The sequence below is a fragment of the Paraburkholderia sp. WS6 genome (genome assembly GCF_030464835.1).
GTDB lineage: Bacteria > Pseudomonadota > Gammaproteobacteria > Burkholderiales > Burkholderiaceae > Paraburkholderia > Paraburkholderia madseniana.
The window spans coordinates 1-112,551 of the sequence record NZ_JALQCK010000032.1 but is presented as its reverse complement, the minus strand read 5'-3'; the positions used below and the strand labels follow the sequence as shown (position 1 = coordinate 112,551).

The window sequence follows — 112,551 nt, the reverse complement described above, 5'->3', positions numbered from 1 at the left end:
AAGTGTCAACCATGTCCCCGCACACCTGTCAGCTATGTCCCCGGTCTATACACAGTACCGAAGATTACTCCTTTGCGTTTTCCCGTCTTTGCTGCCTTCAGCGATCCTGGCCAAAAGTGCTGCCCGCAACTGGAAAGAGCTCGCAGGGCTCATCGCGGCTTTGCTCTGCGGAGAAAGGCTGTCACGGAAATTGCATTTTGCAGCCTGACCCCAACGGTCGCGTTGGCTTCTTAATCATTGGCTTGTTAATAGCATGCACGCGAAGCCAACATGCCGACTCATCAAGCGCCCCGTCACCCGGCGCCCGCATGCAAGAACCTGGACGCGCCATCGAACCGTCGTTGCTTTCCAGTCCTCCGTTTCCTAATCTGATCGGAGAGGCTCGGGCCAGTGAAAGTCGGCGAGCCGTCATGCACGCTATTGGAGGTCCGAAGTGTCCTTTGATCGAACTGAGACAGCCGTGGTTTTCATCGATCCGCAAGTCGATGTCTTAAGCAAGAATGGCAAGAACTGGGGCGCGGTGGGAGCAAGCGTGACAGAGAACAAGACGGTAGAAAACATGTTGCGAATCTTCAAGGCGGCGAAGTCCGCAAAGTTTCCGGTCTTTATTTCGCCACATTACTTTTTCCCGACCGATCGCGTATGGAAATTCAATGGACCGTTGGAGGCCGATGAATTCGCTACCGGCACATTTGCGCGTAGTGGTCAGTTGAGTCTGGAAGGTTTCGAAGGCTCCGGCGCTGACTGGCTCGACGAATTCAAGCCTTACATCAACGACGGCGAGACCGTTGTTGTGAGTCCGCACAAGGTCTTCGGACCGCAAACCAACGATCTCGTCCTTCAACTGCGCAAGCGAGGAGTGAGGCAGGTGGTCCTGGGAGGCATGCTTGCCAACATGTGCGTGGAGTCACATCTGCGTGATCTGCTCGAACAGGGATTCGAAGTTTATGTTGTTAGCGATGCCACTGCCGGACCGCGTCATCCCGTTTGGGGCGACGGATACAAGGCGGCAATGATCAACTACGCGTTTCTCGCGCACGGCGTGGTGACTACCGACGAAGTTGTGGCTTCGATGGAATGACGCACAAGTAAGATCGGCTGGCAGGCGAATAGACTGTCGGCGCTAAAAAACGCATTTGCCTGGTTGGGACGCCCCAGCATGTTTCCCGGACGGACTGCCGACCACCTACCCACCCCGGCGCAATTTCTTATGACGCACGCGTTCACGCCGGTGGTTCATTTTTCTTTGACAGGTCGCCTTAGCAAGGAGAATGACGATGAACACGGTCACGACCAAAGACGGCATTCAGATATTCTATAAGGACTGGGGAACAGGGCAGCCCATCGTTTTCTCACACGGATGGCCACTGAGCGCCGACGATTGGGACGCCCAGATGATGTTCTTCCTGAACCTCGGCTTCCGTGTCATCGCGCATGACCGTCGGGGTCACGGGCGCTCAACGCAGACGGCCGACGGTCATGATATGGATCACTATGCCGATGATCTTGCGGCCGTTACCGAGCATCTTGACCTTAAAAATGCAGTCCACGTGGGCCACTCGACCGGGGGCGGTGAGGTCGTTCGCTATCTCGCGCGTCACGGCGAGAGTCGCGTAACCAAGGCGGTGCTGATCAGCGCTGTGCCACCGCTCATGGTGAAGACCGCTAACAACCCGGAAGGTCTTCCCAAGGATGTTTTTGACGGATTTCAGGCGCAGGTTGCCAACAACCGCTCACAGTTTTACCGGGATGTCGCTGCCGGGCCGTTCTACGGTTATAACCGGCCAGGGGCCAAACCGTCCGAAGGCGTGATCATGAACTGGTGGCGTCAGGGAATGGAGGGCGGAGCCAAAGCGCACTACGACGGGATCGTGGCCTTTTCCCAGACGGATTTCACCGAAGACCTGAAGAAGATCACAGTCCCGACGTTAGTGATGCACGGCGACGATGATCAAATCGTACCTTATGCCGACTCTGGGCCGTTGAGCGCGAAATTGCTGCAGAACGGCACCTTGAAAACCTATAAAGGCTTCCCGCACGGCATGCCCACCACGCAAGCCGATACGATCAATGCGGATCTCCTGGCGTTCATCAAATCCTGAATCGTCAGGCATCCTGGTGCGCTGGGGCGAGCAAGCGACGGATCTACCTCGTAAGCGGCCATTGCCTTCAATTCAGATCGGCCGTCCGTTGGCGGGCCAGCGTGTGTGAAAACACATTGATCGCCTGAAGTTCAGGACCAGATGGATATGCCCTGACTTTTTCAGGGATCAGGCCACTTCGGTCTCGAATGCGAAGAAGGCGATCCCGGACTTCAGGAAGGCTGCCATTTGATTCAATACGCATATATGCCAGCTCATTCCTCCTGGGTTAGAAGGCCATCCAGGCGGATAACAGTTGGCAAAGCGATTGAAGGCAATTATTTGCCGTGACATCGGCGTCACCTTAGGTCAAGATTTGTTCCGGGGCCGTGGCAAATAACATGCCGCGCGAAGCATCAACAATTTCAACGCCGGAACCTTGCCTGAGAAACCCCGGTGAATCCTTTATTCTGGAAATAATGGACGCAACGAGAATACCTCCGCGGGGCGCCCGCACGGTGGTGCCGATCCGCTTATTCCTTGCCCAACTGTTCGCTCCTGCGTTGCGAAACCTGCAATACGTGAGCCGCCGGATGCGCCCCTTCTCGATCGTTGCGATCGTCGGCTTCCCGCTCTATTACTATGTCTGGAACGATCTCTTTCCCCAGCCTTACGAGAACCTGCCGCTGCGGCTAGTGGGCTCCGCGCTGTTTATTCCCATCCTGTTTTCCGACCGCTGGCCGTCGTGGGCGAAAAAGCTCTTGCCGTACTACTGGTACGCGACAATCTTTTACTCGCTGCCGTTCTTTTTCGCGTTCATGTTGCTGAAAAACAATGGCTCGAACGTCTGGATCGAAAGCGCGCTGATTGCTGCTTTCGTCATGGTGTTGCTGCTCGACTGGCTCATGCTGCTGCTCAATTTTCTGATCGGCATTGCTCTCGCGTATCTCGCCTATTGGGCAACTACCGACGTTGTCAGCGTGAATTCGACGTATCTTGTCCATCTGGCGATTTTTTCGTTTGCTATAGCGATCGGCGTTGTCGCCAACTATGACACGGAGCGTATTCGAGTCGAGCAGGAGCGGGCAATGCTGGCAACTGCCGGTAGCATTGCCCACGAACTACGTACGCCGCTGCTCGCCATCCGCGCCGGCGCGGCGGGCCTCGGAAGCTACCTGCCTTTGCTGCTCGAAACGTACGGCATCGCTCAAGGCGGCGGGCTAAGTGTTCCCAAGATCCGCGTCGCCCACCTTCATTCCATGGACGGAGTACTCTCCCGCATTGAACAGGAGGCTGTTCATTCCAATACCATTATCGACATGCTGCTCGCGAACGCGCGGTTCACCGGCGGGCATTCCCAAAAGATTGCACAGTGCTCGATCAGGCAATGTGTGGAGACCGCGCTCGACCGCTATCCATTTCGCGGAGGGGAGCAACAACGGGTGCTCACGGATCTCATCAATGACTTCACGTTCGAAGGCTCGGACATGCTGGTGGTCCATGTGCTCTTCAATCTGCTAAAAAATGCGTTCCGCGGCATGGCAGATGTCGACAGCGCGCTGATCTCGATCCGGCTTGCGTCTGGACCACGCGCGAACCAACTCCTCTTTCGCGATACCGGCGTCGGCATCGCGTCCCATGTACTTCCCCACATCTTCACGCGGTTCTATACGTCATCGACTGAAGCAGACGACGCCTCCGTCGGCACCGGCATCGGACTCGCATTCTGTCGTGACGTCATGCGTGTGATGGGCGGCTCCATCGACTGTACGTCTATCGAGTACATGTATACCGAATTTGTGTTGACCTTTCCCAAGCCATGACGATGGATACGATCAAACCATTCTATTTTCCGACAACGGTTACGTTCGTCGACGACAGCGCGGCATTCCTGTCGAATCTGTGCCTGCAACTCGAACCGAGCCTTGCCTTCCGGCTCTTCAGTTCGTCAAGGGAAGCCCTGCGGTTCGTGAATGAACGCCATCGTCCCGGTGCACCTGAGGAACAGATCTTCGCACCGTACCGGGACCGAACCGATGAGGACGAGGCACAGCAGGTCATCGCGATGAGCGTCGACACCGTCCGCAATCGGGTGTTCGACAACGACCGATTTCAGGCAACATCGGTTGTCGTCGTGGATTACGACATGCCGGGGCTGAACGGTCTTGAATTCTGCCGGCGCATTGCTGACCCTGCCGTACGCAAGATCATGCTGACCGGAAAGGCGAACGAGCACATCGCGGTGGAGAGCTTCAACGAAGGCATCATTCATCGCTTCATTCGCAAGCAGGACGCATCGGCCATCAGTGCCTTGAATCGCGCGGTGCGCGATATGCAGAACGCATACTTCGATAACAGGTGTCAATCCATCCTCGACACGCTGGTGACATCGGAATATACGTTTTTGCGTGACGAAGCGCTGGTCGCGCGGGTAAGGGAAATCTTTGATTCGCTCGGTATTGTTGAACATTACCTTTCATACTCGCCAAACGGGCTACTCATGCTCGACAGTACCGGCAAGTCCTATCTGCTGATTGTCCACACGAACGAAACGCTGCGGGGTGTTCGTGAGATAGCCAGCGTACAAGGCGCACCAGCGGGCTTTTTCGACGCCCTGGACAGCGGCGCGAGTTTGCCGTACTTCTGGCAAACCAGCGGGTACTGCCCTGCGGACGGCCTCGCGTGGGAGAGCTATATGCACCCGGCAACCCGGTTTACAGGGCAACAGCTTTACGTTTATGCCGTGATCCCCAATCCGCCCGGGTTCGATCTGAGTCACGTGCTGAGTTACGACCGCTACCTCGAGTGGCTGGACCGCGACATACAGAAGACATGGAGTTCACTCATGTGAACTCCATGTCATGCCGCTATCAGACCGCTAACGCACTGTCTGCCGTACTTTGCTCGTGGCTGTGTTTGCGGGACGACGGCCGGTCCCCGAGGCGCCGGGTGGAGGGCCATCTGTCAAGCTCAACTTCGCCGCGAATGTCACGACAGACGCTCACAATCTTTTCGATCTGGGCGTCGGTCAAGGCAGCGTGGATCGACAACCGGATCAGCGCACGATTGCGCGCCGTCGCCGGTGCACAAAACACGGAGCCGAAAATACCCCGTGATTCCAATGCGTCGCGTAACACGATCGTGCGCTGTTCCGTACCCGCTTCGAGCGCGATGATCTGGCTTTCACCGGCATTCAGGTTATACCCAAGCTCCCTCAACCGCTCGCCCAGCCAGGCGGCATTCGACGCAAGTCTCGTGCGCCGTCGGCCGGCACCTTCGATCACAGACAGCGCCGCGTCCAGCCCACTGATCTCATGAGGCAACAAGGTGGAACTGAAGATCGCAGGATTCGACTCGAACTTGAAGTACTCCTGGAAAGCGGCAGGACAGGTGATGAAGCCGGCTCGGCCGACAAAAGCCTTAGCAAGACTTGCTGTGCGGAATGCGACACGAGACTCAAGTCCAAGTTCGACAACAAGTCCCGCTCCACGCGGGCCATGCGTGCCGAGCGAATGCGACTCGTCGACCACGAACACGCACTCATGCGTTTCGCATACATCGGCGAATGCGACAAGCGGGCAGACGCTGCCGTTCGTGCTGTAAATCGAGTCGACCAGCACGACCCCTTGCCCATACCGCACGATCTGCTGCTCGAGGTGCGCCGTGTCGTTGTGCCTGAACGGTATCGGGATCGCGCCCGCACTGCGAATACCCTCCCACAGCGACATGTGCGCCATCATATCCACGTAGACGGGTGTTCGTGCCGAAGCGATCGACTGAATCAGCCCGATATTCGCCGTATAGCCGGACTGACACAGGACCCCAGCCTCTGCGCGCATGAACGTCGACAGCCGGTTTTCGAACTTCAACTGCGGGCAATCACCGTGCAGGAAGATGCCCGACATCAACAGTCCGTTGCCGTCCGAACGCAATGTTCGACCCATACTGCGAATGATGTCGGGGTGGCGCGCGATCGCGAGATAGTCGTTGCTCGACAGATGCAGTGCATCCGCCCCCGGGATGCGACCGCGCATGATGTGGCCGCCTCCCCACGTATCCGTTACGCGCTCCCGGTAATATTGCTCGACGCGCGACGCCACAAAGGCAGGAAGCGATGGTGAGGGTTGGTTTTTTTTCAGGCTGTCAAAAGCAGTTTTCATTTCGGCTCCTTAAGGTTGGCTGTTGCCCGTAACGGACAACAGGCCCATAGTGAGCCAGTCGTTTTTTCCCTGTGTGGCCTGTCATCGAATCTGCCTGCAGTTCAGCCGCTGCGCCGGTGGGGCAGATCAGTGGATTCACACGGCTGCGCAGCGTTGGCCAAACACGCCACGGCGACAGGCGCGAGGCCGATCGCCAAGCGTCGGATCCGTGATGCCATCATGAGATGAGCGCGGTGACGGGCGCGGGCGCCGTATCTACGACGTCCGCGCCTAGCCGGATCAGAACGGGTAAGCAGGAATCCGCGACCGGGTCGTGATCCACTGCCACTCGCTGAACTGATCGGCGTTGGTCAGCGTGCTGTGATTGAAGCCGTTGCCCGATGCGCCGACTCCGCCGATCGGGCCATACACCTCGTGAAGCACCGTCTGATCGTTGATGTGGATGACACCGGCGTGAAGCCGGTCCGCAATGCTTTGCGCGCGGGCGAGATTGGCCGATGCGACGGCGGCTACGAGACCGTACTCCGTGGCATTGGCGAGTTCGACCGCCTCGTCGTCGGAGCGGAACGTCGTGATCGGCGCGACGGGGCCAAAGATTTCCTCATCGAACGCTGCCATGCCACGCGTCACGCCAGTGATCACGGTCGGTTCGAAAAAGAGCCCGTTACGCGAGCCGCCGGTCAATACCTTCGCACCTTTGGCGAGTGTCTCGGCGACAATGCGCTCCACGTTGGCGGCCTGACGCTCATTGATGATTGGGCCGAGTTGCACCTTCTTGTCAAAGGGATCGCCGACGATCAGCGCCCTGGCTTTTCTCACCAGCGCTTCTGCATACGCCTCGGCGACGTTCTCATGAACGAGGTGGCGCCCGGCAGTGAGGCAAATCTGTCCCTGGTGGAAAAATGCACCCCACGCTCCGGCGCTCGCCGCCGCCTCGATATCCGCGTCGTCCAGCACGATATAGGGGTTGTTGCCGCCAAGTTCGAGTGAGACGCGCTTGAGCTGTCCGCCGGCAATCGAGCCGATCTGCCGGCCCACGCGGGTCGACCCCGTGAAGCTGATCATATCGACGAGCGGTTCCTTGACGAGTGCCGCCCCCGTGTCGGCGCCGCCCGGCAGAACATGGAAGAGTCCGGCAGGCAGGCCGGCTTCTTCGAACAGGCGCGCGAAACTCACACCGCCCGCCACCGGTGTTTGCGAATCGGGCTTCAGTATCACCGAGTTGCCCATCGCCAGCACCGGGCCGATTGCTCGCGAGCCCAGAATGAACGGCGAGTTCCAGGGCGTGATGATGCCAACGACGCCGACGGGGATGCGCCTTGCAATGCTCTGGCGGCCGGCCTCAGCGGTGGACGTGAGCACACCCACGGGTTGACTGCCGAGCGCCGCGGCTTCCAGCACTTCGCGGGCGGACATGTGGACTTCCCACAATGCTTTCGCTCTGATCGAGCCTGTTTCCCTGACGATCTGATCGGCGAGTTCATCGGCATGCACGAGTACCAGTCGGGCAAACTCCCTAAGCACATCGCCCCGCAGCGGGCCCGGTGTTTTCGCCCAGTCCTTTTGTGCCTCGCGGGCGAGCGCGGCCGCTACCGACACATCCTGCGGCGAAGCGATACCGATTTCACCGAGCTTCGCGCCCGTTGCTTTCTCGATCACGCTCTCTGCGCCGAGACCGGGGTTCTTCCATCCATTGCTGTAGATTTTCGCGCGCCAGACTTCTGTCGGCGTGAGCAATGCGTGGGTCGTCATGTTCTATTCTCCGGGATACTGCAACTGTTGGAATCCGCGCTGATCTACGCGGACAATCTCGCGGCGATGCGCTCGGCCACCATGATGGTCGTGACGTTCGTCGGAGCCGACGGGATGTCGGGAATAATCGATGCATCGACGACCCGCAGCGCGTCGACACCGCGTACCTTGCCCCACGCGTCGACTACGGCAGTGGGATCGGAATCGGCACCCATCGGCACGGTCGACGTAGGGTGCAGATACGCGGCGACATTCGACACGATGTTCGCCCTGAGTGCTTTGCCATCATCCACGGTATTGCCCGGCGCCATCTCGTGATCGATTACGTCGAGGAACGGTGCGCTTCCTCCAATCTGGCGGGACAACTGCACGGCTTCCACCAGCCGGTCGAGGTCATTCTGGTCATCGAAGAAGTTGTAGCGAATGTCGGGTGCCGCGCGTGGATCGCGGCTCGAGAGTCGCAATTGACCGATCGATTTCGGCAGTGTCACCGCGCAGGCGAGGACAATCGCGCCCCCGGTGGGGCTGAGCTTTGGGTCGATCAGATGCGTGCCCGAAATGTGCAGATCGAGATCGCCGGGACCAGCGCTCTGCGAGCGCGTCCACACGAGCGCACCGGAGGCGGGCTTCATCGCGTTTGCTTCGCGCTTAAGTGCGTAGACGTTGTAGAAAAACGGATGGTCCTGCAGCCGATTTCCCACCGGCAGGTCGGCGACGGTCGCAATGCCGAATTCGGCGAGATGCGCAGCAGGCCCAATGCCCGAGCGCATGAGAATCGCAGGGCTACCGAAAGCCCCCGACGCGAGAATGACTTCACCCGCAGACAGAACGTGGCCGTCGACCAGCTTGACGCCCACGGCACGCTTGCCTTCGAACACCACGCGATCCACTTCGGCGCCGCCCTGGATCGTCAGATTCGGGCGTGCACGCACGGCAGCCGTGAGATAGGCCATGCCCGTATTGATGCGCACGCCATCGACGACATTGAGCGTGTAGGGGCCGGCACCGTGCTGGTCCGCACCATTGAAGTCCGATACATGTTTCAGCCCCAGCGTTTGCGCGCCGTCGACAAAGGCTCGCATCGACGGTGTGTTCTCCGCAGCAGTACGTTGCCGGATCGGAAATGGGCCGCTACGTCCGTGCCATGCGTCGTCGCCGGAGGGTGTGTTTTCCATCGACTTGTAGGCGGCCAGCACGTCCTCCCACGACCATCCGTCGATGCCGCGTTTGGCCCAGCGAGCGAAATCCGCCTGTCGAGCGCGTATGGCGACAGCGGCATTGACCGCCGAGCTGCCACCGATCACGCGGCCTCGGGGCACGGGTATGTCGTGACCCAGACTGGCGGCGTCGTCGGTGTGGTAGTGCCAGTCATAGGCCGGCGAGCCCGCGACGATATTGGCGTCTTTCAGTACCTGAGGGTAGTCGTTCGGTGCGAAGTTCGGTCCTGCTTCCAGCAGCAGAACGCGGCGCCGCGAGTCCGCGCTGAGGCGCGCCGCGAGAACGGCGCCGGCCGAGCCTCCACCAACGATCAGGATGTCGAATTGCTTCGCGGACTTTGACGGCCGACCCGATTCGGTGCTGCCAGATTGCTTTTCCACTGCTACGGCTGACGCGGTGCCGGTAACCGTACCGACTGCGGCAATTGTCGCTGCCGCGCCTGCAATAAGGACTTCACGCCTGGACATCTTCATTGTTGTACTCCTGAACACGTTTGCAGCGCTTCAAGCGCTCGTTAAACCGATCGATCGATGCCGACCGGCTGTGTGTTCAGAATGGGCCTGCTTCAGGGAGACAACAAGATGGCTTGCCTGGACCTCAGGTCCAATGAGATGGACGATCCGATATTACGCGACGACCAGTGGGATGCGCTCGATCAGAAAGTCGAGAAAAGCGCGAACGGAAGGCAGCATGCCGTGACGAAACGGGATGACCGCGGTAATACTGGCTTCGCCGGCCAGCCAGGCGGGCAAGACCCGCTGGAGTGTGCCGGATCGCAGGTCTTCGTTGCAGACGTAAGCGGGCAGGGCAACGATGCCGAGGCCGTCCTGCGCGGCCTGCTTGAGGGTGACGATGTCATTGCCGGCCAGCCGGGGATTGAGCGGCACGACCGCTTCTCCGTTCACGGGGTGCTTGAGCTTCCAGGCCATTGGACTGTTGTGTCTCAACATGACCAGCGTCTCGTGCCCGGCGAGGTTCTCCGGCGCGAGTGGCATGCCGTGGCGCTCCAGGTAGCTGGGCGCGGCGAACAGAAACCAGGGTGCCGGTGCTAGCGTGCGCTGCACCAGGGTCGAGTCGGACAGTGGACCGCTGTGCGAGCGCAGCGCGAGGTCATAACTGCCGCCCGCAATATCGACCTGCTCGTCGCTGACGTGCTGGATGACGTTGATCTTCGGATAACGGTGAATGAAATCCGGAAGTATCTGCCGCATGGCGAACAGCGAGGTCGCCACCGCGGTGGTGAAGCGGATCGTGCCACTCGGCTCGGCCAGGCGCTCGCGCACAGCGCTTTCGGCGAAGTCCGCTCGTTCCAGCATGGCGACCGCATGCCGGTAGAACACCTCGCCTGCATCGGTCATGCTGAGCCTGCGTGAGGTCCGGTTGACGAGCCGCACGCCGAGCGCTGTTTCGAGCTGCTGGAGGCGATGGCTGACCGTCGATTTCGGTACGTTGAGATTGCGGCTGGCGGCGGTGAGTCCTCCGCACTCGACGATACGAACGAAATAGCGGAAGTCATTGAGATCTAACATGGGCGCACCTTGCGAGTCCGATGTGATAGACGGCGCCACTGTATACCGTTTGGCGATCCGCTGAACTGACCTCGTTTTGTTGCATCGAGTGCTTTTGTCAAAAATTTGACGACAACGTCAAAAAAGCTATACTAACGTCAACGAATACGGAGACATTGATATGAGCAATATGCAGGCCGGTACCGTTCTCGAACGTCCTCATGCATTGACGATTGACTGGTTTCCCGATGCATTGCCGCATGCCACACAGCAGATCAGTGCGACGCTGCGCACTGAAGACGGCGCCGCCACCTGCGGGGTTTTGTATCAGGGCGCATCGACGAAGACAGTCGTTTGTCTGATGCACCCGCGCGAGAACTTCACGTTCCACTATCTGATTCCCGGATTGCTGCGAGCGGGGGCGTCGGTTTGGGCCCAGGCGGCACGTTCGGTCGGCAACGATCTTCGACTCGAGCATGAACTTGCCCTGCACGATGTCGCGGCCGGCTTGCGCTACCTGCGCGAGGCGGGCTTCGAGCGCATCGTGTTGCTCGGTAATTCGGGCGGTGCCGGGCTCTATAGCTTCTACATCCAGCAATCGGCGCTATCCGCGCAAGACCGGATCGCAAAGACGCCTGGCGGCCGTCCCACCCATCTGGCGAGTGCCACCTTGCCGACGGTGGACGGCATGATCTATCTGGCACCGCATCCGGGGCAGGGGCGTTTATTGATGGGGTGCATCGATCCGTCGGTCATTGACGAAGACGATGCGTTATCGATCGACGATACGTTGAACCCGTTTAACCCTGAGAACGGCTATTCCCGCGAACCAGGGGCAACACGCTATAGCGCTGAGTTCGTCTCCCGCTATCGCGACGCACAACGGGAGCGCGTGGCGCGCCTTGACCGGATGGCCCGTCAACTGATCGCCGTGCGCCAGGACGCGCGGCAAGCCGTGAAGGACAAGGTGGCGTCGCATCGGCAGAAGCTCGTGGCCAACCACACGCCAGTCATGACCGTGTGGCGGACGGACGCCGATTTGCACTGTCTTGACTCATCGCTCGATCCCTCCGATCGCAAGCCCGGTTCGCTGTGGTCGCCGAATCCGGTGATCTCGAACTATGGTTCGGTGGGCTTTGGACGCTTGTGTTCTCCGGAGTCCTGGCTCTCGACATGGTCCGGTCTCTCGTCGAATGCAGCGTTGGAAACAACCGCGCCTTCAGTCACCGTGCCCTCGTTGCTGGTCGAATACACCGGCGATCAGACTACTTTTCCATTAGCCATTGCCGACATTTTTGCCGGTATCGGTTCAACCGATAAGACCCACGTTCGCGTGCGTGGCGATCATCACGGCAGACCGCTGGAGGCCGCGGACGAACCGGGCCGGGCAATCGCCGCGCGCGCGGTCGGCGAATGGCTGCATCAACGCTCTTTCTTATAACTCGGGAGTTGACGAATGAATCAATCAGTACCGCTCAGGCTGTCGGGGGTCGATCACACGGCGCGCCCGACGTGGAAGCTGCGCGAAACCATCGAGTTCTATCGCGACACGCTGGGTCTGCCGCTTGTCCACACGATCTCCGCGCGAGGCTGGGGCCCGGAGAGCCACCCGGACTTTCTTCATTTTTTCTTCGATAGCGGCAACGGCAGCACGATCGCCTTTTTTTATTACTTGGGCGAACCGCCGCCGCAACAACGCCCTTTGATGCCGCCCACGCCCGACGACCATGTATTCGATGCGACTCACACTGCGTGGCTGACCGATAGCGCGGAACAGTTGCTCGCATGGAAAGAGATGCTCGAGGCGAAAGGTGTGGAAGTCTCATCGACCACTCAGCACGAAGTGATCGAATCGATCTACTTTCGCGATCCCAACGGCTACTTCATCGAGATCACCGTCAAGCTGCGCGCATTGCAATCGCTAGACGCCAGGGATGCGGCGCTAACACTTGAGGCGGCGATCACGGCCGAGCAGATCGCCAGTGACCATGCGGGACAAGTCCGGGAGATTGATACTGTATGGCAGGAAAAGGGCAGACTGTTGAGTGGGCAATGCGGCATAAAGAGCGACGGTCCCGGCATTTTCGTGCCGGCGCTGGCGGAGTTCGCGAGCGTGGTGGATGCAGCGCGGCGCAATCCCGAGTATCGCGTGTCGCAACCGTCGCCGGGCTACTTTCTAATTGAATCGAAAGACGCACTCGAATTCAACCGCAAGGAGCTGGGTCTGAAACCGGCGATCTGGTATGGCCTCTTCACAGGTGGTTTGTGCGGGCGTATCGATACGTTTGACAAAGACCGCGTTCGCATCGTCGAACAATAAGAACGCGTCGACTGGAGAAGACAGACATGGTAGGCATCCATTATCCGCTCGAAGGTGTCGCGTATTGCGAGCCATCGGTCGCTCAGCATTATTTTCAGGTCGGTGCTTGGGTCGACAAAACGTTCGGCGAGGCGCTCGCAGCGACGGCACGACGCCTTCCCGACACGCTGGCCTTGATCAGCGACGAGCGCAGCATCACGTTTCGCGCGTTGGATGAGCAAAGCGACCGCCTGGCCGCGGCATTGCTCAGACTCGGACTCGAACCCGGAGCACGCGCAGTGTTCCAGATGGGGACGACCGTCGACACCGCCCTGGCGCTGTGTGCATGCTACAAGAGCGGCATTGTTCCGGTCTGCGCGCTGCCGCAGTACCGCGAGGTTGAAATCGGCAAGCTGGCGAGCCTGTCGTTGCCGCAAGCGTATTTCGTGCAGGCCGACGTGGGGCAGTTCGATCAGGTCGGCTTTGCGCAGAAGATGTGCGCCGAGCACCCATCGGTCAGACACATTGTCGTCGCACGCGGCGACGCGCCAACGGGGACGCATTCGTTGTCCGCCTTGCTGGAGTCGATCTCGCTGGATGAGGCAAAGGCCGTCCTGAACGGTGTGCACATCGGCTCGGAAGACGTCCTGAGCTTCCAACTGTCTGGCGGTACGACAGGGGTGCCCAAGATCATCCCGCGTTTTCACGCGGAATACCTCGCGCATGCTGAAGCGTGGTCCAGGCACGTGGAGGCGGGTGAACACGCCACACTGATCTGGTCACTGCCTTTGCTTCACAACGCGGCGCATCTGTATGCGCTGGTGCCCACGATATCCCTTGGGCAAACCACCGTACTCATGCCGAAAGTCGATATCGTACGGATGGCGGAATTGATCCAGCAGCATCGCGTGACGCATGCTGTTTCAATCGGACCGGTTGCTCCGCAGATCATGGCGTGTGCCGAAGTGCTCGATTACGATCTGTCGTCGCTCAAGCTGTTCTTTTGTCTGACCCGGGCCGACGCGCTAGAAGCGTTTCTCGGCGTGACCAGTTCGAATATGTATGGCACGACCGAAGGATTGCTGATCGGCTCGGGCCCGGCAGTCAACGCATTCGTTCGTCATCACACGCATGGACGCTCGGGTTGCGAACATGATGAGCTCGTTCTGCTCAATGCCGACAGCGAATCGCCCGTCGCGTCCGGCGAAATAGGTGAGTTGTGTTTTCGCGGTCCTTCCAGCCTGAGGGGCTACTACAACGCACCGGAGGCCAACGCCACAGCCTTTACGTCGAGCGGTTTCTTCCGAACCGGGGACATGATGCGCGCGCATGTCATCGACGGCGTGACCTACTTCTCGTTCGAAGGGCGCCTGCGCGACAACATCAATCGCGGTGGCGAGAAGATCGGCGCGGAAGAAGTCGAGGCGTTTCTAAGCCGTCATCCCGCTGTTCTGGACGCGAAACTGGTGGCCATGCCGGATCCGTTTTACGGAGAAAAGGGCTGCGCGTTTCTGATTCTTCGTGAAGGACATGCCGCGCCCAATATCCCGCAGATGATCGAATTCCTCTCCTCGCAGGGGCTCGCGAAGTTCAAGTGTCCGGAGCGGATTGAAATCGTGGACGCGTTTCCGGTGACACGGGTTGGCAAAGTCGACAAACCGGCGATGCGCCGGATCATCGCCGAAGCTATCGAGGCCGAAACCGCCGCGAACGTTTCAACTTCCAGAACCGGAGACTGAGGATGGACATCAATATCGTAGGAGGAGGGCCGGGCGGGCTGTTTTTCTCGTATCTGGTCAAACGACGCTTTCCGGAATGGACGGTCCGGGTTTACGAACAGAATGACACCGGCGCAACTTACGGCTGGGGTGTGGTGTTCTCGGATGTCGCGCTGTCGTTTCTCGAGAAATCGGATCCCGAGTTCTTCCGCCGGTTTACCGCCGGCCACGTGCGTTCGGAGCACATGGAAATTGTCCATCGCGGCGTGCATGTGCTGATCCATGGCAACTGCTTTTCGCGGGTCGCCCGTATTGCCTTACTGCAGTTTCTACATGCCGAATGCAGATCGGCGGGCGTCGATCTACGGTTCAACGCTCGCGTGGACGAGCTGGGCGCATTGCGTCAGGCAGATCTCGTAGTGGTGGCGGATGGCGTGAACAGCCGGACCCGCGCGCAGTATGCGGATGCCTTCAAACCGTCCTTTGTGCAGCGTCGCAACAAGTTTGCCTGGTACGGAACCAGTAAGCCGTTTCATGCCGTTTCGCTGATTTTTCGCGAAACCGAATTCGGCGTGTTCATCGCCCATAGTTACGCGTACAGCGACCGGATGAGCACGTTTCTCATCGAAACGGATCCGCAGACGTGGGCACGCGCCGGATTGGGCGAAATGAGCGATGCGGACAGCCGCGCCTTCTGCGAACAGGTTTTCGCCGAAGACCTGGACGGACACGGTCTGTTGTCGAACAAGTCCACATGGTTTGAAGCCGTGACAGTCAAAAACGAGAACTGGCACCACGAGAACATGATTCTGATTGGGGATGCGCTGCGCTCGGTGCACTTCTCGCTCGGCTCCGGTACGCGTATGGCGATGGAAGATTCGATCGCGCTGTTCGAAGGTCTGTGTGCCCACGCGACTGACATCAAGGCTGCATTCGCGCATTTCGAGGCGTCGCGCCGCTCCGCTTCGGATCGCTTCCAACTGGCTGCGGCAAAGAGCCTTGATTGGTATGAAAACGTCGGCAACAAGCTGCATCTCGATCCGATCGGCTTCACCTACGACTATATGCGCCGTACCGGACGTGTCACGCATGAAGATCTACGCGAGCGCGACCCCGAATTCATTCGCCAATACGAACGATTTTACGGTGAAGCGGTGAACTGAAGTTTCGACCGATACGGTTCATTTTTTTGCCCAGCATTTGTCAAACTCGTCAAATAAAAGATGTGAAAGTCAATTGAATGACAGAAGGGTGGTGCGGTGGCGGGTGCGTCCATTTACGGGCATCCGCACCGACGATAGAAATCAGGTTAGGAGACAACCATGGCATCAACTGGGGAAGAAACCACTTTTTCATTGTTTGATGGCAGACCCGTTACCGCCACGCAGTGGCGCGTGCTCGGCTTATGCGCGTTATGCATGGTGATCGACGGCTTCGATGTCCAGGCGATGGCCTACGCCGCTCCGGCCTTGATAAAAGCCTGGGGCGCCAGCCGCTCCGTGTTGGGCCCGGTGTTCGCGGCCGGATTGCTGGGCATGTTCGCCGGATCGCTGGTGCTCGCGGGGTGGGCTGACAAGATCGGCCGCCGTCCGATGCTGATTGCGGCGACTGCCTGGATCGCGCTTTGCATGGTGCTGACACCTTTCGCACACTCGATCGGTGCACTGATCGGCATTCGGTTTGCCGCCGGTATCGGAATGGGCGCGATCGTTCCGAATGCCATGGCTCTCGCAGGCGAATACAGCCCGGCACGCATCCGCGTGAGCTTGATGATGGCGGTGTCGTCGGGTTACATCGTCGGCGGGGTGGTTGGCGGCGGGATTGCCGCCCTCGTGATTGCGCCGTTCGGCTGGGGCGGTGTTTTTTACGCCGGCGCATTGCTCACTGCGCTGCTTTCCCTCTCAATGTTCGCGGCGCTTCCCGAGTCGCTGCAATTTTGCCTGCTACGGCACCCACAAACACCACGTACCTTGCTACTGCTACACCAGGTGGCGCCAGGTGCCGCCATGCCCACGGTGCCGCCCGCGAACAAAGCACTCGGCGGCAACACGCTGACGATGTTGCTGGGCGAAGGCCGGCGAATCGTCACGCCTCTGCTCTGGGCCGCGAACTTCGCCAACATGCTGTGCGCGTACTTCCTCGCCGCATGGATCCCCGTGTTGATGAGCGGCACAGGCTATTCGTCCAGTAAAGCGGTGCTGGCGGGCACGGCACTTTGGCTCGGCGGACTGGTGGGCAATTTTGCGCTCGGCATGTTGATAGATCGCCGTGGCTTTGCTGCGGTGTTGTTTGTCAATTTCGCCCTCGGTGGCATTGCCATTGTCGGCATCAGCTACTTCCATACGGTGCCGCTGGCGTCTATCTCCTGCATCGCATTCGCCGGATTCTGCATTCTCGGCGGTCAATCCGGCCTGAATGCACTGGCGGTCACGATCTATCCGACAAGGACGCGTGCTACCGGTGCGGGCTGGGCGCTCGGTTTTGGCAGACTCGGCGCTGTGCTTGGGCCGCTGGCTGGCGGGCAGTTGATGGCGCTCGCATGGAGCGTCGATCAGACCTTGCTCGTGTCAGCCGTGCCGACCGTGTTGGCGGCGGTGGCTGTCGGCAGTCTTGGCCGACTGCATGAGCGCCGCGTGAAGCGCATCCCGGCTTCCGGGTGAAAAGTGCCGGTCCGGCACAACACGTCCAATCCGCAGGACAAAGAGGCATAGCCGACGACAGTACGGAACGCCAAATCCGGGCGTTACAATCACGCAAACACAACACTACGGTAGGGCGGCATTCTGGCCGTCGACCGCTATCAGGAGTGGTTTCGTGGCAAAGGTGAATGCTGACGGACAAAAAGAACAGATACTGAACGCCGCGGCCGCGCTCTTCATCGAGAAGGGTTTCGGCGGTGCGTCGATGCAGGAAATCGCCGAGGCGCTCGGCGTGACACGTACTGCCGTCTATTACTACTTCAAGAACAAGGACGAGATACTCACCGCGCTGGTCGAGGAGGTCACGTTACGAGCGAGGCGGCTGTCGAGCCAGGCAGTTGCCGAGACGGACGCGGATCCGAAAGAGCGTCTGCGCCTGCTGGTTCATCAGCATACGATGCTGATTCTGAGCCACTACAACGAATTTCGCGTGATCCAACGCACCGAGCAGCAGTTGCCCGAGCGCGCCTATCGTGCGAACGAAGATGCGAAGCGCGCGGTGCTGAACAACTTTACTGCGGCCATCGAAGCAGGAGTGAGCGCCGGGGTGTTCCGGGTTGTCGACGCCAAGGTCACGGCGTTCACGCTCATCGGCATGTGCAGTTGGCCCGCGTTCTGGTACAAGCCGGAGGGCGCGAGCAGCGCGATCGAGATCGCCGACACGATCGCGGAGCTCGCAGTGCAATCGGTCGTACGGCCGGCCAAACGGCAATTGAAAGGCAGCAGCGCCGTAAGCGAGGCGTTGGCGCTGCTGCGCGAGGATCTGGATCATCTGTCGCTGATGATCGACAAAACGCCGAAGGCCGGTTAGTTATTCACCTGCCTACGGTTTGACGCTCTCGCTGCCCGCAACCGGTGTCCAGTTGGCGAGCGGTGTGAGGAAATGAAGGTCGAAACGGCGTTCGACGAACGCCCAGCGGCCGTCGCGACGTTCAAAGCGGTCGTGGTAGAGGCCGCTGATTTGCACCGGGCCCAATTCGACGTGGGTGCACAGGCAATCGACGGCAGCCCGGCCGGTCGCCGTATCGCCGTCGATATCGATCAACGGGTTGGCCATCCAGTGATGCATGTGGGGCATTTTCTGCCAGTTCAGCCGGGCTGAGTCGAGAATCGCTTCGACGCCTTCAAAGTTGCCGAAGGCGTCGCCGAGCGACAGAAGCGCGCCCTCATGCCATATGCCACGCAACAGATCTTCGTCATGGTTGTCGAAGGCCTGAGCGTATTCTGCGATCAGCCGTTCAAGAGCAAAGCGGCTTTCTAACGCATCGAGCCGTGAGTCCAGCGTTTGTACGTTCATGAGATCTTTCCTGTGATGGGCGATTTAGAAGTCGGTGGAGCGGGACAGTTGGCGCCAGCGCTCCACCTCGACGGCAACGTCTTTGAGCTTGTCGTCTACAACTTTGAGCGCATCGGCGCCGGCGACGAAGCGCAGCGGCGGGTCCGTTTCGTTAGCGATCTGGACTAACGCACGGCCAAGTTTGTCGGGGTCGCCGACCTGGTTGTGATTGCGGGCTTCGAACACCGCATTGGCCTTGGCCCGGAAATCGGCGTAATCGCTCAAGGCGTGCGTGCCGCGTTTTAACGAACGGTCGTCGAGAAAGTCGGTGCGGAAGGCGCCTGGCTCGACGATGGTGAGCTTTAAACGAAAGTCCGCGATTTCCTGCGCGAGAGCCTCGGAGAATCCTTCGATGGCGAACTTGGTGGCCGAATACATCGAGGCACCACGGACCCCCTTGAAACCGCCGTTAGAAGACATGTTGATCACGAACCCTGCACGTTGCCGGCGCATCACCGGCAATACCGCCCGGGTGACGTTGAAGGTGCCGAATACGTTGGTGGCGAACTGCCGTTCGATCGCCTCGGGCTCGATTTCCTCGAATGGTCCGAATTGACCATAGCCCGCGTTGTTGACCAGCACATCGATGCTGCCAAAACGGGCGAGGGTGGCTTCCACGGCGGCCTCGGCCTGCGCTGCGTCGCGAATGTCCAGCTGCGCTGTCAGAACGTGCGTTGCGTTCGCTGCATAGACCTGCTGCAGTCGTTCAAGGTCGAGATCGGTGGCAACCACTTCGTCACCCGCAGTCAACGCTGCCCGCGCAATGCCGGCGCCGATGCCACCGGCGCTGCCGGTGATGAACCAGACTTTGCTCATAGCGGCATGTCCTCTTCAATCCAGGCCAGTGCCGACGTATGGCGCGGCGTCCAGCCGAGCTCCTTGCGGGCACGCTTTGCGCGGACACGGCTATTTGAGCCGAAGGTGTAGTGCGCATGGACTTTGCCCCAACGCTCGGTAGCTTGCTCCACGGTCCATGATTGAACCGGCGCAAGCTTCAGACGCCGCGCGATCGCATCGCCAATTTCACCGAACGACGCCTCGCCGTTCTCGATGAAATAAAACGCGCCGGCCGGCGCTTTCTCCAGCGCGAGCAAATAGAGTTCGGCGACGTCTTCAATATGGACGTTCGACCAGCGATTCACGCCTTGTCCGACAATGTGCACCACGCCGCCTTTGCGCGCGTCGTCAACCAGGAACGGGATCTGCACGCTGCGCGGATTGAGTCCTGTGCCGCTGCCGTAGATGTTGCTCGGGCAGATCACCACGGCGCGCACACCTTCCGCGGAGGCGGCGAGCACCCGCAGTTCAATGTCGCGACGTGGTTGCTTGACCGGCTCTACGACCATCGGTGTGTCTTCGTCGTAGATAGCTTCGGAAACGCGATTGCCCAGTGCGTCATCGCCGATCACACTCGAACCGCTGGTGTGCAGCAATGGCTTGCCGGAGCCCCGCAGTCCTTCGATAAGGGCTTCGATCGCTGGCCGATGGTCGCTGTCAGCAGCATGAATCACACCTTCCGATTGCTGGGCCTCCCGCGTCAGCAGACTGCTGTCTTCGAGGCTGCCAATCACGGGTTCGATACCTAGTGCCTTCAACGATTCGGCTTTGCTTGCGTCGCGTATCAATCCGCGAACGCTGTGACCTGCGGCGAGCAAGCGACGGGCGACAGTGCCGCCGACGAAACCGCTGGCGCCAGTAATAAAAATGTTCACGATCTGTTCCTTTGGATAACGTAGTTAACTGCTCAAGCCGGCAGCAAGGTGGTCTGGTGCGCGACAAGCCGCCATGTTTCCTGCTCGCGGCGCCACACCACCATGAAGAGCGAATGGAGACTCCGTTCTGTTCCACGCACGGTTGCTTCCATTTTCAGAGCACCATTCGCGACGAACGATTTGTCGCCAAGGGGCACGACTGTCTCGATGCGGCTATTGGCGCTTCGGTAGATCACCACTCCCGCCCGGACGGCGTCGAGGTAAGCCGTCTTGTCGTCCTTCAGGCCACTCGAATGCACGAAATGCAGCTCGTCGGAGAGAAGATCGGTCAGCGCGTTAGCATCGGCATTCAGTAGTAACTGCCATCGTGTGTCTTCGAGCTTGCGTGCGAGATCGAAAAGGTCGGGTCCGGTTGTCATCATGCGTTCCTGTTCAGGCAGCGGTGTGCTACCACTGCATATTCAATTCGACGGAAATAGAGGTCGTGACCTCTACGAGGCAAAGCGTTCGCGTCCTGCCTGCCATGCAAAAGTAACGGCTTTTCAGGCGTGAATTAAGTAGGGTAGAGTTCCCGATAGAGCGGACAATGTGTCCGCGCAATGGATGCTGCGAGACTATGGATAGCGTTGCGCTTAATGTGTTTGTTCAGGCCGCCGAGACACGCAGCTTTGTCGCTGCCGGCCGCATTCTGGGTGTTTCCGCTTCTGGCATTGGCAAGAGCGTGACGCGTCTCGAGCAGAGCCTCGGCGTCAGGTTGTTTCATCGAAGCACACGCAGCGTCACGTTGACGGCCGAGGGCGAGATGTTTGTCGAACGCGCGCGGCGCATTCTGGCGGAGTTCGACGCGGCGCAGGCCGAGTTGTCCGAGGCATCGGCGGTCCCCAAAGGGCGACTGCGCATCGGCTTGCCCATGATCAGTGAGCCATTTCTGCCTGTGCTTGCCGATTTTCAGCGGCGTTATCCTGCGATCGAACTTGATCTCGATTTCGACAACCGGAAGGTCGATGTGATCGAAGAGGGTTACGACGCTGTCGTGCGCAGCGGCGACGTTGAGGATTCCCGTTTGACCTCACGGCGATTGGGCTCTTTCCGGATGCTGCTCGTTGGCGCGCCGAATTATTTCGAGCGCTGCGGGAAGCCGGTGCATCCGAGGGAACTCGCCGAACACACCTGCATTCAGTTCCGCATGCCGAACACGGGCAAACTGCAGGTCTGGCAACTCCGGCACGATGCCGACGAAGCCGAAGCGCAACTCGCCACGACGGTGACGTGCAACACCAATGAGGCGCGCCTGTGCTTCGCGCTGGAAGGTCTCGGCATTGCCTACATGTCGGACTTCACGGTGCGCGACGCTCTCAATGACGGCAGGCTGGTGACAGTTCTGGACGAGTACACGACCGACCACAACACCTTTCAACTGTTGTGGCCGTCCGGCAGGCATATCACGCCAAAGCTGCGAGCGTTCATCGATTTCATCAGCGAGCACGTGCCGCTCGGGAGGGCGCGTTAATCGCGGATGAACAGTGCATGTCGTAGCGAAGGCTTTCCCGGGATAGATCGCCCAGCGATCTACCAGACCGAATCTCCACGGATCACCGCATCGGCGCCGCCGTCGATGAAAATAGTCTGGCCGGTCATATGGCCGTTCTTTTCGCTGGCGAGCCAGGCAAGGAACTCGGCAGCCGCCACGGGCTCGTACGGACCGCCGAGTGGCATTGGGGTGCCGGCGCTAACAGCGCGCTTTTTATCGGGGTCTTCGAAAAGTCGCGCCAGCAATTCGGTCTTGACGAGTCCTGGTGCGAGCGCATTCAGTGGTATCCCCGAGGCGGCCCAGTCCGCACTGATCGCACTGCGCCGGATCCATCGTGATAGCGCTCGCTTGGTGGTCGCGTAGACGTAACTCGCGTCTCGTGCCCGCTCCAATGCCTGTTCTTCCGTGCCGTTCAGCAGCATGTTCAGGAGCTGCTCATCATGAGGGTGGACGGAGGTAATCGAGGAAACGGCCACGGCGCGAGGCGCCGACGACTTCAGCAGCAGCGGCCGGAGTCCTTGCAGCGTCGCCACGGCGCCGTAATAGTTGATTGCTGCGGTGGCGGGGCCGGCAATATCGACACCCGCCACGGCGAGAACTGCGTCGATCGAACCACCGCTTTGTTTTGTCACCTGCTCGACGAGAGCAGTGCGTCCTTCAGGTGTACCGAGGTCCGCAACGACTTCGGCATTGCGAATATCCGCGCCGATCACACGATGGCCCTGCGACTCGAGTAGCTGCCTGGTGGCGAGGCCAATGCCGGATCCTGCACCTGTAATGACGTAAGTTCTGAGCGTACTGGACATATTGAGTTCTCCATTCATGACGGGCTACGAGGGCGTACCAGCGCATGCACAAGCCCGTGGTCGGGGTCGGTTTGCATGTCGCAAAGGTAGCGGCTCTGCCTCGAAAGATGAAGGAGGGTGGGGTTCCTGACAGTGCGGACAAGTTGTCCGAACCGATGTCGCGTGCTTGTGAAACACGCGCACGGCTGCGGACTACGCCCCGACGCTCGCTTGCAACCACCGAAGAAGCGGCTTCAATTTCTCGCGGTATTCATTGCGCGGCGGATGCACCAGGTAATATCCAGCCCCGGTCTCCACCACGCGCTTGAACGGCGTCACCAGTGAGCCGCTGGTGAGATTCTCTCCGACCAGGTTCAGATCCCCCAGCGCCACACCCAACCCGCGTGCCGCGGCGCTGAATGCGAGGTCCAGCGTGTCGAACACCTGCTCCCGATACGTATGCGCGGCAAGGTTGCCTTCCTGCTGCAGCCACAGGATCCAGCCTCGCCTACCGAAGCTGGAATGCAGCAACGTGTGGAGTTTCAGATCTTCGGGTTCCACGAGCGGCGGCGTGCCGCTGGCGATCTGTGGCGAGCAGACCGGCGTCAATCTCTCGCGCATCAGACAGGTGGCTTCCAATCCTTCCCAATTGCCGGTTCCGAACAGGATCGCGGCGTCGAGCGTGCCTTCGCCGAAGTTGGTTGGCAGGAACCATGCGGTGTCGATATTCAACTGCGTACCTGGAACTTCAGCATAGAAGTCGGTCAGGCGCGGCAGCAGCCAGCGCGCCGCCAGCGTGGGCGTGACGCGCAGGGTAATGGTCTGGCCGCCGGAGTTCGTGATGTGCATCGAGCGGCGCGCGGTTGCCAGCAACTCTTCGACGATCGGCACCAGCCGTTGACACTCCGCAGTCTGCACGACCATGCGGGTGTGCCTCACGAACAGCGCGCAACCGAAATACTCCTCGATCTGTTGAATATGCCGGCTCACCGCGCTTTGGCTGAGAAACAGCTGCTGCGACGCAGCCGTGAAGTTGCCGCAGCGGGCGACCACCAGCAGGGTTTGCAGCACGTTGAAGGGAGGATAGCGTTCGATCTTCATTTATGCACAACTCGCATGGTAACCATGAGATTTTACCGTTTGTGGCCGGAAAATTGGCGTTCTTAAATCCCTTCAACGAATCCGGATTTCCACCCCCGAAGTAGCCTCGCAGTGAGTGCCGCGACGCCGGCGCTGAGCAACGGGTTTGCCTTTCGTAGCGGGCAGAAACGCCGGATCGACGCCGCGTCGAACAATGCGTTCAAGGGAGTTTTCGTTTGGTCCGATCTACCGTTACGTTGCCCCTGCAACAGGGCATGCCCGCGTCGCAAAGCCATGCACACCGTGCAAGTGCGTCTGGGGAGCCGGGCAACGTTTCTCAAATGGAATATGTCGAGCGCCAGCCTATCCAGACCGCACCGCGCTGGCCGGAAGGACACCGTTCCTGCGTCGCGCTCGCGTTCGATCTCGATGGCCCGACCGGCGATGCGATGCTCAACGGTTCGATCTGGACCAACCCTTCGTATTTCACCCTGGGCAGTTACGGCCCGTGGCGCGCGCTTGGCCGTCTGCTCGATATGCTCAACGAACGGCGCGTGCCGGCGACTTTCTTCGTGCCGGCCTGGGTGGTCGAAAACTGGCCGGATCAATGTGCGGCGATTATCGCGGGTGGCCATGAGATCGCTTACCACGGCTACCGGCACGAGGCCTTCTGGACCCTGGATCGTGACGGCCAACGCGCAGTGATGGAACGCTCCGCGGAAGTCTTCGCCAAGTATCTCGGCATGCAGCCGGTTGGTTTTCGCACGCCGTCGGGCGACTGGGGGCCGGACACGATTCGCGTGCTGATGGAAGCCGGCGTGCGCTATTCGAGTTCGATGCGGGGCGACGATCGTCCTTATCTGCTGCACGCCGAGGGCATCGCCGAGCCCATGGTCGAAATTCCGGGCCGCTGGGAGCTCGACGACTATGCGTCGCTGGCCTATCACCGCAACCCGGATTTTCCGGCGAGTCTCGATCGCATTGCGAGCTATGACGCGACGCTCGACAACTGGCGTCGTGAATTCGACGGCTCGCATCGCGACGGGCTTTGCCTGACCACGCTGTTTCATCCGAAGGTGTCCGGCAAACCTGGCCGTATTGCGCTGCTAGAAAGACTGATCGATCACATGCACGCACAAGGCGACGTATGGTTCGCCACGTGCCGCGACGTCGCGCAATGGTGGCTCGATAACAATACGTCGGAACACGCGCAGGAGTTCAGCGCATGAATGCACTTCACTGGCCACACAACGCGCGCTGCGCAGTGGTCGTCACGGTCGACTTCAACGACGAACACGGCATCCTGACTCAGGAGCCGCGTATCGCCGGCCGCGAGAAATCGCTTTCGGTGTGGCGCTATGGTGCTAAACGAGGCGTGGATCGCGTGCTCGACGCGTTTGATGAGTTCGATATCCGTTCGAGCTGGTTCTTGCCCGGACGCGTTGCCCAAACTCACACAGATTTACTACGCCGTATCGATGCGCAGCAACACGAAATCGGCACGAGCGGATATCGCTGCGAGAACTTCGACACACTCACGTTCGATGAGCAACGACAAGCCTTCCTTGCCGGTCAGCAGGCACTCGTCGACACGCTCGGTCGGCGCGTGCAGGGTTTTCGTTCCTTCTACGGCAATTGGGCGCCGGGCTTCGCGGACTTTCTTCGCAGCAAAGGGGTCACGTGGTCGTCTTCATGGCGCGGCGACGATCTGCCGTATTTTCATCTGCCGGACGCGAATGCAAACGCAGGGAAGGTGATGGCTGCCGACACGCCGCCGCTGATCGAACTGCCGCTTCACTATGAACTCGAAGACGAGCCGTACTTCGTCTACAACCTGTCGCCTGCAGTACCGGTCGGACAGCCACGGATTCCCTCGTATCGGGAAGTGCTGGCGAACTGGAAGCAGGATTTCGCGGCGTTCCGCCGCTTCGGTTTGTGCTTTGTGTTGAGGCTGCATCCGGAGCTCATCGGGACGGCGGGACGTATCGACGTGTTGCGCGAGTTGCTAGCGGAGATGCGTTCGCACGACGACGTGTGGTTCGCAACGGGCGCGGAAGTGGCGGCCTGGTGGCGCCAGAACGTCGACGCTAACGAACCCGGTCATCCGGTCGAGGTTTTTGCAAGGCATCGGGAGGCTGCACGATGAGCGCGCGTGATCTGTCGCTGTCGGAGCAACTGGCGGCGTTCGTCGCCGGCGTACCCAACGACGCGCTGCCTGCTGCCGTCGTCCATAAGGCCAAGCGGCATATCCTCGACACGCTCGGCGCGTCGCTGGCCGGTGCGGTGGCATTGGAGTCGCGCAGCGCGCGGGCGGTCATGTCCGGGGACGGGCAAGGCGTCACCCAGGTGTGGGGCACGCGGCAGTCGCTCGGCCCGCGCAGCGCAGCCTTCGTCAACGGTGTCGCGGCACATGCGCTGGAACTCGACGACTCCGGCGGCTGCGATCATTCCGGCGCCGTCGTGCTGCCCGCGGCATTCGCAGCGCTTGCCTGCTCACCGCGGCCGGTGTCGGGGCGTGAATTTCTCGCGGCAGTGGTGCTCGGCTATGACGTCGGCAGGCGCGTGCTCGAAGCGTGCGGCGGATATTCGCCGCACAACGCACGCGGCTGGCATTCGACGATGACCTGCGGCGTGTTCGGCGCGGCGGCGGCAAGCGCGCGCCTCCTCGGACTCGATGCCGTGCAAACCGGCGCCGCATTCGGCCATGCGGGCAGCTTCAGCGGCGGCCTGTGGGGTTTCATTCACGACGCGTCGCAAACGAAGCGCATGCACACCGGCCGCGCGGCAGAAGGTGGACTGCTGGCGGCATTGCTGGCGAGGGAAAACGTCACCGGCCCGACGCAGGTGTTCGCGGACGTATGGGGCGGCTTCTTCAATGCGTTCGCTCCCGACACGCAGAAGCCCGAAGCCTTGCTGCACGAACTGGGCGACACGTGGAAGATCATGCGTTGCTCGATCAAACCGCACGCCTCGTGCCGCAGCACGCATGCAGCGGTGGATGCCACGCTCGACCTGCTGCGTGACATCAAATGTGACCCGGACAGGCTATCCAGCGTGCACGTCAGATTGAGCGCGTTCGTCGAGGGCATGTGCGGCGGTCGCGATTTGCGCAATCTGGCCTCGTCGCAAATGAGTTTGCCGTATGCGGTTGCTTCGGTGCTGGTCTATGGCCACGCGGGAATTGCCGCTTATCTCGAGGCTGCGCGAACCGATCCGCGCATGATTGCGATGATGGAGCGCATCACGCTCGAAGTCGATCCAGCGATGTCCGATCTGGACGAGCCCGTCGTCACGCTCACGATCGCCGATGAGATGCCGCGCTCGCAGCAGGTGCTCACGCCGCTCGGCGATCCGCGCAATCCGTTGTTGGATGCGGACTTGCTGTCGAAGTACCACGCCCTGGCCGCCATGGCGCTCGACGACACGTCGGCGAATGCGCTTGCCGATGCGGTACTCGATCTGGACAATCTCGCCGACGCGCGCACGCTTCTATCGTGGCTTGGCGGCGACGCCGATGCTAAACCCGCGCTGCGGTAGCGCGACAGGCCGTGACGGAAACTCAATGGTTTCGATGACAAGCGTTCAATTCTTTAAAGGTATGTCCTCCATGTCCAAGCTGAACCCGCTGCGCGCTGCGTCCCGTTTGATGGCAGTCTGTCTGTCGACCTTTCTCTTCGGCGCTGCTGCCCATGCGCAAGCGTTGCCTGATTCGATCGCCAAGGCCAAGGTCATCAAGGTCGCGGTGAACTCGATCTACCCGCCGATGGAATACAAAGACCCGGAGAGCGGCGAACTGACCGGCTTCGATATCGACCTCGGCAATGCGATTGCAAAGCAACTCGGCGTCAAGCTGGACTGGCAGGAGTCGGCGTTTGAACAATTGCTGCCCTCGCTCGCTACCGGGCGTGTGGACATGGTGCTGAGCGGATTGAGCGACGTGCCGGGGCGCCGCGATACGGCGGATTTTCTCGATTACCTAAATTCAGGCGCACAGTTCTACATTCTGACTGGCGCGCATGGCGGCGAGATCCGCCAGTCGGCGGATCTGTGCGGAAAGGCGGTCGGCACGAGCCGCAGCACGTCGTTCCCGGCGGACACCGCAGCATGGAGTGCGAAGAACTGCGTCGGCAAGACGCCGATCACGGTGGTGGGTACGGAAGACACTTCATCCGCACGTATGCAGTTGAAGCAAGGGCGAATCGTGGCGGGCGTGCAGGGCAGCGAGACCCTGCCGTACGCAATGAAGCTCGAACCGAACACCTACAAGCCCATTGGCGAACCGTTCGCGGCTTCGCCTGAGGGTATCGCCTTTGCGAAGTCCAACGCGAAGCTGCGCGATGCGGTGCGGGCCGCGCTCGACAAACTGGTCGCGAACGGCACATACAGTGCGATCGTGGCGAAGTGGGGGCTGCAATCGAGCGCGGTTCAGCAGGTGACGATGAACGGTGCGAAGGACCATTGAAGCACCTGGGTCACTCCACGTTCTCGCTCAGCCACATGGCGAATGCCGACACGAGCGGCGTATCGGACAGCTCCTGCCGGGACACCAGGTAATACGCGTGTCTCGACGGCACGGTGATGCTGAACGGCCGAATCAGCGTGCCGTCCATCAGGTCGTCCCGCACCGAGAAACTGTCGCCGAGCGCCACACCCTGACCGTGAATCGCCGCTTCGATACCGATATGCGCATTGCCGATTTCAAGAATCCTGATGCCTTCGAGCTTGTCGGCCGACGCATGCGCGAGCCATCGCATCCACGATCCCGAATGCTCGCAAAACAGCGCTTTGCCCGCGAGATCCTCGGTCTTGCGGATCGCGTTGGGCCCGTTCATCAAAGCGGGACTGACAACCGGAAACAGCGCCGGATGCGTAATCAGCGAAACGTGACGATCGCGCCAGCGGCCTTCTCCGTAGCGCACGCATATGTCGACATCTGGCGAATACACCTCGCGGTCGTCGTTGGAGGGGATCACTTTCAGATTGATCCTCGGGTACTGGTCGAGAAACTCGCCGATGTGCCGGGCCATCCAGCGCGAGGTGAACAGCAGCGGCGTGGACACGACGAGATCGCCGGCCATTTCGGGTGAGTCCAGTTTGACGACGGCGTTGGCGATCATGTCGAACGCGCTTTTGACGGGCTGCAGCAAGGCCTCGCCTTCGCGCGTCAGTTTCACGCGCGCCTTTGATCTGACGAACAGCGTAACGCCGAGTGACTCTTCGAGAATGCGGATCTGATGGCTGACCGCGCTGGCGGTCACATGCAGCTCCTGCGCGGCGCCGGCCACGCTCGAGCGCCGCGCGGCGGCTTCGAACGCACGGAGAGGATTGAGCGGTGGCAGGCGGTTTCGCATGAGGTGAGAAGAGATGCTGAGAAAAATTTCATTTGAACGGAATTTAATTCTCGCTACAAGAAGAAAAACTGGATACGTACAGTGGAGTCAACTTAACGGAGGGGACTAGCAGCGATGAATATTTCTGAACCGATCGAGCGTTTGTGGGGCGGGCGTTTCAAGTCGGGGCCGTCGGCGGCGCTCAAGGCGCTATCGCGTTCGGATCCGAGCTTCTTCCGGCTCGCGCCGTACGATCTGGCCGGTTCCCGCGCGCATGCGCAGGAACTGCGCCGCGCTCAGATCCTGACCGAAGAAGAATTGCAGCAACTGCTGGGCGAAATGGACAGGCTGCAAGCGCAGTACCTTGCAGGCGAGATCGGACCGTCGCAGGATGACGAGGACGTGCACACGTTCCTCGAACGCGAAATGACGCAACGTTTGGGCGCTACCGGCGGCAAGCTGCGCGCGGGCCGTTCGCGCAACGACCAGGCGGCCAACGACCTGCGCCTGTTCCTGCGCGACAAGGCACGCACGCTGGCGCACGCGGTGATCGATTTGCAGAACGCACTGATCGAACAGGCCGATGCGCACACCCGCAGCGTGACGGCGGGCTTTACCCATCTGCAGCCGGCGCAGCCGGTCGTGTTCGCGCATCATTTGCTGGCGCACGCGCAGTCGATTTACCGCGACGTCGATCGCCTGGTGGACTGGGACCGGCGCAGCGCGCGCTCGCCGCTGGGCGCGGCAGCGCTGGCGGGCTCGGCGATCTGCCTCAGCCCGGAGTTGTCAGCCACCGAGCTCGGCTACGACGCACCCTGCGAAAACTCGATCGACGCCGTCGCTTCACGCGATCACGTGGCGGAGTTCGTGTTCATTGCGAGCATGCTGTCGGTGAATCTGTCGCGGCTGTCGGAGGAAGTGATCCTGTGGACGACGCGCCAGTTCGGCTGGGTCGTGCTGGACGATGGCTACGCCACGGGCAGCTCGATCATGCCGCAGAAGAAGAACTCGGATATCGCGGAGCTTACGCGCGGCAAGGCGGGGCGACTGATCGGCAATCTTGGCGGCCTGCTGGCGACGTTGAAGTCGCTGCCGCTCGCGTACAACCGCGATCTGGCGGAAGACAAGATCGCCGCGTTCGACAGCATCGACACGCTGGAGTTGGTATTGCCCGCGATGGCTGGCATGATCCGCACGATGCAGGTGAACGTGGGCGAGATGCGCCGCCAGGCGCCGCTGGGTTTCACGCTCGCCACGGAGGTGGCCGACTGGCTCGCGCTGCGCGGTATTCCGTTCAGCGAGGCGCACGAGATTACTGGCGCGCTGGTAAGGGCGTGTGAAGAGCAGGGCATCGAGCTGGGCGAGGTGTCGGTGGCGACGTTGGCGCAGGTGGATGCGCGGCTGGAGGCGTCGGTGCTGGAACACGTAACGCTCGAAGCGGCGGTGGCCGCGCGCAGCGGCTACGGCGGTACGGCGCCGGCACGCGTGGAAGAGCAGATCACCCGGCTGCGTGCGGCGATCGACAAGCAGACCGCGTGGGCGGCCGACTACAGGGGGCCATCATGGTAAGCGTTTCAAACGATCGGGCGGCACTGCCCGCGGAGGCTCAGAAGCAGATGACAGAGATGAGTGAAGACGTCACCGACATTTCGCATCTGGAACATGTGCGGCGCCGCTACTGGGGTCGTTATGTGGCCTCGGCGGCGATCATCGCGTTGATTGGGTACGTGGTGCTGGCGTTCGCACACGGCCAGATCGAATGGCGTTACGTCGCGCGCTTCCTGACGGCGCGTTCGATCCTGAACGGCCTCGTCAACACGATCGTGATGACGGTGCTGGCGATGGTGCTGGGCGTGGTGCTCGGCGTGATTACCGCGATCATGCGGCTGTCGCCCAATCCGGTGTTGCAAGCAGTCGCGCAAGGCTATGTGTGGCTGTTTCGCGGCACACCGGTGATCCTGCAACTGCTGCTGTGGTTCAACCTGGCGCTGGTGTTTCCGTCGATGGGCATCCCGGGCCTGTTCGAATTTCGCACGGTGGACGTCATGACGCCGTTCCTCGCGGCGTTGCTGGGTCTAGGGATCAACCAGGGGGCGTACACCTCGGAAGTGGTGCGCGCGGGGCTGCTGTCGGTGGACACGGGTCAGTATGAAGCGGCCAAGTCGATCGGCATGCCGCGGCTGCAGGCGCTGCGCCGGGTGATTCTGCCGCAGGCGATGCGGGTGATCGTGCCGCCGATCGGCAACGAGCTGGTGGGGATGGTGAAGCTGACGTCACTCGCGAGCGTGATCCAGTACGCGGAGATGCTGCACAACGCCGAGAACATCTACTACGCGAATGCACGGGTGATCGAGCTGCTGATGGTGGCCGGGGTCTGGTATCTGGTGGTGGTGACGGTGCTGTCGTTCGCGCAGTCGCGGGTAGAGCGGCACTACGCCCGCGGGGCGGGACGTGCATCGGGCCGGCAATGAAGGCGCCGGTGACGACAGGACAAGGAGCCGAAATGAATTCAATCGTTCGCGCGGTCGACGTGCGCAAGTCATATGGCGAGTTCAAAGCGCTGCAGGGCATCACGCTGGATGTGGCCAAAGGCGAAGTGCTGTGCGTGATCGGGCCGTCGGGCTCGGGCAAGAGCACGTTCCTGCGATGTATCAACCAGTTGGAGAAGATTAACGACGGGGCGCTGTGGGTGAACGGCGAACTGGCGGGCTACCGGCGGGTAGGCAACCGGCTGCACGAACTGTCGGAGCGGCAGGTGGCGCGCCAGCGTCTGGCGACCGGCATGGTGTTCCAGAAATTCAACCTGTTCCCGCACAAGACGGTGCTGGAGAACGTGATCGAAGGTCCGGTGCAGGTGCTCAAGCGGCGGCGCGCGGAGGCGGAAGAAGAGGCGCGTTCGTTGCTCAAGCGGGTAGGACTCGCTCACAAGTGCGATGCATTTCCGGTGGAACTGTCCGGTGGACAGCAGCAACGGGTGGCGATTGCACGTGCACTGGCGATGCATCCGCAACTGATGCTGTTCGATGAGCCAACCTCGGCGTTGGATCCTGAACTCGTGGGCGAGGTGCTGGCGGTGATGCGTGACCTGGCGAAGAGCGGCATGACGATGATCGTGGTGACGCATGAACTGGGCTTTGCACGCGAGGTGGCCAACCGGGTGGTCTTCATGGATCAGGGGCAGGTGGTGGAAACCGGCACGCCTGATCAGGTGCTCGGGCAGCCAAAACATAAACGTACGCAGGATTTCATCTCGGCTGTGCTTTCCTGATCACAAGCGTGGTCCTGGTTGGGACCCGCTTTCCCAATTCTTCTAGCAAGCGAGTTTTTATGAACACGTCCCTTCGTTTTCGTGAGTGGTTCACACTGGCGGTTGGTATCGTTGCATTGCATGCCCCGTTGTCCCATGCGCAAACTACGGCTCCGTCAATTGGCAAGAGCACGCTCGTCGCGGCGATCGTGCCGAACTATCCGCCGTTCGAATACAAGGACCCGGCCACCGACAAGCTGATGGGCTTCGACGTCGATCTCGGCGAAGCGCTCGCCGCGAAGCTCGGCGTCAAGCTCGAATGGCAGGAAACCAGCTTCGACCAGATGATGAGCGCGCTGACGACGAAGCGCGTCGACGTGATCCTGTCGGGCATGACCGATCTTCCCGAGCGCCGCGGGGCGGTGAACTTCCTCGACTACATCACAACCGGTCCGCAGTTCTACACGATGAAGGCGCGTGCGGGAGAGTTCGCGACGATGGATGCGTTGTGTGGCAAGACCGTCGGAACGAGCCGCCGCACATCGTTTGTGAACGATGCCGCGAAGTGGAGCGATGAGCATTGCGTGAAGGCAGGTAAGCCGCCCGTCAAGGTAGTCGGTACGGACGGCTCGTCGGACGCGCGCATGCAGTTGCGCCAGAACCGGATCGATGCGGCGGTGCAGGGCGGCGAAACTTTGCCGTACCAGAACTCGATTGAGCAGAACGCGTACGCGCCGATCGGCCAGCCATTCCTGTCGCAGTACACCGCGCTCGGTATGTCGAAGGACAACGCGGCGCTCAATACGGCGTTGACCAATGCGTTCAACCAACTGATCGCCGACGGCACTTACCAGAAGATCCTGGCGAAATGGGGTTTGCAGCAACACGCCGTGCCGAAGGCGCTCGTTAACGCCGGCACCTGATACGGGTGTAAGCCTCGCTCAGACCGTCATCACGCTCGACAGATGGTCTGCCCGCGCCGCTGGCTCCCCGAGCCAGCGGCCCATCGTAGCGGGCTTGTGCGCTTCCAAGCCGCTGAGCGTTTTCTGCCAGTGCTTGGCGTCGACTTTCAGCTCCGGGCCATCGCCTTGCCGACATGTTCGGCAAACGCTTTGACCTTCGCCGAATGCCGGCGCTCCAGTGGGCTCACCAGATGGATCGGGATGGGGATCGTCTCCCAATCCGGCAACATCCGCTGCACTTCGCCACTGGCTAACTCGTCATCGAACAGCCACGTCGGCGAATAGCCGATACCCATACCCGCGAGCACCGAGGCCCGCATGACCTCGCTGCTGTTGGTTTGCAGATTACCTTCGACCCGCACGATGCGCGTGGTTCCCACCGGATCTGTCGCGCCGGGTCCTGCCGTAAAACGCCACGCGTTGCGCATCGCCAGTTCGGTGTAGACGATGCAGTTGTGCCCACTCAAGTCGTCGGGGGCGCGTGGCGCTTTCGTTCCTTTGGGCAGTGAGCGCACGTAGCTGCGATGCGCCATCAACATTCGCTGGGCCGTTCCCACGCGACGCGCGATGAGGCTGCTGTCCGGCAGATCGCCGAGCCGCACCGCGACGTCGATCCCCTGTTCCACGAGATCGACAAAACCATCGCTCAGGCGCAGGTCGATCTTCACGCCAGGATGCTCTGCCAGAAACGACTGAACCAATGGCATGAGTTTGAGGCGCCCGAAGCCGACTGAAGCCGCGATCCGCAGCCAGCCCGTCAGTTGCTGTTCGCCGCGCCGCAGCGCGCCTTCGGCCTCCGCGATTTCCGCGACCAGGCGCCGCGCCTGTTCGAAATAGTGTTCACCTTCTTCGGTCAGCGCAAGCGAACGCGTGGTTCGCGTCAGCAGCCGCGCGCCCAGCTCGCGCTCGAGTGCCGCGACCTGTTTGCTCACTGCGCTTTGCGTCGTGTCGGCCTCGTGCGCGACCGCGGAAAAGCTGCCGGCCTCCACCACGCGCACGAACGTCTTCATTGCCTGCAGCTTGTCCATTTTGCTCAATATATTCCTGAATGGAATCAGTTATATGAGCATACACCATCTATATCCTCAATCTGGAATCAGTCAAAGTGCAGTCATCGCAAACGCGATTCGATGCAACCCACCCCAAGGAGTACGGACATGAACTCACCCGTCGTTCTTATCACTGGCGCGCTGACCGGCATCGGCCGCGCTACCGCTCTTGCTTTTGCTCGCGAAGGAAACCGCGTGGTTGTCAGCGGCCGGCGCGAAGAGGCAGGTCATGCGCTTGCCGCCGAATTGCGTGCGCTTGGCGCCGAAGCCGAATTCCTGCGCGCCGATGTGCGCTTCGAAGCCGAAGTACGCAGCGTCGTCGAGCAGACCGTCGAGCGTTTCGGGCGCCTCGACGTGGCGGTCAACAACGCCGGCACGGAAGGTCAACTGGCGCCCATCGTCGAGCAGACGGCAGCCAACTACGAAGACACGTTCTCAGTCAACGTGCTCGGCACGCTGCTGTCGCTCAAGCACGAAATGCGCGTGATGCTGGCGCAGGGCGCGGGCTCCATCATCAATCTCTCATCGATCGCGGGTCAGGTCGGTATTGCGGGTGCGTCCGTCTACGCAGCCAGCAAGCATGCGGTCGAAGGTCTCACGAAGAGCGCGGCGCTCGAAGGCGCTGCCGCAGGCGTGCGCGTCAACGCCGTGGCGCCGGGTCCTGTCGCGACCGAAATGCTCGACCGTTTTGCCGGCGGGAGCGAGGAGGGCAAGGCCGGTTTCCTCGCGACGATACCGGCGCGACGCGCCGCGACCCCGGATGAAATCGCCCAGACCATCGTCTTCCTTGCGAGCGACAAGGCGCGCTACCTCACCGGACAGAACATTGCAGTCGACGGCGCCTATACCGCGCAATAACGCACGAGTTTTTCCACCTGGCTTTATTCATCTTTTCTACTCAGGAGCATCACCATGACCACCATCAATGTCCCGACGCGCGACGAAGTTTCCCCGGCTAACCAGGCCATCTTCGACAAGCTCAAGAGCAGTCTCGGCACAGTACCCAACCTGTACGCGACGCTCGCCCATTCGGAGCATGCGCTCGGCAACTACCTCGCGTTCCAGAACGCGAAGAGCAGTATCACCGGCAAGGCGCGCGAAATCGTGAACCTCGTCGTGAGCCAGGTCAACGGCTGTGAATACTGTCTGGCCGCACACACCATGATCGGCAAGATGAACGGCTTCACCGACGAACAGATTCTCGAAATCCGCGGTGGCAAGGCAAGTTTCGACGCGAAGTTCGATGCGCTCGCGCGCCTGGTGAAGAACATCGCGGTCAACCGCGGGCACGCAGATCAGGCGCTTTTGGATGCGTTCTTCACTGCGGGTTGGACCAAGGCCAATCTGGTCGACACGATCGTCGTGATCGGCGACAAGACCGTCACGAACTATCTGCACGCAACGACGCGCGTACCGATGGACTTCCCCGCTGCGCCGCAACTCGCTGCCTGATGGTTGCAGCCGGGCAAGGCACGGTGCTCATAAGATGTCCGCATTGCCCGGCTGACTGGAGTGTTACCGTATATCTATCCAGTCAGCGATCCCGGCACGCCAATCAGGCGCTTAGCTACAATAAAGCGCCTTGAAAGCACGCCCGATGAAACGCAAGCGATCAATTGAACACGGAGAAGACGATGATAGAACGACACATGGTGACGACAGCGTTTGACCTTCCGGGACACAGGATAGAGCGCTCATTCGGCGTCGCTCGCGGGATCATCGTTCGGTCCCGATCCGTCGTTGGTGCACTTGGCGCATCGCTGCAGACGATTTTTGGAGGCAACATCACGCTTTACACCTCGCTGTGTGAGCGAGCGCGGCAGGATGCATATGACCGAATGATTGCGCAGGCTGCGGACCTTGGCGCAAACGGCATCATCGGCATGCGGTACGACGCAACCGAGATAGCGAGAGGCATCACAGAGGTGTTGTGCTATGGGACGGCGGTCCACACGACGTTGCTGGTTTGAAGAGCGCGTGCCGATCAGGGCTGAGAACATGACCACATGATCTGAAGGCATTGACGGGTGGTCAGGGGCTTGGCTGGATCGACACAAAGATCATGAGAGCAGCCGATCTGAACATAGGGACGGTTCCGTATGAGACGGTGTTCGACATGGTTCAGGGCGGCCGGCTGGACTATTTTCCGCGTGGTGTCATTGAAGCTTTAATGTCGCGCGGGTTTGGAGGCGTGCTTTGCTTCAAGCACCATCGTGTCGTCGGCCATCTTAAGAAAACTATCAACGATCGGATTTGTGTACTGAAGCTGCGGACAAACGGTGAATCCCCGAAACACGACGTCCGGTGAAAACGGCCGAAACTGGATCTTCGTGGGATTGGCATCGAAAGTCGCAAGCGGATTCACGATGCCGATTCCCAACCCGCGCGACACCATCGCGCAAATCGTCGCACCGTATGGCGTTTCGATAGTCGGCACCTGATTGACTTCCGCCTGACGCAACACACGATCCAGCGACGAACGTGTGTCGTCCGCATACGAAGGCAGAACCAACCTTTCGTTACGCAGATCGCCTGCATGGATACGTTTGCGCGCAGTCAGCGGATGCCCGGCCGGTAGCGCACACACGCCGGGTAGCCGATATAACTCGGCGCTCGTCACACCAAATGCATCGGGCGTAGTCGTAGCAAAGCCGATATCGCAATAGGCCGCCGAGGCCCAACGCTGGATCGTGCCTTCGCTGCGCATTTCCAGCGATATCGCGATGCGTGGATAGACGGCAAGAAAACGCTCGATCACCATCGGGATGAACGACAACGCCAGCACCGGCGCCGCGACGAGCCGCAGACGGCCACTGCCGAACTGGCGGATTTCACGCGCGGAATGCGCAAGTTTCTCTAGGCCCACAAAACTCCGGTCCACTTCGCGGTAAAACGCGCTCCCCGCGTCTGTGGCCTGAATCCGTCCGCCATTGCGCGTGAACAGCGCCAATCCCGTCGATGTCTCCAGTTCCGCAATCAACCGGCTGATGCTCGGCTGCGACGTGCCAAGTTCCTCGGCGGCGGCGGTCATCGAGCCGCGCAACATGACCAGCCTGAACGCTTCGATTTGCCGCTGATTCATCCTTTTGCCTCGTCTGCCTTCGTTGATCCGGCTCCCAGCTTGCCATACCAAATTTGAATGGCAGACGTTTTTGGTCGTATTTGACCGGATGGTCGACGAAAACCTAGACTGGCTTGCATCTTCTTACCGGCCATAGACGATGCGCTCCGATGCCCTGCTGCTTCACGACGATTTTCGCGTGACCCCGTACTGGTGGGACGCCGCGCCGCCCGAGACGGCCCGTGACGCGCTGCCGTCCGGCGTCGACGTGGTGATCGTCGGCAGCGGCTATTGCGGCTTGTCGGCGGCTGCGGTTGCAGCGCGCCTCGGCGCGAGCGTCGCCGTGCTCGACGCCGCAGAGATCGGGGCGGGCGGCAGCACGCGCAGCGGCGGCATGGTGTCGAGCGGACAGAAACTCGCGCTGACCAATGCGATTCGTGGCGTATCGGCAGAGCGGCTGGGACGGCTGATGCGCGAGTCGATGGCGAGCTTCGATTACCTGAAGCGCCTTGTCGCCGAGGAGTCGCTCGACGCCGATCTGCAGATCACCGGCCGTTTCTTCGGCGCATTCACGCCGCGCCACTTCGATCGTTTGCGGCGCCAGGGCGACCTCTTGCGCGAGAAGACCGGCGTGACGGTGCATGTCGTGCCGCGCGCGGAGCAGCATACGGTGATCGGCTCCGACTACTACTACGGCGGGATTCTCGTCGATGAATACGGTGGTCTGCATACGGCCAAATATCATCGCGCGCTGCGAGATCTAGCGCGGCGTTGCGGCGCGACTTTGCATTCACATGCGGGAGTGGAACGAATCGAACGCAATGGCGCGAGTTTTCGGGTTCATGCAACGCGAGGAATAATCGACGCGAAGCATGTGCTGGTCGCGACCAACGGCTACACCGGACGGCTGCTGCCGTTCTTCGCGCGGCGCGTGCTGCCGGTCGCGAGTTACCAGATCGCGACGGAGCCGCTGCCGCCCGGACTGATGGCCGTGCTGAATCCGGGGCGGCGCATGATCAGCGATTCGAAACGCAATCTGTTCTACACAAGGCCATCGCCCGACGGCACGCGAATGCTGTTCGGGTCGCGCCCCGCCATCCGCGAGGTGAGCGAACGTGAAGCGGCAAGGATGCTGCACGCGAAGATGATCGAGTTGTGGCCCGCACTGCGCGACGTGCGCATCACGCACGCGTGGAAGGGCTACGTCGCGATGACGGGTGACAAGCTCGCGCATATCGGTGAACAGGACGGCATTCACTACGCGCTCGGCTGCAACGGCAACGGTGTCGCGCTGATGAGCTATCTGGGCTCGCGAGTCGTGAGATCCATGCTCGGACTCGATGCGCAGGCGGGCGCATTCGGTGAGGGCACGTTTCCGGTCAGCCCGGCCGGCATGGCGAGCCGCCTGAGCGTGCCGGTCGGCACGGCGCTCTATGCGTTCGACGATTTCTGGAGCGGCCGCGCGCGCGCCGCGCTTTCTTGACAGACTTCCCATCGCAGGTCCTTTCGACGGAGCTAACATCATGCGTTTTCGCCATCTTCTCAGCCTCTTTGCGGTTGTCGTGCCTCTATCGCTCGCGTTGCACGGCAACGCCCGTGCCGACGACATCGGCACGCTGACGCCCGGCAAGCTGGTCGCCGGCGTGGATGCGAACAACAAGCCGTATTCGTATATCGACAACGGCAAGATGACGGGCTTCGACGTCGAACTGCTGCGCGCCGTCGCCGCGAAGCTCGGCCTGAGCGCCGAGTTCCGCGCGCAGGATTTCAGCGGACTGCTGCCGAGCGTTGCGAACCAGCAGATCGATCTGGCCGCCGGGTCGATTTCGATCACGAAGGAACGCCTGAAGATGGTCGATTTCTCAGAGGGCTATCTGACGGGCCTTCTGAGCGTAGCAACCTTGCCCGACAGCACGATCACGAGCGACCCATCATCGGTGAAGGGCAAACGGATCGGCGTCGTGCAGGGCACCATCGAGGACACGTATTCGGACAGCTACCTGCCGGGTGCGCAGATCGTGCGCTTTCCGAACCTGAACGCGGGATTCCTTGCGATGCGCTCGAAATACATCGATGGCTACTTCGTGGATAAAACGCTCGTGGAGGGCTTGCAGGGCAAGTATCCGCAAATGAACATCGCGGACAAGCTCGACATCTCCGCCGTCAATCTGCCAGCCGGTTTCCCGGTGCACAAGGGCAACGCCAAGCTCGAGGCAGCGCTGAACAAGTGCATCGGCGAACTGGTTGCGGACGGAACATGGCTGAAGCTGTACCTGCAGTTCCACCCGGGTTATTCCAAGCCCGCGAGCCTGCCGCCGTACGCGATGAAGACCGATAACTGATTGAGTTCGGCCGACTGCGGACCGGCGGCTGAACCCGCTGCCGATGCTCAACAGGGAGCACATCATGAATGCTTTCTTGCAGAACTTTCTCGACTGGCCGTTGCTGATCTCGTCGATACCGTCGTTGCTGTGCACGGGCCTCGTCAACACGCTGGTGCTATCGGTGTTTTCGACCGTGCTGGGGATCGTCGCGGGCATGATGCTCGCGTTGATGACGGTGTCGCATACACGCTGGTTGATGCTGCCCGCACAGGTGTTCATCGACGTGTTTCGCGGCCTGCCGGCCGCGCTCGTGATCCTGCTGGTCGGCCAGGGACTCGCGCCAGTGGGGCTCGCGATCTTCGGACCCAATCCATATCCGCTTGCGATCGTCGCACTTGGGCTGATCTCGTCCGCGTATATCGCGGAGATTTTCCGCTCCGGCATTCAAAGCGTGGGGCGCGGACAACTGTCCGCGTGTCAGGCGCTCGGCATGACATACTGGAGCAGCATGCGCCACGTGATCGTGCCGCAAGGCGTGCGGCGCATCTTGCCGGCGCTTGCGAACCAGTTCATTTCGATCGTCAAGGATTCGAGTCTGGTCTATTTTCTCGGCCTGCTGACTTCGCAACGCGATCTGTTTACGATCGGCCAGAACACGTCGGTGAATACCGCGAACCTGTCGCCACTGGTGGCCGCGGGTGCGGTGTATCTGCTTGTGACCGTGCCGCTCACGCACGCGATCAATCACATCGACCGCTGGACCAACCGTCATGCGAATCCGGCGCGCGGCAGTTCCAGTACACGATTGTCACGCCGGCAGCGCAAAGCGCAGGCTTCGGCCAGTTCGACTGTGCCGGTCAGGGCCGGCATTGCCGATCAACATAACTAGTCTTCACAGGCAGGACACCAGCCACAATGGGACCCAAAGTAGACACGGTCGCTGACGACGCCACCTTGCCTGCGCAAGTCGATGTCGTCGTCATCGGCGGCGGCATTATCGGTGTGAGCACAGCTCTTTATCTGAGCGAGAAGGGATTGCAGGTCGCGCTATGTGAGAAAGGCCATATTGCGGGCGAGCAATCGAGTCGCAATTGGGGTTGGGTGCGCGTCACGCATCGAGACATGCGCGAGTTCGCGTTGAGCATCGAAAGCCTGAAGCTGTGGCGGAAAATGGATGCGACGCTCGGTATCGACACGGGCTTCAATCAATGCGGCATCCTCTACATGACCGACGAAGACACCGTGATGGACAGTCATCACGTATGGCTCGACAAGGCGCGCCACGTAGCAGGCGACACGTTCGACACGCGCGTGGTCGACGGGCGTGCCGTTGCTGAACTCTTGCCCGGCGCGACGAAAGCGTTCAAAGGCGGACTCTACACACCCGGCGACGGCCGCGCCGAACCGCAAAAAGCCGCACCTGCGATCGCGAATGCGTTGCGCAAACGCGGTGTCAAGATTCTGACGCCATGCGCCGCCCGTGGCATCGAAACAAGCGCAGGGCGCGTCAGTGCGGTGGTCACCGAGCACGGCACGATTCGTTGCAACAGCGTCGTCGTCGCGGGTGGTGCGTGGTCGCGGTTGTTCTGCGGCAACCTGGATGTCGATGTACCGCAACTGCTGGTAAAGGCCTCGGTGCTTCGCACCGAGCCGCTCGACGGCGGCCCGACCTGTAGCGCGAGTAACAAGAAATTCGCGTTTCGCAAGCGCGCCGACGGCGGCTATACGATCGCTTTTGGCTTCCGCACCTATAGCGATCTCACGCCCGATTCCTTTCGCCTGTTCTTCAAATATGTCGAAGCGTTGAAGAGCCAGTTGGGCTCTTTGCGCATCGGCATCGGCGCTCGCTTCTTCGAGGAATTGCGCCGTCCGCGTCATTGGGCGCTCGACCGTCCCACCGCGTTCGAAGCGGTCCGCACGCTCGATCCCGAACCGATCACCCGGTACACCGACGCCGGTTTGCGCGAGTTCATCAAGGTCTTTCCGCATCTGGCGCACGCGCGAATCGCGCAGCGCTGGGCGGGCTACATGGACGTGACGCCGGACGCGATTCCAGTGATCTCCGGTGTCGATGCGGTGCCGGGCCTCTTTATCGGCACCGGCTTTTCGGGGCATGGATTCGGCATCGGCCCGGCGGCCGGAAAGCTGATGGCCGATCTGGTGACGAACGATACGCCGCTTGTCGACCCGCATGCGTTCCACCTCAACCGGTTCAGCGACGGAACGAAGATCGTGATCGACGCGGGCTTCTAAGGCGATCTTTCATCAGAAGGAATAGCCGGTCATTACGAAGCCGACGTAACGCGTTTGCCATAACATGATGTCATGGGCACCACAACAATTGCGGCGTTGTCGCCATTAAATAGACTCACTATATTGGCCTCAATGCGCATTACATCCACGATCTCTTTCGCTTAACCCTTTCGAGGACAAAGTCGTGATCAAGAAGCCCATGTTGCGCCCGCTTGCGGCGGTTCTGATTCTTGGTGTCGCGGGTCTGGTGCCTGCGTGTCTCACGCCTGTTTTTGCTGCGGGGAAGATTACCTTTGTTTCTCAAGGCGGCACGTATCAGGAAGCGCAGACCAAGGCGATCCTCGATCCCGCTGCGAAGCTGCTGAACATTACCGTGAACCAGGACAGCATCCCGGACGCGTGGCCGCAGATCAAGGCGCAGGCTGCAACCGGCAAGCCGATCTGGGACGTGGTCGATACGCCGACGTCCAACGGCCTGCGCGGCGGCCACGAAGGCCTGCTGGAGAAGCTCGATTTCTCGAAGATTCCGAATGGGGCCGCGATGCCCGAGAAATACCGCACGCCGTATTCAGTCGCCTATGAGTTCTATTCGACGGTCATCGGCTACAACAAGAAGTCGTTGAAGAAAGTGCCGCAGAGCTGGGCCGATTTCTGGAATGTGAAGGGATTCCCCGGCACGCGCGCGTTGCGTAACGATCCGCAGACGGTGCTCGAAGCCGCGCTTCTGGCAGACGGCGTGCCGCGCGATAAGCTTTATCCGCTCGATGTCGACCGTGCATTCAAGAAGCTTCAACAGATCAAGCCGGACGTGACCGTCTGGTGGACCTCGGGCGGGCAGTCGGCACAATTGCTGCACGACGGCGAAGTCGATATGACGATGATCTGGAACGGCCGCGCGAGCGCCGTGCGTAAAGACAACCCCGATATCGACTTCACGTTCAACGATGGCATTCTGCAGAACACCCAGTTGTGCGTGCTGAAGAACGCGCCGAACCTGGCCGACGCGATCAAATTCGTCAACGCCGCTGTCTCGCCCGAATTGCAGGCGAACCTGCCGCTGTACATCGACTATGGCCCAGGCAATCCGGCGGCCTTCAAGACCGGCAAGATCGACGCGAAACGCGCGAGCGAGCTGCCGAGCTCGCCGGACAATGCGGCGAAGCAGGCGCTCATGTCGGAGGAGTGGTGGGCCTCGGACGCCGGCATTCAGGCGAAGGCGCGCTGGCTCAAGTTCATGCAGTAAGGCGCAGGCCGGTCCCGACGCGCGGGCTCACGGGTTCGCGCGCACGTTTTGCTCACCCGTTCCGCACGTTTCACCGCCCGCGTAATCATCGAACGTGATCGACTATCTGATTCTCGGCGGCGGTTCGGCGGGCTGCGTGCTCGCCGCGCGCCTGTCCGAAGACGCCGGCAAGACCGTCTGTCTCGTCGAGGCCGGCCGCAATATCTCGCAGACGGACATGCCTGCTGCCGTGCGTAGCCGGTACCCTGGCCGCGCCTATCTCGACACGGCGAACATCTGGCAGCGCCTGAAGGCGCGCATGAGCATGTCGGCGACGACACGACGCTACGAACAGGCGCGCCTGCTCGGCGGCGGCTCGGCAATCAATGCGCTGATGGCGAATCGCGGCGCGCCCGCCGATTACGACGAATGGGACGCGCTAGGCGCACACGGCTGGAACTGGAACGCCTGCCTGCCGTACTTCCGTAAACTCGAATCCGATTGCGACTTCGACGGTGAGCTGCATGGCAAGAGCGGCCCGGTCCGCATCCAGCGCACGAACTGGGCACGCATCTCACCCTTCGTGCGCGCGGTGCTCGACACGCTCGCCGCGCGCGGCCACGTGCGGCGCGACGATCAGAACGGCGCATGGGAGGACGGCACGTTCATCGGATCGATCGCGGTGAGCGAGGCCGGCGAGCGTATCCCGACGTCGGTCTGCTATCTCGACGATACCGTGCGTGCCCGTCCGAACCTCCAGATTCGTACTGGGATACTCGTCGAGCGCGTGCTGTTCGACGGCACGCGCGCGGTTGGTGCGCGCATCGTCGCCAGCGAGGGCAGGGATGGGCTCAGCGAAGAATTGCGCGCCGAGCATGTAATCGTCTGCGCCGGTGCGATCCACAGTCCTGCGCTGCTGATGCGAAGCGGCATCGGACCGGCCGCTGAGCTCTCCGCGCTGGGTATCGAAGTGCGCGCGGACCGGGCCGGCGTCGGCGGCAATCTGATGGAGCATCCGTCGATCGCGGTCTCCGCGGTTTTGCCGTGGGCCGCCCGCACGCCGTTTCCCGACGAGCATCACGAGCAGGCCATCGTGCGCTTTTCGTCGGGCATGCACGACACAGTGCCCGGCGACATGCACGGTGCGATCCTGTCGCGTTCGGGCTGGCATTCAGTTGGCTACCGGCTCGGCACGATCTTCTTCTGGGTGAACAAGTCGTACTCGCGCGGCCGGGTGACGCTGACGTCGGCAAGTCCGCATAGCGAACCCGCAGTCGATTTCAACATGCTGTCTGATGCTCGCGACCTCGAACGCCTGAAGGGCGCGCTGCGCTTCGGCGCTGAAACGCTGGCTGATCCGATGATGGCGAAGCATCGCGCGACGCTTCTGCCTTCGAGCTATTCGCCGCGTGTCGCAAGTGTGGCCGTGCCGGGTGCGTGGAACGCGTTGCAACGCGGCACGCTGAGCGCGCTGCTGGACATCGCGGGTCCGTTTCGCGCGTGGCTCGTGCGACGCGTGGTCACTCAGGGCGTGACGCTGAACGACCTGCTCGCCGACGATCATGCCTTGACGAAGTTCGTCACGCGCTCGGTGGGCGGTACCTGGCATCCGTCGGGAACCTGCCGGATGGGCGCCGCCGACGATCCGCTCGCTGTCTGCGATGCGCGTGGCGCCGTGTATGGCGTGAACGGGCTTTACGTGTGCGATGCGTCGCTGATGCCGTCGATACCGTGCGCCAACACGAATATTCCGACCATCATGATCGCGGAGCGCATCGCGGATATGCTGCGTGGCCGCGCCTAAGCGACGTGCCGGGTTGAGAAAACGGAAGCGGCCCGTCGACCGCCGCAGCGCTCAGTTGCCCTCAGTCTCCATACCCCACGATGCCTTTTACTTCGAGAAACGCCTCGAGCCCCCACTCGGCGTATTCGCGCCCATTGCCTGACTGCTTGTAGCCGCCGAAAGGCGAGCCGGCGTCCCATGACGGATAGTTCAGGTACACGCTGCCCGCCCGCAACCTGAACGCTACGCGCCGGGCGCGCTCGTGATCTGCGGATTGCACATAGGCCGCGAGACCGAAGGGACTGTCGTTCGCAATCGCGATCGCATCGTCTTCGTCGCGATACGGCATGATCGCGAGCACGGGTCCGAAGATCTCTTCGCGCGCGATCGTCATGGACGGACGCACGTTCGCGAACACAGTAGGTTGCACGTAATAGCCGCGTTCGAGACCTTGCGGACGACCGACGCCACCGGTCACGACCTGCGCGCCCTCGTCGATGCCGGCCGCGATCAGCCGTTCCACGCGCTCGAATTGCACGCTGCTGACAACCGGCCCCAACGTCGTGCGCTCATGGTCTGCAGGGCCGACGCGATGTGCTTCTGCCGCCCGCCGGGCGATCGCCAGCGCCTCCTCATGGCGCGTCTCGGGTACCAGCATGCGCGTCGGTGCATTGCATGACTGGCCGCTGTTGTTGAAGCACGAGTTGACGCCCGCCGTCACGGCGGCTTCAAAGTCGACGTCGTCCAGCAGGATGTTGGCCGACTTGCCACCCAACTCCTGATGCACGCGCTTGACGGACGGCGCCGCGAGCTTCGCGATCTCGATGCCCGCGCGTGTCGAGCCGGTGAACGACACCATGTCGACATCGGGATGCGACGCAAGCGCCGCACCGACGGTCGGTCCATCACCGTTCACGAGATTGAAGACCCCCGGCGGCACGCCTGCGGCTTCCAGGATCTCCGCGAACAGCAATGCGTTGAGCGGCGTCACTTCGCTGGGCTTCAGCACCATCGTGCAGCCGGCCGCGATAGCGGGCGCAGCCTTGCAGACAATCTGATTGATCGGCCAGTTCCACGGCGTGATCAACGCGACGACGCCCACCGGTTCGTGATTAACGAGCGTGGTGCCTTTTTTGCGTTGCCACACGAACGTTTCGCACGTGCGGATCAATTCGTCGAGATGCCGCCGTCCGATTCCGGCCTGCCATGCGTGCGCCATCGCGCGCGGGGCGCCCAGTTCGCGCGAGATCGTGTCGCCCATCTCGTCGTGACGTTCGAGAAAGACCTCGAGAATGCGACGGATCAGCGCGAGACGCTCGGCGGGCGTGGTCTGCGAGAACGACGTGAACGCGCGTTTTGCCGCGGCGACCGCGCGATCGATATCGGCGGGTGTGCCCATTGCCACTTCGGCGAACGCTTCTTCGGTGCAGGGATCGATGACGGGCAGGCGTGCCGTGCCCGACGGCTCGACCCACGTGCCGTCGATATAGAACTTCAGTGTATTGATCATGCGAGAGGTGTGTAGGAGGAGGTCAGACGCGCGCCGCGCCGGAGCGCCGGCTCACCACGACGATCATCACGAGGCACAGCGTCAGCGCCGTAAGCATCGTGCTGATCGCCGCGATGGTCGGATCGATCTCGTCACGCAGCGTGACGAACATGCGACGCGTCAGCGTCTGGTTCGAGCCGCCCGACACGAAGAGGGCGACTACCGTTTCGTCGAGCGCCTGAATGAACACGAACACGGCGCCCGAGATCACGCTCGCCTTGATCTGCGGCAGCGTCACCGTCATGAAGCTGCGAAAGCGATTCATGCCGAGGCTGCGGGCGACCATCTCCTGGGTGCGGTCGAAGGTGCGAAGATCGGCGCCGACCGAGATCAGCACATACGGCAGCCCGAGCATCGTATCCGCGAGAATCAGCCCGCCGAGCGTATTCACATAGCCGGCCTGCGAGTAGACGAAAAACACGCCCACGGCGACGATGATGATCGGCACCATCAACGGCAGCATCAGCAGCGTGCGCAGATAGCGCATGATCCAATGCGTGCCGTTCTGAATCGCATAGGCGGCGCACACGCCGAGCGGCGTCGCGAGCAGTGCGGCGCAGATCGAGGCGGTCAGCGTGGTGCGCGCGGCGTCGATCCACGCGGGGTTGTCGAAGAACGAGTGATACCAGCGCAGCGAATAGGCGGGCGGGGGGAAGGTCATGAAGCGCGTGTCGGAGAACGACAGTGGCACGACGATCAGCACCGGCACCATGAGGAACAGGAGGATCAACACAACCGCCGCGCCGAGGACGATCCGTCCGAACGAGAGCTTTGTCATTTCGCGCCCAGGGTCTTTTCGAGTGGCACCACGCGGCTCGCGGCGTAGAAAATCGCGAACACGCAGATCAGCAGCACGACGCTCACCGCGCTCGCGGCGCCCCAACTGTTATAGATCTCGACGTTGCGGCTCACCACCATCGACACCATGATCGACTTGCCGCCGCCCATCAACTCAGGCGTGATGTAGAAGCCGAGACACAGCACGAACACGAGGGTGACGCCGGCGAACACGCCGCTCATCGAAAGCGGCAGGAACACGCGCATGAACACATGCAGCGGCGAGCCGCCGAGACTCGCGCCCGCCTGCGAGAGATTCGGCGGAATCTTCTGCATGGCCGAATAGAGCGGCAGCACCATGAACGGCAGCAGGATATGAACCATCGCGATGATCGTGCCGAACTGGTTGTAGGCGAGTTGCACCGGCCGGTCGATCAGGCCTGAGGCGATCAAGGCCTTGTTGACGAGTCCCGTGCGCTGCAGCAACACGAGCCACGCATAAGTGCGCACGAGTACGCTGGTCCAGAAGGGCAGGATGACCATGCCGAGCACTAGCGCGCTTAGCTTCGGTGACAGCGAGGCCGCGAAGTAGGCCACCGGATAGCCGAGCACCAGCGTGATGACGGTGACGATGATGCTCAGTTTGAACGTCAGCAGAAAGGTTTCGAGGTAGGCGCCCGAGAACATGCGCCGATAGTTCTCGAGCGTGAAACCGTCGTGATAGATCGACTGCCACGACAGCCAGGCGAGCGGCACGACGAGCAGCACGACGATCACGAGGAGCGCCGGCGCCATCAGGAGAAGCATCGTGCGATCTTCGCGGCGCTGGTAGCGTGCGGCAGGATCGGACTCGGTGGCCTGCATCAATGTGGGTCCTTGGAGCATCCGTTTGGCGGTCGTCATCATGCACCTACGGCGTCGAGAAACTGATGCCACGCGGCGACGAGCCTCACACCCGGCGCGCGCAGCGAATGAAAAGGCACGGGCCGCAAACCAGGCGCGCCGAGCAGCGAAAGCTCGGGCGTCTCACCGAGGGCGAGCGCGGCGGCATGCTGTCCGAGCAGACTGGCCATCGCGACACCTGCTCCGTTATACCCCAGACAGAAGGTCGTGGCATCGTCGCTGCGCCCGACATGGGGCAGCGAATTGAACGTCATGCCGACATAGCCCGACCAGCGATACGCCACGCGCACGTCCGCGAGATCAGGGAAGAGCGCGACCATCGCCCGCTGCAGCCCATCGAAGCCGGTCGTCTGGCCTTCCTTGCCGAATGCGTCGCGGCCGCCGAACAGCATGCGGCCATCCGCCTTGCGGAACCACTTCATCATGCGCCGCGTTTCCGTGTAGCTGCGGCGTTCGACCATCAGGCGCGCGTCGAGATCGGCGGGCAAGCGCTCGGTGGCGATCATCGCGCTGCGGAACGGCACGAGTTCGCGCTGATACGGCGAGGTGGCCGGCGTGAGGTCCGAATAGGCATTGGTCGCAACGATCACCTGCTTCGCACGCACCGTACCGCCTGGCGTGCGCAACGTCACGTGCGTATCGCCGGGCGCGCGGTGCATCTGCAATACCGGCGTCGATTCGTAAATCGGCACGCCGCGCAGCGTCATACCGCGCGCGAGTCCGCGCACGTATTCGAGCGGCAGGATCGTGCCGGCATCCGCGCTCAGCACGCCGCCGACGAAACCCTTCGACCCCGTCTCGTGCTCGACTTCGGCGCGCGATTGCACGGTCATCGACGTATCGCCGAGCTTCGTGCGCACCCAGTCGGCTTCGGCACAGATCGCCGCGAGCACGCGCTCGGTGTGCGCGCAGCGCAGGCTGCCCGTATGCTCGAAGCGGGCCCGTGTGAGCCCGAACTCGTCGACCAGCGATTCGACGATCCGCACGCCTTCATGCGCGAGCCGGTGCATGCGTTTCGCGGTATCGAGACCATGCAACTGGTCGATCGTGGGAAACGACAGCCTGAATTTCGACGACACCACGCCGCCGTTGCGCCCGCTCGCGCCCCAGCCGACCAGGTTCGCGTCGAGTACGGCGCAACCGACGCCGCGTTTTTGCAGCGCATAAGCTGCGGCGAGGCCCGAGTAGCCCGCGCCGATCACCGCGACTTCGACGTCGAGATCGCGCGCGAGCGGCGCGCCGGCGCTAACGGCCGCGCCCGCATCGGGCGATGCGGCAGCGAGCGCTTGCCAGAGCGAGTCGGGCAGGGACGAGGGACGTGCCGTCGGCGCGAGCATCGGCTCAGGCGGCGAGGCGCGCTTCGGCTTCGACGGCGTCCGCGAGCTCGGCGAGCGTCGGGAACGTGAACGTCGGCGTCGTGACGGCCTCGGGCACCGGCGTGGCACCGAAGCCACGCTTGCCCTGACGGCGCTCGATCCAGCAGGTCGCATAGCCGAGTTCCGTGGCGACGCCGATGTCGTGGTACTGGCTTTGCGCGGTGTGCAGGATCTCGCCGAACTTGTAGCCGAATGCCGCCTGACGGCCGCGGTTGTACGCGAAGAATTGCGGATCGGGCTTGGCGACGCCGGTTTCGTCGCAGCAGACCGTGTCGTCGAACGGATCGCCAAGCGTGTGCGCGTAGGCCGACAGTGCGACGCGGTCCGCATTGGTCATGGCAACCAGGCGGAAGTGTTTGCGCAGGCGCTTGAGTGCGGCGACCGAGTCCGCGAAGGCGGGCCATTCGAGCACGTCACGCTGGAAGGCGGCGGCCGATTGCGCGTCGTCGGGCAGACCGAGTTCCTTCGCCAGCGACAGGTAGACGTTTGCCATTTCGTGGCTCGAGCGGCCCGGATGGGTCGCACGGCCGCGCATATACGGCTCGAAGATCTGGTCGTCGGTCAGGTCCTTCGCGGCCGGCCCGCCGAGGCGTCGCACGGAGGCGAGCACGCCGCGCTCGAAGTCGATGAGTGTGCCGACGACGTCGAACGTCAGGACCTTGAAATCGGTGAGCTTCATGAAATCATCCTTTTGCAGTTTGCTGTGAAAACGGGAGAGGGAGTGCCCCAAGCGTGGGCGGATAAAAAATGAATGAGATCAGGCAGGCACGACGATGGTGTCCTGCGGATCGAGAACGACGCTCATCGGCGCGCCCGGTTCCGGAATGCGCCGGCGCGCGTGGTGGCCGCCGGGCTGCCTGAGGCTGATGGCGGTGCCGTCGGCGAGCGTTGCGAACACGCGCAGGCTTTCGCCCTGGTACAGCACCTCGGTGACGTGGCACGACAAACGATTCACGCCCTCGCGCCGATCGCCGCCGTCGATTACGAGCTTCTCGGTCTGCACTGCGAGCAGCAGCTTGTCGCTGCGCGGCAGCGGGTGCGCGGTGCGCAGAACCGTATCGCCGAGACGCACGGCATCGTCGCCGGCGCGCGTCACGGCGAGCAGCGTCGCCTCACCGATGAAGCTCGCCACGAACGCGTCGCACGGACGGTCGTAGAGCCGCTCAGGCGTGTCGATCTGCACGAGCCGGCCGTTCTTCAGCACGGCCACGCGGTCGCTCATGGTGAGCGCCTCGCGCTGATCGTGCGTCACGTAGACGATCGTCGCGCCGAGCTTGCGATGCAGCCGCCGCAGCTCGATCTGCATGGTTTCGCGCAGTTGCTTGTCGAGCGCGGAGAGCGGCTCGTCCATCAGGATCAGTTGCGGCTCGAAGACCATCGCGCGGGCGAGCGCCACCCGCTGGCGCTGGCCGCCGGATAGTTGACCGATGCCGCGGTTTTCGTAGCCCGAGAGTTCGACCATCGCGAGCGCATCGGCGACCTTCTTCGCCCACGTCGCTTTGGGCTGACGGCGCGCGCGCAGCGGAAACGCGACGTTCTCGCCGACGCTCATGTGCGGAAAGAGCGCGTAGTTCTGAAAGACGATGCCGATGTCCCGTTTATGCGGCGGCGCAAATGTAATGTCGCGCTCGCCGACCCAGACCGCACCCGAACTCGGCTGCACGAAGCCGCCGAGAATGCCGAGCAGGGTGGTCTTGCCCGACCCCGACGGACCGAGCAGCGAGACGAATTCGCCGGGGGCGATGTCGAGCGACACGTCGTCGAGGGCCACGACCGGGCCATAACGTTTCGCTGCCGATCGGATCGAAACACCTGTTTTCGCTCGTGCGTCCATTGCGTCCTGTCTCGCTGTAGAGGCCTGCGTTAGGGAAAATATAGGCCGCGTCATTATTGACGGCAATTCCCAAATTGTTGGATAAGGCATAACATCAGGTCATGCCCAACCTTCGCAAAAAACTGCCGAGCGCCAATGCGCTGTTCGTGTTCGAAGCTGCCGCGCGCTGCGGCAACTTCACGCGCGCGGCGCAGGAGTTATATGTGAGTCAGCCTGCGGTGAGCCGCATGCTGGCGCGCATGGAAGACCATCTCGGCGTGCGGCTTTTCGAGCGCGTGCGTGGTGGGATCGAGCTGACTGAGAACGGCAAAATCCTCTACCGGAAAATCTCGGAAGGCTTCAATGGCATAGAAGGCGCGATACGGGAGATCGAGGCGCGTGCGACGGGCATCGAGTCCGTCACGCTGTCGGTGTCCACCGCGTTCACGACACACTGGCTGATGCCGCGCATGAGCCGGCTGAACCAGGCGTTTCCGAATGTCGATTTGCGGTTTCAGCTGATCTCGGGGCGAATCGGCGGGCCGCTCGTCGATGTGGATCTCGGCATGCGCTTTTTGCGCGAGGACGAGCTTGGCGAGAACAGCGTACTCGTCATGCCGGAGACGCTACTGCCGGTGTGCAACCGGCGCTATCACGAGACGGCCGCGACGCAGACGGGCCGCGAGCACGGCGACACCGTGATCGTGATGGACGACGGCGAGCGCGGCTGGCATGAACGCTTCGCCACGTTCGCGGCACACGGACGGCACGTAGCGAGCATGCTGAGCTTCAACGACTACGCGATCGTCGTGCAGGCGGCGCTGTTGGGGCAGGGCGTCGCGCTTGGCTGGCTCAATGTTGTGTCGCATTGGCTTCTCGAGGGCGCGCTGCTGCCGGCGGAGGAGGAGTTGATTGTGACGAACCGGCGCTGCTGTCTGGTGTGGCCGGAGAATCGACCGTTGCGTCCGGTTGCAGCGGATGTGCGGGACTGGATCATCGAGGAGACGCGTGCCGATGTGCGGGCTGTCGACCGCAATTATCCGAAGCTGGGACTGCGGCGTTTGCTCGCGGAGGCGGGGCTCGTGATCGGGCCGGGCCAGGATGAGGGGCGAAGGGTCAAGGCAGCCACGCCTTGATTGCGCTGCAGGAGGTCCGCCACTCGTTTTTCCAGCCGGCTTTGGCTTCCAGGGCCGAACTCCCCGACACAATCAGGCCAGATCGCGTCCGCCGGTTTCTTCGAGCATCGTCACGGCGCCGAGCGAAATGACGACGCACGCGATCATGTACCATGCCGGCGCCATCGTATTACCCGTCACCTTGATGAGCCACGCGACGACGAGTTGCGCCGTGCCGCCGAACACCGACACCGCTACCGCATACGCGCTTGCCAGATAGCCTGCGCGCACATGCTTCGGGAAGTTCTCCGGCATGAGCGCATACGCGGGCGCCGAACCCATCGTATAGAAGAACATCAAAAGGACGATCAGACCGGTGACGACTGGCAGCGTCGGAAACTGGTTCATCAACCAGAACGCGGGATACAACAGCGCGATCAGCACCACGCGTCCAAACACGGTCAGCGGCTTTCTACGGCCCATGCGGTCCGACAGCGCGCCCCAGATCGGGCACATGAGCAGCGAGACGCAGGCCGCGCCAATCGAGACCAGCATCGACAGCTTGGGCGGCATCTTCAGATACTGAATCGAGTAGGTCGGGATGTAGTACATCAGCACGTAGGTCGCGACCGTCATGCCCATGATCGCGAAGACGGTCAAAAACCATTTGCGCACGAGGGCCGGTTCGAAGCGCGAGTGCTCCGTTTTGACGGGCTCGTCGTCCACGATATGCCGGCGCAGATACACGCCCACGGGCATGATCAGCGTGCCGGCCAGAAACGGAACGCGCCATCCCCAATCGAGCAGCTCCGGACCGGTCAAATGATAGGTGAGCAACGCAGCCATGCCCGAGCCGAGCAGCGCAGCCGCGCCCTGACTCGCCAGTTGCCAGCTTGCGCGAAAGCCTCGCCCTTTTGCGGAACTCGTTTCCAGCAGCGTCGCGGTGGCCGCGCCAAACTCGCCGCCCTGCGCAAAACCCTGCACGAGGCGCGCTATCACGATCAACGCGGGCGCGGCAATGCCGATCGTCTCGTAGGTCGGCGCGAGACCGATCGCCGCGGAGCCGACCGCCATCAGGAAGATCGTAAGCGTGAGCGCGGCCCGGCGCCCGCGCTTGTCCGCGTAATGGCCGAGCACGAAGCCGCCGACGGGCCTCGCCACGAAACCGATCGCGAACGCTGATAACGCCAGCAGCGTCGACACGACGGGATCTTGCGACGGAAAGAAAAGCTTTGCGATGGTCAGCGCGAAAAAGCTGTAGACCGTGAAATCGAAGAACTCGAGCAGATTGCCGATGACGGCCGCCACAACAATGCGGGTCTGCGAAACCGCAATCGTGCCGGACGACGTAAGAGGCTGGGTTGACATGGTTTAGGTCCTCACCGTAGGTGTATTTATGATGGTTCCGTCTGCGCTTTCTGATGCGCGCTTAGACTTTCGACGCGAGAAACCGCTCGACCAGCCGCGTCCAGAATGCGGCGCCGACGGTCAGGTTGTCGTCATTGAAGTCGTACTTCGCGTTGTGCAGCATGGGCGTGTCCTTGCCATTGCCCACGCGCAGGAAGCAGCCAGGCTTCTCTTGCAGGTAATAGGCGAAGTCCTCGCTGCCCGCGATCGGACCAAAGCCGTCGACCACGCGTTCGTCGCCCACCAGTTCTCGTGCGACCTGTAACGCGAATTCAGTCTCCGGCGCGCTATTGACGAGCACCGGGTAGCCCGGCACATAGTCGATATCGACGCTGGCGCCGTGCGCTTGCACATGCGCGTTGGCGAGCGCACGGATGCGTGCTTCGAGCAGCTTGCGCACCTCGGGATCGAACGAGCGCACGCTCAACTGAAGGCGCGCCGTTTCGGGGATCACATTGGGCGCGTGTCCCGCATTGAACGCACCGATCGTGACCACGGCGGGCTGCATGGGATCAATGTTGCGTGACACGACGGTTTGCAGCGCCGTCACGAGTCCTGCGCCGATCACGAGCGGATCGGTGGCGAGATGGGGGCGGGCAGCGTGACCGCCGCGGCCGTGGATCGTGATGTCGACGCTATCGCATGCGGCCATGAACGGACCGCTGCGGAACATGAACGTGCCCGCCGGTGCGCCGGGATGGTTGTGCAGGCCGAAAATGGCTTCGCAGGGGAAGCGCTCGAACAGACCGTCGGCGATCATGCGTTGCGCGCCGCTATCCGAGCCGATTTCCTCAGCGGGTTGGAAGACGAGATGGACGGTTCCGTCAAAGCGGCGCGTGCGCGCCAGATGCCGCGCTGCGCCAAGGACCATCGCCGTGTGACCGTCGTGACCGCATGCGTGCATCTTGCCCGGGTGAACGCTGGAATAGGGCAGGCCCGTGGCCTCGGTGATGGGCAGGGCGTCCATATCGGCGCGTACCGCAACGGCCCGCGACCCCGTTCCCGACTTGAGCGACGCGACCATGCCCGTTCCGCCCAGGCCACGTGTCACTTCGTAGCCCCAACTTTCGAGCGCTTCAGCGACAAGATCCGATGTCTGGAACTCCTGGTAAGCCAGTTCAGGGTGCTGGTGCAAACGATGACGAATGCCGCGCAGTTCATCGTTCAGATCGCTGGTTTCGTCGAGCGTGCAAAAGTGCTGGGTATTGGGCATTGGATTGACGTGCATATGGAAAGCGAAGCGTCAGTATTTCGCTGCAAAAACGTGCGATCAATGACGTATTTCGGTCGATAATGTTGACTTCAATGTCAACAGTCCGGAAAGCATGTCAACCGATACCGATATCCTTCAGACAGGCGCCCTGAATCCGCGCGGCCTGCGCTATCTGCATGAAATCGCCGTGCATGGTGGCGTGCGGGCGGCGGCGGACGCGCTCGGCATCAATGCGTCGGTGATCAGCCGGCAGGTGACGCAACTGGAGCGCGCGCACGGTGTAGCGCTGCTCGAGCGGCAGGGCCGGCGCGTGACGCTCACGGAAATCGGCCTGAGTCTCGTCGATCACTTTCGTGAAAGCCGGCGCCGCGACGCGGAGATGCTGGTGCAACTGGAGGATTATCGGGGGCTGCGGCGCGGACGGATCGGCATTGGGTGCGGCGAGGGATTCGTCGGCAATCTGATGGCGATCGTGCTCGAGCGTTTTAGCGCGCAGTTTCCGGATATCGTCGTCGATCTGCATACGGGCGCGACGTCCGAAATTATCGCGATGGTTCGCAACGATGAGGTGGATCTTGGCTTATGCGCGGGCGGGGCGAAGGACCCGGCGATACGTTCGCGCACGTTTCGCGCCGCGCCGTTCTGCGCGTTCGTGAGCCCGCGTCATCCGTTGGCGGGACTGCAGCGTATCCGCTTCGAGCAGCTTGCCGATGCCCGCCTGATTTTCATGCCGCCGCGTTTCGGCGTTCAACAGTATGTCGACTCGATCATTCGCGCAGAGCGGCTCAGCCTGACACCGGCTTACCGGTGCGATATGTTCGCCGCGGCGCAGGCGAAAGTTGATGAACGGAGGGAGGGATTTGGTGGGTGTCATTGGCAGCGCTTCTGTAATTTGACATAAGATAAATTATCAACACAACTGGTATGTTTTAGAGTGTTGCGTTTTCTGGCCGTGCCAACTCGCAACATCAAGGCTCACGGCCGGATTGCGCGCAACAGAAACGGCCACGCAAGCGACGCAACAGTTCTCGCTGCCTTTTCCTTGCAAAACATCACACAAGCCTCAACAAACGCTGACATTGGCCGTTAGTTTCGTCGCGCAACACCTCGCCGTAGGTGCCAAGAATCAACAGTCTGGCTGTAGCAGCTTTATGTAAATGTCCGGTTCTAGCCAAGTTCAAATCAGCTACCGTGCCATCTGTAGATCCGCCATCGTCGCGGCAAGAAAACGCGCGGCTTCACCGCCCGTGACGACCCGATGGTCGAATGTCAGACTCAGCGGCAAGATCCGATGCACGGCGGGCACGCCGGCGGCCGCCACGACCTGTTCGTGAATGCGCCCGGCGCCGAGAATCGCGACCGTAGGCGGCACAACGATGGGAGCCGCATATTTACCGGCGATCATGCCGAAATTCGACAGCGTGATCGTATTGCCGCGCAGTTCTTCCGGCGGGATCTTGCGCCCCCGGATGTCGGCACGCATCCGGTCGAGCCCGCCGCGCAGATCGGCCGGGTCGCGTAACGCGACGTTGCGCAACACCGGGACGAAGAGGCCATCCGGCAGATCGACGGCGATGCCAAGATCGATTTTCTCCAGCACGCGGCGCCGCCCCGTATGTCCGTCGAACCAGGCGTTAAGCCCCGGTTCGGCCCGGCATCCTGCCACCAGTGCACGGATCAGGCGAATCGTGACATCGGTATCGGGTGGCCACGCATTAATGTCGGCATCGTCGATAACGGTTGCCGCTGCTACCTCGCTGTGCGCGCGCGCCATGTTCTGCGCCATTGCACGCCGCACGCCGCGCAGCACTTCGGGCGGCCCGAGCTCGGCGAGTATCTTCGCGGCGCGCTGCACGTCTGCCGCTGTGATAACACCTTCCGGACCCGATGGCGTCACCATCGCCAGATCGACATCCAGCTTGCGCGCGAGCGCCCTCGCCGCCGGGATCGCCTTGATCACGCCAGCACCCGCCCCCATGCCGCCGCCAGGCGCCGCCGGCGCGTCCTGCACTACATGCTGGCCGACCTCCATATGGCCGACCACGGTGCCGGCATCGGCTTCGTCGCCCTCTCCTTCGAATGCGGCAAGCGGCGCGCCCAGATGCACGACGTCGCCCGGCTGACCGAACAGCTTCGCGATACGGCCGGATTGAGGCGACGGAATCTCGACGATCGCTTTCGCCGTTTCGACCGACAACAACGGTTGATCCGCGCGAATCTCGTCGCCGCTCTTGACGTGCCACTCGACGATCTCCGCTTCCTGCAAGCCTTCTCCGAGATCGGGCAGTTTGAAGACTTTCATGGCTTCACGACGCCTCCAGAGTCTGCCTGACCGCGGCAACGATGCGCTCCGTGCCTGGCATATATTGATTCTCAAGTCTGTACAGCGGCACCACCACGTCATATCCGGTGACGCGCTGCACCGGCGTGAGCAGCGAGTACAGTCCACGCTCGGCGATATTGGCGGCAATCTCCGCGCCCACCCCTCCGGTGCGCGAGCCCTCGTGCACGATCACACAGCGTCCGGTTTTCGCTACCGACGCGAGAATGGTGTTCATGTCGAGCGGTTTGAGCGTCGCCACGTCGATCACCTCGGCCATCACGCCTTCCTGCGCAAGCAGTTCGGCTGCGGCCTGCACGTCCTGCAATGCTCCCCCCCAACTCACCAGGGTGACGTCCGACCCATCGCGCAGCGTGAAGCAACTGTCGAGCGGCAGTGCTTCGCCGTTGTCCTCCACCGGCTGTCTGAAGAGCCGGTATAGTCGCGTCGGTTCGAAGAAGATCACCGGGTCCGGGTCGCGCATCGACGCGAGCAGCAAGCCGTATGCGCGTGCAGGAGACGATGGCGTCACGACGCGCAATCCGGGGATATGGGTGAACAACGCTTCAGGGCTTTCGGAATGATGCTCCGGCGCGTGAATCCCTGCGCCGCACGGCGCACGGATCACTAGCGGACACGTCAGCCGTCCGCGGGTTCGATGCCGCAGACGCGACGCGTGATTCAGAATGTGATCGATGGCCGGATAGATGAACCCGCTGAACTGGATCTCCACGACCGGCTTCAGGCCCATCGCCGCCATGCCGATCGCGGTGCCGGCGATCGCGGTTTCAGCCAAAGGCGTATCGATCACCCGCTCTACGCCGAATCGCGCCTGTAACCCGACCGTCGCGCGGAACACGCCGCCGTTCACTCCGATATCCTCGCCGAGCAGCACGACGGCTGGATCGTGCGCCAGTTCGTAGGCGAGCGCCTGATTGAGCGCTTCGACCATGTTGAGATCAGCCATGGCGATTCCCCACAGCAGGCGCAAATCGCTGCGCCATCGCCAGTTGCTCACGCATCGCCAACGGCAAGCTCTCGTACAGATGATCGAACATCGCGGAGGTATCCGGCGGTGGTACCACCAGATACGCGTCGACGGCCTGCTCGACCTGCGCAAGGCACGCGCGGCCGAGTTGCTCGTCCTGCGCCTTGTCCCAGACGTTTAAGCGCATCAGGTAAGTGCGCAAGCGCAGCAACGGTTCGTACGCCCATTGTTTGCTGAGGACCTCGGCGTCGCGATAGCGCGTCGCGTCATCGGCTGTCGTGTGATCGCCAAGGCGGTAGCTGAGCGCTTCGATCAGCGTCGGGCCATCGCCCCGGCGAGCCTTGGCGAGCGCCGCGTGGACCACATGGTGCACCGCGATCACGTCGTTACCGTCGACCTGCAGTCCATCGATTCCCGCAGCGATCGCTTTTTGCGCGAGCGTTTGTGTAGCGCTTTGGCGGCTGCGTGGCACCGAGATCGCCCACTGGTTGTTATTGACCACAAGGACAAGCGGCGCCTGCCAGACGCCGGCCATGTTCATTGGTTCGTAGAAATCGCCTTTGGACGTGCCGCCGTCGCCGAATATCGCCACCGCGACGCGCGGTTCGTGACGCAGCAGGAACGCGTAGGCCGCGCCGGCGGCATGGCACACCTGCGTGCCGATCGGCACACAGTTCGGGAAGTCGTCGCGCGGCACGCTGAAATCGCTGCCGCGTTCGTCGCCGCCCCAATACAGCAGACTTTCCGTCATCGTGACGCCGCGCAGCAATTGCGCGGCGTGATCGCGATAGGAAGGAAACAGCACGTCGTCGGGCTGCATCGCGCTGGCGACGCCGACGCCGATCGCCTCCTGTCCAACCGACGACGCGAAGGTGCCGAGCTTGCCGGTTCGCTGCAGTGCAACTGCCTTCGTGTCGAACGCGCGTGTCAGCACCATCGCGCGATAGAGCGGAATCAGCGCCGCCGGGTCCCGTGCAAACGCAGGCAGCGGTTGAGCAGGCTCGCCGTCGGGGCCGAGGTATTGCGTGTAGCCGATATGAAAACTGGCAACCGTGGTCATGATCGCCCTCCACGTTCATTCGGATATCGTATACGCGTCGGAGTTCGCTCGCACGAGCGCTACCGTACGAACACTGCTGTGCTCGTGTATTCAAACCCGCCATGCACCGCTATCGCTGAGGAGAGTGCCATGACGCTTACGATCACATCGCAAGCCTTCCAGCAGAACGGAGAGATTCCTCCGCAACATACCTGCCAGGGCGCCGATGTTTCCCCGCCGCTCGCGTGGTCCGGCGTGCCCGCGAACGCAAAAAGCCTGGCGCTGATCGTCGACGACCCTGACGCGCCGGACCCGGCCGCGCCGAAAATGACCTGGGTACACTGGGTGCTCTACAACATCCCGCCGACGGCAACCGGGCTGCCCGAGGGCGCCGCTGCAGGGAGCTTGCCAGGCGGCACGCTCGAAGGCACGAACGACTTCCGGCGTGCCGCTTACGGCGGCCCGTGCCCGCCCGTGATGCGGTAACCAATCCGCGGATATAAGTGCGATCCACCGTCGAGACTTACTGCTACGCCGCCCTCAGGAAATTCTCGCGCCTATGAAAGGAAAGCGACGAAAACCGATCCCGATTGACACGGAAAGTCATATCAGTCCTTCGACCTAATGCCGGCCTTGCCTCGGAGACTCACCCTGGTCATAAAGAAGACGCTCGGCCTCCTGATCCCCCGATCGGCATTCTCAGCGAGTGATCCATATGAGGCGTGCTTCCGTCTTCGCGCCTGATGCGATCGCGTTCGACCATATTTCCGCGTCCTGATCGCGGGCAAAGGGCCACCGCAAAACCGGGGCCATAGTCAGCGAACGTCGTCCACACGAAACAAATGTAATCATCTGTTAATGCCGCGCGCCGCAGCCTTTTTTGACGACGGAAGCGCCGTTCCGTTTTGGTACGATCCCGGCTTTTCCGCCAGCGCCCCGCCACCGTGAATCGCCGATATTTATCGTTGTTTCGTGACCATTGCGCACGGTGGCTCGCCCGCATCCAACCGCTGGCCGCCGCCGGCAGCACGATAGCCATACTCGTTTTCAGCAGCGCGCTGCGCCGCCTTCGCCACCCAACGCGACGGGGCATCGCGCTGACACTCGCCGCGTTGCCGGCGTTCTTCCTGCTGTACGTGCTTGCGCTCGTGCCATTTACGCCGGGCATCGGCGACATCCGCAAAGCCCGCATCGATCGGCCAGCGTTGATCGTGTCGGCCGACGGCAAACTGCTCGAGGAATTCAAGCCAGTCAATCGCGAGTGGGTGTCGCTCAAACAGATCTCGCCGTACATGTTGGATGCATTGATAGCGACCGAAGACCGCCGCTTCTACGAGCATCACGGCATCGACTGGAAGCGCACCGCGTCGGCCGCACTGCATACGTTCTCCGGCGATCGGCAGGGAGGCTCGACGATCACGCAGCAGCTCGCGCGCAACCTGTATCCCGACGAAATCGGCCGCGCGCCGACCCTCACGCGCAAGCTTAAGGAAGCGATCACGGCGTTCAAGATCGAAGCTGTGTACAGCAAGGATCAGATCCTCGAGACGTACCTGAACACGGTGCCGTTCCTGTACAACGCCTATGGCGTGGAAATGGCCGCACGCACCTACTTTGGCAAATCGGCCGATCAGCTCGACATCCTCGAAAGCGCGACGCTCGTCGGCATGCTGAAGGCCAACAGCGCCTACAACCCGGTGCTCAATCCCGAGCGCGCGTTGCAGCGGCGAAACACAGTGCTCGGGCAGATGAACAGGTACGGGAAGCTCAAGGTCGACGCTTACAGCTGGTTGAAGCGACAACCGCTTAACGTCAATTTCGAGTTGCAGACCGCGTCACCGGGCGCCGCGCCTCATTTCTCGGCGCAATTGCGCAAGTGGCTGATCGCATGGGCCGGTCGCAATGGCTATAACATCTATGCCGACGGGCTGGTCGTGCGCACGACCATCGATTCCCGCCTGCAGGCGATGGCGACGCAGGCGATGAACTGGCAGACGAACCAGTTGCAATCGATCGCGAACGACGCATGGAGCGAACGCACGGGCTGCTGGCCGGGCAACGACCTGTTCCAGACATTCATTCGGCAGACGGCCGACTACCGCGCCGCACGTGATGCTGGTCAATCGGATCCGACCGCGCTCAGGAAGCTCGGCACGAACCCCACGTTCGTTCGCGCGCTCTGCCGGAGCAAGACGCAGATCCAGGCGGGGTTTGTCGCGATCGATCCGCGCAACGGAGATATCAAGGCATGGGTCGGCAGCCGCGACTTCAGTGGCGAGCCGTTCGATCACGTGCAGCAGGCGCGGCGCCAGCCCGGTTCGACGTTCAAGCCGTTCGTCTACGGCGCGGCTTTTGCGGACGGCGCGCGGCCGAACGATACGATCGTCGACCGGAACGTCGCCATTCCGCTGACCGGGCATGCGAGCTGGCGGCCTACCGACGCGGAACCGCCGACCGGCCGACCGATGACGCTGCGCGACGCGCTTGTATATTCGCGCAACCGTGTCACGGCTCAGCTCATGCAAAAGGAGGGCCCCGAGAAGGTCGCACAGCTCGCGCGTGCGATGGGCGTGCGCGAGAGTCCGCTCGAAGCAGTGCCGTCGCTCGCGCTCGGCACGAGCCCCGTCACGCTCAAGGAAATGGTCTCGGCGTACAGCACGATCGCGAACCGCGGCGCCTATCTCGAACCGCGCATGGTCACGCGCATCGAGGATCACGACGGCAAGGTGCTCGCCGAATTCGCGAGCGCATCGCCGGAACAGGCACTGCCCGCTGGCGCCGCGGAAACACTCGTCGACGTGATGCGCGACGTCGTTAACCGGGGCACCGGCGCAGGCATCCGGACGCGCTTCGGGATTCGCGCCGATGTGGCCGGCAAGACGGGCACGACGCAGGACAACACGGATAGCTGGTTCATCCTGATGCATTCGCAACTGGTTGCAGGCGCATGGGTAGGTTTCGACGATGCACGTGTGACGCTCGGCAACGACTATTGGGGCGCGGGCGCGCACAGCGCCTTACCGATGGTGGGCGCGTTCTATGACATGGCGCTGCGCGCGAGGGTCATCGATCCGGATGCACAGCTCGGCCCCGAGACCCGGCCGCCCCGCACGGTCCATGCGCGACGGCATCGACACTTCCTCTTCTGGAGCTTCTGATGTCGTCGCTGGCGGACGCGACATTCGCATTCGCCGATGCCGCCGACGCAGCATCTCAATCCGAGGCAGCCGGTAGTAGCCCGCTGACCGATTTCTCGATCTGGATCGCTCGACCGAAGCCTACGCCCCTAACCGCGCAAGCCTGGCGCCTTGCGATGTCGAAACGATCCGTTGCGGCACATGGGCAAAGCTCTCTTTGCATTTGCTGAAATGTGTTTGCATACTGCTTTTTGCGCGTGAGACGGAATGCGCCGAACACTGCTGAGAATGCCGATCCGGGGATCAGGAGGCCGAGCGCCTCCGCCCTGACCAGGGTGAGTCTCGGGGGCAAGGCCGGCATTAGGGGCTCTGGTGCAAATAGCGCGGGGGCAAATTGGTTAAGGTGTCGGTCTGAACGAATTGAGAACCGCCGATGAGCAAGTTGAAGAGTCTGGACAAACTGTTCGCGGGCCGTCATTTTGATCGCGATGTGATCATTCTGTGTGTTCGCTGGTACCTGCGCTACAAGCTTAGCCTGCGCGATCTTAATCAGTGTATGTGTGTTGGTCCGTCTGGCGTCAGCCAAACGTGAATACGTAGGCGTCGACGCCCGCGTCCAAGAACTCGATCGTGAAAGTGTGATCCTTGACCTCGCCGGTCTGCCGCACGAGTTGATAAAGGCGCTGCCCCGTCACGGTTCCGCTGCCGTCCGGGGCGACGTCCGTGCCATGTGCGTCGCCAGGCGCCGCACCGTCGATGCTGACGCGAAAACGAACCGGCTTGCCGTCAGTTTCTGGTCCAAGCACCAGATGCAGATCACGCGCATGAAAGCGGTAGACGATACGTCCAGACGCTTGCGCGAGCGTCGCGTATTCGGCATCGACCTTCCACGTGCCGGCGAGCCCCCATTCATTCAAGGCCGGCCGCGAGGGTTCGGTGTACCTAAAAGGCTGATTGTGCGTTTCACCGCCGGCTGAAGCAAAATTCTCCGCCTGCAGGTAGCCGATATAGGTTTCCTGCGACCGCAGATCGTCGCCGTCGGCCGCCGCTTGCGCGCCCCCTACCCTTGCGTTCAGGAGACCCGTCGCGATCTTTGCTGCGCCTGGGTGACCCGCTTCGGCGAGTAGCTGCTGGAGGACGCTTTCTGACTGCGCATAGCCGCCCTCGCCGAATTGGTGGTAGCGGATTTGCCCTTGCGCGTCGACAAAATAGTATGCCGGCCAGTACTGGTTGCCCAGCGAGCTCCAGATCGCGGAGTGATTGTCGATCGCGACGGGGTAATCGATGCCGAGATCATGCGTAGCCCTCTTCACGTTGTCGATATTGTGTTCAAACGCGAATTCGGGCGTATGCACGCCAATCACGACGAGACCCTGATCCTTGTATTTCTGTGCCCACGCTTTCACATACGGCAGGGTGCGCAGGCAGTCGATGCACGAGTAAGTCCAGAATTCGACCAGCACAACTTTGCCGCGCAGGCCCTGCACGGTATGCGGCGGCGAGTTCAACCATTGAACCGCACCGTCCAGCGTGGGCAGCACGCCTTCGACGGGCAGCGGCGCCGCGTTTTCCGCGGCAGCGTTGTCCACTGCGATCGCATTGGCGGGTTTCGAGCGCGGCGATAACCGGTCGATTAGCCGCTGTTCAAGGCCACTCGTGCTAATGGTCGATACGCGTGTCAATACGCCGGTATCGAGGCCGAGCGCAATGGCCGCCACGCCGCACAGCATCGCCGCGCCGATCCCACGGCGGATCCACTCGCCGGCACCCAGCGAGCGTTTCATTGCCGCAAACACCCGGCCGCCGAGCAACAGCGCCACGGCCAGGGAGCTTGCCGCTCCGGCCGCGTAGCCGATCAGCAGCAGCGTAGTGCCAACACTCGCGCCGTGCAGTGCCGCACCAGTCAGAACAAGACCGAGAATCGGTCCGGCGCATGGCGCCCAAAGCAGGCCGGTGGCGATGCCCAACAGGAATGAGGAGCCTGTGCGAACCTGCTGGCCGTTGCCCTGGGCGAACGTCGAAAGCCGGTTGCCGGCACTCACCAGCGGACGCATCAGATAGTCGGCAAAGCGCGGCAACAGCAGCGTCAGACCAAACACGGCGAGCAGCGCGATCGCAAGCCAGCGGCCGTACTGGTTGGCCTCGGCAACCCAGCCGCCGCCCAGCGCTGCGAGCGTCGCCACGGCGGCGAACGTGAGCGCCATGCCGGTAAGCAGCGGCAGGCCGCTACGCACAAAGGGCTGGTCGGCACGCGCGAAAACGAAGGGCAGCACCGGCAGGATGCATGGGCTGAGGATCGTGAGGACACCACCCAGGTAGGCGAGAACGATGAGTAACATGGTTTGTTGAGCCATTTGTGTTCGTAGGCATCCGGTGCAAGCGGATGCGCCCGCGCGATGCTCGTCATGTGGCAGAACGCTGTGCGACCGTTAAGTGCCTTTGCAGCGCAGTACGGTGTAACGTGCCGGAGTCAGCAACCGGAGTCATTGGTCATCCGCGCGGGGTTTCAAAGTCTTCGGATGATTTGCCGGCGGCTGCGCACCCTGCATGCATCCACGGCGTTATTGACCGAAGTAGACCGGCTTCATGCCGTCATTCGTTGCGGCGTGCGCCGCTACGGGAGCACCGGATGCCGACGAACCGCCGACCGCCCCGCCCATGCCGCTTGCCGCGTCATTTTGCGCAGCCACGCGGGCTTCCGCAGCCTGAATGTCGCTCGGGTAATACGCATCGGCGCTGCGGCCGGGGGTATAACCCGCCTTTTCGAGCTGAACCAGTTCGGCGCGAACTTGCGCACGGGTCACCGGTTGGCTCGACTGGGCGAAAGAGGCGAACGGAGCGACGAGCGCAGTGGCAACGGCAACGGCTTGAATGAGCGATTTCATGATGTGTATCTCCAGAGTGAGTTCAGTGCTGCCAGAAAGACGTCCGGATATCGGGGACCACGAGCCGCAGTCTGGTTGGGACCTGCGAGGTGGAATACATCTGGATTCCGGCGTTGATGCATTGGAACTCGTGGAGGTATCTGGCTTGTGTCGGAAAAGCCGGCCTTTTGCAATGTTGTGTATCACCCCAGCCGGTAGATACATTGCGACACAAATCTCGCTCTGGTTCGCGTTCGCGTTGTGTGGCAGGGCCCAAGCGCCTCTATGGCCCAAACGGGATTGAGTCTAGTGATGAGGATTAGCGCACTAGCTTAAAAAGGTGTGTCGCATCCATCGCACCGCGCGCGGACACGGTTCATGTTTGTATCGCAATGTATCTGCCGGGTACGTTGATACGCGCGCTTACACAAACCGCCCTGCCTCGACACATATGGGGTACATCTGTGCGCTCCAATACGTCCATCGTGCGTTGAACCCGAGTCGCAACGGTTTCCTCGGCAAATTGCAAGTCGGATCCGGCCTCGGTTTCGCAACCGGAAAGCCGGTGGCTTGCCGATGACTCACGTTCTTTACCTATCACCAACCCAATCGGAGTAACCCAGCATGGCCCAAATCGAAAACGTACTGTACACAGGCAAGACCCACACGACCGGTGGTCGCGACGGGGCCGCTCGCAGCTCGGACGGCCGCCTCGACATCAAGCTCTCATCCCCGGGTTCCGCAGGCGGCGGAACTAATCCGGAGCAATTGCTCGGTGCCGGCTGGTCGGCATGCTTCATCGGCGCGATGGGCGCGGCCGCACGCGCCTTGAATGTCCCGCTGCCGGCCGGCACCAGCGTTGATGCCGAGGTTGATCTCGGAACCACTAACGGCGCCTATTTCATCCAGGCGCGTCTGAACGTGAGCCTTCCCGGCCTGGCGCGTGACGTTGCTCAGGCGCTGGTCGAACGGGCGCATCAGACCTGCCCGTATTCCAAGGCTACGCGCGGCAACGTGGATGTTTCGATCACACTCGTCTAAACCGGATGGACGGCTCGCGGCAAATTGTTCTAGCCAATGTATTGCATACGCGTTTTCAAATCAGAAGCGCAACACCCTGACTTGCACAAGGTGTTGCCATGAAAGAACGATAGCAATAACTCCAGCCTGAAAAGTGCCTGACAATTGCCGTCTGCGACTGCAGGGTTTAAGCGTCCAGATTACTGCCCGCATCCTTGGCCGCTGGCCTTTAACCGTAAGCCACGCACTGGCTCAGCGCGCAGACCCCGGATCTCGAAGAGGTTCGGCCAGCGCTCGTTCGTATCGTCAACGACGGCATACGCGCCAACGACGTCATCGACCGGATTCGCGCACTCGTCAAAAAGGCGCCCGCACGAAAAGAGCGTATCGTGGTCAATGAGGCGATTCGCGAGGTTGTCGCGTTGATCCGCGCCGAAGCGACAAAGCATGGCATCTCTGTAGAAACCCGCCTGGATGATGCGCTGCCGTTCGTTCATGGAGACCGGGTAAAGTTTCAACAGGTGATGCTGAATCTGATGATGGGCAAAAATAGTCTTGCACATACGGCAAGGCGGCCGTACTGAGACTCTTCGATCGCTACCTGCCAGTGTGGTTGAAAGCCTCTATCAGATACTGAATCCGGAATCGGATGCCAATCCGTTCCGAATCTCATACACGCTGGCGGGTCTTCATACGTTCGTGTTGATGCTTCATCAGGGACTACGCCGAGGCGAGCTGTTGCTGCTGACTGCGGATGCCATCAAGAGCAGCCATGACCGTAAGTTCGATCGGACACGGTACTGGCTGGATGTCCGACAGAATGGATATGAAGAAGCAGACGGCGATAGCCGCTACTCGAAACCCAGCATCAAGACCATCCATTCGATCAGGCAGATTCCTGTCAGCGACGCGACTGCCCGCCTCGTGCCGGTCTATTGCGAAAATTGTCGAGACCGGCCTTTCCATTCGTTCATGCTGAATGCCCAGACTGGCGGCCCTCTATTCACCGAGTCGCTGAAAAGATCGTTGCATTGATATCGAAAGCGCTGCCCTCCGAGATACGGCAGGAACTTTACGATCGCACCGGGAAAAGGACGGTGACGTGCCACGATCTCCTCCACTATGTGCTCTTCCTAACTATGTCGGGCGAGATGGGCGTGACTTCATGTTGGTCCAAAGATTGGGCGCTTCGGAGCGGAACAGCCGAGCTGATTACCCGACATAGTTTTATGACCCTACAGACTGAGAGGTGACTTCGAGAATTCGGACAGTTCGTTGAGTGGAAAAGCTGGGGCGTAGGTTGGCCATAATGGCCGGCAACAAGGAACCTGAAGATGACGAAACGAAACCGACGGACCCACACACCGGAGTTCAAGGCAAAGCTGACCGTAGCGACGTTCAAGGGCGACAAGATGCTGGCAGAGTTGGCCCAGCAATGTGATGTCCACGCCGACCAGATCACGGACTGGAAGAAGCAACTGCAGGAGCGGGTTGCCGATGTGTTCGAAGTGTGCAACGCGGAGCCGGCCGCACCGCCAATCGACGTGAAGGTGCTGCACGCGAAGATCAGACAGTTGACTCTGGAGAATGATTTTTTAGAAAGCGCGCTCAGCACGGCGGGACTGCTGGGCGTACGGCGATGATCGATCGTGATCACGCTCGGCCGGTGACACAGCAGAGCCCGGCTGTTAGGCTTCAACCGGTCGAGTGCCTATTACCAATCGCGAGGGGTCACTCTACCGTGCCACAACCAATCGCGCGCTTCGCACACTGCATATTCCATATGCGCTATCTTGCGTTGACGTTGGGTTCGTCAATCGGATTTGAACTCACCCTTGTGGCTCACCTTATTGAGATCGCTCGAAAAAATGGGGAATATCCAGGCTGCGGAACCTAATTGGCCGCCTTCACCATATCCTCGATCACCTTCTTCGCATCGCCGAACACCATCATCGTCTTGTCCATGTAGAACAGGTCGTTGTCGAGGCCGGCGTAACCCGCCGCCATCGAACGCTTGTTCACGATCACCGTGCGCGCCTTGTACGCCTCGATGATCGGCATGCCCGCGATCGGCGACTTCGGATCGTTCTTCGCCGCCGGGTTCACCACGTCGTTCGCACCGAGCACCAGCACCACGTCGACCTGACCGAACTCGCCGTTGATGTCGTCCATTTCGTAGACCATGTCGTACGGCACTTCGGCTTCGGCGAGCAGCACGTTCATGTGACCCGGCATCCGTCCGGCCACCGGGTGAATCGCGTACTTCACCTCGATGCCCTTCTCCACCAGCTTGTCGGTGAGTTCCTTCAACGCATGCTGGGCACGTGCTACCGCAAGACCATACCCCGGCACGATCACCACGGTTTCGGCATTGCCGAGCATGAACGAAGCATCGTCAGCCGAACCGGATTTCACCGGACGCTGTTCTGCCGACCCACCCGCTGCAGCCGCACCCGCCTCGTTGCCGAAGCCGCCGAGAATCACGTTGAAGAACGAGCGGTTCATCGCACGACACATGATGTACGACAGGATCGCACCCGACGAACCCACCAGCGAGCCCGCGATGATCAGCATCGGATTGTTCAGCGAGAAGCCGATGCCCGCCGCCGCCCAGCCCGAATACGAGTTCAGCATCGACACGACCACCGGCATATCCGCACCGCCAATCGGAATGATGATCAGCACGCCGAGCACGAACGCGATGATCGTCATGATGATGAACGGCAGCCAGGATTGCGTGAGGAAGAAGATCACGCCGAAGCCGAGCATCGCGAGCGCGAGGAACAGGTTGATTAGATGCTGCCCTGCATAGACGACCGGCGCGCCCTGGAACAACCGGAACTTGTACTTGCCCGACAGCTTGCCGAACGCGATCACCGAACCGGAGAACGTAATCGCGCCGACGAACGTGCCGATGAACAGCTCGACGCGATTGCCGTACGGCAGGAAGCCCGGCACCGGATTCTCCGGATCGACCAGACCGAAGGCCGACGGCTCCGATACCACCGCATACGCAATACACACAGCCGCAAGACCGATCAGCGAGTGCATTGCCGCGACCAGCTCCGGCATCTTGGTCATCTCGACGCGAGCCGCGACGAACGCGCCGATCGCACCGCCGACCACCAGCGCGACCAGCAGCAGACCGAGCCCTAACCCAAGATTCGAGCCGAGCGCATTCGCCTGCTTGACGATCAGCGCGATGGTGGTGAGGATCGCAATCGCCATCCCAACCATGCCGAAGGTATTGCCGGTGCGCGCCGTCTTCGGATTCGACAGCCCCTTGAGCGCCTGAATGAAACAGACCGACGCAACCAGATAAAGCAGCGTGACGACGTTCAGACTCATTACGCGTTCTCCTTGGCCGTCTTGTCAGCGATGAGCTTCTTCGGCTCTTTCTTGCGGAACATCTCCAGCATTCGCCTCGTCACCAGAAATCCGCCGAACACGTTCACCGCCGCGAGCGCAACGGCCAGCGTGCCGAAGAACTTGCCGGTGTCACCCACGGTGAGGCCTGCTGCGAGCATCGCGCCGACGATCACGATCGCCGAAATCGCGTTGGTCACGGCCATCAGCGGCGTGTGCAGCGCGGGCGTGACGTTCCAGACGACGTGGTAGCCGACGTAGATCGCCAGCACGAAGATGATCAGGTTGATGACGGTGTGGTTGATGACTTCCATCGCCGTTCTCCTCTATGCCTTGCGCGTGACTTCGCCGTCACGGGCCAGCAGCGTGGCCGCGACGATGTCGTCTGCGAGATCGATGTTCAGGGCGCCTTCCTTGGTGATGATCAGCTTGAGGAAGTCGAGCAGGTTGCGTGCGTAGAGCGATGACGCATCGGCGGGCACCATCGAGGCCAGATTCGTATAGCCGACGATCTGCACGCCATTTCGGGTGACGACCTGGTCCGCTTCGGTCAGCGGGCAGTTGCCGCCGCGCCAGCCTTCGTATTCGGCGCCGCGTCCGGCTGCGAGGTCCACCAGCACGGAGCCCGGTTTCATCGCCTGCACGGTTTCCACCGAGATCAGCGTCGGCGCGGCCCGGCCGGGGATCAGGGCTGTGGAAATCACCACATCTGCCTGCTTCGCCCGTTCGTGGACCAGCGCCGACTGGCGCGCAAGCCAGGAAGGCGGCATCGGCCGCGCGTAGCCGCCGACGCCCTGCGCGGCTTCGCGTTCCTCATCGGTTTCGTACGGGACATCGAGAAATTTGGCGCCGAGCGATTCGATCTGCTCTTTCACCGCCGGACGCACGTCCGAGGCTTCGATCACGGCGCCGAGGCGCTTGGCGGTCGCGATGGCCTGCAGACCGGCCACACCCGCGCCGAGAATCAGCACGCGCGCGGCCTTCACGGTGCCGGCCGCGGTCATCAGCATCGGCATGAAGCGCGGATAGAGCGTGGCGGCCAATAAAACAGCCTTGTAGCCCGCAATATTCGCCTGCGACGACAGCACATCGAGGCTCTGCGCGCGGGTGGTGCGCGGCGCGGCTTCGAGCGCGAACGCGGTGACGCCCGCTGCGGCGAGTTTCAGCGCGTTTTCGGCGTTAAAGGGATCGAGCATGCCGACCAGCGTCGCGCCGCGCTTGAGCAGCGGCAGTTCGGCATCGGTCGGAGACTGGACCTTGAGAACGATATCGGCATCGAAGGCGGTCGACTGGTCGGTCAATTCGGCGCCAGCCACCGCGTAGGCCTCGTCCGGATAGCTGGCTGCCGTGCCGGCCCCTCGCGCGACGCTCACGCGGTGGCCGGCAGCCGTGTATTTCTTGACCGTCTCGGGCGTCGCGGCCACGCGCGCCTCGTTCGCCCGCGTTTCTACAGGTACCCCAATCATCATTTGTCGGTGTCCTCCATATCAAGGCGTGCAGATTGAGATCTGCGGCCGCACGCGTGACTCACATATTCGGATAGTTCGGCCCACCGCCACCTTCAGGCGTCACCCAGACGATGTTCTGCGTGGGGTCCTTGATATCGCAGGTCTTGCAATGCACGCAGTTCTGCGCGTTGATCACAAGCCGCTCACTGCCATCATCGTTCTTCACGAACTCGTACACCGCTGCCGGGCAGTAGCGTGACTCCGGACCGGCATAGGTCTGCCAGTTCACGTTCACCGGCACCGACGGGTCTTTCAGCGTCAGGTGAGCCGGCTGATTCTCTTCGTGGTTGGTGTTCGAAATGAACACTGAAGACAAACGGTCGAACGTAAGCTTGCCATCCGGCTTCGGATAGACAATCTGCTTGCACTGCGAAGCGGGCTTCAGCATCTCGTGATCGGAATGCTGGTGATGCAGCGTCCAGGGCACGTTGCCGCCTAACAGCTTCTGCTCGATGCCGACCATCAGCGTGCCGAGGTACAGGCCCTTGCTCATCCACTGCTTGAAGTTGCGCGCACGATGCAGTTCCGTGTGCAGCCACGAGGTCTTGAACGACTCCGGATAGGCCGTCAGTTCATCGCTGGTGCGGCCTGCCTGCACGGCTTCAAAAGCAGCCTCAGCCGCCAGCATGCCCGTCTTGATCGCCGCGTGCGAACCCTTGATCCGCGACGCGTTCAGGAAGCCCGCATCGTCGCCCACCAGCGCGCCACCCGGGAACACCAGCTTCGGCAGCGACAGCAGGCCGCCCGCGGTGATCGCCCGCGCGCCGTACGACACCCGCTTGCCGCCTTCCAGAATCGCACGGATCGCAGGATGCGTCTTGTAGCGCTGGAATTCCTCGAACGGCGACAGGTACGGATTCGTGTAGCCGAGGCCGACCACAAAGCCCACCACCACTTGGTTGTTGTCCATGTGATAGAGGAACGAGCCGCCGTACGTGTCGTTCTCCAGCGGCCAGCCGGCGGTGTGCATCACCAGACCCGGCTTGTGCTTCGCCGGATCGATTTCCCACAGTTCCTTGATGCCGATACCGTAGACCTGCGGATCGACGCCTTCGCGCAGCTTGAACTTGTCGTTCAGTTGACGGCCCAGATGCCCACGCGCGCCTTCGCAGAAGAGCGTGTACTTCGCGTGCAGTTCCATGCCGATCTGGAAGTTCTCGGTCGGCTCGCCATCCTTGCCGATACCGAGATTGCCGGTGGCGACGCCTTTGACCGAGCCATCGTCGTTATACAGAATCTCAGCAGCCGGAAAGCCCGGGAAAATCTCCACACCGAGCGCTTCAGCCTGCTGACCCAGCCAGCGCGTGACGTTCGCGAGGCTGATCACATAATTGCCGTGATTCTTGAAGCTATCCGGCAGCGCCCAGGTCGGCACGCTCTTCGAGCCGGTTTCCGTCAGGAACAGGAATTTGTCTTCGGTCACGTCCACCGTCAGCGGCGCGCCTTTTTCCTTCCAGCCCGGGATCAGTTCGGTGATGGCGCGCGGATCCATCACCGCGCCCGACAGGATATGAGCCCCGATCTCCGAGCCTTTTTCCAGTACGCACACGCCAAGCTCGACGCCTTTTTCCGCCGCCAACTGCTTCAGGCGGATCGCTGCGGACAGGCCAGCCGGGCCGCCGCCGACGATCACGACGTCGTATTCCATAAACTCCCGCTGACGGTGCTGCGCACCGTTCAAATCATTCGAATTCGTCATCCGTTTCCTTCAATTGCCAATCTTGGTGACGATGCTGCTGGCATGACTGACCCGGCAGCCGAATCGATCAAACGCAGGATTGTTGCTGATTCCCAGATCGCCTCCTTTCACGCACCTACTGCCGACACATTGACTCGTGTTTTTCCACCGTCTTGCCATATTGTTCCCAAGGTGAATTTAAACATCCATTCTGACGTTAGTCCGTCAATAACCTATCCTTCCGGTGCCATTGTGCACGTACGCGCAAGTGTCTGAGTCACGTGACTCCTACCATTATGTCTTATATAAATTTCGCTTAATCCGCTTCCAATCCGAAATTATTATTCAGATGACAATCCATTTCCGATACAAGTCGAAATAGCCAAACCATTCATGGAAACAGGCGAATAGACGCTCCTAAAAAAATTTCAGGAAACACGCAACTGCCACCGTAGTATGCGCATGCGTTCCGAATCGTCTGCTCGTCCGATGATTCACCACCAATACACACCAATATCAGCACCACTGCAGCAACAACGCCCAGTACGCAAATTGCTCCCATGGATCGCTTCATTACCGCCTCCCATCCGATTATCAGGTGTCGTTCAAGTTGCAGCATTGTTTTCCGTTGACTGACAAATCGATTTAATTAAAATGTACGAGTGATTTTCCGAAACGAAACTAACGGATGCCCTCCATCTATCGCTGAGTCTCGTTTGAAATTGGCGCGCATGCAGATGCGCCAATATTGCCCAGGGAGGAGTCGTCTCAGAATGAAAACGATTATGGAGCTTGGCACCGCCACGTCATCGTCGGAACAGACGAATTCACACCAACTGCGATCAACCCGTGAAATGTCTTCAGCGAGCCGCGTTGTCCAGGGCGTACTTGCGCATCTCTCCATTCTTACTGTGTCAATAAAAATAAATACCTGGCACTATGAACTAATATAGAATCCGGGCGATCGCAATGACAGAAGATATTGATGAATTTGAAGCGTATCTCAACCATCTGGCCCACGAGTTAGGACACGCTGATCGCCACGCCGGCCTTAAAGGCTACTGTTCTGGCCTGGTGTTGCCGCTGTCACGAAAGAGCGTCGAGCCGATGGCCGCGCATATTGATCCGCTTCACGCAAGTGCGAAGCATCAGTCGCTCCACCATTTTGTTGCCAAGGCAGAGTGGTCTGACAAGGCGATCATGCAGCGGGTGCGCGAGTGGGTGATGCCCGCGCTAGGCGCGCATGCCGCTGAATAGGCCGGTTACTACTGGATTATTGACGACACAGGTTTTCCGAAGAAGGGCCGCCGCTCGGTGGGGGTCGCACGGCAGTATTGTGGTCGGCTCGGGAAACAGGACAACTGTCCGGTCACAGTGAGTTTATCGATCGCGACGCAACGCGGCAGCCTGCCAATCGCCTACCAGCTGTACGTGCCCAAGGAATGGATTGACGATCGGGAACGTGCCCGTCGCGCGGGCATTCCCGACGATCAGGCCTTCGCAACCAAACCACAGATCGCATTGGCCCAACTGCGCGAGGCTATTGCATCCGGGATTGCGCCGGGCATCGTGCTGGCCGATGCGGGATATGGTGATGAGACGGCCTTTCGGGATGGCGTGAGCGAGTTGGGCTTGATATACGCGGTGGGGATTCGCCCCGCCACCACGGTGTGGGAACCCGGTAAGGCGCCCCTTTCCCCCAAGCCGTGGGGTGGGCGTGGCAAGCCGTCCACGTTGCTGCGCCGTGCGCCCGGCCACGAACCGCTCGCGGTCAAGACGCTGGCGATGCAATTCCCCGCGAACGCTTGGCAAACCGGAACCTGGCGAGAGGGCAGCAACGCGGCACTCTCCTCACGCTTTGCCGCCGTGCGGGTTCGTCCCGCTCATCGCGACTATTGGCGCACTACCCTGCGCGCTGAGGAGTGGTTGCTCATTGAATGGCCCGAAGGCGATACAGAGCCGCTCAAATACTTTCTCAGCACGGCTCCTGAGGAGGCGACGCTCGAACAACTCGTATTTGTGACGAAGATGCGTTGGCGTATCGAACGCGACTATCAGGATCTAAAACAGGAGTTCGGGCTGGGTCACTACGAAGGGCGCGGCTGGCGCGGCTTTCACAACCATGCCACACTGAGTATCGCTGCATATGGGTTTCTGATGGCATGCAGACTCAGGATGGGATCAGGTACCGACGATAAAAAAACTTCGTTGAACGCGCGCTGCCTGTCCTTCCCCCGGATTACATCCCACGCGGCAGTCCAGCGCCCACAACGCCACGTATATAAGAGGGTAAGACTAGAAGACGTCGATCTCGGGCGATAGCTCGTCAGTTTCGAACATGTGTCCGACCGCATCCATCGCAGCCGGGCGGGTTCCGACAATCACAACGCGCAATGGCAGCACCATCCTCACGCCCTCTTGCCCGGAGGTAGTCGCGATCGACCTGCGCGTAATGTCGCCACTTCTCCGGAAGATAGTCCGCTTCAAAGATCCCCAGCCCCACGTAGACTTCGACGCAGGCACCGCAATCGATGCAAATGTTGGGATTTGCATACAACTGTTCGGCGCCGTCGAAATCCTCGTCCGACGCGCTGGGGCTGATGCAGTTGACCGGGCAGGTCTCCACTCACGAGTATTCCGCCATGCGGGGATCGGCAATCATGTGTGGCATCGCTTTTCCCTCGTATCCATCGTGTAACCAGCCATCTCCCGGATCGGCATCGGCCTGCGGAACCCGGCGCCCCCTGCTACGTCGAATATTTACGGCCTGCCGCTTTACACAGAGACCAACTCGTCGATCATCCGGCCACTGTGAGTCAACGCGGCTTGGACTGACGGTTCACCCATTGCCAGTCCTTCCGAGCGCACGACGGTGACATCAGTCAGTCCGATAAAGCCGAGGGCAACACGCAGGTACGTCTCCTGGAAGTTCATCGACTGCGCGGGACCTTCGCTATAGACGCCACCACTGGCCGTGAAGACATAGACCTTCTTGCCACTGACCAGACCGACGGGAGCAGTTTCGGTATAGCGGAACGTCACGCCTGCACGAGTCACGTGATCGATCCATGCCTTCAGCGTCGAGCTGATCGAGAAGTTGTACATCGGCACACCAATCACGATGACGTCGGCAGCGAACAGTTCGTCGACCAGCGTGTCAGACAACGCCACGGTCTTGGCCTGCTCGGGCGACCGCGAGTCGGCCGGTGTGAAAAAGGCACCCATCATCTGCTCGGTCAGATGCGGGACGGGATCGCGAGCCAGATCGCGCGCGACGACCGTATCACCAGGCCGGGCAATCGTCCATTTGCTCACAAATTCGGCCGTGAGCTGACGTGAAACGGAACCCGTGCTTCGGATACTGCTGTCGATGTGAAGTAGCGTCGTCATAAATGGAGACTCCATAAAATTGAATAGTGCAATGTCATCCCGGCACCGGCATTGACCAGTTCACGATGTAGTTCCGAAAGGCCGGCGTTGATCTGGAAAGCTTGCGCATCTCTCGCCTGCGACGGGTGGCCAGTGTCTTTTTCCGAAAGGCCCGATGGCGCAACCACAATGAATCACCACATACGCAGCGCGTGGGGACATGTTATCCAACGCCGTGTTCGACGATTAGCTGCCGTGCCTGGATTTCACTCGTCCACAACCGGCGACAATCATCGCCTCGCCGAGGCCCCGCAAAGCGATGGGCAGCCCGACCGAGGACATTCCTGGCGTCCTGAACGAACAACACTTTCCGCACCGCAATAGACGAATAACGCGCGCGCCCGGCAACCGCAATCCGCGTCCCGACGAACGACCACAGATTCCCATCATTTCTGGACGAGTGAAATCCGTCCTTCATGCCTAGTCGACAGGCCCAGTGACGCTTATATTTTTTTCACGACTCACCTGAGGAATCACCATCAGGTCACGCGGTCGATATTCACATTGAGGGTGCCTGTGATGAATGCGTCAGTCTCGTTCTCTACGCTCCCCGTAGCGCCCGAACCCTTCAGCAGGACCCTGTCAGCCAAATCGGCCAGCTACGAAGTTCCGCGCGCCGCTGTGTGTCAGCGGATCGAGCATACCCGCGCCAAACTGATCCTGGTTCGCGCGCCAGCGGGTTTCGGGAAGACGACAGCAATGGCTCAGGCCCGCAACCACCTTGATCACGCGAATATCCATTCCGCGTGGCTCACACTCGAGCGCGCCGACAACGACCTACCACGCTTCATCAACTGCCTGCGTACGGCGATCGTGCTGTCCGGTTTCGATGAACTTCCGTCGGCCACACCGCTGGAAATCCTGCAGGCGATATCTCGCGAAGTCACCGCCTTCACGTTGTTCCTCGACGATTTCGAGAAACTCGTCGAACTATCTGTCATCGGTCTGGTGCGCGAGCTGATCGAACATCTGCCTCGCAACTGCCAGGTCGTTATCGGTACGCGAGCCGAGCCCGATATCGGCACTGCGCGTCTGCGTGTTCAGGGTGTAATGCTCGAGATCGATACCGAGGATCTGCGCTTTTCGCCGGACGATACGCAGCAATTGTTCGAACTACGACTGAAGCAGCCACCGTCACGCGGTGACGTGATGCGCCTGCACCAAAAAACCGAGGGCTGGGCAGCGGCGCTATCGCTCGCGGCAGTCTCGCTCGCGCGTCATGGCGCACAGAGCGACTTCATCGAGCGCTTTTCGGGCTCGCACCGCGACATGGCAGCTTATCTCGCGGAAGACGTGCTGGCGTATCAGTCCACGGAGATCCGCGAGTTCCTGCTGCGAACCAGCATCCTGCGGCAGCTCAATCCCTCCCTGTGCCAGGCCCTGAATCCGAGACTGGATGCGGACCACATACTGGATCGGCTGGTGAGCACCAACCTTTTCCTCATTCCCGCCGGCGGAGAGGATCGCACCTGGCGTTATCACAGCATGTTCGCAGACTACCTGTGCGCGCAATTGCGTCGCGAGGAGCCCGAGAAGATTCTGCGCCTCCATCTGGCGGCCGCCGGTTGGTACGAGGAGCGGCATCAAATTGTGCCGGCGATCGACCATGCCATCGAAGGAGCGGATCATCCGTATGCGCTATCGCTGCTCGCACAACATGTCGATCATTTTCTGGAGCAAGGTCGCATGCGGTTGCTGGCACGCTGGTTCGAAGCGTTCCAGCCACGCGAACTGGTCATGTACCCGTGTTTGCAGGTCATCGCGGTTTGGGCATTGGCATTCACCAAGGGACCTCGTCAGGCGATGGAGCTGCTGGATCGATCACGTTGCGCTGAAAGTCAGGACCCACAGGTACGCGCACATGTCAACGGTCAACGCCCGATGTTGCTCGCGATGATGGATCGGTTCGAGGACGGCTACACTCTCGGCCAGCAATGCCTCGATAAACTGCCGTCGATCAATGCGTTTGCTGATGGTGTGCTGTGCAATTCGATGGGCCATATCGTTTCGGTCCTCGGCCATCATCGCGAAGCGCACCGCCTGCTCGACACCGCGCGGCGCGTGCAGAACAAGGGCGTGTTCGTTCGTATGCATACGGAATCGACAGAAGGACTCGTCGATCTACAGCTCGGACGCCTGCGTGACGCGACGGCACGCTTTCGCATCGCAATCGGGTCGACCTCCGCGTTCTCATACAACCTGACCAGCGGTAACGCATGGGCTGGTGTGCCCTACGCGGCCTCGGTCTACGAGGCCAACAACGTCCAGGAGGCCGAGCATCTGCTTAGCGTCTATCTGCCGCTGGCGCGTGACGTCGGCCTCCCAGATCACATCATCATGGGCTACCGGATGCGCTCTCGGATTGCATTCCAGCGGGGTGATGTCGACCGTTCGTTACAATTTCTAACCGAACTGGAATACCTCGGCGTTGAACGCCAGTTGGCACGTGTCGTCGCGTCGTCGAGGCTCGAACGCGCCCGGCTGTTGTTGCTGCAGGGCTACGCGGATTTTTCGCGTGAGGAACTCGACCGAAGCGACGACACTGCTCTGTGGCGGCGTGTCGCGCGGCTGAGCCTGCCGGCCAACGACGTCGAAGATGTCGTGATCGGACGCGCGCGCTGGGAAATGCTATTCGGTGATCCGGCTGTCGCGCTGCAGCAGCTTGAGCCGGTACTTGCCGAAGCGCAACAATCGGAGCGCGGCATTCGCGCTCTCAAACTGCGTCTCCTTTCGGCGATCGCACTGCAGCGCAACGGCATGACGCAAGGTGCCGTTGAGATGGCGATGCCCGTATTGCATCACATGTGTCACGAAGGGTTCGTGCGCTCGATTCTGGACGAGGGTGCAGTGCTGATCCCCTTACTCGAGCGCTGTCTCGACGCAACGCAAGGCAGCGGGAGCCAACGCAACACGCCCGTGCTCGCCGAGTATGTGCAGCGACTCCTGCATGCGCTCAATCCGTCACCCGCGGCCGAAGCACCGCCCCCTTCGTCGCGTTGCCCCGGCGGCTTGCTGGAGCCGCTGACACGCAAGGAATTGCGGGTCTTGCAATTGCTTGCTGAAGGCTACTCCAACGCCGCCATGGCGGAAAACCTCTTCGTATCCGACAGCACGATTCGCACCCACTTGCGCAATATCAACAGCAAGTTGAATGCTCGCAGCCGCACCCAAGCCATCGCGATCGCGCGCAAGCTCGGTCTGATGCGCTGAGCCCGGCGCGTCGCAAGATGCGACACCGCCCCTCCGGAGAAACCATTGGTAACCTGCACGCGACCATCCGCGAATCCGATGACCGACTTCGATTCGATGCCAACGCTGGGCGCTATCGCCCGCCACTACGCGCGCTTGCGTCCGACGTCCGTCGCCATGAGCTTCGAGGGAAGAGAGACAAGCTACGATGAATTCAACCGGCATTCGAACCAGGTCGCGCACGCGCTGGCCGTCGCAGGCGCGAAACGGGCCGATCGCATTGCATACGTGGGCAAGAACAGTGACCAATACTTCGAACTCGTGTTTGGCGCCGCGAAAGCGGGCGTCGTGCTGACGCCCGTCGGCTGGCGGCTCACGCCGGCGGAAATGGCTTTTATCATCGAGGATTGCGGCGCATCGATCGTTTTCATCGGAGCGGAGACCATGTCCCAGGTCGAGCAGGCCTTGTCCGGCCTCAAGCGACGTCCCAAAGTAATCGCGATGGACCAGCCCTGTTTATCGCCTCACGAACTCTTCGAGACCTGGCGCGATACAGCCTCGGGCGATGAAGTCGACCTCTGCGTCGACGAGCATGATGTCGCGTTGCAACTCTATACGTCCGGAACCACCGGAAGGCCGAAAGGGGTGATGCTCACCCACGCAAATCTGCTTCGAGGACGTCGCGCGGCGGCCAGGGCACGATTGTCGTGGTTCGCGTGGAAACCTGATGACATCAGTCTTGTCGCAATGCCCGTCGCCCATGTCGGCGGAACCGCGTGGGGAGTCATCGGGCTCTACCATGGTGTGAAGAGCATCATCCTGCGCGAGTTCGATCCTGAAAAAGTGCTCGACTGTGTCAAGCGTGACCGGATTTCACAGCTGTTCATGGTGCCGGCAGCGTTGCAGCTGGTCGCACGGTCGCCAAGGGCGCGCCACATCGACTATTCCGCGCTGAAATGCATTCTCTACGGTGCATCTCCTATGCCGATCGAGCTACTGCGCGAGTGCATCAAACTGTTCGAGTGCGCGTTCTGTCAGCAGTATGGAATGACCGAAACGTCCGGCACCATCGTGTATCTGCCACCCGAGGATCACCACCTTTCCGGCAACGCGCGCATGCGGGGCGCCGGCTTGCCAATGCCGGGGGTCGAGATCAGCATCGTCGATTCGCACGGAAACGCGCTACCACCGAACACTGTCGGCGAAGTCGTGACGCGCTCGGCGGCGAACATGGCCGGCTACTGGCGCAATTCGGAAGCCACCGACGCGGTCGTCGACGCTCAAGGTTGGTTGAGAACCGGCGATGCCGGCTACCTGGATGAAGACGGCTATCTCTACATCCACGATCGCGTGAAGGACATGATCATCTCGGGCGCCGAAAACGTCTATCCTGCTGAGGTCGAGAACGCGATTTACGGGCATCCGCATGTCGTCGAAGTGGCCGTGATCGGCGTACCCGATGAAAAATGGGGCGAGGCGGTCAAAGCGATTGTCGTACCGAAGCCCGGCGTCACCCCGGACCCCGACGGTATCATTGAATTCGCCCGTGCACGTATCGCGGGGTTCAAGGTTCCAAAGAGTATCGATTTCGTCAATGCCCTGCCGAGAAATGCGTCCGGCAAGATTCTGCGGCGGACGCTTCGAGAGCCTTACTGGTTCGGCAGAGATCGTCAAGTCAATTGACGAACATGCTGCGCCGGTTTCGCGCCGGATCGGGTTGTGAAAGTTTTTCAAGCCGCTTCGTTTGTGTCGATTTTGGCAAAGGCCAGTACCATGCCGTCGCGCTCGATCGGAGCGGCAAGCGCGGATAGAACAAGGCACTTCCCAACGATGATGTCAAGCTCCGTACCCTCATCGTCGGGCTCAAGGCGCACAGCCGACTCCTGTTCACCATCGACCAACCCGCCACCATTGGCGCATTGCCGATCGCTGCCTACATGCTGGCGAAGCCAAGAGTGATACTCCTGACGCTGCGATGATCGCCGAGACCGCCCGGTCGATACCGCATACGCTGCGCTCGCTTCGATTGGCCAACGAGCTGCTCGTCGAGATGACCGTGCTGTGCGACTTTGACGACGATCAGAGCCGCTCGACGATCGTCACATTGGCCATGCCGCCACCTTCGCACATCGTCTGGAGGCCATAGCGCTCGCCGCGCTGTTCCAGCGCGTAAATGAGTGTGGTCATCAGTTTCGTACCCGATGCGCCGAGCGGGTGCCCAAGCGAGATCGCCCCCCCGTTGACATTCAGGCGGGCCGGATCCGCATCAAGCTGCTTCAGCCATGCGAGTGGGATGGGCGCAAACGCCTCGTTGACCTCGTACAAGCCGATATCGGAGATTTTCAGTCCCGCTTTCGCGAGGGCGCGCTGCGTTGCCGGAATCGGTGCTTCCAGCATGATTACCGGATCGTGTCCGAACACCGACATGTGATGGATGCGCGCCAGCGGCTTGACGCCCAACAGCTTCAGGCCGCGCTCGCTCACGACCATCACACCAGACGCGCCGTCGCAAACCTGACTCGCGGAAGCTGCGGAAATCCGGCCCCCCTCCTGCAGAAGTTTTACGCTGCCGATGCTGTCGAGCGAAGCGTCGAACCGGATACCCTCGTCAATGACATGCATGTCGTCGCCGGCTGCGGCTTCCGAATCACGAGCTGTCACGCGAACCGGCTCGATCTCCGCTGAAAAGCGTCCCGTGCGCACCGCCTCTGCTGCACGCAAATGACTCTGAAGCGCAAAGCGGTTGAGGTCGTCGCGCGAAAATGCGTACTTCGCTGCGATCATTTCGGCGCCGTCAAACTGACTAAATTCGCGATGATCGTAGCGCTCGCTAACACGCGGGCTGATATACCCGCCCATGCCACTCTTGATTGCCACCGCATTTGCCGATGCGATCGGCACACGCGACATGACTTCCACGCCTGCGGCGATCACGACATCCATCGTCCCGGACATGACGGCCTGAGCGGCGAAGTGCAATGCTTGTTGAGATGAACCGCACTGCCGGTCGACCGAGGTTCCGGGCACTGAAATCGGTAACTTCGAGGCAAGAACAGCATTACGAGCAACGTTCATCGATTGTTCGCCAACCTGACTGACACAACCGACGATCACATCGTCGACCATCGCCGGATCGGCTTCGGAGCGATCGATCAGCGCATCAAGAACCTGGGCGGCGAGGTCGACAGGATGCCAACCCGATAGCCGGCCATTGCGGCGACCGCCAGCGGTACGCACTGCGGCAACGATATATGCTTCAGCCATGCTGGCCTCTCGAGTACGTAAATTGAAAAGACGAGAACGCGCGCCGCGGCCATACGATTCCAAACTTCGATCAGGCGGCTCGCGCGTCGGTCGCCACGCGACCTTGTCCGCAGTATAAAAACTGGAAACCTGGCGGTCGTCGTCGAATACGACGATCTCGCAGCCATCTCGATCATCGCGCGCTCGCGCTGCTCTGCGCCCTATCCGGCGGACGCGAGCGGTTCGATGCTTTTTGCGTCGAGAATCTTCGTCATCGCGAAGTCGATGAATGCGCTTACCGCTCGCGGCAGCTGTCGTCGATCGAGAAAGACGAAGTAGACGCCAACCCGACGGATACCGTACTCGGGAAGCACCTGCACTAGTCGCCCGGCCTCCAGATGCTCGAGCGTGGTCGCGACGGGAAGCAGTGCAATACCGCAACCGCCGAGCGTGGCGTAGATCTGGGACTGAACGCTGTTGACGTGAAACCGCCCCCTGACCGCGACCTCGTGCTCTCCATCTGGTCCTTCGAGACGCCATGTCGTATAACCCGACAGATTCGTCGGGATCGCAATGCAGTCGTGATCCGACAGATCGGACGGCGATTTGGGCATGCCATGCGCGTCGAGGTACGCGGGACTCGCCACTAGTCCGCCGCTGATCCAGCCTATCTGCCGGGCGACCAGATTCGGCTCGATTCCCTTGCCGATCCGCAGCGCCACATCGATTCCTTCGGCGAGCAGATCGGCTCGATTGTCGCTCAGGATGAATTCCAACCGGACTCGCGGATTGGCCATCAGAAACTCGTTCACCCGGTCGATCGGCAGGATAAGAAAGAAATCCGCCGGCGCGGCCACGCGCACCTTCCCGCAGGGATTTGCGTTACCTTCGGAAATCTCCTGGGCAGACTGCGTCACGGATTCGATCTGCGCGGCGCTTTGAGAGAACAGCCTCTGACCCGCATCGGTCAATACAAGCCGGCGCGTCGAGCGCTGCATCAGGCGCGCTCCGAGATCCTGCTCTAGCGCCTGGACCCGCCTGCTCGCGGTGTTCGCCGGCAATCCGAGGCGCCGGGCCGCTTCCGCAAAACTGCCGGCCTTGACGACATTGATGAAGAGCGCCACATCGTTCAGGTCCACCATCGATTGTCTCCATGTTCGTAACAGAGACGTGGCCCCTTTCGATCGGACTGGTACTTCGCGATTTCAAGTAAAGGCATGCCCCTGGTTATTACGTTGCCGTATTGACGGCAAGCGATTTCACCAAGTATGCCCCATCAGGCGTCCGCCGACGACATCGCCGTGCGACGAACGTGCGATCGTGCTTGCTGTCGTTGCGCCAACGGCGGGCGGGCTGTGCCAGAGGCACACCCCGCCCGGAACGACGGTTCAGACGTGGCGGCCACGCCTGACTCGCCGTGGTTCACCATGCAGCACGAACTTCCGGCAAAGCGCGACGACCATCGAGGCTATATGCGCCCGCGCCAAACGCGATGACCTGGACGAGCCCCCCGGCAATGGCGAGATCCTTCAGAAAATGAAACATCTGGTTCTGATCGCCGAACGCGTGATGAAAGAAGAGCGCAGTGAGGATCGAGAACATGGCCAGCAGCGTCGCCACCAGCCGCGTCTGGTAGCCGACGATCAGTAGCAAGCCGCCACCAATCTCGAGTGTCAATGCGACGGCATAACCGAGCATGGGTGCAGGCAATCCGACCGACGCTATATATCCCATGGTCGCACTGGCGGCTACAAGTTTGCCGAACCCGCTGACAAGAAATATGGTGGCCAAGAGAACTCGGCCGACCAACGCAAACGCTTGGTACGAATTGGTTGATAGTGATTTCATGGCGTAGTCCCCAAAGAAGTAATTGAAAGTGAATTGAATCGTGATCCCGATATCCGGGCAATCTGAGACCCTGAAAATGATCGTAGGCACCCCGCGCGAACTGACCGGAGATACCTCCCGGATTTCACTCGTGCAAAATTGAAGTGAATTCCTTTGTGATGCCGTCACCTGATTCGAACAACCGGGGATCGTCTACGGCCAGCGCACCCGGCTGTATCGATGTCAGTGCTCGAGACGGCCATCTGCGTCATCAAAGAAACGCCCGTTACGCTCAGCCATGCTCCGCAGCCGCGGGCTCGGCTCGTATAGCGGTCCAAGTGGCGCCAGGCGTTCGCATGCCTCCACGATCCACCGCGCACCCAACGTGTCGGCATATCGCAACGCGCCGCCCAGATGACGAGGGAATCCCACCCCGAGAACCAGGCTCATGTCAATGTCGCCGGGCGATTCCGCGACCCCCTCCTCAAGGCAGCGCGCGGCCTCGATGATCATCGGCAGCATCATTCGCTGTATGATTTCTTCCACCGGAAAATCACGGACACCGTTCGGCTGCGCCGACACAAGTAACGCATGCGTCTCATCCGCAGGCAGCTTCCGCATGCGACCTTTCTCGTCCGGCTCGTACCGGTAGAATCCGAGTCCACTCTTTTGACCGAGGCGCCCGGCGCCGGCCATCAGCTTGACCGCATGCCGACCGGAAAAATTCATTCGATCGCGATAACCGTCGCTGATGACGTCGATCACATGCGAAGCCGTATCCATGCCGACGACGTCCTGCAAATAGGCCGGTCCCATCGGCCAGCCAAACGCCTCCATCGCCGTGTCGATCGCGACAAAGTCTCCCCCATCACGTACGAGTAAGAGGAAGCCCATGATATAGGCGGCCAGGATCCGATTGACAAGAAATCCCGGACAGTCGGAGACAACCACCGGTGTCTTGCCCATCGACCGCGCAAAGCTGACGACAGTTGCAATGGTCTGCGGCGAGGTTCGCGGTGCACGAATCACTTCGACGAGCGGCATCTGCGGCACCGGGTTGAAGAAATGCATTCCGGCAAAACGCTCCGGGCGAGCCAATGCCGTCGACAGTTCGGCGATCGACAGCGAGGATGTGTTCGACACCAGCACCGCGTCCTCAGGGATTCGCTGCTCCACCTCTGCCAGCACATCGTGCTTCACGCCGAGCTTCTCGACGACGGCCTCAATCACGAGATCCACGCCGTCGAAACCGTCAAAGTCGAGCGTCGGCACGATGCTTTGCTGCACTTTCCGCGCTGCGTCGCCCGACATCCTGCCGCTACCGACCTGCTTCCCGAGCAGCTTCCCGGCTTCGCTCATCCCCAGATCCAGCGCCGTCGGTGCGATATCCTTCATGATGATCGGCGTGCCACGCAATGCGCTCTGGTACGCGATGCCGCCCCCCATGATGCCCGCCCCGAGCACCGCGGCCCTGCGCACCGAATGGGCAACCCGCGCTGCATCGCGGTTTTTTTTCTTCAGCGCCTGCTCGTTGATGAAGATGCCGGTCAACGATGCGGCCGCCTGGGTCTTCGCCAGTTTCGCGAACGTGTCGGCTTCGAGTTCGAGTGCCCCCTCTCGCGCGAGCGGCGCTGCGTCGCCGATCAGCTCGACCGCAGCAAGGGCTGCCGGAAAATGCCTGCCGTAGCGCTTCGCGGCTGTCCTTGCCTGCTCCAGTGCGTCGTTCGATACGTCGCAAGGCGCCAGCCGCGCGCGCCGGCGCGCCATCCACGCATCGGGGCGACCGATCGCCTCGCGCAGGCACGACAGCGCCGTGCTTCGGAGGCTCGGGAGTTCACACACGACGTCGACGACACCGGCCTCCCGTGCGACCGCTATCGTTCTCGTGCCCGCGCCGACGATCCAGTCGAGTGCAACCACTGCGCCGGCAATGCGAGGCAGGCGCACTGTCCCGCCGAATCCCGGCACGATGCCGAGCCCGACCTCGGGGAGTCCAACCTGCGCCGTCGTCGCGGCGACCCTGAAGTCGCTTGTCAGTGCCAGTTCCAGGCCACCACCGAGCGCCGCACCGTTGATGGCCGACACACTCGGAAACGGCACATCTTCCAGACGGGTGAAGATCGCACTGCATGCAGCATCCCAGGCGCGCAACTCGGCTTCGGGCAGGCAAAACGTTCTCGAGAATTCGGAGATATCGGCGCCGACAATGAAAGAATCCTTGGCGCTCGTGACGATGAGTCCGCGGATATCGTCGGCGGCGTACAAGGCGTCAAGCGCAGCCTCAAGCTCCTCAAGCGCCGCCCGATCCAGCACATTGACCGTCTGCCCCCGACGATCGAAGCACAGCTCCGCCACACCGTCTTCCAGACGTGTGACGCACAAAATTTTCCCTTCCCAAATCATGCCGATGTCCTTTTGCCGGTTGATTCAACACGACCAACGCCGCGCTTCCGCACGCCAGCAGCGCGCCTCCGTCGGGTCATCGCGATCTCGTCGCGGACCCCAATCGGGCGCGGCCGCCAGCGTTCAGTCCACGAGTCGCGCCAGCACCTGCTGCAATCGAGTGCGACATTCGGCGACCATCCGCTCGATGAGGGCTTCGCATGTCGGAATGTCGTGGATCAGCCCGATCACCTGGCCCGCCGTGATGATGCCGCCGTCGATATCACCTTTCGCAAGCGCGACCTTGCCGCGCGCACCGGCCACCAGCGGGTGAATGTCCTTGAACTCGCAACCGCCCGGCCCGCGCTCGATGGCGACGACCTCATCGGCAACGGCATTCTTGAACACGCGCGCGGTATTGTTCAGCGTCCGGAAGATCAACTGCGTGTCCCGTTCCGTTGCCCGAACGAGCGCGTCCTTGATATGCGGATGAATTGGAGCCTCGACCGTCGCGCAAAAGCGCGTCCCCATGTTGACGCCTTGCGCGCCGAGCATGAATGCGGCCGCCATGCCCCGTCCGTCTCCTATGCCCCCCGACGCGACCACCGGAATCTCGAGCGCCTGAACGGCGCGCGGGATCAGGATCAGCCCCGACACATCGTCCTCGCCGGGATGACCCGCGCACTCGAAGCCGTCTATGCTCACAATGTCGACGCCGTTGCGTTGCGCGGACAATGCATGTCTGACGGTCGTGCACTTGTGGATGATGACGCCGCCGGCGGCCTTGATCTTTTCAACGAACGCTTTCGGGCTGTTGCCCGCAGTTTCGATGATCCTGACGCCCGCCTGCAACGCGGCATCCAGGTAGGCCTCGTATGGTGGCGGGCTCGCTGCTGGCAGGATCGTCAGGTTCACTGCGAACGGTCGCGATGTCATCGCGCGGCAGCGTTTGATTTCGGCCGCCAGCGCATCCGGTGTCGGCTGAGTGAGTGCGGTGAGCGTGCCGAGACCGCCGGCATTAGACACCGCCGAGGCCATCTCCGCGGTTCCCACCCACATCATCCCGCCCTGGACGATCGGGTAGCGAATACCCAAAATTTCGGTGACACGCGTCCTCATTGCTTGTGTTTCCTGTCGTCGAGTCCCAGGTCGCGACCAATGATCTCTTTCATGATTTCATTGGTGCCCGCAAAAATCCGTGATACGCGCGCATCGGCGAACATCCGCGCGATGCGGTACTCCTCCATGTAGCCGGCACCGCCATGGAACTGCACACACGTATCGATCACCCGGTTCTCGAGGTCGGTCGCAAGAAGCTTCGCCTCCGATGCCATGACAGCCGTGAGCGCCCCCGCGTTCGCTTCCATCACGCAGTGATCGACCAGCGCCTGCGCGGCATCGAGCTGCGCCCGCATCCCGGCCATCTCGAAACGAAGGTGCTGGAACGATCCGAGCGACCGGCCGAACGCTTTCCTTTCTTTGATGAAGTCGAGCGTGATGTCGAACGCCACCTGCGCGTGCGCAATCGACCCGATGGCGACCTGCAGGCGCTCCTCCGCAAGCAGTTCCGACATGTAGACGAAACCCTTGGTCGGGTCGCCCAGGACATGGCTCTTGGATACCCTCACATCGTCGAAGAACAGCTCCGCCGTGTCTTGCGCATGCAAGCCGATCTTCCGCAGCCTGTTGCCGCGCCTGAATCCCGGCATGCCCGCATCAACAATGAACAGGCCGATTCCGTGACGGCTTCCAGGCACGGTCCTCGCGGCGACGATGACCACGTCGGCCAGACTGCCATTCGAGATGTACGTCTTCGCGCCGTTGAGCAGCCAATGGTCGCCCATGTCCTGTGCGCGCGACGTCATGCCGGCGAGATCGCTTCCCGCTCCTGGCTCCGTCATCGCGATCGCGAGAATCTCTTCGCCACGGATTGCGGGCGGCAGATAGCGCGCCTTCTGCTCGTCCGTTCCGAACGTGCCGAGATATGGCGCGACGACGCGTGAGTGAAGGTTGATGTAAAAGCCGAGTTCGCCGTGGCGAACGTTCTCCTCGTACAGGATTTGTTCGAAGCGCAGATCGGTCAGGTCCAGTCCCCCGTAAATCTCCGGTGCCCACATGAGCAGATAGCCCTGCTCACCCGCCTTCCGAAAGGCTTGGCGATCGACGAAGCCTTGTTCGCGCCAACGTTCGGCGTGCGGGCCGATTTCCCCCTGAAAAAAGCGGCTGACCGTGTCCCGGAACGCGAGATGATCCGCGTCGAAATGAGTGCGTCGCATGTTCAAGTACCCTCGCGCTAAGTCGTTACGCCGGTTGCGCAAAAAACGGCTCGTTCGCGTTTGCGCGTCTGCGCAACCATTCCGACGGCTGGAAGCGTTCGCCAAACTGCAACGCAAACCCGTCGCACTCTGCGACAAACGTGCTCAGGCCGATCGTCTCGATCAGCGACAGTGTGCCCCCCGTCCATGTCGGAAACCCGAGCCCCATCACGGCACCGATATCCGCGTTGGCCGCGTCCGTCAGGACGCCTTCCTCGATGCAGCGGGCGGCTTCGAGCGCCTGAATATAGAGCAGCCGCCGCTTGACCTCCTCGACGGAAGGCTGCCGCTCCAACAGCGGGTAAAGTTCACTCAGGCCATTCCACAAGTGCTTTTTCGCACCCTGCGGATAGTCATAGAACCCCATTCCCGCCTTGCGGCCAAGACGACCCATGGATGTCAGCTTCTCGACGACCGGAGCGGCGTGCTGCCGCAGGCAGCGATCGGGCAGACCGTCCGCGATTGCCTGGTCGATGACCTGCTTCTGAAGTTCGAGCGAGACCTCGTCGGTCACGGCAAGCGGCCCTGTCGCCATCCCGGCCTGTCTCGCGGCGTTTTCGATGAGCGCGGGCGCCACGCCTTGCGCCAGCATCGCCATGCCTTCATCAACAAACGCGCAGAAAATCCGGCTCGTATAGAAGCCCGGGCTGTCGTTCACGACGATTGGAGTCTTGCGGAGCTGCTTGATGAACCCGAGCGCACGCGCGAGGGTCGACTCCGACGTGTCTCGCCCCACGATGACTTCGACGAGCTGCATGCGCTCCACCGGCGAGAAGAAGTGGATGCCGATGAGCTGCCCGGGGCGCATGCTGTGTTGGGCGAGCCCCGTGATCCGCAACGTCGAGGTGTTGCTCGCGAATACGGCCGATTTCGGCAGAACCGCCTCTGCCTTCCGGATCACGTCAGCTTTGATCTCGCGATTCTCAAAGACGGCTTCGACCACCAGGTCGCAGTCCGCGACAGATGCGAATGCATCCGAAGGTGTGATGCGCGCGAGTACGTCAGACGCGGCCTGTTCGCTGCGCCGCCCCTTCGCCACCTCCTTCGCGAGCAGCGCGGCGCAACGTGCCTTGCCTTGCTCGGCGGCCGCCTGACTCGCGTCCAGCAGCACCACGTCGATTCCCGATACGGCGGCCGCATAGGTAATGCCACTGCCCATCATGCCGGCCCCCAGCACGCCGAGTTTTACGACTTTCTCGTCGGGAAGGCCCGGTCGTCCGACGCCTTTGTCCGCGGCCAGCTTGTTGACGAACAGTGTACGCATCAGATTACGGGCCACCGATCCGGCAAGGAGGCTGCCGAAATAGCTTGCCTCGACCCGCAGTGCCGCGTCGAGCGGTAACTGCGTTCCTTCATAGACGCAGGACTGGATCGCGCCGGGCGCCGGATAGTTGTCCCGCGTCGCCGCGCGCTGCGCCGCGACGCCCAACCCGAACGTCTTTGCCGCGTGCGGCGCGAGCGCGCCTGCGCCGCCGGGCACCTTGAATCCCTTGACGTCCCATGGCTGACACGCGGCAGGATGGGCGAGCACCCATTCGCGCGCGGTCGCGTACACGAGATCCCGAGCGACCACCTTGTCGACGAGCCCCATTCGCAGCGCGTCCACCGGCCCGACATGGCGCCCGTCGAGCAGCAACGGTATCGCGCGTTCGATCCCGATCAGCCGGGGCAGGCGCTGGGTTCCGCCCGCTCCCGGCAGCAGTCCCACTGTCACCTCGGGAAGCCCCACCACGGCCTTCGGATCGTCGACCAGGACGCGATAGTGGCACGCAAGGCACAGTTCATAACCGCCGCCCAGCGCCAGTCCGTTGATTGCCGCCGCGACCGGTTTGCCGCTGGTCTCGAGGCTGCGGAAGATCTGCGACGCATGCAGCGTCATGTCGCGCGCCGCCTGCGCCGATACGCGCCGATCATGCGCGGTCGCGAAGTCCTTGAGGTCCGCGCCCGCTATAAACCCGCTTGCCTTGGCCGAGGTCAGGATCGCACCTCGAATGTCGTCGCGCGTGCGGATCGCTTCCACGACGCTCGCCAGGTCCGCCAGCAGTTCTGGAACGAAGACGTTTATCGTCCGCCCCGGTACGTCGATGCCAACCCGCGCGATGCCGTCTGCGTCGATCTCGAAGTCGATGGTTTTCATGATAGTCGCTCAGATGCGTTCGATGATCGTGGCCGTCGCCTGCCCTGCGGCGGCGCACAGCGTGACGAGGCCGATATTGAGGTCGCGCCGCTCCAGCTCGTCAAGCAGCGTACCGAGCAGCATTGCGCCCGTCGCGCCAAGCGGGTGACCGAGCGCGATCGCCCCGCCGCTGACGTTGACCCGTTCGAACGGGATGTCGAACGTCTGCATGTAGCACATCGGCACCACGGCGAACGCTTCGTTGATTTCGAACAGGTCGATATCGTCGACGGTCATGCCCAGCCGCGACAGCAATTTTTCCGTCACAGGCATCGGCCCACCCAGGCTCAGCAACGGCTCCGACGCACCCGACGCGTAGCCGCGAATCCGCGCGCGCGGCCTCAGACCGTTCCGCTCGCCAAACGCCCGGTTGCCGAGCAGGACGGCGCACGCGCCATCGACGATGCCACTCGAATTGCCGCTTGTATGGATGTGGTCAATCTTCTCGAGATGCGGGTAGCGCTGCTGGGCAATCGCGTCATACCCTGCTTCGCCCAGCTCCGCGAATGCGGGCGCCAGTTTCGCGAGGTCGGCCACCGTGATCCCCGGGCGAATCGCTTCGTCATGGGCCAGGACGGGCTCTCCCAATACGTCGCGCACGACAGTGAGTGACGCGGCGAAATGGCCCGAGCTGCGTGCCAGATCGGCCCTACGCTGACTCTCCGCCGCATAGCTGTCGACGTCGCCGCGTGAGAATCCGCCGAGAGCGGCCATGAGATCGGCTGCCACGCCATTGGGCATGTACGGAAATTGATGTGCCAGTCGAGGATCCGTGTAACAGGCGCCGCCGTCCGATCCGATCGGAACCCGCGACATCGACTCCACGCCCCCGCCAATCGCGGCATCAGCGTGACCAGCCTGGATCACGCCGGCTGCCTGATTGACGGCGTCAAGAGCGGACGTGCAGAATCGGTTGATCTGGTAGCCGGCGAGGTGTTCCCCGTACCCTGCGTTGAGCAGCGCGAAACGCGTCAGGTCCGCACCCTGTTCACCGACTGGCATCACGATACCGAGGCCGACGTCGTCGATCTGGTGCGTATCGAGCCGATTCCGCTCCTTCAGAGCGATCAACACCTGACTCGCCAACTCGACCGGCGTGATCGCATGCAAGGCGCCGCCGGCACGCCCGCGACCACGCGGCGTACGAACATGGTCATAAATCAACGATTCGATCATAGTAGTTCTCATCCATGCGGTGAACATCGCATCAGCGTGCGTGGCCGTGAGGCGCATGTACCGCACGCTTGCGAGCCTTCCTGCACACAATGCGCTTGCGCCAATACGGCCGGGTTGTGATCCGCCGGCATGCCGGTCGGCATTGCGGCTTGGATTCATTGTGGCCGGGGCGGGTATTCCCGGAATCGTCGAAACCGACGTTTTTCCCGGCCTTCGGCAGGCAAACTACGCGCGACGCTGCTATCGAGCGAAGTTTGGACGGCATTGGCTCCCACGCTTGCTCACTTGCCATTGAATGTTGGCGCGCGTTTTTCCAGGAACGCCTTGACACCCTCCGCAAAGTCCTCGCTTCGTACCAGCGCGGATTGCGTGTCGGCTTCCCAGGCCAGCATCGTATCGAGCTGCATCGGATGGCGGGCGAGCACGGCCTTGGTCGTCGCGATCGTTCCCGGCGGGGCGGCAGCGAGCCGTTTGGCGAGCTCAAGCGCAGTTTCCAGCACCGCGGATGGCGGGCAAAGCCTGTCCACGATGCCCATGTCTTTCGCCTTGCTGCCCGCTACGGGTTCGCAGAGCATCAAGATCTCGCGTGCCGCACCGATACCGACGCGCTGCGGCAACGTCCACATCAAACCGTAGTCTGGCGTGAGCCCGACTCGTCCGAACGCGGCGCAAAAGCTCGCATTCTCGTCGGCCACCACGAAATCGCAGGCAAGCGCCAGGGAAAAACCGGCACCGTACGCGCTCCCCTCGACGGCGGCGACGACCGGCCACGGCCCACTTGTGATGGCACGAACGATGCGGTGCCCGTGATTCATTTTTCGCCGCATTTCGAGGGTCGACGCATCGAGCCCCCCCAGATCGCCGCCCGCGCAAAAATGGCGTCCGCCGTAAAGCACGACCGCTCGGACGCCTGTATCGTCCTGCAGGCGCGCCAATTCCGCCGCCAGCTCGGTATAGAGCAGTGCCGTCAAAGCATTGCGCTTTTCGGGCATGTTCATCGTGACAAGCGCGACGTTCCCGTCTCGGGTTATGGATAGCACTTCGCTCACAATCGATCCTGAAGACTAGGTGGAAAGGTTCCACTAGGTGGAAAGGTTCCGTGTGTCGCGAGGCGCCCGGCGGCGCGACTAGCGTGCGGCGTAGATGGCGTCAATGAGCGCGCGCCGGCGAGGGTTGAGGTCCATCTGGTCGCTCATCAGATTCATCACATAGCCAACGGAGATATCGGCGACAGGATCGACGTACCCGAACGAGCCCCCCCATCCGCCATGACCAAATGCCTGGGCGTTCGGCCCCCAGCAGTTCTCCACATTGCGCAGGAAACCCGCCGACCAGGTTCGCCGGATACCTCGTACCCGGTCGACACCGTCGAAGCGCAACTTTGCTGCCTCCGCGACGGCCGCATCGCCCGCGAGTCTGCGGCCGTCCTGGCCCGGATGCCGCAGCAGGCCGTACATCGACGCCAGTGCCCGCGCGTTCGAAAATCCATTCATCGCGATGATGTCGGCGCGCTGGAATCCTGGCGTCGTGGCCACGTCGCTCGTCAGCGGCGGGTTGTGCAACCCGCGCTGCGCTTCGTTTGCAACGGGAACCGTGTTGACTGCCTCCATTTTCTTTTCACTCAGCATGATCGCGACGCGAGGCAGGTCTTGCTGACTCACGCCCACCGAGATGTCGAGACCGAATGAACCCTTCAATTCGTCAGCGACGAACTGCTGGATCGATCGGCCCTCGATCCGCTTGAACAACTCCGTCGCCAGAATCGCCACCACGTTGCTGTAACCCGAGGCCGTGCCGATCGGCCAGAGCGGCGCCTGGGCCGCGAGGCGCTGCGCGGCCGGCTCTCCCGAGAACAGGTCGTCGAGCGTCGCCGGCGTATCGAAGCCCGTAATGCCGGACTGATGCGACAGCAGCATGCCGATCGTGAGGTCGCCCTTGCCGTGAACCGCAAATTCCGGCCAATATCGGCTGACCTTATCCTCGTAGGACGCTATGCCGCGATCGATTAGCATGGCGAAGCACGCGCCGCCGATCCCCTTCGACGTGGACCATACGCAGGCAATCGTGTCCTGTTCCCAAGGTGTCGTCGCTTCGAAATCCTTCCAGCCGCCCCACAAATCGGCCACCAGCTCGCCGCGAACCGTGACGGCGAAGCTCCCGCCGATCTCTCCCAGGTTCCGGAAATTTCCGAGAAAGGCTTCGCGCAGTCGCTCGTATTTCGGTGCGCAGTAGCCGTGCACTTCGATATCGCTGGTTTTCAAGGCTTGCGTAGACATAGACAGATCTCCTCCTCGGCGCGCGCCAGATGGCGCGGCGTGTTGACATTTCGACCTGAGGATTTTTCACCCATCGCTGGCAGCGGTCTTCGTCGAAAACGACGAAATGCACGATCCGCGCCCGGCAACGCCGGCGAACTCGTGGTCCCGTCTCACGCCTGGTATCACGGCAAGGGTCGCGCCTCTGCATGCGATTCGTCCCTTTCGACGAAGACCAGATACACAGTCGGGAGCGACAATGCGCGGCCAATACGGAGTCGGGCGACATAGTCTGCAGCAGCGTGCCCGAGCGCGCATGCTCGGCTATGACGCCGCCCGTACGTGTCGAAGCGGGCGATCGTGCGCTTCGACGCCGATGAACTGGGAAATGGGAAATGGGATCGGACATGATTGAAACCGACGTTTTGATAGTGGGAACTGGCCCGGCTGGAGCGGCTTCGTCGTTGTTTCTGTCGAAGCACGGCATCTCGAATATGGCAATTTCTCGAGGCCGGAGTACGGCGAATACACCACGCGCGCATATCACCAATCAGCGAACGATGGAGGCATTGCGCGACGCGGGCCTGGAAAAGCAGTGCATGGCGCTCGCCAGCCCTGGAACCGACATTGAGCATCATTTCTGGCTGCGAAGCCTTGGAGGAGAAGAGCTGGCACGCACCTATGCGTGGGGTAACGACCCGAGCCGCAAGAGCGACTACGAATCGGCCAGCCCTTGTTCGCTGTGCGACCTGCCGCAGACTCAGATGGAACCGATCCTGCTGGCTGAGGCGGCGCGTCTCGGCTCGCAGATTCGATTCGACACGGAGTTGCTGTCGTTCGAGCAGGACGATGCAGGCGTCACCGCAACTATTCGCGATCTGCTGACCAATGAGACTATTCAGGTCCGCGCGAAATACATGATTGGGGCGGACGGCGCCCGCAGCCGGGTCGTCGAGCAGCTCGGCATCCCGCTCGTGGGTCAACATGGGCTCGGCAATATCTTCAACGTCCTGGTCGACGTCGATCTCAGCGCCTATGTGACCCATCGGCGCGGGATCTTCTACCAGATCATTCAGCCGGACGTGTCGACGTGGTCACCCATCGGCCTGTTTCGCATGGTGCGGCCGTGGGATCAATGGATCGCGGTGCTCGTCGTTCCGGAAGCCGCGGGAACGCCCACGCCGACGACGCAGGACTTCGAGAAGCGCATCCGCGAACTCGTCGGAGATCCTCATCTGTCGATGAAGATCATTTCGGCGTCGATGTGGACGATCAACGACGTCGTGGCCGAGCACTACGCCATCGGTCGCGTCATGTGCATGGGCGATGCGGTGCATCGCCATCCTCCGGCCAACGGACTGGGCTCGAACACCTGCATCCAGGACGCGTTCAACCTGTCCTGGAAGCTGGCGCTCGTGCTGCAGGGAAAAGCGCACCCGAAGCTGCTCGACAGCTTCAACGCCGAACGCCAGCCGGTGGGGCATCAAATCGTCAAGCGCGCAAACAAGAGCATGATGCTCAACGGCACGGTTTGGGATCTGCTGGGGGCGGGAACGCGCGGCGGCTCAACGGAACCGCGGCGGTCGGTGTTCGAAACGCGCGAGGGGCGCGCTGCACTGCGCCAAGCGCTCGACACAATGAAATACGAGCAGCATGCGCACGGCGTGGAGATGAATCGCCGCTACGCGTCCGGCGCGGTGGTCGAGGACGGCACACCCGATCCTGGTTTCGAGCGGGATCCGGAGCTCTACTACCAGCCGAGCACCCGCCCCGGCTCACCGCTCCCCCATGCCTGGCTCGGCACGCGCCAGTCCGGACCACGCATCTCGACACTGGATGTCGCCGGCAAGCAACGTTTCGTGCTTTTCACGGGGCACGGCGGAGAACCGTGGCGTGAAGCCGCCCGTACCGTATCCGAGCGCACCGGCGTCGACATCAAGATCGTCATGATCGGAGCGTCGCTGGACTACGAGGATCTCTATGGAACATGGCAATCTCTGTCGGAGATCGAGGAAGACGGCTGCATTCTTGTTCGGCCCGATCTCTATATCGGTTGGCGTTCCGCAACGCTGCCTGCCGAACCTCTGCGGGCCCTGGATAGCGCAATGATGCAGATTCTCGAATTGACTTCAGCCCGGTGACATCGCGAAAGGCCGCCTCCGAGACCGGTCTATGCGACCGGCTCTCTGCGGTGGCCTTTCGCGTTCCACAAGAATTTCAAATTTCGCCTTCAAATGCTTCGGTGCGGCGGGGTGCGTGATGTACCGGCGTGATACCCGCGCATGAATCATCGGCGTGCGAGCGTGTACGGGCGCCGGCGCAAACGCACCCGGCACCCGATCGGAGGATCGGCTACCGCCCGGCCGCTTCAATAGCTTCGGCGACTTGCACGAGATTTCGAGCCTCGTCGTAGTGCAACCGTTCGACAAAGCGGCCATTGATCTCCACGAGCCCCTTTCCGGCGTTCTCGGGCTTGTCGTACGCCGCGATGATGGCGCGCGCCCAGGCGATCGCAGCAGGTTCGGGCGCGAATGCCCGATTGGCGATCTCGATCTGGTTGGGATGAATGAGCGTCTTGCCGTCGAAGCCGAGACTCGCTCCCTGTGCGCATTGAATCGCAAACCCGTCGGGATTCGCAGCATCGAAGAATACGCCGTCCAGGATTCCGAGCCCGACAGCGCGCGCGGCCATCACGCTCAACGACAGCGCCGTTTGCAACCCCGGGCGCGCGACGCCTTGAGCGCAACGCATTTCCTTGGCAAGGTCGCTCGAGCCGATGACCCAGGCCTCGACACCCGCCTTTGCGCCCGCCGTAGCGATCTCGTTCAGCCTGAGGATCGCCGCACAGGTCTCCATCATGATCCACATCGGCACGCTACCGTGCATGGCCGCGCGAGCCGCCGCAAGGTCGCTCGCAGCCGAAATCTTCGGAACGAGTACGGCATTGGGCATCACCTGCGCCGCGACGGCCAGATCCTCCATGCCCCACGGCGTACTCAAGGCGTTCGTCCGGATCACGACTTCTCGCGATGCGAAGCCCCCGTCATGAATTGCTTCGGCGGCAGCGGTACGCGCCTGGAGTTTCTCCTCGGGACCGACCGAGTCCTCCAGATCCAGGATGACAACATCGCAGCGCGCGGAGCGCGCCTTCTCCATTGCACGGGCATGGTGGGCGGGCACATAAAGCGCGCTGCGTCGAGGGCGCGTAGAGGGTGTCATGGTCATACAGCGTCCTTCCTCAAGGTTACGGTCCTTTTCATGATTGAGCGCCGTCATGCGGCACGCTCGCGACGAACTCAGGCCTCGTTCTCGAAAACTGCGTCGAGCGCACCCAGCTCGTCAATCTCACAGCGCACCCGGTCGCCCGCCTTGAGGAACACGGGCGGCTTCATCGCCGCGCCTATTCCCCCGGGCGTTCCGCTAAAGACGATGTCGCCGGGTTCGAGCGTCATGGCCTGCGACAGATACGTCACCTGGTCGAACACGTCGAAGATGAGCTCGCGCGTGTTCGAGTTCTGCCGGACTTCATCGTTGACGATCGAACGAATGCCGAGGCGGTGCGGATCACCAATTTCATCTGAGGTCGTGATCCAAGGGCCGAACGGGCCGTGCGAATCGAACGACTTGCCGAGCACCCATTGCGGCGTCCGCATCTGCCAGTCGCGGGCGGTGACGTCATTGCCTACGCAGTAGCCGAAGATATGGTCGGGCGCATCCGCCCTGGACAGGTGACGGCCGCGCTTGCCGACGATAAGGACAAGCTCGACCTCGTAGTCCACCGACTTCGAAGCCTTCGGAATTTGAATCGGCGCGTATGGCGGATGGACGGTGTTGGGCTGTTTGCAGAACCAGACTTGATGCTTCGGAATCTCGAGGCCAGCCTCGGCAACGTGATCTGCGTAATTCAGTCCCATTGCCATGATCTTGCCCGGTCGCCCGATCGGCGCGAGCAGCTGAACCTGGTCGAGCGCGACGACGTGCGCAGCGTCTTCGACGACCTGTTGTACCGCCGAGCGAGCGTCGTCCCAACGGTCGATCAGGTCGATCATGTTCGATGCAAGACGCGGTAGGGCGGGCTGGATACGCACGATTCGCGCGCCGTCCACCACGCCGATTTCGGGAAGGCCGCCGCGGACGCTGAATGTCGCAAGTTTCATCTGTGAGGTGCTCCGTCACGTGGATTGTTCATGTCGGAACTCACGCCGAATCACCGATCTGGACGCGCTCACGTATGCGGGCAATTCGCGCCGGAACACGTTCTGGCTTCGGCATCTCGACCAACTTCGTCGTCAGATCGGTGCGGCCCGTGATATCCCGCTCGTTGACCCTATTGTTTCTCTCGTTCCCTCCACCGTCTTCGTCGAAAGAGACGAATTGCGCGGTCGGTCCGCTGTCAACACAGCCCCCAGTCTCTTCAGATCGATCGTTTATGAGCACCAGCCGATGCATCTTTGAACACAATTCGTCGATTTCGACGAAGACCCCCGAAAGGGCTGAATCAACAATGCGTGACGGTGCGAAGGCTCGGAGGGTGCGCCAACGCCCCTCCAGCCGGAATCCAACCTGCGAGGCGACCATTGGGGCACTGCCTCGCGGACCCGTCGCTTTCTGCCTGGACCGGACATGACCTCTGATCAAAATCCCGCTGATATCGGCTCGATGACGACACTTGCCGAAATTGCCCTGCGCCATGCGCTGTCTCGACCGGAATCGGTCGCCTTCTCCTTTCAAGGGCGCGACACGACGTTCGCGCTATTTGATCGGCGCACGAACCAGGTCGCCAACGCGCTAGTCGCCACCGGTGTCGCCCCCGGCCACCGGGTGGCTTATCTCGGCAAGAACAGCGATCGCTACTTCGAGATCTTCTTCGGTGCGGCCAAAGCCGGCGCCGTGATGACGCCAATCGGCTGGCGGCTGGCTCCGGCCGAAGCCGCTGCGATCCTCGAGGACTGCGGCGCCCGCGTGGTATTCGTCGGCCCCGACGCAACGGGTCAGGCCAACGCGGCGCTGGCTTGCCTGGCCAATCGGCCGTCGGTGATTGCGATCGATGATGCATCGATCCAAAGCGCGACGTCGTTCGACATGTGGCGCGAGGTTGCACCAATGGACGCCCCGCAAGTCGAGATTCGTCCCGACGACGTGGCGCTGCAGGTTTACACCTCCGGCACCACCGGTCGTCCGAAGGGCGTGATGCTGACGCACGAAAACCTGTTGGCCAAACATCGCGAACTGACCAGGGCGCAGATGGACTGGTATCGCTGGACACCCGACGACGTCAGCCTCGTCGCGATGCCGGTCGCGCATGTCGGCGGCAGCCTCTGGGGGATCGCCGGACTGCTGCACGGCGCTAAAGGCGTGATCGCGCACGAGTTCGACCCGCTCACGGTGCTCGACTTTATTGAACGCGATCGCATCTCGAAGATGTTCATGGTCCCGTCGGCGCTGCAGATCGTCGTTCGTCAGCCACGCAGCCGCGAAGTGAACTTCGGGCGGTTGAAGTACATCCTCTACGGCGCGTCGCCGATCCCGCTCGACCTGCTGCGGGAATGTATGGATGTGTTCGGCTGCGGCTTCTGCCAGCAGTACGGAATGACGGAGACCGCCGGAGCGATCGCCTACCTGCCGCCGGAGGATCACGATCCGAATGGCAATCCGCGGATGCGGGCCGCAGGCCTGCCGATGCCAGGCGTCGAGATCAAGATTGTCGATTCGCTCGGCAATGCCCTGCCTCCGCATACGGTCGGCGAAATCGTGACGCGATCTTGCGGCAATATGGCCGGATATTGGCGCATGCCCGAAGCGACGTCGGCGACCGTGGATCCGGACGGCTGGCTGCGTACCGGCGATGCCGGTTATCTGGACGAGAGCGGCTACCTCTATATCCACGATCGAGTGAAGGACATGATCATCTCAGGTGCGGAAAACATCTATCCCGCCGAGGTCGAGAACGCGATCTACGGCCATCCCGGTGTCGCGGAGGTGGCAGTGATCGGGGTGCCCGACGAGAAATGGGGTGAGGCAGTCAAGGCGGTGATCGTGCTCAAGCCCGGCGCCGTTGCGAATGTCGAAGACATCCTTAAGTTTGCACGCACCCGAATCGCCGGCTTCAAGGTTCCCAAGAGCATCGATTTCGTCGAAGCGCTCCCGCGAAATGCGTCGGGTAAAATTCTTCGACGTCAGTTGCAGGAGCAATATTGGGCGGGGCGTATGCGGAAAGTGAATTGAAGCGCGGGGGCGTTGGTGCATGGAGGCGACGGTGTGCGCAATGTACCCCTTTCCCCACGGTAGTGACAGAAAGTCCGGTTAAAGGCGAACGACGTCGATAATGGCATCGGCAAATGCCTTCGGCGCTTCCTGTGGCAGGTTATGTCCGATGCCGCCGCCGATGTTCCGGTGTTGATACTTGCCGGTGAACTTCTTCGCGTAGGCTGCCGGCTCGGGATGCGGTGCGCCGTTAGCATCGCCCTCCATCGTGATAGTAGGAACTGAGATGGCCGGCGCTGTCGCCAGACGCGCTTCGAGCTCGTCGTATTGCGGCTCGCCCTTGGCGAGCCCCAGACGCCAGCGGTAGTTGTGTATCACCACCGCGACGTGATCCGGACTGTTGAACGACTCAGCCGAGCGCTCGTACGTCGCATCGTCGAAATTCCACTTAGGCGACGCGAGACGCCAGATCAGCTTGTTGAAGTCGTGGCGGTTTGCGTCATAACCCGCATAGCCGCGCTCCGTGGCGAAATAGAACTGATACCACCAGGCGAACTCGGCCTTCGGTGGCAGCGGCTTCTTGTTGGCTTCCTGACTGCCGATCAGATAACCGCTCACCGACACCATCGCCGTACACCGTTGCGGCCACAGCGCGGCAATGATATTGACCGTGCGCGCGCCCCAATCGAAGCCGCCAAAGATCGCTTTGTCGATCTTCAATGCGTCCATCAATGCAATGATGTCAACGGCAACCACAGCCTGCTGCCCGTTGCGAGGCGTATCCGCGGACAGAAACCGCGTCGAACCATAGCCGCGCAGATATGGCACGATGACCCGGTAGCCAGCGGCTGCAAGCAACGGCGTGACTTCAGCAAAGCTATAGATATCGTACGGCCAGCCGTGCAGCAGGATGACGACCGGTCCATTCTGAGGGCCCGCTTCCGCATAACCCATACTGAGCGTTCCGGCGTTGACCTGGCGAATGTTGTCGAACGAAGCAATACGCGTTGCCGCTTTCGCATTGGGTGGAGTGCCGTTCGACTGCGCCCTGGCGAGTCCGCTCAAACCCAACTCCATCAAACTAATCCCAGCCACTGTAGTCCCAAGCAGACGACGACGTCGAGTATTGATCTGGTCCGGCATGCTGAATCTCCTCAAATGTTAGAAGGACAAGCGCCGTGCAGGTCGCGCTTGAGAAACCAGACAATCTGGCCTGGAAGTATTAGAACCCCTGGCCGTATCTGGTTTGTGTCCGCGAGGAGCGCCAGTGAAACGTTATGTATTTACCGCCGGCGCAGATACATTGTGATACAGAAACGGCGAAGCGGGAGTCGCCGCTAATCGACGAAAAAGTGCGGCATACAGGGGCGTTGGTGCATGGAGGTGACGGTGGGCGGTGACGAATGGAATGAACGCCCCCACCTACCGGATGCGAGAAGCTGAAGGAAGTGGACCCTCACGGGCCGACGGCATCAATGTGCCCAAATAGGAAGATCATTGAGATCTTCACAGGCTAACCGGAGGGTCCGAAATGAAGTATGCGGCGGTCGGGGTAGACATCGCGAAAAACGTCTTCCAGCTTCACTGGGTCGATGCTGAGGCAGTCGATGGTGTTGTTTGCTCACTTGACGCAGGCCCGCTAATGGGTGTCTTGTCGCATCTGAGCCGTGGCCGACGTGGGCCGGCGCCAACCCTGGCGATGCACACAATCTTCAATTACGTCCTGCAGTTGCTTTACACCGGGTGCCAGTGGAAAGCGCTGCCGAACAGGATGAACGCTAAAGGCCGCCCCGAGATTCACTACACGCGTATTTATCGGGCACTGCGGCACTGGGAGGCCGATGGCTGTATCGACCGGATTTTTTCCCGGCTCGGTGCGCAAGCTTCATCAGGACGGGCGACTGGATCTCACCGTCATCCACGGTGACGGTACCACCACGGCGGCGAAGAAAGGCGGCGATAACCTGGGATACAGCGGCCACAAGCATCTCAAGGGAGACAAGGTCGTGGCCTTCCGCGATCGCGACTGCAGCATCATCGCGCCGTTCGTGACGGCCCCGGGCAACCGCAACGAATCGCCGCTGTTGCGCGACGCGCTGCCCATACCAACCGGAATGGTCCGCGCCATCGGCGCGGACCTGCAAGGTTCAACCCTCAGTCTGGATGGCGTCTACGATTGCCGGCCCAACCCAATGCGCGCTTGCCCGCTTGAGTGGTCATGTCGCGTTCCTCCTGTGTGGCATCTGTCGTCGACGCCGGATCGTGTGCGCTTGCCGAGATGTTCAACGAAGTCCGCGAATATTGAGGTAAGTCTAAATTAGGTCAACACGGGGTCGGGAGGCCATCAACGAAACTCATTGCATCTGCGGCATTACGCAACAGATTCATGATCACCTGCTGGAGCTAAACCCGATCGCCGCCGACAAACGGAAGATTGTCGGCAAGTTCAATGCGCAGAACCACGCGTGCCCGCTCGAGATCGCTCCGCAACAACGCAAGCACCTCGCTGGCGGCATGATTCAGATCGACCGCCTCGATCGTCGCACTACGCTTGCTGAAAAGCGCACGCAAGCGCGTGATTACGTCGGTCGCGCGGTTGCCGTGACGAATTGTGCGCCGCGCAGTCTCGCGCGCACCCACGATATTGGGCGGATTTGCAGCCAGCATGCGAAAACAGGTGCTGGCGTTTGTCACGATATCGGCCAGCGGCTGGTTGACCTCGTGCGCGATTGAAGCGGTCATACGCCCAGACCCATGGTCCTGGCGACGTGTACGAGCTCCGATCGAGCCTTGCCGAGTGCCTCCTCCGCGACCCGGCGTTGCGTGACGTCAAGTGCCGCCCCAATGTATTCGATTTCTCCCGAATGGTCTTTGGTCCGATGGGCGATCATGTGAACATACTTGACTGACTGATCGGGCATCAATAGCCGGAGTTGATATTCGAAATCACCGTCGCCGCGCCCGCTTTGCCATATCCCCGATCACGATAACGTCATGGGATGGAATCGCGAGGCGATGAGATCGAGCGCTACAGGCTTGTCCAATTCGAACGCGAAAATACGATAGAGCGGTTCTGACCGCACGATATCGCCCATCGCGAGATTCCACGAAAAATTGCCCATGCGCGCGAGGTATTGGCCTTCCGACAGGAACGCCTCATTCCGCCGCAGTTCTGCCTCTGCTCGTTTACCACCGGCACAGCCCACAGGCGGCACCATGTCTGAAGCCCACACCGGATTTGTTCGCGGCACGCAAGACTGAATCTCCATGGTGAGTATTCTAATCTCGCGGCGACGCGCCTACATTCACACCCAAGGGCAACGACAGCCCGGTCAGAAACACAGCCGATTCAATTAATCCGGAGGTTTTATATGAGCAATTCGAAAAAGGTCATCGTCGTTACCGGCGCGTCGCAGGGCATTGGCGCGGAGACAGTCAAGGCATTCCGCAAGCTGGGCCACCAGGTCGTCGCCACGTCGCGCACCATCCGGCCGTCCGATGACCCGGACATCGCCACCGTGGCCGGCGACATCGCCGATCCGGCCACCGCTCGCCGTGTGATCGATGAGGCGATCGCGCGCTTCGGCCGGGTCGACACGCTAGTCAACAACGCGGGTATCTTCGTCGCCAAGCCGTTCACGCAGTACACCGCCGAAGACTATGCAACGGTGACCGGCGTGAACCTGGCGGGCTTCCATTTCATCACCCAGCTCGCGGTGGCGCAGATGGAGAAACAGGAGAGCGGCCACGTGGTCAGCATTACGACGACGCTGGTGGACCACGCCATCGACGGCGTGCCCTCGGTGCTGGCGTCGCTGACCAAGGGCGGCATCGCCGCGGCGACCCGCTCTCTCGCGATCGAATACGCCAAGCGCGGGATTCGCGCGAATGCGGTCGCGCCGGGCATCATCAAGTCGCCAATGCACGCCCCGGAAACGCACGCGGCACTCGGCGGGCTGCATCCGGTCGGTCACATGGGCGAAATGAGCGACATCGTCAACGCGATCGTGTATCTGGACTCGGCGCCGTTCGTGACGGGCGAAATCCTGCACGTCGACGGCGGCCAGATCGCCGGTCATTGAGCACGTTCCGGGCGCTGCCGGCCGGCGCCCTGTTCATCAATCACAATCAAGGAAGCCGACGTGCCTATCGTTACAATTCAGGTGACCCGGGAGGGCACCAAACCGGGGGCCGACTCCGTCACCGCCGATGAAAAGGCTCAACTCATCAAGGGCGTGAGCCACCTCCTGCTCGATGTGCTGAACAAGCCTCTTGACGCCACGTTTGTCGTCATCGAAGAAGTGGAGACGGAGAACTGGGGCTGGGGCGGACTGCCGGTTCCCGAGTATCGCCGACAGAAAGCACTGAAATAACCTCGACCTTCGGGATGTGGGGGGCGCGCCGGATTGAGCAAGCGCCGTCCGAAGTAGCGACGAGGTGCGCCCCTAAGCCGGTCCCTACCAGGACCGGCGGAGGCAGCCGGCGAGACAGCACAGCCATGAATTACGGCATCACAGGCCGGTCTGTGGCGAACCGTCGAGACTACAAACCAGACGGCGTGGCAGCCCGGGCAAAGGAACGGGCCACTGCGCCAGCGCCTCGGGCGTGATCCACAACGTCAGGCTCCCCCGGCTGCGCAGGCCCGCTTCGTACTCCGGCCAGTTCGTCACACGATGCGCCATCTTCCCGATGTGATGCCGGCGATCGGCGTTGTACTTGTGCGGCATGCGTCAGCTTCTGAATAGTGGGGCCGTCACTCTATTACCCCAACCTTTCATCGACCTGGCCGCGCACCAATGCCAGAAGCCGCCCCCGGACGAGACGCCCGCCCGGCAAGTCGCTCGCATCGACGCAGCGGAAGCTATCCCTCACGACGTCGAGGCAAGCTGACCTGCTCTACCCGGGAGTTTCTCGCCCTACCTCACCCGTATACGATGTCGCGACCATCTCATGTCCCCAGATGTCACCCACGAGGTTGTATTCCGATTGGTGATTGGGCGGTGCGCCACCGTATCCGTACTCGCAGAACCATCCGGACGGTGTCTGCATGTAAAACGAAAACATGCTGTCGTTCGCGTGGCGCCCAGGTGCCATGAGGACTGGCACGCCGTTGCGCCGCGCCAGATCGTACGCGAGGCCGACATCGTCGAGGTTGTCGACCTCGACCATCAGATGGTGAATGCGCTTCGGGAGCGGGCCGACGCCGAAGCCGATCGTGTGATCCCGTTCGCAACAATGCATGAAAATCGGCTCGCGCCGCACGCCTCCCATTTCAAAGCGGACTTCGACCGTGCCGCGCATTCCGAGCACCTGACGGTAGAAGCGGTAGGTCTCCTCAACGCCACCATCACGAATCACGATATGCCCGAGTCCGCCGCTCCCCGTCACGAATCTTCCGTGCATGCCTCGCCCCGGCCGATAAGGCTTGTGGCGGTCGACAAGGGGCCCGTGGAAGATTTCGATCGGTAGTCCTGCCGGATCCGAAAGTCTGAGGAATTCCAGCACGCAGCGCTTCTCCGACTCAGCGGGAGAGGCCACTTTGAAGGGCACACCGCATTCCTCGAGGTGGTGCTGCATCATGCGGAACTCTTCGGGCCCCGCAACGCGATATCCGGCGAACAGGACGTCGTCTTCGTCGCTCTGTTCAATCAGAATCCGGTGATGCCAGTAGTCCATGCGCAGACTGAGCTCACCGTTGCTGTCGCCCCACTCCATCCCCAGGATCTCGCTGGCGTAAAAACGCCATGCATCGAGATCCCGGATGCCAATGCCGAGGTAACCCAGCTCGGTCACACCTATGTTGGTCATAGCGCAAATCTCCCGTTTCATTACTTATGCTTCATCGAAAACGACTGCCGTTTCAGGAATGAAGCCGCGAAAATGCCGCTTCGGCGGCCAATCGTACCGTGATGTGAGTTCGCAACAACGTACGCGTGCTGCCCGCGTCGTCGCTCTGAGCAGCCTGTCGACTCCGGTGCCCTACTTCGCTGCCCATCCGCCGTCGACAGGCATCAGATGGCCGGTGATCGCAGCTGATTCGTCCGAACATAGAAATACGAATACCTCTGCACATTCCTCGGGTGTGACGGCCCGGCCAAGCGGATGAACCGACGCGGCAAGCTCATCGAATGCTTCGTGCGTGAATCGCTTTTGGGCTTGCTCCGTGTACGTCGCGCCCGGAGCAATCACGTTCACGCGAATGTTGTCGGACGCGTACTGAATCGCAGCCTTGCGCGTCAGGTGAACGACGCCCGCCTTGGCGGCGTGATAGGCCGCGGAAACCGCATCGGAGACGCGCACGCCCGCCATCGACGACGTGTTGCAGATCACCCCGCCCCCCTGAGGAAGCATGACGGCGATCTCATGCTTCATGCTGATGAACGTGGTGACAAGATTGCGATTGATCGTCTCGTCGAACGCGTCGACCAATGTTTCGTGCAGCTTGCCAAGCGGAGCGTCCGACGGCGCGATGTTGCCGACGTTGTTGACGGCGATATCGAGGCGGCCGTGCGTCTCGACGACACGCGCAACCACGTCGCCGATCTGTTGTTCGCTTCGACTGTCGCATTGCATGAACGTCGCGTCGTGGCCCTGCTCGCGCAGCGCGCGCTCCAGAGGCGGCCCGTCCTGGCCAGTCGATCCCGTAAAGACGACCGACGCCCCTTCTCGCAGGAAAGCCAACACGACCGCTTTCCCAATGCCCTTCGTCCCCCCTGTCACCAGGGCGATCTTCGATTGAAGCCGAGACTTTCGTGTACTCGTCATGATCTTGTGCGTGATACCAGAAAATACGACATTACAGAGGCTCAGGCCGTATTGACGTGGTTCGACGCCGTGCCGATGGGATCGGCGGCGCCTTTATCGTCAATTTCCCGAGTTCCATTTTTCCGCGTGGTTCGATGACGAAACATCCATTTCGTCATGCGCGAAATTCTGCTCATTGCGTCCCGCACGCGTCGACCCCGTCCCACTGCGTGTTACCGAGCTGAATGGACGAATCGACATCCGCGCTCATACATCAGTGGCCGTCGAAGACAAGGCCGGCGCCTGATCGGCTTCCCGCTTTCGCTCGCCGAGCCGCCGCAACAGAACGTACGACAGCGACGGAATGAGGACGAGTGCGCCGACCATGTTCCAGAGGAACATGAAGGTCAGCAGGATGCCCATGTCCGCCTGAAACTTGATCGGCGACCAGATCCAGGTGATCACGCCAGCCGACATCGTCAAACCGACGAGGGCCACCACGCGCCCGGTGAACCGCAGGGAACGCATGTACGCTTCTCGCAACGGAACGCCGGCACGCTGCAAGTTCAGTTGCACACTCAATAGATACAGCGCGTAGTCGACGCCGGCGCCAACACCCAGCGCGATCACGGGCAGCGTCGCCACTTTTGCGCCGATCCCCAGAACCACCATCAATGCCTCGCAGAGCACCGACGTAATCAGAAGCGGCACCAGTGCCACGATGACTGCCCGCCAGTTGCGGAACGTGATCAGGCACAGCGCTACGACCGCGGCATAGAGCAGCGCCAGCATGCGGTGATGAGCCTGCTCGACGACGATGTTCGTCGCTGCCTCGATTCCGGCCGAGCCGGCTGCCAGCACGAATTGGCGCTCAGGCGAACTGTGCGCCTTGCCGAACGCCTCGGCGGAAGCCACGACGCGAGAAAGCGTATCGGCCTTGTGGTCGCCAAGGTACGCAATCAGCGGCATCACCGAGCACCGTTGATCGACCATTTCCGGATGGTCCGCCAACACATCCGCAAGCGCTGTATTAAGGACATTTGCATCTCGCGGAATCGAAAGCCACTTCGGGTTACCCTCGAACTGGCCGGCCGTGGCGAGGCGCACCATGTCGGCGGCCGAAGCGGTGCCCTTTACGCCATCGACCTGCCGCAGGTTGGCTCCCATGCGATCGAGTTCGATCAGCGTCGCGTAGTTGTTGCATTGCCCCGGCGGGGTGACGAGCATCACGACGAATTGATCGCTGGACAACCGATAATGGGCCTTGACGTAGGCATCGTCACGGTTGTAACGCGAGTCGGAGCGGAGCTCTGGTGCGCCGGGATCCAGATCTCCCGTCTTGAGTTCCTGGCTGATCCCTAAGGCCGAGACACCGATTGCGAACGACACCGCAATCGCGGCCTGCGCCCACTTGCTCGACGTGAAATGCAGCAGACACGCCCACACACGGGCCACCCAATCGCGGTCCTCGCCCGCTCGCTCCGCCTGAAGTCTGCGGGCAGCGGCCTGCTCGTCGACGCCGAGGTACGACAACAACACGGGAACCAGAATCAGCTTCGTGAATATCAGTACCGTCACACCGATACTGGTCGTCAACGCCAAATCGTGGATGACCGGAATGTCGATCACCATCAGCACGGCAAAACCGACCACGTTGGTCAGCAGCGCGGTAACACCCGCGAGAAAGAGCCGACGAAACGTGTAGCGGGCCGCCACGTAACGGTGTGTGCCCTGCGCGATATCCTGCATGATGCCGTTCATCTTCTGCGCGCCATGCGACAGGCCGATCGCGAAAATCAGAAATGGCACCAGAATCGAATACGGATCGAGCGCGTAACCGAGCAGCTCCATGAGCCCAAGCAGCCACACCACCGCCAGCGCTGATACACCGATCAACAACAGCGTGCTGCGCAGGTCCCGCGTAAATGCAAAGACGAACAATCCGGCGATAGCAGCCGAGATTCCGAAGAACATCATCACCTGGCTCAAGCCGTCGATCAGGTCCCCGACAATCTCGGCAAAACCTACAATGTGTACGCCGACCGAGGGACTTTCCAGCGACAGAACCTTGCGTTTCAATTCCCTCGAGAACGTCGCATAGTCGAGCGGCTTGCGCGTGTCGGGATTGGAATCCAGCAGCGGCACGACGATCATGCTCGATTTCAGGTCGTTCGCCACATAGCTGCCAACGACGCCCGCTCGCGCGATGTTGATCCTGAGCTGCCCCAGGCTCGCGGGCGAGCCATCGAAGTTGTTCGGCATGACGGGGCCGCCTCGGTACCCCTCTTCGGTGACCTCCGTCCAGCGTAGGCTGGTGGTCCACAGGCCGCGCATCGCAGAACGGTCCACCCCGGGGATCAGGTAGACCGTATCATTGACCTTTTGCAGAACCGCCAGGTAATCCTTATCGAAGATATTGCCGCGCTTGTTTTCCACGACAATACGCACCACGTTGCCAAGTCCGCGCAATGAGTCCTGATGTTCAAGATAGTTCTGAATGTACGGATGCCTGCTTGGAAGCATCTTCTCGAAACTTGTGTTCACCCGCAGATGAAGCGCGTGCCATCCGAGAAATAGTGTCGCAAAGACACACACAATCAGCAGTGCCGGACGATTGTTGAAGATAATGCGTTCCAGCCATATTCCGCTCGCGCGATCGAACTCATTAAGGTCGCGCACGACCGGCCTGGTGATGCTGTCGTTGGTATCGACCTTCATGACGAATCACTCACTCAATGGAGGTTGACAATCTGCGTGCCGCCGAGGCCCGTCAGTACAACCCGATTGCGGCCGGCAGGTGCGACGCCCGTGATGAGGTCCTGCCTCGGCACGGCGACGGAATGGAACGTATCTCCCTCGTCGCTGCTCATGATCAGATGGCCATCCTGAGCTGCCAACAGCAACCGGCCGTCGTCGAGCACGCATGCCCCCGTCAGGCTTGCATGGACGCCCGTGGACAGGCGCTGCCAGCTGACTCCGCCATCTCGCGAGCGATACGCGGAGCCGCCAAGGCCGTACGCGATGACGTACCCGCGGGAACCGACCACGCCCAGAAAGCTGCCGTTATAGCCAGTCGCGATTGCGATGAAACGTTCCTTGGGCCGGTCGAGCTTGAACAGCGTGCCTCGCTCCGACGCGAGATAAACATTGCCCCCCACGTCGCTGACAGCGGTGTAGTGAAGCATCTTGTCGTTGTCGACCTTCTCGATCCACGACGCCCAACTCTTTCCACCATCGTGCGTGCCGAGAATGGTTCCGAACGGCCCCACCGCCCACCCGGTCTGCGCGTTCTCGAACGACAGGTCGAGCATCGGCATCGTCGGACCGTTCTGGTAGTTGAGCGTGATCTCCTTCAACAACCGAGCGGCGACCGCGTCGCCGCTCGTCGCCTGCGCGGCAAAATGCGCCTTCAGCAGATCTGCCGCCGCGCGGCCGTCGAACTGCTTGACCCAGTGCTCACCGCCATCGGTCGTCGCGAGAATGACGCCGTCATGGCCCGACGCCCAACCCTGTCGGGACGACACGAAGCGGACGGCAACCAGATCCGACCCGACTGGACTCGCGACCTGGCGCCAGGTCCCACCGCCGTCATCGGACAGCACGATCAGGCCCCGCACCCCGACCGCCACGAGCCGCGATCCGGCCCGAGCGATTGCGCCGAGCTGCGTCGTGGCCGCGAAGCGCGTGGTTTGCGCAGACACATCCAGCGGATCCACGAACTTGCCGTCGGCCTGCATCGGTGCACCAGAGGCTACGCTGGACATGAGCACCAGCGAGACCAGCAAGCCCGCGCAATGCGACGCACGTCGGAACGAAACGATGCGGTGCCTCCGCCTGTCACGAGTTGCGCGGCACACTATTGAACTCCCCGGGTGGCCAGTGCATCGGCGGTAAAGTAGTTCGCCGGCAGTGGCCCACGCTTATGGAACCCTTCGCCCACGCCGAACGAACCCAATGCCCAGTTCTGTTTCACGAAATCGTAAATCAGCTGATTGTTGTTCATCGGCGCCGGCACGTCGTACGCCTGCCACACCGGGAACCACAGCACGCGCACCAGCTTGTCCGCATGATCAAACCCTTCATAGCCGACCATGTCCCAGCTATCTTCATCCAGGTAAAACACCTTCTTGCTGTCGACGTGACGCGCCCCCGCCTTGAGCGTCGCTTCGACGACCCAGACGCGGTGCAGTTCGTAGCGCAAGTTATCCGGATTGACGTGATTCTTTTGCAGCAACTGGTCGACCGGCGTATTCAGGTACTTGTAGACGTTGTACGGAATGTAGAGCTCCTTCTTGCCCACCAGCTTGAAGTCGAACCGATCCATCTTGCCGTCGAAACCGTTGGTCTCGTCCCACAGGAAGATCCCACTGTTCGACGTCACGACTGTGTCGTACGTGAACTCCGGTGCGAGCCGCACCCGGCGCTGGC

General features: G+C 61.4%; 96 protein-coding genes and 6 pseudogenes. 48 read left to right on the top strand and 54 right to left on the bottom strand.

Translation table 11 applies throughout. The features are described 5' to 3' along the window. The 5 genes from M0D64_RS30885 to M0D64_RS30865 form a co-directional block, all read left to right on the top strand. Positions 1–208: hypothetical protein (locus M0D64_RS30885; protein WP_266260567.1), on the top strand; the 208-nt coding region annotated here is incomplete at its 5' end. Positions 209–433: 225 nt separating this feature from the next. Then, positions 434–1,081 carry a cysteine hydrolase gene (locus tag M0D64_RS30880; RefSeq protein ID WP_266260566.1) on the top strand — a complete coding sequence of 216 codons (648 nt, stop codon included), beginning with the start codon at positions 434–436 and terminating at the stop codon, positions 1,079–1,081. A 196-nt stretch (positions 1,082–1,277) separates the two neighbouring features. Further along, on the top strand, positions 1,278–2,102 hold the full coding sequence (locus tag M0D64_RS30875) for an alpha/beta fold hydrolase (protein WP_266260565.1): 825 nt from the start codon (positions 1,278–1,280) through the stop codon (positions 2,100–2,102). 380 nt (positions 2,103–2,482) lie between these two features. Further along, positions 2,483–3,904 carry a sensor histidine kinase KdpD gene (locus M0D64_RS30870; protein WP_266260564.1) on the top strand — a complete coding sequence of 474 codons (1,422 nt, stop codon included), beginning with the start codon at positions 2,483–2,485 and terminating at the stop codon, positions 3,902–3,904. Positions 3,905–4,050: 146 nt separating this feature from the next. Continuing rightward, positions 4,051–4,932: a response regulator gene (locus tag M0D64_RS30865; protein WP_266260562.1), complete on the top strand. Its 882-nt coding sequence runs from the start codon at positions 4,051–4,053 to the stop codon at positions 4,930–4,932. A gap of 19 nt (positions 4,933–4,951) precedes the next feature. Here the strand turns inward: M0D64_RS30865 and cqsA are convergent, their stop codons facing one another. The 4 genes from cqsA to M0D64_RS30845 all read right to left on the bottom strand — a co-directional run bounded on the left by cqsA (position 4,952) and on the right by M0D64_RS30845 (position 10,779). Next, entirely contained in the window at positions 4,952–6,241 is a 1,290-nt protein-coding gene (gene cqsA, locus M0D64_RS30860; protein ID WP_266260561.1) for an alpha-hydroxyketone-type quorum-sensing autoinducer synthase, read from the bottom strand. Between the two features lie 279 nt (positions 6,242–6,520). Then, the gene (locus M0D64_RS30855; RefSeq protein WP_266260560.1) at positions 6,521–7,993 is read right to left on the bottom strand and encodes a benzaldehyde dehydrogenase; all 1,473 of its coding nucleotides are present in this window, start codon (positions 7,991–7,993) and stop codon (positions 6,521–6,523) included. Positions 7,994–8,037: 44 nt separating this feature from the next. Further along, positions 8,038–9,684 carry a GMC family oxidoreductase gene (locus tag M0D64_RS30850; RefSeq protein WP_266260559.1) on the bottom strand — a complete coding sequence of 549 codons (1,647 nt, stop codon included), beginning with the start codon at positions 9,682–9,684 and terminating at the stop codon, positions 8,038–8,040. Positions 9,685–9,837: 153 nt separating this feature from the next. Next, on the bottom strand, positions 9,838–10,779 hold the full coding sequence (locus M0D64_RS30845) for a LysR substrate-binding domain-containing protein (RefSeq protein ID WP_308102521.1): 942 nt from the start codon (positions 10,777–10,779) through the stop codon (positions 9,838–9,840). 121 nt (positions 10,780–10,900) lie between these two features. Between M0D64_RS30845 and M0D64_RS30840 the strand changes: the two genes are divergently transcribed. From M0D64_RS30840 to M0D64_RS30815, 6 genes are all read left to right on the top strand, one after another. After that, positions 10,901–12,160 (top strand): alpha/beta hydrolase, encoded by a 1,260-nt coding sequence (locus tag M0D64_RS30840; protein ID WP_266260558.1) that lies wholly within the window; start codon positions 10,901–10,903, stop codon positions 12,158–12,160. Between the two features lie 15 nt (positions 12,161–12,175). Beyond that, a complete protein-coding gene (locus tag M0D64_RS30835; protein WP_266260557.1) occupies positions 12,176–13,039 on the top strand; it encodes a VOC family protein in 864 nt (287 codons plus the stop codon). Positions 13,040–13,065: 26 nt separating this feature from the next. Beyond that, complete coding sequence (locus M0D64_RS30830; protein ID WP_266260556.1) at positions 13,066–14,757, top strand: AMP-binding protein; 1,692 nt, start codon at positions 13,066–13,068, stop codon at positions 14,755–14,757. Positions 14,758–14,759: 2 nt separating this feature from the next. After that, entirely contained in the window at positions 14,760–15,899 is a 1,140-nt protein-coding gene (locus tag M0D64_RS30825) for an FAD-dependent monooxygenase (RefSeq protein ID WP_266260555.1), read from the top strand. A gap of 159 nt (positions 15,900–16,058) precedes the next feature. After that, positions 16,059–17,396, top strand: coding sequence for an MFS transporter (locus M0D64_RS30820; protein WP_266260554.1), 1,338 nt, complete (start codon positions 16,059–16,061; stop codon positions 17,394–17,396). Between the two features lie 154 nt (positions 17,397–17,550). Then, on the top strand, positions 17,551–18,246 hold the full coding sequence (locus tag M0D64_RS30815; RefSeq protein WP_233464878.1) for a TetR/AcrR family transcriptional regulator: 696 nt from the start codon (positions 17,551–17,553) through the stop codon (positions 18,244–18,246). Positions 18,247–18,258: 12 nt separating this feature from the next. Here M0D64_RS30815 and M0D64_RS30810 read toward each other — a convergent pair whose 3' ends face one another. The 4 genes from M0D64_RS30810 to M0D64_RS30795 are packed head-to-tail and all read right to left on the bottom strand — an operon-like array spanning position 18,259 to position 20,905. After that, complete coding sequence (locus M0D64_RS30810) at positions 18,259–18,732, bottom strand: nuclear transport factor 2 family protein (protein WP_266260553.1); 474 nt, start codon at positions 18,730–18,732, stop codon at positions 18,259–18,261. A gap of 24 nt (positions 18,733–18,756) precedes the next feature. Further along, positions 18,757–19,587 carry an SDR family NAD(P)-dependent oxidoreductase gene (locus M0D64_RS30805; protein ID WP_266260552.1) on the bottom strand — a complete coding sequence of 277 codons (831 nt, stop codon included), beginning with the start codon at positions 19,585–19,587 and terminating at the stop codon, positions 18,757–18,759. Further along, a complete protein-coding gene (locus M0D64_RS30800) occupies positions 19,584–20,483 on the bottom strand; it encodes an NAD-dependent epimerase/dehydratase family protein (protein ID WP_266260551.1) in 900 nt (299 codons plus the stop codon). Before M0D64_RS30800 ends, M0D64_RS30805 begins: the two co-directional genes overlap by 4 nt. 32 nt (positions 20,484–20,515) lie before the next feature. Continuing rightward, on the bottom strand, positions 20,516–20,905 hold the full coding sequence (locus M0D64_RS30795) for a nuclear transport factor 2 family protein (RefSeq protein WP_266260550.1): 390 nt from the start codon (positions 20,903–20,905) through the stop codon (positions 20,516–20,518). Between the two features lie 194 nt (positions 20,906–21,099). Between M0D64_RS30795 and M0D64_RS30790 the strand changes: the two genes are divergently transcribed. Further along, positions 21,100–21,993: a LysR family transcriptional regulator gene (locus M0D64_RS30790; protein ID WP_266260549.1), complete on the top strand. Its 894-nt coding sequence runs from the start codon at positions 21,100–21,102 to the stop codon at positions 21,991–21,993. A 59-nt stretch (positions 21,994–22,052) separates the two neighbouring features. Here M0D64_RS30790 and M0D64_RS30785 read toward each other — a convergent pair whose 3' ends face one another. Together M0D64_RS30785 and M0D64_RS30780 are read right to left on the bottom strand one after the other, a co-directional pair. Continuing rightward, positions 22,053–22,820, bottom strand: coding sequence for an SDR family oxidoreductase (locus tag M0D64_RS30785; protein WP_171927323.1), 768 nt, complete (start codon positions 22,818–22,820; stop codon positions 22,053–22,055). A gap of 192 nt (positions 22,821–23,012) precedes the next feature. After that, entirely contained in the window at positions 23,013–23,900 is an 888-nt protein-coding gene (locus tag M0D64_RS30780; RefSeq protein WP_266260548.1) for a LysR substrate-binding domain-containing protein, read from the bottom strand. Between the two features lie 320 nt (positions 23,901–24,220). On the opposite strand from M0D64_RS30780, the gene M0D64_RS30775 reads away from it, so the two are divergent. From M0D64_RS30775 to M0D64_RS30760, 4 genes are all read left to right on the top strand, one after another. Further along, complete coding sequence (locus tag M0D64_RS30775; RefSeq protein WP_266260547.1) at positions 24,221–25,108, top strand: polysaccharide deacetylase; 888 nt, start codon at positions 24,221–24,223, stop codon at positions 25,106–25,108. Further along, positions 25,105–26,025 (top strand): polysaccharide deacetylase, encoded by a 921-nt coding sequence (locus M0D64_RS30770; protein WP_266260546.1) that lies wholly within the window; start codon positions 25,105–25,107, stop codon positions 26,023–26,025. Before M0D64_RS30775 ends, M0D64_RS30770 begins: the two co-directional genes overlap by 4 nt. Continuing rightward, entirely contained in the window at positions 26,022–27,416 is a 1,395-nt protein-coding gene (locus M0D64_RS30765; protein ID WP_266260545.1) for an MmgE/PrpD family protein, read from the top strand. The genes M0D64_RS30770 and M0D64_RS30765 overlap by 4 nt, the downstream gene beginning before the upstream one ends. A 70-nt stretch (positions 27,417–27,486) precedes the next feature. Then, a complete protein-coding gene (locus tag M0D64_RS30760; protein ID WP_266260544.1) occupies positions 27,487–28,341 on the top strand; it encodes an ABC transporter substrate-binding protein in 855 nt (284 codons plus the stop codon). A 10-nt stretch (positions 28,342–28,351) separates the two neighbouring features. Here M0D64_RS30760 and M0D64_RS30755 read toward each other — a convergent pair whose 3' ends face one another. Then, positions 28,352–29,230, bottom strand: coding sequence for a LysR substrate-binding domain-containing protein (locus M0D64_RS30755; protein WP_266260543.1), 879 nt, complete (start codon positions 29,228–29,230; stop codon positions 28,352–28,354). Positions 29,231–29,344: 114 nt separating this feature from the next. Between M0D64_RS30755 and argH the strand changes: the two genes are divergently transcribed. The 4 genes from argH to M0D64_RS30735 are packed head-to-tail and all read left to right on the top strand — an operon-like array spanning position 29,345 to position 33,379. Then, positions 29,345–30,778 carry an argininosuccinate lyase gene (gene argH, locus M0D64_RS30750; RefSeq protein WP_266260542.1) on the top strand — a complete coding sequence of 478 codons (1,434 nt, stop codon included), beginning with the start codon at positions 29,345–29,347 and terminating at the stop codon, positions 30,776–30,778. 47 nt (positions 30,779–30,825) lie between these two features. Beyond that, positions 30,826–31,680, top strand: a complete 855-nt coding sequence (locus M0D64_RS30745; RefSeq protein ID WP_054042937.1) for an amino acid ABC transporter permease — start codon at positions 30,826–30,828, stop codon at positions 31,678–31,680. A 32-nt stretch (positions 31,681–31,712) separates the two neighbouring features. Beyond that, positions 31,713–32,477 carry an amino acid ABC transporter ATP-binding protein gene (locus tag M0D64_RS30740; RefSeq protein WP_154560802.1) on the top strand — a complete coding sequence of 255 codons (765 nt, stop codon included), beginning with the start codon at positions 31,713–31,715 and terminating at the stop codon, positions 32,475–32,477. Positions 32,478–32,536: 59 nt separating this feature from the next. Next, a complete protein-coding gene (locus tag M0D64_RS30735; protein ID WP_266260541.1) occupies positions 32,537–33,379 on the top strand; it encodes an ABC transporter substrate-binding protein in 843 nt (280 codons plus the stop codon). A 146-nt stretch (positions 33,380–33,525) separates the two neighbouring features. Here M0D64_RS30735 and M0D64_RS30730 read toward each other — a convergent pair whose 3' ends face one another. After that, entirely contained in the window at positions 33,526–34,446 is a 921-nt protein-coding gene (locus tag M0D64_RS30730; RefSeq protein WP_266260540.1) for a LysR family transcriptional regulator, read from the bottom strand. Positions 34,447–34,575: 129 nt separating this feature from the next. On the opposite strand from M0D64_RS30730, the gene M0D64_RS30725 reads away from it, so the two are divergent. The 3 genes from M0D64_RS30725 to M0D64_RS30715 all read left to right on the top strand — a co-directional run bounded on the left by M0D64_RS30725 (position 34,576) and on the right by M0D64_RS30715 (position 36,437). After that, complete coding sequence (locus M0D64_RS30725) at positions 34,576–35,325, top strand: SDR family NAD(P)-dependent oxidoreductase (protein ID WP_266260539.1); 750 nt, start codon at positions 34,576–34,578, stop codon at positions 35,323–35,325. A gap of 54 nt (positions 35,326–35,379) precedes the next feature. Further along, positions 35,380–35,919, top strand: coding sequence for a carboxymuconolactone decarboxylase family protein (locus tag M0D64_RS30720; protein ID WP_266260538.1), 540 nt, complete (start codon positions 35,380–35,382; stop codon positions 35,917–35,919). A gap of 182 nt (positions 35,920–36,101) precedes the next feature. Beyond that, positions 36,102–36,437, top strand: a complete 336-nt coding sequence (locus tag M0D64_RS30715) for a YbjQ family protein (RefSeq protein ID WP_154560821.1) — start codon at positions 36,102–36,104, stop codon at positions 36,435–36,437. A 197-nt stretch (positions 36,438–36,634) separates the two neighbouring features. Here the strand turns inward: M0D64_RS30715 and M0D64_RS30710 are convergent, their stop codons facing one another. Next, positions 36,635–37,549: a LysR substrate-binding domain-containing protein gene (locus M0D64_RS30710; protein WP_266260536.1), complete on the bottom strand. Its 915-nt coding sequence runs from the start codon at positions 37,547–37,549 to the stop codon at positions 36,635–36,637. A 139-nt stretch (positions 37,550–37,688) separates the two neighbouring features. Between M0D64_RS30710 and M0D64_RS30705 the strand changes: the two genes are divergently transcribed. The 6 genes from M0D64_RS30705 to M0D64_RS30680 all read left to right on the top strand — a co-directional run bounded on the left by M0D64_RS30705 (position 37,689) and on the right by M0D64_RS30680 (position 45,131). Then, positions 37,689–39,011 (top strand): FAD-binding oxidoreductase, encoded by a 1,323-nt coding sequence (locus M0D64_RS30705; RefSeq protein ID WP_266260535.1) that lies wholly within the window; start codon positions 37,689–37,691, stop codon positions 39,009–39,011. Positions 39,012–39,051: 40 nt separating this feature from the next. After that, the gene (locus tag M0D64_RS30700; RefSeq protein ID WP_200619988.1) at positions 39,052–39,870 is read left to right on the top strand and encodes a transporter substrate-binding domain-containing protein; all 819 of its coding nucleotides are present in this window, start codon (positions 39,052–39,054) and stop codon (positions 39,868–39,870) included. Positions 39,871–39,934: 64 nt separating this feature from the next. After that, positions 39,935–40,741 (top strand): amino acid ABC transporter permease, encoded by an 807-nt coding sequence (locus tag M0D64_RS30695; RefSeq protein WP_154560808.1) that lies wholly within the window; start codon positions 39,935–39,937, stop codon positions 40,739–40,741. Between the two features lie 26 nt (positions 40,742–40,767). Further along, positions 40,768–42,105 (top strand): FAD-binding oxidoreductase, encoded by a 1,338-nt coding sequence (locus tag M0D64_RS30690; RefSeq protein WP_266260534.1) that lies wholly within the window; start codon positions 40,768–40,770, stop codon positions 42,103–42,105. 184 nt (positions 42,106–42,289) lie between these two features. Next, positions 42,290–43,348, top strand: a complete 1,059-nt coding sequence (locus M0D64_RS30685; protein ID WP_266260533.1) for an ABC transporter substrate-binding protein — start codon at positions 42,290–42,292, stop codon at positions 43,346–43,348. A gap of 94 nt (positions 43,349–43,442) precedes the next feature. Then, on the top strand, positions 43,443–45,131 hold the full coding sequence (locus M0D64_RS30680) for a GMC family oxidoreductase (RefSeq protein WP_266260532.1): 1,689 nt from the start codon (positions 43,443–43,445) through the stop codon (positions 45,129–45,131). Between the two features lie 61 nt (positions 45,132–45,192). Here the strand turns inward: M0D64_RS30680 and M0D64_RS30675 are convergent, their stop codons facing one another. From M0D64_RS30675 to M0D64_RS30650, 6 genes are all read right to left on the bottom strand, one after another. Further along, on the bottom strand, positions 45,193–46,620 hold the full coding sequence (locus M0D64_RS30675) for an aldehyde dehydrogenase family protein (RefSeq protein WP_266260531.1): 1,428 nt from the start codon (positions 46,618–46,620) through the stop codon (positions 45,193–45,195). A gap of 22 nt (positions 46,621–46,642) precedes the next feature. Then, on the bottom strand, positions 46,643–47,437 hold the full coding sequence (locus M0D64_RS30670) for an ABC transporter permease (protein ID WP_266260530.1): 795 nt from the start codon (positions 47,435–47,437) through the stop codon (positions 46,643–46,645). Continuing rightward, on the bottom strand, positions 47,434–48,300 hold the full coding sequence (locus M0D64_RS30665) for an ABC transporter permease (RefSeq protein WP_233465424.1): 867 nt from the start codon (positions 48,298–48,300) through the stop codon (positions 47,434–47,436). Before M0D64_RS30665 ends, M0D64_RS30670 begins: the two co-directional genes overlap by 4 nt. Before the next feature lie 38 nt (positions 48,301–48,338). Continuing rightward, positions 48,339–49,676, bottom strand: a complete 1,338-nt coding sequence (locus M0D64_RS30660) for an FAD-binding oxidoreductase (RefSeq protein WP_266260529.1) — start codon at positions 49,674–49,676, stop codon at positions 48,339–48,341. 4 nt (positions 49,677–49,680) lie between these two features. Further along, positions 49,681–50,394, bottom strand: a complete 714-nt coding sequence (locus M0D64_RS30655) for an HAD-IA family hydrolase (RefSeq protein WP_154567488.1) — start codon at positions 50,392–50,394, stop codon at positions 49,681–49,683. A gap of 78 nt (positions 50,395–50,472) precedes the next feature. Further along, complete coding sequence (locus M0D64_RS30650) at positions 50,473–51,549, bottom strand: ABC transporter ATP-binding protein (RefSeq protein WP_266260528.1); 1,077 nt, start codon at positions 51,547–51,549, stop codon at positions 50,473–50,475. 101 nt (positions 51,550–51,650) lie between these two features. Between M0D64_RS30650 and M0D64_RS30645 the strand changes: the two genes are divergently transcribed. Next, the gene (locus M0D64_RS30645; protein WP_266260527.1) at positions 51,651–52,664 is read left to right on the top strand and encodes a LysR family transcriptional regulator; all 1,014 of its coding nucleotides are present in this window, start codon (positions 51,651–51,653) and stop codon (positions 52,662–52,664) included. A gap of 72 nt (positions 52,665–52,736) precedes the next feature. Here M0D64_RS30645 and M0D64_RS30640 read toward each other — a convergent pair whose 3' ends face one another. Continuing rightward, complete coding sequence (locus M0D64_RS30640; protein WP_266260526.1) at positions 52,737–54,011, bottom strand: MFS transporter; 1,275 nt, start codon at positions 54,009–54,011, stop codon at positions 52,737–52,739. 61 nt (positions 54,012–54,072) lie between these two features. Next, positions 54,073–55,263 carry a M20 aminoacylase family protein gene (locus tag M0D64_RS30635; RefSeq protein WP_266260525.1) on the bottom strand — a complete coding sequence of 397 codons (1,191 nt, stop codon included), beginning with the start codon at positions 55,261–55,263 and terminating at the stop codon, positions 54,073–54,075. A 112-nt stretch (positions 55,264–55,375) separates the two neighbouring features. Between M0D64_RS30635 and M0D64_RS30630 the strand changes: the two genes are divergently transcribed. After that, positions 55,376–56,164: a LysR family transcriptional regulator gene (locus M0D64_RS30630; protein WP_266260524.1), complete on the top strand. Its 789-nt coding sequence runs from the start codon at positions 55,376–55,378 to the stop codon at positions 56,162–56,164. A 285-nt stretch (positions 56,165–56,449) separates the two neighbouring features. On the opposite strand, the gene M0D64_RS30625 is transcribed toward M0D64_RS30630, so the two are convergent. The 3 genes from M0D64_RS30625 to pdhA are packed head-to-tail and all read right to left on the bottom strand — an operon-like array spanning position 56,450 to position 59,631. Next, positions 56,450–57,565, bottom strand: coding sequence for a dihydrolipoamide acetyltransferase family protein (locus M0D64_RS30625; protein WP_266260523.1), 1,116 nt, complete (start codon positions 57,563–57,565; stop codon positions 56,450–56,452). A gap of 4 nt (positions 57,566–57,569) precedes the next feature. Next, positions 57,570–58,550 (bottom strand): alpha-ketoacid dehydrogenase subunit beta, encoded by a 981-nt coding sequence (locus tag M0D64_RS30620; RefSeq protein ID WP_266260522.1) that lies wholly within the window; start codon positions 58,548–58,550, stop codon positions 57,570–57,572. After that, complete coding sequence (gene pdhA / locus M0D64_RS30615) at positions 58,543–59,631, bottom strand: pyruvate dehydrogenase (acetyl-transferring) E1 component subunit alpha (protein ID WP_266260521.1); 1,089 nt, start codon at positions 59,629–59,631, stop codon at positions 58,543–58,545. Before pdhA ends, M0D64_RS30620 begins: the two co-directional genes overlap by 8 nt. Positions 59,632–59,760: 129 nt before the next feature. On the opposite strand from pdhA, the pseudogene M0D64_RS30610 reads away from it, so the two are divergent. The 3 genes and pseudogenes from M0D64_RS30610 to M0D64_RS30600 form a co-directional block, all read left to right on the top strand. Further along, positions 59,761–60,087 (top strand): annotated as a pseudogene (locus tag M0D64_RS30610) (YbhB/YbcL family Raf kinase inhibitor-like protein); the annotation flags it as partial. Positions 60,088–60,575: 488 nt separating this feature from the next. Continuing rightward, positions 60,576–62,768: a penicillin-binding protein 1A gene (locus M0D64_RS30605; RefSeq protein ID WP_266260519.1), complete on the top strand. Its 2,193-nt coding sequence runs from the start codon at positions 60,576–60,578 to the stop codon at positions 62,766–62,768. A gap of 412 nt (positions 62,769–63,180) precedes the next feature. Beyond that, positions 63,181–63,306, top strand: a pseudogene (locus tag M0D64_RS30600) (IS6 family transposase); the annotation flags it as partial. 19 nt (positions 63,307–63,325) lie between these two features. Here the strand turns inward: M0D64_RS30600 and M0D64_RS30595 are convergent. Together M0D64_RS30595 and M0D64_RS30590 are read right to left on the bottom strand one after the other, a co-directional pair. Next, complete coding sequence (locus M0D64_RS30595; RefSeq protein ID WP_266260569.1) at positions 63,326–65,086, bottom strand: cytochrome c biogenesis protein DipZ; 1,761 nt, start codon at positions 65,084–65,086, stop codon at positions 63,326–63,328. Positions 65,087–65,308: 222 nt separating this feature from the next. After that, positions 65,309–65,632, bottom strand: coding sequence for a DUF4148 domain-containing protein (locus tag M0D64_RS30590; RefSeq protein ID WP_266260518.1), 324 nt, complete (start codon positions 65,630–65,632; stop codon positions 65,309–65,311). A gap of 603 nt (positions 65,633–66,235) precedes the next feature. Here M0D64_RS30590 and M0D64_RS30585 point away from each other — a divergent pair. The 4 genes and pseudogenes from M0D64_RS30585 to M0D64_RS30570 form a co-directional block, all read left to right on the top strand. Then, positions 66,236–66,652, top strand: a complete 417-nt coding sequence (locus M0D64_RS30585) for an organic hydroperoxide resistance protein (RefSeq protein WP_266260517.1) — start codon at positions 66,236–66,238, stop codon at positions 66,650–66,652. A 368-nt stretch (positions 66,653–67,020) separates the two neighbouring features. Next, entirely contained in the window at positions 67,021–67,215 is a 195-nt protein-coding gene (locus M0D64_RS30580) for a hypothetical protein (RefSeq protein WP_266260516.1), read from the top strand. Positions 67,216–67,369: 154 nt separating this feature from the next. Further along, positions 67,370–67,666 carry a hypothetical protein gene (locus tag M0D64_RS30575; RefSeq protein ID WP_266260515.1) on the top strand — a complete coding sequence of 99 codons (297 nt, stop codon included), beginning with the start codon at positions 67,370–67,372 and terminating at the stop codon, positions 67,664–67,666. A 299-nt stretch (positions 67,667–67,965) separates the two neighbouring features. Further along, positions 67,966–68,349 (top strand): annotated as a pseudogene (locus M0D64_RS30570) (transposase); the annotation flags it as partial. A gap of 175 nt (positions 68,350–68,524) precedes the next feature. Here M0D64_RS30570 and M0D64_RS30565 read toward each other — a convergent pair. The 5 genes from M0D64_RS30565 to M0D64_RS30545 form a co-directional block, all read right to left on the bottom strand. Continuing rightward, on the bottom strand, positions 68,525–69,979 hold the full coding sequence (locus tag M0D64_RS30565; RefSeq protein WP_266260514.1) for an NAD(P)(+) transhydrogenase (Re/Si-specific) subunit beta: 1,455 nt from the start codon (positions 69,977–69,979) through the stop codon (positions 68,525–68,527). After that, positions 69,979–70,311: an NAD(P) transhydrogenase subunit alpha gene (locus M0D64_RS30560; protein ID WP_028198874.1), complete on the bottom strand. Its 333-nt coding sequence runs from the start codon at positions 70,309–70,311 to the stop codon at positions 69,979–69,981. Before M0D64_RS30560 ends, M0D64_RS30565 begins: the two co-directional genes overlap by 1 nt. A gap of 12 nt (positions 70,312–70,323) precedes the next feature. Beyond that, the gene (locus tag M0D64_RS30555; RefSeq protein WP_266260513.1) at positions 70,324–71,466 is read right to left on the bottom strand and encodes a Re/Si-specific NAD(P)(+) transhydrogenase subunit alpha; all 1,143 of its coding nucleotides are present in this window, start codon (positions 71,464–71,466) and stop codon (positions 70,324–70,326) included. A 58-nt stretch (positions 71,467–71,524) separates the two neighbouring features. After that, positions 71,525–73,204 carry an electron transfer flavoprotein-ubiquinone oxidoreductase gene (locus tag M0D64_RS30550; RefSeq protein ID WP_266260512.1) on the bottom strand — a complete coding sequence of 560 codons (1,680 nt, stop codon included), beginning with the start codon at positions 73,202–73,204 and terminating at the stop codon, positions 71,525–71,527. 370 nt (positions 73,205–73,574) lie between these two features. Then, positions 73,575–73,802 (bottom strand): hypothetical protein, encoded by a 228-nt coding sequence (locus tag M0D64_RS30545; RefSeq protein ID WP_266260511.1) that lies wholly within the window; start codon positions 73,800–73,802, stop codon positions 73,575–73,577. Positions 73,803–74,152: 350 nt separating this feature from the next. On the opposite strand from M0D64_RS30545, the pseudogene M0D64_RS30540 reads away from it, so the two are divergent. Beyond that, positions 74,153–75,468, top strand: a pseudogene (locus M0D64_RS30540) (IS701 family transposase). A gap of 490 nt (positions 75,469–75,958) precedes the next feature. On the opposite strand, the gene M0D64_RS30535 reads toward M0D64_RS30540, so the two are convergent. Further along, on the bottom strand, positions 75,959–76,573 hold the full coding sequence (locus M0D64_RS30535) for an FMN-dependent NADH-azoreductase (protein WP_172166795.1): 615 nt from the start codon (positions 76,571–76,573) through the stop codon (positions 75,959–75,961). A gap of 738 nt (positions 76,574–77,311) precedes the next feature. On the opposite strand from M0D64_RS30535, the gene M0D64_RS30530 reads away from it, so the two are divergent. From M0D64_RS30530 to M0D64_RS30520, 3 genes and pseudogenes are all read left to right on the top strand, one after another. After that, positions 77,312–79,822, top strand: a complete 2,511-nt coding sequence (locus tag M0D64_RS30530) for a LuxR C-terminal-related transcriptional regulator (RefSeq protein ID WP_266260509.1) — start codon at positions 77,312–77,314, stop codon at positions 79,820–79,822. 78 nt (positions 79,823–79,900) lie between these two features. Continuing rightward, the gene (locus M0D64_RS30525; RefSeq protein ID WP_266260508.1) at positions 79,901–81,484 is read left to right on the top strand and encodes a fatty acid--CoA ligase; all 1,584 of its coding nucleotides are present in this window, start codon (positions 79,901–79,903) and stop codon (positions 81,482–81,484) included. 5 nt (positions 81,485–81,489) lie between these two features. Beyond that, positions 81,490–81,881 (top strand): annotated as a pseudogene (locus M0D64_RS30520) (transposase); the annotation flags it as partial. On the opposite strand, the gene M0D64_RS30515 reads toward M0D64_RS30520, so the two are convergent. The 10 genes from M0D64_RS30515 to M0D64_RS30470 form a co-directional block, all read right to left on the bottom strand. After that, entirely contained in the window at positions 81,881–83,065 is a 1,185-nt protein-coding gene (locus M0D64_RS30515) for an acetyl-CoA C-acetyltransferase (protein WP_266260507.1), read from the bottom strand. The pseudogene M0D64_RS30520 and the gene M0D64_RS30515 sit on opposite strands and share 1 nt — an antisense overlap. A gap of 200 nt (positions 83,066–83,265) precedes the next feature. After that, the gene (locus M0D64_RS30510) at positions 83,266–84,186 is read right to left on the bottom strand and encodes a LysR family transcriptional regulator (RefSeq protein WP_266260505.1); all 921 of its coding nucleotides are present in this window, start codon (positions 84,184–84,186) and stop codon (positions 83,266–83,268) included. Between the two features lie 280 nt (positions 84,187–84,466). Then, positions 84,467–84,892 carry a DoxX family protein gene (locus M0D64_RS30505; protein ID WP_266260568.1) on the bottom strand — a complete coding sequence of 142 codons (426 nt, stop codon included), beginning with the start codon at positions 84,890–84,892 and terminating at the stop codon, positions 84,467–84,469. A gap of 222 nt (positions 84,893–85,114) precedes the next feature. Then, positions 85,115–87,274: a fatty acid oxidation complex subunit alpha FadB gene (gene fadB / locus M0D64_RS30500; protein WP_266260504.1), complete on the bottom strand. Its 2,160-nt coding sequence runs from the start codon at positions 87,272–87,274 to the stop codon at positions 85,115–85,117. 123 nt (positions 87,275–87,397) lie between these two features. Continuing rightward, positions 87,398–88,372, bottom strand: coding sequence for a nitronate monooxygenase family protein (locus tag M0D64_RS30495; RefSeq protein WP_266260503.1), 975 nt, complete (start codon positions 88,370–88,372; stop codon positions 87,398–87,400). Then, complete coding sequence (locus tag M0D64_RS30490) at positions 88,369–89,529, bottom strand: acyl-CoA dehydrogenase family protein (protein WP_266260502.1); 1,161 nt, start codon at positions 89,527–89,529, stop codon at positions 88,369–88,371. The genes M0D64_RS30495 and M0D64_RS30490 overlap by 4 nt, the downstream gene beginning before the upstream one ends. 25 nt (positions 89,530–89,554) lie before the next feature. Further along, on the bottom strand, positions 89,555–91,705 hold the full coding sequence (locus tag M0D64_RS30485) for a 3-hydroxyacyl-CoA dehydrogenase NAD-binding domain-containing protein (RefSeq protein WP_266260501.1): 2,151 nt from the start codon (positions 91,703–91,705) through the stop codon (positions 89,555–89,557). Between the two features lie 9 nt (positions 91,706–91,714). Further along, positions 91,715–92,920: an acetyl-CoA C-acetyltransferase gene (locus M0D64_RS30480; protein ID WP_266260500.1), complete on the bottom strand. Its 1,206-nt coding sequence runs from the start codon at positions 92,918–92,920 to the stop codon at positions 91,715–91,717. Positions 92,921–93,201: 281 nt separating this feature from the next. Then, positions 93,202–93,969, bottom strand: coding sequence for an enoyl-CoA hydratase/isomerase family protein (locus M0D64_RS30475; RefSeq protein WP_266260498.1), 768 nt, complete (start codon positions 93,967–93,969; stop codon positions 93,202–93,204). Between the two features lie 78 nt (positions 93,970–94,047). Beyond that, positions 94,048–95,196 (bottom strand): serine hydrolase domain-containing protein, encoded by a 1,149-nt coding sequence (locus M0D64_RS30470; RefSeq protein WP_266260497.1) that lies wholly within the window; start codon positions 95,194–95,196, stop codon positions 94,048–94,050. A 374-nt stretch (positions 95,197–95,570) separates the two neighbouring features. On the opposite strand from M0D64_RS30470, the gene M0D64_RS30465 reads away from it, so the two are divergent. After that, on the top strand, positions 95,571–97,316 hold the full coding sequence (locus M0D64_RS30465) for an FAD-dependent monooxygenase (RefSeq protein WP_308102520.1): 1,746 nt from the start codon (positions 95,571–95,573) through the stop codon (positions 97,314–97,316). Between the two features lie 211 nt (positions 97,317–97,527). Here M0D64_RS30465 and M0D64_RS30460 read toward each other — a convergent pair whose 3' ends face one another. The 3 genes from M0D64_RS30460 to M0D64_RS30450 form a co-directional block, all read right to left on the bottom strand. Continuing rightward, positions 97,528–98,400: a CoA ester lyase gene (locus M0D64_RS30460; RefSeq protein WP_266260495.1), complete on the bottom strand. Its 873-nt coding sequence runs from the start codon at positions 98,398–98,400 to the stop codon at positions 97,528–97,530. 71 nt (positions 98,401–98,471) lie between these two features. Further along, complete coding sequence (locus tag M0D64_RS30455; RefSeq protein WP_266260494.1) at positions 98,472–99,224, bottom strand: fumarylacetoacetate hydrolase family protein; 753 nt, start codon at positions 99,222–99,224, stop codon at positions 98,472–98,474. Between the two features lie 148 nt (positions 99,225–99,372). Continuing rightward, complete coding sequence (locus tag M0D64_RS30450; protein ID WP_266260493.1) at positions 99,373–99,753, bottom strand: hypothetical protein; 381 nt, start codon at positions 99,751–99,753, stop codon at positions 99,373–99,375. An 81-nt stretch (positions 99,754–99,834) separates the two neighbouring features. Between M0D64_RS30450 and M0D64_RS30445 the strand changes: the two genes are divergently transcribed. Next, positions 99,835–101,400: a fatty acid--CoA ligase gene (locus M0D64_RS30445; RefSeq protein ID WP_266260492.1), complete on the top strand. Its 1,566-nt coding sequence runs from the start codon at positions 99,835–99,837 to the stop codon at positions 101,398–101,400. Positions 101,401–101,478: 78 nt separating this feature from the next. Here the strand turns inward: M0D64_RS30445 and M0D64_RS30440 are convergent, their stop codons facing one another. Beyond that, entirely contained in the window at positions 101,479–102,522 is a 1,044-nt protein-coding gene (locus M0D64_RS30440; RefSeq protein WP_266260491.1) for an alpha/beta fold hydrolase, read from the bottom strand. Between the two features lie 388 nt (positions 102,523–102,910). Between M0D64_RS30440 and M0D64_RS44955 the strand changes: the two genes are divergently transcribed. Together M0D64_RS44955 and M0D64_RS30435 are read left to right on the top strand one after the other, a co-directional pair. Next, positions 102,911–103,306, top strand: a complete 396-nt coding sequence (locus M0D64_RS44955; RefSeq protein WP_323135788.1) for a transposase — start codon at positions 102,911–102,913, stop codon at positions 103,304–103,306. Next, positions 103,221–103,700, top strand: coding sequence for a hypothetical protein (locus M0D64_RS30435; RefSeq protein ID WP_266260490.1), 480 nt, complete (start codon positions 103,221–103,223; stop codon positions 103,698–103,700). Before M0D64_RS44955 ends, M0D64_RS30435 begins: the two co-directional genes overlap by 86 nt. A gap of 82 nt (positions 103,701–103,782) precedes the next feature. On the opposite strand, the gene M0D64_RS30430 is transcribed toward M0D64_RS30435, so the two are convergent. Both M0D64_RS30430 and M0D64_RS30425 read right to left on the bottom strand, forming a co-directional pair. Then, positions 103,783–104,121, bottom strand: coding sequence for a hypothetical protein (locus M0D64_RS30430; RefSeq protein WP_266260489.1), 339 nt, complete (start codon positions 104,119–104,121; stop codon positions 103,783–103,785). A gap of 239 nt (positions 104,122–104,360) precedes the next feature. Beyond that, positions 104,361–104,648: a hypothetical protein gene (locus M0D64_RS30425; RefSeq protein WP_266260487.1), complete on the bottom strand. Its 288-nt coding sequence runs from the start codon at positions 104,646–104,648 to the stop codon at positions 104,361–104,363. Between the two features lie 102 nt (positions 104,649–104,750). On the opposite strand from M0D64_RS30425, the gene M0D64_RS30420 reads away from it, so the two are divergent. Both M0D64_RS30420 and M0D64_RS30415 read left to right on the top strand, forming a co-directional pair. After that, entirely contained in the window at positions 104,751–105,461 is a 711-nt protein-coding gene (locus M0D64_RS30420; protein ID WP_172166773.1) for an SDR family NAD(P)-dependent oxidoreductase, read from the top strand. 60 nt (positions 105,462–105,521) lie between these two features. Further along, positions 105,522–105,752, top strand: coding sequence for a 4-oxalocrotonate tautomerase family protein (locus M0D64_RS30415; RefSeq protein WP_172166771.1), 231 nt, complete (start codon positions 105,522–105,524; stop codon positions 105,750–105,752). 210 nt (positions 105,753–105,962) lie between these two features. Here M0D64_RS30415 and M0D64_RS30410 read toward each other — a convergent pair. The 6 genes and pseudogenes from M0D64_RS30410 to M0D64_RS30385 form a co-directional block, all read right to left on the bottom strand. After that, positions 105,963–106,106: pseudogene (locus M0D64_RS30410) on the bottom strand (IS5/IS1182 family transposase); the annotation flags it as partial. A 169-nt stretch (positions 106,107–106,275) separates the two neighbouring features. Next, positions 106,276–107,187: a VOC family protein gene (locus M0D64_RS30405; protein WP_266260484.1), complete on the bottom strand. Its 912-nt coding sequence runs from the start codon at positions 107,185–107,187 to the stop codon at positions 106,276–106,278. A 171-nt stretch (positions 107,188–107,358) separates the two neighbouring features. After that, positions 107,359–108,144: an SDR family NAD(P)-dependent oxidoreductase gene (locus M0D64_RS30400; RefSeq protein WP_266260483.1), complete on the bottom strand. Its 786-nt coding sequence runs from the start codon at positions 108,142–108,144 to the stop codon at positions 107,359–107,361. A 246-nt stretch (positions 108,145–108,390) separates the two neighbouring features. Further along, positions 108,391–110,841 (bottom strand): RND family transporter, encoded by a 2,451-nt coding sequence (locus M0D64_RS30395; RefSeq protein ID WP_266260482.1) that lies wholly within the window; start codon positions 110,839–110,841, stop codon positions 108,391–108,393. A 14-nt stretch (positions 110,842–110,855) separates the two neighbouring features. Beyond that, positions 110,856–111,887, bottom strand: coding sequence for a YCF48-related protein (locus M0D64_RS30390; protein ID WP_266260481.1), 1,032 nt, complete (start codon positions 111,885–111,887; stop codon positions 110,856–110,858). 92 nt (positions 111,888–111,979) lie between these two features. Continuing rightward, positions 111,980–112,551 (bottom strand): DUF1329 domain-containing protein (locus M0D64_RS30385; RefSeq protein WP_266260480.1); only part of this gene is annotated, 572 nt, incomplete at its 5' end.

Bases quoted from the DNA above. Each gene is read 5' to 3' on its own strand.
- M0D64_RS30660 (WP_266260529.1), bottom strand. From the start codon at position 49,676: ATGCTCGCGCCGACGGCACGTCCCTCGTCCCTGCCCGACTCGCTCTGG.
- M0D64_RS30835 (WP_266260557.1), top strand. From the start codon at position 12,176: ATGAATCAATCAGTACCGCTCAGGCTGTCGGGGGTCGATCACACGGCG.
- M0D64_RS30485 (WP_266260501.1), bottom strand. From the start codon at position 91,705: ATGAAAACCATCGACTTCGAGATCGACGCAGACGGCATCGCGCGGGTT.
- argH (WP_266260542.1), top strand. From the start codon at position 29,345: ATGAATATTTCTGAACCGATCGAGCGTTTGTGGGGCGGGCGTTTCAAG.
- M0D64_RS30695 (WP_154560808.1), top strand. From the start codon at position 39,935: ATGAATGCTTTCTTGCAGAACTTTCTCGACTGGCCGTTGCTGATCTCG.
- M0D64_RS30730 (WP_266260540.1), bottom strand. From the start codon at position 34,446: ATGGACAAGCTGCAGGCAATGAAGACGTTCGTGCGCGTGGTGGAGGCC.
- M0D64_RS30705 (WP_266260535.1), top strand. From the start codon at position 37,689: ATGCGCTCCGATGCCCTGCTGCTTCACGACGATTTTCGCGTGACCCCG.
- M0D64_RS30820 (WP_266260554.1), top strand. From the start codon at position 16,059: ATGGCATCAACTGGGGAAGAAACCACTTTTTCATTGTTTGATGGCAGA.
- M0D64_RS30635 (WP_266260525.1), bottom strand. From the start codon at position 55,263: ATGCCCAATACCCAGCACTTTTGCACGCTCGACGAAACCAGCGATCTG.
- M0D64_RS30665 (WP_233465424.1), bottom strand. From the start codon at position 48,300: ATGCAGGCCACCGAGTCCGATCCTGCCGCACGCTACCAGCGCCGCGAA.
- M0D64_RS30670 (WP_266260530.1), bottom strand. From the start codon at position 47,437: ATGACAAAGCTCTCGTTCGGACGGATCGTCCTCGGCGCGGCGGTTGTG.
- M0D64_RS30405 (WP_266260484.1), bottom strand. From the start codon at position 107,187: ATGACCAACATAGGTGTGACCGAGCTGGGTTACCTCGGCATTGGCATC.
- M0D64_RS30545 (WP_266260511.1), bottom strand. From the start codon at position 73,802: ATGCTGCAACTTGAACGACACCTGATAATCGGATGGGAGGCGGTAATG.
- M0D64_RS30840 (WP_266260558.1), top strand. From the start codon at position 10,901: ATGAGCAATATGCAGGCCGGTACCGTTCTCGAACGTCCTCATGCATTG.
- M0D64_RS30420 (WP_172166773.1), top strand. From the start codon at position 104,751: ATGAGCAATTCGAAAAAGGTCATCGTCGTTACCGGCGCGTCGCAGGGC.
- M0D64_RS30645 (WP_266260527.1), top strand. From the start codon at position 51,651: ATGCCCAACCTTCGCAAAAAACTGCCGAGCGCCAATGCGCTGTTCGTG.
- M0D64_RS30595 (WP_266260569.1), bottom strand. From the start codon at position 65,086: ATGTTACTCATCGTTCTCGCCTACCTGGGTGGTGTCCTCACGATCCTC.
- M0D64_RS30450 (WP_266260493.1), bottom strand. From the start codon at position 99,753: ATGGTCGCCTCGCAGGTTGGATTCCGGCTGGAGGGGCGTTGGCGCACC.
- M0D64_RS30490 (WP_266260502.1), bottom strand. From the start codon at position 89,529: ATGCGACGCACTCATTTCGACGCGGATCATCTCGCGTTCCGGGACACG.
- M0D64_RS30400 (WP_266260483.1), bottom strand. From the start codon at position 108,144: ATGACGAGTACACGAAAGTCTCGGCTTCAATCGAAGATCGCCCTGGTG.
- M0D64_RS30550 (WP_266260512.1), bottom strand. From the start codon at position 73,204: ATGACGAATTCGAATGATTTGAACGGTGCGCAGCACCGTCAGCGGGAG.
- M0D64_RS30655 (WP_154567488.1), bottom strand. From the start codon at position 50,394: ATGAAGCTCACCGATTTCAAGGTCCTGACGTTCGACGTCGTCGGCACA.
- M0D64_RS30560 (WP_028198874.1), bottom strand. From the start codon at position 70,311: ATGGAAGTCATCAACCACACCGTCATCAACCTGATCATCTTCGTGCTG.
- M0D64_RS30785 (WP_171927323.1), bottom strand. From the start codon at position 22,820: ATGTCCAGTACGCTCAGAACTTACGTCATTACAGGTGCAGGATCCGGC.
- M0D64_RS30780 (WP_266260548.1), bottom strand. From the start codon at position 23,900: ATGAAGATCGAACGCTATCCTCCCTTCAACGTGCTGCAAACCCTGCTG.
- M0D64_RS30675 (WP_266260531.1), bottom strand. From the start codon at position 46,620: ATGATCAATACACTGAAGTTCTATATCGACGGCACGTGGGTCGAGCCG.
- M0D64_RS30395 (WP_266260482.1), bottom strand. From the start codon at position 110,841: ATGAAGGTCGATACCAACGACAGCATCACCAGGCCGGTCGTGCGCGAC.
- M0D64_RS30440 (WP_266260491.1), bottom strand. From the start codon at position 102,522: ATGCCGGACCAGATCAATACTCGACGTCGTCGTCTGCTTGGGACTACA.
- M0D64_RS30640 (WP_266260526.1), bottom strand. From the start codon at position 54,011: ATGTCAACCCAGCCTCTTACGTCGTCCGGCACGATTGCGGTTTCGCAG.
- M0D64_RS30455 (WP_266260494.1), bottom strand. From the start codon at position 99,224: ATGATCGACCTGATCGACCGTTGGGACGACGCTCGCTCGGCGGTACAA.
- M0D64_RS30445 (WP_266260492.1), top strand. From the start codon at position 99,835: ATGACGACACTTGCCGAAATTGCCCTGCGCCATGCGCTGTCTCGACCG.
- M0D64_RS30875 (WP_266260565.1), top strand. From the start codon at position 1,278: ATGAACACGGTCACGACCAAAGACGGCATTCAGATATTCTATAAGGAC.
- M0D64_RS30510 (WP_266260505.1), bottom strand. From the start codon at position 84,186: ATGGTGGACCTGAACGATGTGGCGCTCTTCATCAATGTCGTCAAGGCC.
- M0D64_RS30740 (WP_154560802.1), top strand. From the start codon at position 31,713: ATGAATTCAATCGTTCGCGCGGTCGACGTGCGCAAGTCATATGGCGAG.
- M0D64_RS30505 (WP_266260568.1), bottom strand. From the start codon at position 84,892: ATGAAATCACTATCAACCAATTCGTACCAAGCGTTTGCGTTGGTCGGC.
- M0D64_RS30755 (WP_266260543.1), bottom strand. From the start codon at position 29,230: ATGCGAAACCGCCTGCCACCGCTCAATCCTCTCCGTGCGTTCGAAGCC.
- M0D64_RS30735 (WP_266260541.1), top strand. From the start codon at position 32,537: ATGAACACGTCCCTTCGTTTTCGTGAGTGGTTCACACTGGCGGTTGGT.
- M0D64_RS30620 (WP_266260522.1), bottom strand. From the start codon at position 58,550: ATGGCTGATCTCAACATGGTCGAAGCGCTCAATCAGGCGCTCGCCTAC.
- pdhA (WP_266260521.1), bottom strand. From the start codon at position 59,631: ATGACCACGGTTGCCAGTTTTCATATCGGCTACACGCAATACCTCGGC.
- M0D64_RS30870 (WP_266260564.1), top strand. From the start codon at position 2,483: ATGCCGCGCGAAGCATCAACAATTTCAACGCCGGAACCTTGCCTGAGA.
- M0D64_RS30555 (WP_266260513.1), bottom strand. From the start codon at position 71,466: ATGATGATTGGGGTACCTGTAGAAACGCGGGCGAACGAGGCGCGCGTG.
- M0D64_RS30725 (WP_266260539.1), top strand. From the start codon at position 34,576: ATGAACTCACCCGTCGTTCTTATCACTGGCGCGCTGACCGGCATCGGC.
- M0D64_RS30525 (WP_266260508.1), top strand. From the start codon at position 79,901: ATGACCGACTTCGATTCGATGCCAACGCTGGGCGCTATCGCCCGCCAC.
- M0D64_RS30430 (WP_266260489.1), bottom strand. From the start codon at position 104,121: ATGACCGCTTCAATCGCGCACGAGGTCAACCAGCCGCTGGCCGATATC.
- M0D64_RS30460 (WP_266260495.1), bottom strand. From the start codon at position 98,400: ATGACCATGACACCCTCTACGCGCCCTCGACGCAGCGCGCTTTATGTG.
- M0D64_RS30650 (WP_266260528.1), bottom strand. From the start codon at position 51,549: ATGGACGCACGAGCGAAAACAGGTGTTTCGATCCGATCGGCAGCGAAA.
- M0D64_RS30535 (WP_172166795.1), bottom strand. From the start codon at position 76,573: ATGACGACGCTACTTCACATCGACAGCAGTATCCGAAGCACGGGTTCC.
- M0D64_RS30825 (WP_266260555.1), top strand. From the start codon at position 14,760: ATGGACATCAATATCGTAGGAGGAGGGCCGGGCGGGCTGTTTTTCTCG.
- M0D64_RS30530 (WP_266260509.1), top strand. From the start codon at position 77,312: ATGGCTCAGGCCCGCAACCACCTTGATCACGCGAATATCCATTCCGCG.
- M0D64_RS30425 (WP_266260487.1), bottom strand. From the start codon at position 104,648: ATGGAGATTCAGTCTTGCGTGCCGCGAACAAATCCGGTGTGGGCTTCA.
- M0D64_RS30565 (WP_266260514.1), bottom strand. From the start codon at position 69,979: ATGAGTCTGAACGTCGTCACGCTGCTTTATCTGGTTGCGTCGGTCTGT.
- M0D64_RS30630 (WP_266260524.1), top strand. From the start codon at position 55,376: ATGTCAACCGATACCGATATCCTTCAGACAGGCGCCCTGAATCCGCGC.
- M0D64_RS30390 (WP_266260481.1), bottom strand. From the start codon at position 111,887: ATGTCCAGCGTAGCCTCTGGTGCACCGATGCAGGCCGACGGCAAGTTC.
- M0D64_RS30805 (WP_266260552.1), bottom strand. From the start codon at position 19,587: ATGAGCAAAGTCTGGTTCATCACCGGCAGCGCCGGTGGCATCGGCGCC.
- fadB (WP_266260504.1), bottom strand. From the start codon at position 87,274: ATGATTTGGGAAGGGAAAATTTTGTGCGTCACACGTCTGGAAGACGGT.
- M0D64_RS30495 (WP_266260503.1), bottom strand. From the start codon at position 88,372: ATGAGGACGCGTGTCACCGAAATTTTGGGTATTCGCTACCCGATCGTC.
- M0D64_RS30710 (WP_266260536.1), bottom strand. From the start codon at position 37,549: ATGAATCAGCGGCAAATCGAAGCGTTCAGGCTGGTCATGTTGCGCGGC.
- M0D64_RS30775 (WP_266260547.1), top strand. From the start codon at position 24,221: ATGGAATATGTCGAGCGCCAGCCTATCCAGACCGCACCGCGCTGGCCG.
- M0D64_RS30470 (WP_266260497.1), bottom strand. From the start codon at position 95,196: ATGTCTACGCAAGCCTTGAAAACCAGCGATATCGAAGTGCACGGCTAC.
- M0D64_RS30760 (WP_266260544.1), top strand. From the start codon at position 27,487: ATGTCCAAGCTGAACCCGCTGCGCGCTGCGTCCCGTTTGATGGCAGTC.
- M0D64_RS44955 (WP_323135788.1), top strand. From the start codon at position 102,911: ATGAAGTATGCGGCGGTCGGGGTAGACATCGCGAAAAACGTCTTCCAG.
- M0D64_RS30590 (WP_266260518.1), bottom strand. From the start codon at position 65,632: ATGAAATCGCTCATTCAAGCCGTTGCCGTTGCCACTGCGCTCGTCGCT.
- M0D64_RS30745 (WP_054042937.1), top strand. From the start codon at position 30,826: ATGACAGAGATGAGTGAAGACGTCACCGACATTTCGCATCTGGAACAT.
- M0D64_RS30700 (WP_200619988.1), top strand. From the start codon at position 39,052: ATGCGTTTTCGCCATCTTCTCAGCCTCTTTGCGGTTGTCGTGCCTCTA.
- M0D64_RS30830 (WP_266260556.1), top strand. From the start codon at position 13,066: ATGGTAGGCATCCATTATCCGCTCGAAGGTGTCGCGTATTGCGAGCCA.
- M0D64_RS30770 (WP_266260546.1), top strand. From the start codon at position 25,105: ATGAATGCACTTCACTGGCCACACAACGCGCGCTGCGCAGTGGTCGTC.
- M0D64_RS30515 (WP_266260507.1), bottom strand. From the start codon at position 83,065: ATGGCTGAAGCATATATCGTTGCCGCAGTGCGTACCGCTGGCGGTCGC.
- M0D64_RS30765 (WP_266260545.1), top strand. From the start codon at position 26,022: ATGAGCGCGCGTGATCTGTCGCTGTCGGAGCAACTGGCGGCGTTCGTC.
- cqsA (WP_266260561.1), bottom strand. From the start codon at position 6,241: ATGAAAACTGCTTTTGACAGCCTGAAAAAAAACCAACCCTCACCATCG.
- M0D64_RS30720 (WP_266260538.1), top strand. From the start codon at position 35,380: ATGACCACCATCAATGTCCCGACGCGCGACGAAGTTTCCCCGGCTAAC.
- M0D64_RS30625 (WP_266260523.1), bottom strand. From the start codon at position 57,565: ATGAAAGTCTTCAAACTGCCCGATCTCGGAGAAGGCTTGCAGGAAGCG.
- M0D64_RS30790 (WP_266260549.1), top strand. From the start codon at position 21,100: ATGGATAGCGTTGCGCTTAATGTGTTTGTTCAGGCCGCCGAGACACGC.
- M0D64_RS30690 (WP_266260534.1), top strand. From the start codon at position 40,768: ATGGGACCCAAAGTAGACACGGTCGCTGACGACGCCACCTTGCCTGCG.
- M0D64_RS30585 (WP_266260517.1), top strand. From the start codon at position 66,236: ATGGCCCAAATCGAAAACGTACTGTACACAGGCAAGACCCACACGACC.
- M0D64_RS30850 (WP_266260559.1), bottom strand. From the start codon at position 9,684: ATGAAGATGTCCAGGCGTGAAGTCCTTATTGCAGGCGCGGCAGCGACA.
- M0D64_RS30795 (WP_266260550.1), bottom strand. From the start codon at position 20,905: ATGATGACAACCGGACCCGACCTTTTCGATCTCGCACGCAAGCTCGAA.
- M0D64_RS30435 (WP_266260490.1), top strand. From the start codon at position 103,221: ATGGCTGTATCGACCGGATTTTTTCCCGGCTCGGTGCGCAAGCTTCAT.
- M0D64_RS30480 (WP_266260500.1), bottom strand. From the start codon at position 92,920: ATGATCGAATCGTTGATTTATGACCATGTTCGTACGCCGCGTGGTCGC.
- M0D64_RS30715 (WP_154560821.1), top strand. From the start codon at position 36,102: ATGATAGAACGACACATGGTGACGACAGCGTTTGACCTTCCGGGACAC.
- M0D64_RS30810 (WP_266260553.1), bottom strand. From the start codon at position 18,732: ATGAACGTACAAACGCTGGACTCACGGCTCGATGCGTTAGAAAGCCGC.
- M0D64_RS30465 (WP_308102520.1), top strand. From the start codon at position 95,571: ATGGGATCGGACATGATTGAAACCGACGTTTTGATAGTGGGAACTGGC.
- M0D64_RS30855 (WP_266260560.1), bottom strand. From the start codon at position 7,993: ATGACGACCCACGCATTGCTCACGCCGACAGAAGTCTGGCGCGCGAAA.